This window comes from Shimia haliotis (assembly GCF_900114415.1).
GTDB lineage: Bacteria > Pseudomonadota > Alphaproteobacteria > Rhodobacterales > Rhodobacteraceae > Shimia > Shimia haliotis.
The window spans coordinates 961,232-1,075,558 of sequence record NZ_FOSZ01000001.1; the positions used below are offsets into that span (position 1 = coordinate 961,232).

The 114,327-nt window shown below is 57.9% G+C and carries 110 protein-coding genes and 1 tRNA gene (2 of these 111 only partly in view); 39 read left to right on the forward strand and 72 right to left on the reverse strand.

From position 1 onward, the window contains the following. Window positions 1-535 carry the 5' portion of an acyl-CoA dehydrogenase family protein gene (locus tag BM069_RS04710; RefSeq protein WP_093320852.1) on the reverse strand. The gene continues 1,091 nt to the left of window position 1, outside the view, so the window shows 535 of its 1,626 coding nt (coding positions 1-535); it begins with the start codon at window positions 533-535; its stop codon lies off the left edge, out of view. Window positions 536-702: 167 nt separating this feature from the next. Between BM069_RS04710 and BM069_RS04715 the strand changes: the two genes are divergently transcribed. The 4 genes from BM069_RS04715 to BM069_RS04730 all read left to right on the forward strand — a co-directional run bounded on the left by BM069_RS04715 (window position 703) and on the right by BM069_RS04730 (window position 4,812). Next, on the forward strand, window positions 703-1,005 hold the full coding sequence (locus tag BM069_RS04715) for an FtsB family cell division protein (RefSeq protein ID WP_093320854.1): 303 nt from the start codon (window positions 703-705) through the stop codon (window positions 1,003-1,005). 116 nt (window positions 1,006-1,121) lie between these two features. Continuing rightward, window positions 1,122-2,111 carry a pyruvate dehydrogenase (acetyl-transferring) E1 component subunit alpha gene (pdhA, locus tag BM069_RS04720; protein ID WP_093320856.1) on the forward strand — a complete coding sequence of 330 codons (990 nt, stop codon included), beginning with the start codon at window positions 1,122-1,124 and terminating at the stop codon, window positions 2,109-2,111. A gap of 18 nt (window positions 2,112-2,129) precedes the next feature. Continuing rightward, a complete protein-coding gene (locus BM069_RS04725; protein ID WP_093320858.1) occupies window positions 2,130-3,494 on the forward strand; it encodes a pyruvate dehydrogenase complex E1 component subunit beta in 1,365 nt (454 codons plus the stop codon). Between the two features lie 10 nt (window positions 3,495-3,504). Next, window positions 3,505-4,812, forward strand: coding sequence for a pyruvate dehydrogenase complex dihydrolipoamide acetyltransferase (locus tag BM069_RS04730; RefSeq protein WP_093320861.1), 1,308 nt, complete (start codon window positions 3,505-3,507; stop codon window positions 4,810-4,812). A gap of 52 nt (window positions 4,813-4,864) precedes the next feature. Here the strand turns inward: BM069_RS04730 and cysE are convergent, their stop codons facing one another. The 24 genes from cysE to BM069_RS04850 all read right to left on the reverse strand — a co-directional run bounded on the left by cysE (window position 4,865) and on the right by BM069_RS04850 (window position 25,338). Beyond that, window positions 4,865-5,680, reverse strand: coding sequence for a serine O-acetyltransferase (gene cysE / locus BM069_RS04735; protein WP_093320863.1), 816 nt, complete (start codon window positions 5,678-5,680; stop codon window positions 4,865-4,867). A gap of 114 nt (window positions 5,681-5,794) precedes the next feature. Next, window positions 5,795-9,721, reverse strand: a complete 3,927-nt coding sequence (locus tag BM069_RS04740) for a baseplate multidomain protein megatron (protein ID WP_093320865.1) — start codon at window positions 9,719-9,721, stop codon at window positions 5,795-5,797. Next, entirely contained in the window at window positions 9,721-10,170 is a 450-nt protein-coding gene (locus BM069_RS04745; protein ID WP_093320867.1) for a C40 family peptidase, read from the reverse strand. The genes BM069_RS04740 and BM069_RS04745 overlap by 1 nt, the downstream gene beginning before the upstream one ends. Then, window positions 10,170-11,057, reverse strand: coding sequence for a DUF2163 domain-containing protein (locus BM069_RS04750; RefSeq protein ID WP_093320869.1), 888 nt, complete (start codon window positions 11,055-11,057; stop codon window positions 10,170-10,172). The genes BM069_RS04745 and BM069_RS04750 overlap by 1 nt, the downstream gene beginning before the upstream one ends. Then, entirely contained in the window at window positions 11,057-11,689 is a 633-nt protein-coding gene (locus tag BM069_RS04755) for a DUF2460 domain-containing protein (RefSeq protein WP_093320872.1), read from the reverse strand. Before BM069_RS04755 ends, BM069_RS04750 begins: the two co-directional genes overlap by 1 nt. A 9-nt stretch (window positions 11,690-11,698) precedes the next feature. Further along, a complete protein-coding gene (locus BM069_RS04760; RefSeq protein WP_093320874.1) occupies window positions 11,699-12,349 on the reverse strand; it encodes a phage tail tape measure protein in 651 nt (216 codons plus the stop codon). Continuing rightward, window positions 12,342-12,548, reverse strand: coding sequence for a phage tail assembly chaperone (locus BM069_RS04765; RefSeq protein ID WP_093320877.1), 207 nt, complete (start codon window positions 12,546-12,548; stop codon window positions 12,342-12,344). Before BM069_RS04765 ends, BM069_RS04760 begins: the two co-directional genes overlap by 8 nt. Continuing rightward, window positions 12,545-12,868: a gene transfer agent family protein gene (locus BM069_RS04770; RefSeq protein ID WP_093320880.1), complete on the reverse strand. Its 324-nt coding sequence runs from the start codon at window positions 12,866-12,868 to the stop codon at window positions 12,545-12,547. Before BM069_RS04770 ends, BM069_RS04765 begins: the two co-directional genes overlap by 4 nt. A gap of 2 nt (window positions 12,869-12,870) precedes the next feature. Next, window positions 12,871-13,284, reverse strand: a complete 414-nt coding sequence (locus BM069_RS04775; RefSeq protein ID WP_093320882.1) for a phage major tail protein, TP901-1 family — start codon at window positions 13,282-13,284, stop codon at window positions 12,871-12,873. A gap of 14 nt (window positions 13,285-13,298) precedes the next feature. Beyond that, entirely contained in the window at window positions 13,299-13,715 is a 417-nt protein-coding gene (locus BM069_RS04780) for a DUF3168 domain-containing protein (RefSeq protein ID WP_093320885.1), read from the reverse strand. Then, window positions 13,712-14,056: a head-tail adaptor protein gene (locus tag BM069_RS04785; RefSeq protein ID WP_093320888.1), complete on the reverse strand. Its 345-nt coding sequence runs from the start codon at window positions 14,054-14,056 to the stop codon at window positions 13,712-13,714. Before BM069_RS04785 ends, BM069_RS04780 begins: the two co-directional genes overlap by 4 nt. After that, window positions 14,053-14,646: a head-tail connector protein gene (locus BM069_RS04790; protein ID WP_093320890.1), complete on the reverse strand. Its 594-nt coding sequence runs from the start codon at window positions 14,644-14,646 to the stop codon at window positions 14,053-14,055. The genes BM069_RS04785 and BM069_RS04790 overlap by 4 nt, the downstream gene beginning before the upstream one ends. A gap of 139 nt (window positions 14,647-14,785) precedes the next feature. Then, window positions 14,786-15,967 carry a phage major capsid protein gene (locus tag BM069_RS04795; RefSeq protein WP_093320893.1) on the reverse strand — a complete coding sequence of 394 codons (1,182 nt, stop codon included), beginning with the start codon at window positions 15,965-15,967 and terminating at the stop codon, window positions 14,786-14,788. 31 nt (window positions 15,968-15,998) lie between these two features. Next, entirely contained in the window at window positions 15,999-16,538 is a 540-nt protein-coding gene (locus tag BM069_RS04800) for an HK97 family phage prohead protease (RefSeq protein ID WP_170846681.1), read from the reverse strand. 32 nt (window positions 16,539-16,570) lie between these two features. After that, window positions 16,571-16,798 carry a GTA head formation protein, RCAP_rcc01685 family gene (locus BM069_RS04805; RefSeq protein WP_093320898.1) on the reverse strand — a complete coding sequence of 76 codons (228 nt, stop codon included), beginning with the start codon at window positions 16,796-16,798 and terminating at the stop codon, window positions 16,571-16,573. After that, a complete protein-coding gene (locus BM069_RS04810) occupies window positions 16,791-17,966 on the reverse strand; it encodes a phage portal protein (protein ID WP_093320900.1) in 1,176 nt (391 codons plus the stop codon). Before BM069_RS04810 ends, BM069_RS04805 begins: the two co-directional genes overlap by 8 nt. Window positions 17,967-18,090: 124 nt before the next feature. Then, window positions 18,091-19,449: a DNA-packaging protein gene (locus BM069_RS04815; protein ID WP_483151444.1), complete on the reverse strand. Its 1,359-nt coding sequence runs from the start codon at window positions 19,447-19,449 to the stop codon at window positions 18,091-18,093. Beyond that, window positions 19,361-19,711 carry a hypothetical protein gene (locus tag BM069_RS19770; RefSeq protein WP_093320903.1) on the reverse strand — a complete coding sequence of 117 codons (351 nt, stop codon included), beginning with the start codon at window positions 19,709-19,711 and terminating at the stop codon, window positions 19,361-19,363. Before BM069_RS19770 ends, BM069_RS04815 begins: the two co-directional genes overlap by 89 nt. Before the next feature lie 185 nt (window positions 19,712-19,896). Next, window positions 19,897-21,054 (reverse strand): endolytic transglycosylase MltG, encoded by a 1,158-nt coding sequence (gene mltG, locus BM069_RS04825; RefSeq protein ID WP_093320905.1) that lies wholly within the window; start codon window positions 21,052-21,054, stop codon window positions 19,897-19,899. Further along, window positions 21,054-22,313: a beta-ketoacyl-ACP synthase II gene (gene fabF, locus BM069_RS04830; RefSeq protein WP_093320908.1), complete on the reverse strand. Its 1,260-nt coding sequence runs from the start codon at window positions 22,311-22,313 to the stop codon at window positions 21,054-21,056. Before fabF ends, mltG begins: the two co-directional genes overlap by 1 nt. A gap of 197 nt (window positions 22,314-22,510) precedes the next feature. After that, window positions 22,511-22,744: an acyl carrier protein gene (locus tag BM069_RS04835; RefSeq protein WP_054001569.1), complete on the reverse strand. Its 234-nt coding sequence runs from the start codon at window positions 22,742-22,744 to the stop codon at window positions 22,511-22,513. Between the two features lie 229 nt (window positions 22,745-22,973). Then, entirely contained in the window at window positions 22,974-23,711 is a 738-nt protein-coding gene (fabG, locus tag BM069_RS04840) for a 3-oxoacyl-[acyl-carrier-protein] reductase (RefSeq protein WP_093320909.1), read from the reverse strand. Between the two features lie 17 nt (window positions 23,712-23,728). Continuing rightward, window positions 23,729-24,670: an ACP S-malonyltransferase gene (gene fabD / locus BM069_RS04845; protein ID WP_093320914.1), complete on the reverse strand. Its 942-nt coding sequence runs from the start codon at window positions 24,668-24,670 to the stop codon at window positions 23,729-23,731. A gap of 173 nt (window positions 24,671-24,843) precedes the next feature. Continuing rightward, window positions 24,844-25,338 carry a hypothetical protein gene (locus BM069_RS04850; RefSeq protein WP_139216135.1) on the reverse strand — a complete coding sequence of 165 codons (495 nt, stop codon included), beginning with the start codon at window positions 25,336-25,338 and terminating at the stop codon, window positions 24,844-24,846. 285 nt (window positions 25,339-25,623) lie between these two features. Between BM069_RS04850 and rpsF the strand changes: the two genes are divergently transcribed. The 6 genes from rpsF (at window position 25,624) to BM069_RS04880 (ending at window position 29,225) form a co-directional block, all read left to right on the forward strand. Next, window positions 25,624-25,980 (forward strand): 30S ribosomal protein S6, encoded by a 357-nt coding sequence (rpsF, locus tag BM069_RS04855; protein ID WP_093320919.1) that lies wholly within the window; start codon window positions 25,624-25,626, stop codon window positions 25,978-25,980. A gap of 25 nt (window positions 25,981-26,005) precedes the next feature. Beyond that, window positions 26,006-26,233 (forward strand): 30S ribosomal protein S18, encoded by a 228-nt coding sequence (rpsR, locus tag BM069_RS04860; RefSeq protein WP_008328567.1) that lies wholly within the window; start codon window positions 26,006-26,008, stop codon window positions 26,231-26,233. 13 nt (window positions 26,234-26,246) lie between these two features. Further along, window positions 26,247-26,873 (forward strand): 50S ribosomal protein L9, encoded by a 627-nt coding sequence (rplI, locus tag BM069_RS04865; RefSeq protein ID WP_093320922.1) that lies wholly within the window; start codon window positions 26,247-26,249, stop codon window positions 26,871-26,873. Window positions 26,874-26,983: 110 nt separating this feature from the next. Further along, window positions 26,984-27,451, forward strand: coding sequence for a lytic transglycosylase domain-containing protein (locus BM069_RS04870; protein ID WP_093320923.1), 468 nt, complete (start codon window positions 26,984-26,986; stop codon window positions 27,449-27,451). A gap of 89 nt (window positions 27,452-27,540) precedes the next feature. Continuing rightward, window positions 27,541-27,996 (forward strand): hypothetical protein, encoded by a 456-nt coding sequence (locus tag BM069_RS04875; RefSeq protein ID WP_093320926.1) that lies wholly within the window; start codon window positions 27,541-27,543, stop codon window positions 27,994-27,996. Next, window positions 27,993-29,225, forward strand: coding sequence for an HlyD family secretion protein (locus tag BM069_RS04880; protein WP_093320929.1), 1,233 nt, complete (start codon window positions 27,993-27,995; stop codon window positions 29,223-29,225). The genes BM069_RS04875 and BM069_RS04880 overlap by 4 nt, the downstream gene beginning before the upstream one ends. A gap of 32 nt (window positions 29,226-29,257) precedes the next feature. Here the strand turns inward: BM069_RS04880 and BM069_RS04885 are convergent, their stop codons facing one another. The 3 genes from BM069_RS04885 to BM069_RS04895 form a co-directional block, all read right to left on the reverse strand. Further along, a complete protein-coding gene (locus tag BM069_RS04885; protein WP_093320932.1) occupies window positions 29,258-29,674 on the reverse strand; it encodes a DUF1330 domain-containing protein in 417 nt (138 codons plus the stop codon). Between the two features lie 175 nt (window positions 29,675-29,849). After that, entirely contained in the window at window positions 29,850-31,184 is a 1,335-nt protein-coding gene (gene tig, locus BM069_RS04890; protein ID WP_093320935.1) for a trigger factor, read from the reverse strand. A gap of 172 nt (window positions 31,185-31,356) precedes the next feature. Then, a complete protein-coding gene (locus BM069_RS04895) occupies window positions 31,357-32,478 on the reverse strand; it encodes a porin (RefSeq protein WP_139216136.1) in 1,122 nt (373 codons plus the stop codon). 351 nt (window positions 32,479-32,829) lie between these two features. On the opposite strand from BM069_RS04895, the gene BM069_RS04900 reads away from it, so the two are divergent. Beyond that, window positions 32,830-34,266: a calcium-binding protein gene (locus BM069_RS04900; protein WP_093320940.1), complete on the forward strand. Its 1,437-nt coding sequence runs from the start codon at window positions 32,830-32,832 to the stop codon at window positions 34,264-34,266. A 103-nt stretch (window positions 34,267-34,369) separates the two neighbouring features. Here BM069_RS04900 and BM069_RS04905 read toward each other — a convergent pair whose 3' ends face one another. Next, window positions 34,370-35,083, reverse strand: coding sequence for a response regulator (locus BM069_RS04905; protein ID WP_244503527.1), 714 nt, complete (start codon window positions 35,081-35,083; stop codon window positions 34,370-34,372). Then, complete coding sequence (locus BM069_RS04910; protein ID WP_093320943.1) at window positions 35,083-38,097, reverse strand: PAS-domain containing protein; 3,015 nt, start codon at window positions 38,095-38,097, stop codon at window positions 35,083-35,085. Before BM069_RS04910 ends, BM069_RS04905 begins: the two co-directional genes overlap by 1 nt. A gap of 597 nt (window positions 38,098-38,694) precedes the next feature. Between BM069_RS04910 and BM069_RS19915 the strand changes: the two genes are divergently transcribed. Next, window positions 38,695-38,859 (forward strand): hypothetical protein, encoded by a 165-nt coding sequence (locus tag BM069_RS19915; RefSeq protein ID WP_212611506.1) that lies wholly within the window; start codon window positions 38,695-38,697, stop codon window positions 38,857-38,859. A 451-nt stretch (window positions 38,860-39,310) separates the two neighbouring features. Here BM069_RS19915 and otnC read toward each other — a convergent pair whose 3' ends face one another. The 7 genes from otnC to BM069_RS04945 form a co-directional block, all read right to left on the reverse strand. Continuing rightward, window positions 39,311-39,955 (reverse strand): 3-oxo-tetronate 4-phosphate decarboxylase, encoded by a 645-nt coding sequence (gene otnC, locus BM069_RS04915; RefSeq protein ID WP_093320945.1) that lies wholly within the window; start codon window positions 39,953-39,955, stop codon window positions 39,311-39,313. Beyond that, window positions 39,952-41,196, reverse strand: coding sequence for a 3-oxo-tetronate kinase (gene otnK / locus BM069_RS04920; RefSeq protein WP_093320948.1), 1,245 nt, complete (start codon window positions 41,194-41,196; stop codon window positions 39,952-39,954). The genes otnC and otnK overlap by 4 nt, the downstream gene beginning before the upstream one ends. Further along, complete coding sequence (locus BM069_RS04925) at window positions 41,193-42,044, reverse strand: N-acyl homoserine lactonase family protein (protein ID WP_093320950.1); 852 nt, start codon at window positions 42,042-42,044, stop codon at window positions 41,193-41,195. The genes otnK and BM069_RS04925 overlap by 4 nt, the downstream gene beginning before the upstream one ends. After that, entirely contained in the window at window positions 42,041-42,322 is a 282-nt protein-coding gene (locus BM069_RS04930) for a putative quinol monooxygenase (RefSeq protein ID WP_093320953.1), read from the reverse strand. Before BM069_RS04930 ends, BM069_RS04925 begins: the two co-directional genes overlap by 4 nt. Continuing rightward, on the reverse strand, window positions 42,322-43,833 hold the full coding sequence (locus BM069_RS04935; protein WP_093320955.1) for a tripartite tricarboxylate transporter permease: 1,512 nt from the start codon (window positions 43,831-43,833) through the stop codon (window positions 42,322-42,324). Before BM069_RS04935 ends, BM069_RS04930 begins: the two co-directional genes overlap by 1 nt. Then, window positions 43,833-44,618 carry a hypothetical protein gene (locus BM069_RS04940; RefSeq protein WP_212611507.1) on the reverse strand — a complete coding sequence of 262 codons (786 nt, stop codon included), beginning with the start codon at window positions 44,616-44,618 and terminating at the stop codon, window positions 43,833-43,835. The genes BM069_RS04935 and BM069_RS04940 overlap by 1 nt, the downstream gene beginning before the upstream one ends. A gap of 67 nt (window positions 44,619-44,685) precedes the next feature. Continuing rightward, on the reverse strand, window positions 44,686-45,693 hold the full coding sequence (locus BM069_RS04945) for a Bug family tripartite tricarboxylate transporter substrate binding protein (RefSeq protein ID WP_093320958.1): 1,008 nt from the start codon (window positions 45,691-45,693) through the stop codon (window positions 44,686-44,688). A 132-nt stretch (window positions 45,694-45,825) separates the two neighbouring features. Between BM069_RS04945 and BM069_RS04950 the strand changes: the two genes are divergently transcribed. From BM069_RS04950 to BM069_RS04975, 6 genes are all read left to right on the forward strand, one after another. After that, window positions 45,826-46,923: an isocitrate/isopropylmalate dehydrogenase family protein gene (locus BM069_RS04950; RefSeq protein ID WP_093320960.1), complete on the forward strand. Its 1,098-nt coding sequence runs from the start codon at window positions 45,826-45,828 to the stop codon at window positions 46,921-46,923. Next, window positions 46,920-47,945 carry a Gfo/Idh/MocA family protein gene (locus BM069_RS04955; RefSeq protein WP_093320963.1) on the forward strand — a complete coding sequence of 342 codons (1,026 nt, stop codon included), beginning with the start codon at window positions 46,920-46,922 and terminating at the stop codon, window positions 47,943-47,945. The genes BM069_RS04950 and BM069_RS04955 overlap by 4 nt, the downstream gene beginning before the upstream one ends. Further along, window positions 47,942-48,631 (forward strand): GntR family transcriptional regulator, encoded by a 690-nt coding sequence (locus BM069_RS04960; protein ID WP_244503528.1) that lies wholly within the window; start codon window positions 47,942-47,944, stop codon window positions 48,629-48,631. Before BM069_RS04955 ends, BM069_RS04960 begins: the two co-directional genes overlap by 4 nt. Window positions 48,632-49,151: 520 nt before the next feature. Then, on the forward strand, window positions 49,152-51,872 hold the full coding sequence (locus tag BM069_RS04965) for an AsmA family protein (RefSeq protein WP_170846676.1): 2,721 nt from the start codon (window positions 49,152-49,154) through the stop codon (window positions 51,870-51,872). A 23-nt stretch (window positions 51,873-51,895) separates the two neighbouring features. After that, entirely contained in the window at window positions 51,896-52,384 is a 489-nt protein-coding gene (locus BM069_RS04970; protein WP_139216137.1) for a hypothetical protein, read from the forward strand. A gap of 337 nt (window positions 52,385-52,721) precedes the next feature. Then, a complete protein-coding gene (locus BM069_RS04975) occupies window positions 52,722-53,384 on the forward strand; it encodes a tyrosine-type recombinase/integrase (RefSeq protein ID WP_093320972.1) in 663 nt (220 codons plus the stop codon). 76 nt (window positions 53,385-53,460) lie between these two features. On the opposite strand, the gene BM069_RS04980 is transcribed toward BM069_RS04975, so the two are convergent. Both BM069_RS04980 and BM069_RS04985 read right to left on the reverse strand, forming a co-directional pair. Continuing rightward, a tRNA-Leu gene (locus tag BM069_RS04980) sits at window positions 53,461-53,545 on the reverse strand. An 83-nt stretch (window positions 53,546-53,628) separates the two neighbouring features. Continuing rightward, the gene (locus tag BM069_RS04985) at window positions 53,629-55,278 is read right to left on the reverse strand and encodes an NAD(P)H-hydrate dehydratase (RefSeq protein WP_093320975.1); all 1,650 of its coding nucleotides are present in this window, start codon (window positions 55,276-55,278) and stop codon (window positions 53,629-53,631) included. 174 nt (window positions 55,279-55,452) lie between these two features. Here BM069_RS04985 and BM069_RS04990 point away from each other — a divergent pair, with 174 nt between their 5' ends. The 4 genes from BM069_RS04990 (at window position 55,453) to BM069_RS05005 (ending at window position 60,227) form a co-directional block, all read left to right on the forward strand. After that, window positions 55,453-55,791, forward strand: coding sequence for a P-II family nitrogen regulator (locus tag BM069_RS04990; protein ID WP_093320979.1), 339 nt, complete (start codon window positions 55,453-55,455; stop codon window positions 55,789-55,791). Window positions 55,792-55,841: 50 nt separating this feature from the next. Next, window positions 55,842-57,248 carry a type I glutamate--ammonia ligase gene (gene glnA, locus BM069_RS04995; protein WP_093320983.1) on the forward strand — a complete coding sequence of 469 codons (1,407 nt, stop codon included), beginning with the start codon at window positions 55,842-55,844 and terminating at the stop codon, window positions 57,246-57,248. Window positions 57,249-57,469: 221 nt separating this feature from the next. Further along, entirely contained in the window at window positions 57,470-57,985 is a 516-nt protein-coding gene (locus tag BM069_RS05000; protein WP_244503529.1) for an aggregation factor core, read from the forward strand. 544 nt (window positions 57,986-58,529) lie between these two features. Further along, window positions 58,530-60,227 carry an AbgT family transporter gene (locus BM069_RS05005; RefSeq protein WP_093320986.1) on the forward strand — a complete coding sequence of 566 codons (1,698 nt, stop codon included), beginning with the start codon at window positions 58,530-58,532 and terminating at the stop codon, window positions 60,225-60,227. Window positions 60,228-60,261: 34 nt separating this feature from the next. On the opposite strand, the gene BM069_RS05010 is transcribed toward BM069_RS05005, so the two are convergent. Both BM069_RS05010 and BM069_RS05015 read right to left on the reverse strand, forming a co-directional pair. Then, window positions 60,262-60,810, reverse strand: coding sequence for a gamma carbonic anhydrase family protein (locus tag BM069_RS05010; protein ID WP_093321376.1), 549 nt, complete (start codon window positions 60,808-60,810; stop codon window positions 60,262-60,264). 201 nt (window positions 60,811-61,011) lie between these two features. Beyond that, on the reverse strand, window positions 61,012-61,749 hold the full coding sequence (locus BM069_RS05015; protein WP_093320988.1) for a heme-dependent oxidative N-demethylase family protein: 738 nt from the start codon (window positions 61,747-61,749) through the stop codon (window positions 61,012-61,014). A 115-nt stretch (window positions 61,750-61,864) separates the two neighbouring features. Here BM069_RS05015 and dddP point away from each other — a divergent pair, with 115 nt between their 5' ends. Further along, window positions 61,865-63,208, forward strand: coding sequence for a dimethylsulfonioproprionate lyase DddP (gene dddP, locus BM069_RS05020; RefSeq protein ID WP_093320991.1), 1,344 nt, complete (start codon window positions 61,865-61,867; stop codon window positions 63,206-63,208). A gap of 98 nt (window positions 63,209-63,306) precedes the next feature. Next, complete coding sequence (locus BM069_RS05025; RefSeq protein ID WP_093320993.1) at window positions 63,307-64,518, forward strand: bifunctional alpha/beta hydrolase/OsmC family protein; 1,212 nt, start codon at window positions 63,307-63,309, stop codon at window positions 64,516-64,518. 1 nt (window position 64,519) lies between these two features. Here BM069_RS05025 and BM069_RS05030 read toward each other — a convergent pair whose 3' ends face one another. Next, entirely contained in the window at window positions 64,520-64,858 is a 339-nt protein-coding gene (locus tag BM069_RS05030; RefSeq protein ID WP_244503530.1) for a hypothetical protein, read from the reverse strand. Window positions 64,859-64,938: 80 nt separating this feature from the next. Between BM069_RS05030 and purB the strand changes: the two genes are divergently transcribed. From purB to BM069_RS05045, 4 genes are all read left to right on the forward strand, one after another. After that, window positions 64,939-66,243, forward strand: a complete 1,305-nt coding sequence (gene purB, locus BM069_RS05035; RefSeq protein ID WP_093320997.1) for an adenylosuccinate lyase — start codon at window positions 64,939-64,941, stop codon at window positions 66,241-66,243. 134 nt (window positions 66,244-66,377) lie between these two features. Next, on the forward strand, window positions 66,378-66,533 hold the full coding sequence (locus BM069_RS19775) for a hypothetical protein (RefSeq protein ID WP_170846677.1): 156 nt from the start codon (window positions 66,378-66,380) through the stop codon (window positions 66,531-66,533). A gap of 77 nt (window positions 66,534-66,610) precedes the next feature. Continuing rightward, window positions 66,611-67,141 (forward strand): tetratricopeptide repeat protein, encoded by a 531-nt coding sequence (locus BM069_RS05040; RefSeq protein ID WP_342028837.1) that lies wholly within the window; start codon window positions 66,611-66,613, stop codon window positions 67,139-67,141. A gap of 69 nt (window positions 67,142-67,210) precedes the next feature. Continuing rightward, window positions 67,211-68,263: a flagellar motor switch protein FliG gene (locus tag BM069_RS05045; RefSeq protein WP_093321000.1), complete on the forward strand. Its 1,053-nt coding sequence runs from the start codon at window positions 67,211-67,213 to the stop codon at window positions 68,261-68,263. Window positions 68,264-68,266: 3 nt separating this feature from the next. Here the strand turns inward: BM069_RS05045 and BM069_RS05050 are convergent, their stop codons facing one another. The 11 genes from BM069_RS05050 to yajC all read right to left on the reverse strand — a co-directional run bounded on the left by BM069_RS05050 (window position 68,267) and on the right by yajC (window position 76,312). Then, the gene (locus BM069_RS05050; RefSeq protein WP_093321002.1) at window positions 68,267-68,965 is read right to left on the reverse strand and encodes a DUF1223 domain-containing protein; all 699 of its coding nucleotides are present in this window, start codon (window positions 68,963-68,965) and stop codon (window positions 68,267-68,269) included. Window positions 68,966-69,186: 221 nt separating this feature from the next. Further along, a complete protein-coding gene (locus tag BM069_RS05055) occupies window positions 69,187-69,699 on the reverse strand; it encodes a DsbE family thiol:disulfide interchange protein (RefSeq protein WP_093321004.1) in 513 nt (170 codons plus the stop codon). A 43-nt stretch (window positions 69,700-69,742) separates the two neighbouring features. Then, window positions 69,743-69,895 (reverse strand): heme exporter protein CcmD, encoded by a 153-nt coding sequence (ccmD, locus tag BM069_RS05060; RefSeq protein ID WP_093321006.1) that lies wholly within the window; start codon window positions 69,893-69,895, stop codon window positions 69,743-69,745. Beyond that, window positions 69,895-70,647 (reverse strand): heme ABC transporter permease, encoded by a 753-nt coding sequence (locus BM069_RS05065; protein WP_093321009.1) that lies wholly within the window; start codon window positions 70,645-70,647, stop codon window positions 69,895-69,897. The genes ccmD and BM069_RS05065 overlap by 1 nt, the downstream gene beginning before the upstream one ends. Before the next feature lie 88 nt (window positions 70,648-70,735). Next, window positions 70,736-71,392, reverse strand: a complete 657-nt coding sequence (gene ccmB / locus BM069_RS05070) for a heme exporter protein CcmB (RefSeq protein WP_093321013.1) — start codon at window positions 71,390-71,392, stop codon at window positions 70,736-70,738. Next, window positions 71,389-72,009, reverse strand: a complete 621-nt coding sequence (ccmA, locus tag BM069_RS05075; protein WP_093321016.1) for a heme ABC exporter ATP-binding protein CcmA — start codon at window positions 72,007-72,009, stop codon at window positions 71,389-71,391. The genes ccmB and ccmA overlap by 4 nt, the downstream gene beginning before the upstream one ends. Before the next feature lie 233 nt (window positions 72,010-72,242). Next, window positions 72,243-72,596 carry an Mth938-like domain-containing protein gene (locus BM069_RS05080; protein WP_093321018.1) on the reverse strand — a complete coding sequence of 118 codons (354 nt, stop codon included), beginning with the start codon at window positions 72,594-72,596 and terminating at the stop codon, window positions 72,243-72,245. Between the two features lie 3 nt (window positions 72,597-72,599). Further along, entirely contained in the window at window positions 72,600-73,349 is a 750-nt protein-coding gene (locus BM069_RS05085; RefSeq protein WP_244503531.1) for a TSUP family transporter, read from the reverse strand. 4 nt (window positions 73,350-73,353) lie between these two features. Further along, a complete protein-coding gene (secF, locus tag BM069_RS05090; RefSeq protein ID WP_093321023.1) occupies window positions 73,354-74,322 on the reverse strand; it encodes a protein translocase subunit SecF in 969 nt (322 codons plus the stop codon). A 4-nt stretch (window positions 74,323-74,326) separates the two neighbouring features. Further along, the gene (secD, locus tag BM069_RS05095; RefSeq protein ID WP_093321026.1) at window positions 74,327-75,988 is read right to left on the reverse strand and encodes a protein translocase subunit SecD; all 1,662 of its coding nucleotides are present in this window, start codon (window positions 75,986-75,988) and stop codon (window positions 74,327-74,329) included. A 42-nt stretch (window positions 75,989-76,030) separates the two neighbouring features. Beyond that, entirely contained in the window at window positions 76,031-76,312 is a 282-nt protein-coding gene (yajC, locus tag BM069_RS05100; protein ID WP_093321028.1) for a preprotein translocase subunit YajC, read from the reverse strand. A 227-nt stretch (window positions 76,313-76,539) separates the two neighbouring features. Here yajC and serS point away from each other — a divergent pair, with 227 nt between their 5' ends. Beyond that, the gene (gene serS / locus BM069_RS05105; protein WP_093321031.1) at window positions 76,540-77,832 is read left to right on the forward strand and encodes a serine--tRNA ligase; all 1,293 of its coding nucleotides are present in this window, start codon (window positions 76,540-76,542) and stop codon (window positions 77,830-77,832) included. 181 nt (window positions 77,833-78,013) lie between these two features. Beyond that, window positions 78,014-79,132 carry an aminotransferase gene (locus tag BM069_RS05110; RefSeq protein WP_093321032.1) on the forward strand — a complete coding sequence of 373 codons (1,119 nt, stop codon included), beginning with the start codon at window positions 78,014-78,016 and terminating at the stop codon, window positions 79,130-79,132. Between the two features lie 58 nt (window positions 79,133-79,190). On the opposite strand, the gene BM069_RS05115 is transcribed toward BM069_RS05110, so the two are convergent. From BM069_RS05115 to BM069_RS05130, 4 genes are all read right to left on the reverse strand, one after another. After that, window positions 79,191-80,171: a fatty acid desaturase gene (locus tag BM069_RS05115; RefSeq protein ID WP_093321035.1), complete on the reverse strand. Its 981-nt coding sequence runs from the start codon at window positions 80,169-80,171 to the stop codon at window positions 79,191-79,193. Between the two features lie 169 nt (window positions 80,172-80,340). After that, window positions 80,341-81,819 carry a ribosome biogenesis GTPase Der gene (gene der, locus BM069_RS05120; protein WP_093321038.1) on the reverse strand — a complete coding sequence of 493 codons (1,479 nt, stop codon included), beginning with the start codon at window positions 81,817-81,819 and terminating at the stop codon, window positions 80,341-80,343. 48 nt (window positions 81,820-81,867) lie between these two features. Beyond that, window positions 81,868-83,166 (reverse strand): PQQ-binding-like beta-propeller repeat protein, encoded by a 1,299-nt coding sequence (locus tag BM069_RS05125; RefSeq protein ID WP_244503532.1) that lies wholly within the window; start codon window positions 83,164-83,166, stop codon window positions 81,868-81,870. A gap of 26 nt (window positions 83,167-83,192) precedes the next feature. Further along, window positions 83,193-83,870, reverse strand: coding sequence for a hypothetical protein (locus BM069_RS05130; protein ID WP_093321382.1), 678 nt, complete (start codon window positions 83,868-83,870; stop codon window positions 83,193-83,195). Between the two features lie 224 nt (window positions 83,871-84,094). Here BM069_RS05130 and BM069_RS05135 point away from each other — a divergent pair, with 224 nt between their 5' ends. Continuing rightward, a complete protein-coding gene (locus BM069_RS05135; RefSeq protein ID WP_093321043.1) occupies window positions 84,095-85,336 on the forward strand; it encodes an efflux RND transporter periplasmic adaptor subunit in 1,242 nt (413 codons plus the stop codon). Next, window positions 85,336-89,256, forward strand: coding sequence for an efflux RND transporter permease subunit (locus tag BM069_RS05140; RefSeq protein ID WP_093321046.1), 3,921 nt, complete (start codon window positions 85,336-85,338; stop codon window positions 89,254-89,256). The genes BM069_RS05135 and BM069_RS05140 overlap by 1 nt, the downstream gene beginning before the upstream one ends. Window positions 89,257-89,332: 76 nt before the next feature. Here BM069_RS05140 and BM069_RS05145 read toward each other — a convergent pair whose 3' ends face one another. Together BM069_RS05145 and BM069_RS05150 are read right to left on the reverse strand one after the other, a co-directional pair. Then, window positions 89,333-91,159: an ABCB family ABC transporter ATP-binding protein/permease gene (locus tag BM069_RS05145; RefSeq protein ID WP_093321048.1), complete on the reverse strand. Its 1,827-nt coding sequence runs from the start codon at window positions 91,157-91,159 to the stop codon at window positions 89,333-89,335. A gap of 80 nt (window positions 91,160-91,239) precedes the next feature. Then, complete coding sequence (locus tag BM069_RS05150) at window positions 91,240-92,808, reverse strand: LysM peptidoglycan-binding domain-containing protein (protein ID WP_244503533.1); 1,569 nt, start codon at window positions 92,806-92,808, stop codon at window positions 91,240-91,242. A gap of 99 nt (window positions 92,809-92,907) precedes the next feature. Between BM069_RS05150 and BM069_RS05155 the strand changes: the two genes are divergently transcribed. Beyond that, a complete protein-coding gene (locus tag BM069_RS05155; protein WP_093321051.1) occupies window positions 92,908-93,459 on the forward strand; it encodes an LOG family protein in 552 nt (183 codons plus the stop codon). A 233-nt stretch (window positions 93,460-93,692) separates the two neighbouring features. Further along, window positions 93,693-94,856, forward strand: a complete 1,164-nt coding sequence (locus BM069_RS05160) for an adenylate/guanylate cyclase domain-containing protein (protein ID WP_093321054.1) — start codon at window positions 93,693-93,695, stop codon at window positions 94,854-94,856. A gap of 161 nt (window positions 94,857-95,017) precedes the next feature. Here the strand turns inward: BM069_RS05160 and BM069_RS05165 are convergent, their stop codons facing one another. The 8 genes from BM069_RS05165 to BM069_RS05200 all read right to left on the reverse strand — a co-directional run bounded on the left by BM069_RS05165 (window position 95,018) and on the right by BM069_RS05200 (window position 102,542). Next, window positions 95,018-95,617 (reverse strand): superoxide dismutase, encoded by a 600-nt coding sequence (locus tag BM069_RS05165; protein ID WP_093321057.1) that lies wholly within the window; start codon window positions 95,615-95,617, stop codon window positions 95,018-95,020. Window positions 95,618-95,724: 107 nt separating this feature from the next. After that, window positions 95,725-96,144 (reverse strand): hypothetical protein, encoded by a 420-nt coding sequence (locus BM069_RS05170; protein ID WP_139216138.1) that lies wholly within the window; start codon window positions 96,142-96,144, stop codon window positions 95,725-95,727. Between the two features lie 116 nt (window positions 96,145-96,260). Further along, window positions 96,261-96,689: a hypothetical protein gene (locus BM069_RS05175; protein WP_139216139.1), complete on the reverse strand. Its 429-nt coding sequence runs from the start codon at window positions 96,687-96,689 to the stop codon at window positions 96,261-96,263. Window positions 96,690-96,761: 72 nt separating this feature from the next. Continuing rightward, entirely contained in the window at window positions 96,762-97,187 is a 426-nt protein-coding gene (locus BM069_RS05180) for a hypothetical protein (RefSeq protein WP_093321065.1), read from the reverse strand. Between the two features lie 189 nt (window positions 97,188-97,376). Beyond that, window positions 97,377-97,946: a sarcosine oxidase subunit gamma gene (locus BM069_RS05185; RefSeq protein ID WP_093321068.1), complete on the reverse strand. Its 570-nt coding sequence runs from the start codon at window positions 97,944-97,946 to the stop codon at window positions 97,377-97,379. After that, entirely contained in the window at window positions 97,939-100,953 is a 3,015-nt protein-coding gene (locus BM069_RS05190; protein ID WP_093321070.1) for a sarcosine oxidase subunit alpha family protein, read from the reverse strand. The genes BM069_RS05185 and BM069_RS05190 overlap by 8 nt, the downstream gene beginning before the upstream one ends. Then, the gene (locus tag BM069_RS05195; RefSeq protein WP_093321073.1) at window positions 100,950-101,279 is read right to left on the reverse strand and encodes a sarcosine oxidase subunit delta; all 330 of its coding nucleotides are present in this window, start codon (window positions 101,277-101,279) and stop codon (window positions 100,950-100,952) included. The genes BM069_RS05190 and BM069_RS05195 overlap by 4 nt, the downstream gene beginning before the upstream one ends. Before the next feature lie 15 nt (window positions 101,280-101,294). After that, window positions 101,295-102,542, reverse strand: coding sequence for a sarcosine oxidase subunit beta family protein (locus BM069_RS05200; RefSeq protein ID WP_093321076.1), 1,248 nt, complete (start codon window positions 102,540-102,542; stop codon window positions 101,295-101,297). Between the two features lie 189 nt (window positions 102,543-102,731). On the opposite strand from BM069_RS05200, the gene ccmI reads away from it, so the two are divergent. The 3 genes from ccmI to BM069_RS05215 are packed head-to-tail and all read left to right on the forward strand — an operon-like array spanning window position 102,732 to window position 104,682. Continuing rightward, complete coding sequence (ccmI, locus tag BM069_RS05205) at window positions 102,732-103,973, forward strand: c-type cytochrome biogenesis protein CcmI (RefSeq protein ID WP_093321078.1); 1,242 nt, start codon at window positions 102,732-102,734, stop codon at window positions 103,971-103,973. Between the two features lie 2 nt (window positions 103,974-103,975). Continuing rightward, complete coding sequence (gene ruvX / locus BM069_RS05210) at window positions 103,976-104,452, forward strand: Holliday junction resolvase RuvX (RefSeq protein WP_093321386.1); 477 nt, start codon at window positions 103,976-103,978, stop codon at window positions 104,450-104,452. After that, window positions 104,449-104,682: a DUF1289 domain-containing protein gene (locus BM069_RS05215; RefSeq protein ID WP_093321081.1), complete on the forward strand. Its 234-nt coding sequence runs from the start codon at window positions 104,449-104,451 to the stop codon at window positions 104,680-104,682. The genes ruvX and BM069_RS05215 overlap by 4 nt, the downstream gene beginning before the upstream one ends. 69 nt (window positions 104,683-104,751) lie before the next feature. On the opposite strand, the gene BM069_RS20105 is transcribed toward BM069_RS05215, so the two are convergent. From BM069_RS20105 to dusA, 5 genes are all read right to left on the reverse strand, one after another. Continuing rightward, the gene (locus BM069_RS20105; protein WP_280137030.1) at window positions 104,752-104,874 is read right to left on the reverse strand and encodes a hypothetical protein; all 123 of its coding nucleotides are present in this window, start codon (window positions 104,872-104,874) and stop codon (window positions 104,752-104,754) included. Continuing rightward, the gene (locus BM069_RS20110; RefSeq protein WP_093321083.1) at window positions 104,874-106,139 is read right to left on the reverse strand and encodes a calcium-binding protein; all 1,266 of its coding nucleotides are present in this window, start codon (window positions 106,137-106,139) and stop codon (window positions 104,874-104,876) included. The genes BM069_RS20105 and BM069_RS20110 overlap by 1 nt, the downstream gene beginning before the upstream one ends. A 165-nt stretch (window positions 106,140-106,304) precedes the next feature. Continuing rightward, window positions 106,305-107,084, reverse strand: a complete 780-nt coding sequence (locus BM069_RS05225; protein ID WP_244503534.1) for a hypothetical protein — start codon at window positions 107,082-107,084, stop codon at window positions 106,305-106,307. Further along, a complete protein-coding gene (locus BM069_RS05230; RefSeq protein ID WP_093321091.1) occupies window positions 107,081-107,908 on the reverse strand; it encodes a sulfite exporter TauE/SafE family protein in 828 nt (275 codons plus the stop codon). The genes BM069_RS05225 and BM069_RS05230 overlap by 4 nt, the downstream gene beginning before the upstream one ends. A 113-nt stretch (window positions 107,909-108,021) precedes the next feature. Next, the gene (gene dusA / locus BM069_RS05235) at window positions 108,022-109,017 is read right to left on the reverse strand and encodes a tRNA dihydrouridine(20/20a) synthase DusA (RefSeq protein ID WP_093321094.1); all 996 of its coding nucleotides are present in this window, start codon (window positions 109,015-109,017) and stop codon (window positions 108,022-108,024) included. A 603-nt stretch (window positions 109,018-109,620) separates the two neighbouring features. Between dusA and BM069_RS05245 the strand changes: the two genes are divergently transcribed. Together BM069_RS05245 and BM069_RS05255 are read left to right on the forward strand one after the other, a co-directional pair. After that, on the forward strand, window positions 109,621-112,218 hold the full coding sequence (locus BM069_RS05245) for a calcium-binding protein (RefSeq protein WP_093321099.1): 2,598 nt from the start codon (window positions 109,621-109,623) through the stop codon (window positions 112,216-112,218). A gap of 250 nt (window positions 112,219-112,468) precedes the next feature. Next, window positions 112,469-114,327 carry the 5' portion of an Ig-like domain-containing protein gene (locus BM069_RS05255; RefSeq protein WP_139216140.1) on the forward strand. It continues 1,246 nt past the right edge of the window, so only the first 1,859 of its 3,105 coding nucleotides appear in the window; the start codon lies at window positions 112,469-112,471; its stop codon lies off the right edge, out of view.

A 114,327-nucleotide genomic window follows, 5' to 3' on the forward strand; every position in this document is an offset into this window, starting at 1 on the left:
CCGCCTTGCCCTCAATCGGTGTCAACGAAGGATCATAAACCCCTGATGTCAAACGCGAGTTCCATACGTCCTCCAACTCTGGCTGATTGCGCAACGCTGGCACCGCCGCATAGGTCATCGTCAACGGACAGGCCACGCCAGGCTCCAGTTGCGCCTGATAATAAACCATCGCCGCATGGGTCGCGTGACCACCCGCCTGACCGTCCCACGCAACAGACGCGTACCCCGCCTCCAACCCTGCCGCCATCAACTGATGATAGCCGGGATGAAACTCCACCTCATCCACACGGCGTCCCGCCCGGTCAAACAGCTTCAGACGTGGCAGATCGCGCCGCGCGTCCTCCGCCGCTATCTGCAAAACCTCAGACCCAAAGCGCGCGCCGACCTGCGACAGATGCTGCCCCCGCGCCCCATTGGCCCCCGCGTGATCCTGCAACGCGCGGTCCTGCGACCAGTAGTTTTTTAACCTTTTGGGATCAGGCTGGTTGAAGACGTCATGCGTGCCCAATTGTGTGACAGGTTGCGAATAATCCATGTGGTCCTCCCTCTTGGCAAAAGCCTGTCGCCCGATGTCGTTGCTGCCAACTCTACCGTTGCGTCACCAATTTTCCGACGTTTGGTTGCGTTTCAGGGATTCACACGGCGAATCACTTGCGCTATAGTGATTCAAGACGCCCAAATAGAGGCGTGTAAGAGGCAGAAATGACAGCAAAAAAATCACGTCCCGCCCTTGGTGTGTTCGGTTTTATCGGGCTGGCAATGGCTGTTTCCATCTACTTTATTTTCGCCGCTGTTCAGGGGGATTACGGCCTTTTCCGGCGCGTGGAAATCGTCGCCGACAAAGAACGTCTTGAGGCAGAATTGCTCAAACTGGAAACCGAGGTGGCCCGTATGGAAAACCTCACCCACCGTCTTTCTGACAGCTATCTCGACCTCGATCTTCTGGATCAACAGGCGCGCGATGTGTTGGGCCTGCTGCGCTCTGACGAAATTGTAGTTCGCTGATTTTCGCCTAGCGTACTGATTGCGCGGCGCTTTTTCCTCTCGCAACCCATTCTGCAATCCGCTACGCTCCTCCCAAGACTAGTTTAAGGCTAAACTATTTGCCTGGGAGGAATGCGATGGCTGCCAAGCGCCCCGCCAAAAAATCCAACGTGTCCGGCGAAGAGCTGACACAATATTACCGCGACATGCTGTTGATCCGCCGGTTCGAAGAAAAAGCCGGCCAGCTTTATGGCATGGGTCTGATCGGTGGCTTCTGCCACCTCTATATCGGTCAGGAAGCTGTGGTTGTCGGCCTTGAGGCGGCAACCAAAGAAGGCGACAAACGCATCACCTCTTATCGCGACCACGGCCATATGCTGGCCTGCGGGATGGAAGCCAACGGTGTCATGGCCGAACTCACCGGCCGCATTGGGGGTTACTCCAAGGGCAAAGGCGGCTCGATGCATATGTTCTCCAAAGAGAAGCATTTCTACGGCGGCCACGGCATTGTCGGCGCGCAGGTGCCCCTTGGTGCAGGCCTGTCTTTTGCCGACAAATACAAGGGCACCGACAACGTAACCTTCACCTATTTCGGCGATGGCGCATCCAATCAGGGACAGGTTTATGAGACCTTCAACATGGCCGCCCTCTGGGAATTGCCCTGCATCTTTGTGATTGAGAACAACCAATACGCTATGGGCACCGCGCAAGCGCGGTCCACTTCCTCTCAAGATATCTACAAACGCGGCGAAGCCTTTGGAATCCCTGGGGAAATGGTTGACGGTATGGACGTTCTTGCAGTTAAGGACGCCGGCGAACGCGCGGTGAAACACTGCCGCGCGGGCAAAGGCCCCTACATTCTCGAGGTCAAAACATACCGCTACCGAGGTCACTCTATGTCCGACCCCGCCAAATATCGCACCCGCGAAGAAGTGCAAAAAATGCGCGAGGAACGCGACCCAATCGAACACGTGCGCCAGCTTCTTTTGACCGGCAAACACGCCTCCGAGGACGACCTCAAGGCAATCGACAAAGACATCAAGGCCGTGGTCAACGCCAGCGCCGAATTCGCCAAAGAAAGCCCGCTGCCCGATGAGGCAGAGCTTTGGACCGACATCTACGCTTAAGGACGAGAGGACACGATCATGGCAACTGAAATTCTCATGCCCGCCCTCTCTCCGACCATGGAAGAAGGCACGCTGGCCAAATGGCTGGTCAAAGAAGGTGACACCGTCCAAAGCGGTGATATCATTGCAGAAATCGAAACCGACAAGGCGACGATGGAGTTCGAAGCCGTGGACGAAGGCACCATTGGCAAAATCCTCGTGGCTGAAGGCACCGAAGGCGTCGCGGTCAACAGCGTCATCGCCATTCTCGCTGAAGATGGCGAGGATGTGAGCGCCGTCGAAGTTTCCGCGCCGGTCTCATCGGCTCCCGAAGCGGCGCCAGTCGCTACTGCTCCTGCACAAGCCGCAGCTCCCGCCGCTCCGCAACCAGACCTGACGCCCGACTGGCCCGAAGGCACACCGATGAAAACCTGCACCGTGCGCGAGGCTTTGCGCGACGCGATGGCCGAAGAAATGCGTGCCAATGACGCTGTATTTCTGATGGGAGAAGAAGTCGCGGAATACCAAGGGGCTTATAAGGTTTCCCAAGGTCTTCTGGATGAGTTCGGCTCCAAACGGATAATTGACACCCCGATCACCGAGCACGGTTTTGCCGGTATCGCGGTCGGCACGGCCTTTGGCGGATTGAACCCGATTGTCGAATTCATGACATTCAACTTCGCCATGCAAGCCATTGACCAGATTATCAATTCCGCTGCTAAAACACTCTATATGTCCGGTGGCCAAATGGGCGCACCTATGGTGTTCCGAGGCCCCAACGGCGCGGCAGCCCGCGTAGGTGCACAACACAGTCAGGACTACGCCGCATGGTACGCGCAAATTCCCGGCCTGAAAGTCGCGATGCCCTACTCCGCAGCCGACGCCAAGGGTCTGCTCAAATCCGCAATCCGCGATCCAAATCCGGTGATCTTCCTTGAGAATGAAATCCTCTATGGCCGCAGCTTCGAAGTGCCTGCTATGGACGATTTCACCATCCCGTTTGGCAAGGCCCGAATCTGGCGAGAAGGCACGGATGTGACCATCGTCAGCTTCGGCATAGGTATGCAATACGCGCTAGAGGCCGCTGACAAACTGGCCGAGGACGGCATCTCCGCCGAGGTCATCGACCTGCGCACCCTGCGCCCGATCGACTATGACACGGTGATCGCCTCGGTGATGAAAACCAACCGCTGCGTGACCGTTGAGGAAGGCTTCCCTGTTGGCTCAATTGGCAACCACCTGTCGGCCACCATCATGCAACGCGCGTTTGACTATCTTGACGCGCCGGTGATCAACTGTGCCGGCAAGGATGTTCCCATGCCCTACGCAGCCAATCTCGAGAAACTGGCGCTTGTGACCACGGACGAGGTCGTCGCAGCTGTGAAACAAGTGACTTATCGCTGAGGAGACTGACATGCCCATTGAAATCCTCATGCCCGCCCTTTCGCCCACTATGGAAGAAGGCACGCTGGCGAAATGGCTGGTCAAAGAAGGTGATGAGGTCTCCAGCGGAGATCTGATTGCTGAGATCGAAACCGACAAGGCCACCATGGAATTTGAAGCCGTAGACGAAGGCGTGATCGGCAAGATCCTCGTGGCCGAAGGCTCCGAAGGCGTCGCCGTCAATTCGCCCATCGCCATTCTGCTCACCGACGGTGAAACCGCTGATGAAATCGGCACAACACAGGCCAAGGCGCCGGAAGCGGCCCTAGCCGCCGACGCAGGCAAAGAGGCAACACCCTCTGGGGTCTCCGAGGCACCTGCCCCCGCTGCCGCAACAAACGCGGACGGGTCCCGAATCTTCGCCTCTCCTCTGGCGCGGCGTATTGCGGCGAACAAGGGCATAGACCTTGCTACAGTCCAAGGCTCCGGCCCGCGTGGTCGGATTGTCAAAGCAGACGTCGAAGGTAGCACCGCAACCGCCCCTGCTCCGGCGAAAGCAGCGACCGCAGCCTCTGCCGGCACGACAGCGCCAGCCCCGATCGCCTCTGGCCCCGCCACCGAAACGGTGCTGCGCATGTATGAAGACCGCGAGACCGAGGAAATCGCGCTCGACGGTATGCGCAAAACCATCGCGGCGCGCCTAACCGAAGCCAAACAATCCATCCCGCACTTCTACTTGCGTCGCGACATCAAACTTGACGCGCTTTTGTCCTTCCGCAGCCAGCTCAACAAACAGCTTGAGAAACGCGGTGCCAAACTGTCGGTGAATGACTTTATCATCAAAGCCTGCGCGCTGGCCCTGCAACAGGTGCCCGAAGCCAACGCCGTCTGGGCCAACGACCGCATTCTACGTTTGAAACCCTCCGATGTGGCCGTCGCAGTCGCCATCGAAGGCGGGTTGTTTACACCGGTCTTGAAAGATGCCGATGCGAAATCTCTCTCGGACCTTTCGTCCGAGATGAAAGATCTCGCCACGCGGGCACGTGACCGCAAACTTGCGCCGCATGAATACCAAGGCGGCAGCTTTGCAATTTCCAACCTCGGGATGTTTGGCATCGACAATTTCGACGCTGTGATCAACCCACCACACGGCGCCATTCTCGCGGTCGGCGCTGGCACCAAGAAGCCGATTGTGGGCGAAAATGGTGATCTGGACGTCGCCACGGTGATGTCCGTGACTCTCTCTGTTGATCACAGGGTCATTGATGGCGCGCTGGGTGCGCAACTTTTGCAAGCCATTGTCGACAACCTCGAAAACCCGATGGCAATGTTGGCTTAACACACAAAAAGGACCGGAAATTCCGGTCCTTTCTAAAATTCGGCCAGTGGCCTTAAGCTTTTGAACAGTCTACAAAATCCTGATCCATGCTGACGGCTGGCTGATCGCACCCTGCCTCACCGACCACTTTGGCCGGCACACCTGCCACGGTCGTGCAGGGCGGCACTTCCTGAAGCACAACAGAACCAGCCGCGATACGGCTGCAATGGCCCACCTTGATATTGCCCAGCACCTTGGCCCCAGCGCCGATTAGAACACCATCCCCGATCTTGGGATGCCGGTCCTCTTCTTCTTTTCCGGTTCCGCCCAGCGTTACTGAATGCAGCATCGACACGTTGTCACCAACAACGGCGGTTTCACCGATCACGATGGAATGCGCATGGTCGATCATGATGCCTTTGCCGATCCGCGCAGCGGGGTGAATGTCGATTCCAAAGATTTCGCTCGTGCGCATCTGGATGAAATAGGACAAATCCGTCCGCCCCTGCTGCCAAAGCCAATGTCCGATGCGATAGGCCTGCACCGCTTGATAGCCTTTGAAATACAAGATCGGTTGCAAAAGCCTGTGACACGCTGGATCGCGATCAAAGATTGCCATCAGGTCCGAGCGCGCAGCCTCTGTCAATTCCGGTGACGCGGCAAAGGCCTCATCCGCAATTTCGCGCAGAATAACCATCGACATTTCGTTCGATGAAAGCTTGGCCGCAAAGCGATAGCTCAACGCACGTTCCAGAGATGCATGGTGCAAAACGCAGGCATGCACCAACCCGCCCATAAGCGGTTCTTCGGTAACAGCTTCGCGCGCCTCATTCGTGATGCGCTGCCAAACCGGATCAACTTCGGTCAGTTTTGGGTTCAACTCAGCCATGGTGTTCTCATCCTCTCCGCGCCAATCTACTACAGATAGGAGTGGCGTCGCAAATTCAAAGCCGTGAACATGGCGATCAGTCATAAAGATGTGATCACCCCGAAACTTCCTCCGTCACATCTGAGGCAAGGCCAGCGCGGCAAATTTGCCTGCGCCAAATCTCGTGGACAGTTGTGCAATCTGCAATCTGTCGCCACCTGCGGCCAAATCTGAACTCAAATCAGACGCCGGATAGGACCACACAGGTGCAGAGACTGTGACTTCGCGCAGGACCTGCTGCCCTTTGCAAACCCGTATCAGATACTGCTCGCTGTCTTCTCCAAGGGGCACTTCGACCACTTCCCACGGATCTCCGTCAATTCGCGTCCGCCGCGTCCAGCTGATGTCCAAACCGCCAAGACCATCCGCACGAGCCTTCAGATGTACCGGCGCATAGGGGCGCAGCCCCAAGCCAGCGAAGGCGTGCACATGATGGCTATAACTTGGGTCTGACATGGCGCGGCCAGCCGCGCCGATCCGGTAGTGGCGCGCGACGTTTCTCAGGGTTGCGGCAATATCCAATTGGCGTACCGCGGCATCAATCGCCACAATCCATGAGCCCACCGGCCAGACATGAGCCTCTGACTGTTCTGTACCCAATTGCCCCCTCAACCGGTGCTCAAGCATATACCGGCGATCTCCCACCGCATTGACGCTTTGGGCCTGAAAAAGCTCCCAGTTGTCTGCCGATCCATCCCCGATCGCAAACAGATTGCCACCGTTTAGGAAGGCCACGTCGCCAACGCTTTCCAATTCACCATTTAGCAGACGGATCTCCAACGCAGTGCCACGATCCACCCGCCCCGACGGTGCAGTGCCCAGCGCCGATTGCGTCACGCCGATCACTGCCGCGCCATTCAGCACTGTGTTGAGGGCATATCCTTCGTCCGCATCGGCTTCATAAACCGCAACAGACCCAGGCCAAGGACGTGCAGTGACGGCCAAATGCGGCGCATGGGCCGCTTCTGTGCCGCGGATCAATGGCAAATCCAGAAACAGGCTTTGCACCGGCACGGGCGCCACAAACGGGCTGCTGCGCGGGTCGTCGTCCGGCAGTGGCGCAATGTCATAGATCGCGTCTTCCTGCCGCGCCGCTTCGATGACCTGCACACCGGCCTGGGTGAGCCTATCAATGCGATAGCACTCCTCAGGAGCGTCTGCGCTATCAAATGAAACCATGTCGCCGACACCGATATGCAAACGCGAAGGCGGCAGGGAGAATTTCACTCCGTCCCGCGCAACCCGTGCTTCCGCCAGCCAGCGTTCTGCGGTCTGGCGACCTTCGGCCCGCGTCATCACCAAAGGCAGCTCACTCTGTGTCACGGCAAAGCTTTGTTCCCCAGGCAAGATCGCCTCTTCGGCCATTGCCCCATAGTCGCGCCCAGCCTCTAGGAAACCAAGCCGAACCCGCCCCGAGATTTCCGCATCCGGTGCGCGTTGCTTTTCCAGATCGCCCTCAAGTTCTGAAGAGACCGCGCACTCTGCCTCATCCAGCGCAACGGCCGCTTTGTCCCCCCGCATCGCAAAGACCAACTGGCCTTCCCGTTCCAGCGCATCAAACCCGTAGCGCAGCATCAAAGGTTGCAACGCGGCTCGACCATCTGACACCTCTGTCTCCTCATAACCGCGCACCACGCCACGCAAATCAGACACGTCAAAGTGCGCCACGCCCGCGGCACGGCAGATCTCTGCGACCACCGACGCAAGCGTCCGGTTTCCGCTTCGCCCGTTAATCCAGTGCCCCCGCGCATGATTGCCACCGTCGCTCCACAAAGAACGATTGTTCGGGAAAAACGGAAATGGCCGCGTGTCCCACGCCCAGACAAAGCTGCGGGACATGTCAATCATCGCCGCCCCGTAAGTTGCCGACACCGGATTGTTGGCCTCATCGCTCCAATAGCGCTGCATAGCCTCCAGATACGCCTGTTGCATCGCGTCGTCGCGCGCGCCGTTTGAATAAAATGGCAAGGCACTTTCCGAAGACCGTTCATCATGGAAAACGTTGGGCTGATTTGTTCCCTTGTCGATGGCTGCGCAACCTATTTCCGTAAACCAGATCGGTTTGGATTGCGGCTCCCACGGTGTCGGAGTGGCAAGACGCGTACCGCCCACACGATTGTGGTGCGAAGTGTGCCACCAAGACCGGAGATCTTTATACCGATAAACCCACGGCTCCCCATAGGCGTCATCAGAAATCACTTGGCGGCGCTGCGCATCGCGCGCGGTTTGGGACGAATAATACCACTCATAACCCTCACCGCCTTCGATATTGGCCATCAGATACTCTATGTCATGCGGCCCCTTCCAATGTTTTGCATCCATATGGTCCCGCCCGTCCCTCCAGTCCGACAGGGGCATATAGTTGTCGATACCAACAAAATCGATCTCGCTGTCCGCCCAAAGCGGATCCAGATGGAAATAGACATCCCCCGTTCCGTCCTGCGGATGGTATCCGAAATACTCAGACCAGTCCGCCGCATAGCCGATCTTGGTCTCAGGGCCGAGAAGTATCCGCACCTCCGCAGCCAAATCCCGCAGCGCCTCCACCGCAGGAAAGCCGCTCTCACCGCGTATTTGCGTCAGCCCGCGCATCTCTGACCCGATACAAAAGGCCGCCACACCACCTGCCGCCGCACATAGGGCCGCATAGTGCAGAACAAAGCGGCGATAGCGCCACTCATCCGGCCCCGTGTATTGGACGGCTCCATCCGTCACAGTAAAATCACCCGCCATCGCAGTCCCCATAAAGGCCGCGACTTCCTCGTCAGCGGCCGAGGTGCCATCCGGCGTGTTGTCACGACCCGCAGCCACGCTGCTTGTGATGCGCCCGCGCCATGGCAGGACCGGTTGATCTGTGGCATCGCTCCAGGGATCAGGCAGACCATTATCGGCCAGCTGTTCCATTAGGATAAAGGGATAGAACATCACATCCTGCCCTGCGTCCCTCATATGCACAATCGCTTCAACCACTGCGGCGTCTGCGGGTGTGCCGCCATAGATTGGCCTGCCGTCCTGCTGCGCAATGGTCTGTGCATTGGCGCGCGCCAACCCAGACACAAGCCACGGCATATTGCGGCCATCCGCATCATTGCTTTCGACCTTAGGGCGTAGTTCACACTGACCCGCCCTCAGATCATTGCCAAACCAACTCACAACCAGCGACGCCGCCTCACAATTGGGCAACTCCTCCCCAAGCGCCTCTAAGGATGCAGTGAAATCGGTCTTACCCGCAGGGCTGTTCTCATTTGCGCTCCACTCTTCCCCAACGCCCTTGCGGTAAAACACAGGCGTTGTGGCAAGGGCGTACTCTCCGGTTCCCGGAACCAGTGCCACCGCTCGGACAGACTGCGCATAGTCACTCTGAACCTCAGGCTGATCTTCGGGCGTCAGGCGCATTACTTCGAAAGTGAACTGCGGCACCCGATTGCCAAACCGCGCAAGATGCAAATCCTCAAACACAACATAGGCTGTTCCGCGATAGGCCGGCACAGAGCCCGTGCCCTCCACGGCTTCCATCTTGGCATCCGGCATCTGATCCTGCGTACCAAGGTGAACCCGCATATCCAAATCTTCCGGCGACACCTCGATCCCATCCGCCCAAATTCGCCCCACCCGTGTAATCTCGCCCTCACACAGCGCGATTGCCAGTGACACCGAATAGCTGTGCTCTCTGGTCTTTGGCTGCGATGGCGCGCCCTTGCCGCCACCGGTGACAGTCACGTGCTCCTGAAACCGTGTGGCCCAGATCACATGTCCGGCAACCCGCGTCCGCCCATAAAGGCGACTGATCGCAGATCCTTCCGCCGATCCGGTCATACGAAACCGCTCGACCTTGCCACTATCCACAACGTCGGACCCGCCACCCATCAAACGTTGGTCAATCAACCGCCCAGCAGTGGCACCAACCAGTCGCCCGATCGCAACCGAAGAAATCCCCGCCAGCGTGCCTCCCACCGAGCCACCGACCGCCGCTCCGGCCGCCGCCAAAATCACCGTCGCCATCACTCACACTCCTCAGGAAACTCAAATCGGGCCACCACGCGCCGCCGCCAGGCCGCCCCCAAAGGGCTTTCGATCACGCCGTGCCCGCTATAGGCGTGCACAAACTTCGGGGCTCGACCCGTATCGCTCAGAATGCCCAGATGTTTTGCCACAGCCGAACTGCGCATGCGAAAGAGCAGAACGTCCCCACAAACCCAATCAGCCTCGCGTGGCTTGGACATTAAATGCCGCCGCGCCGCCAGCCAAAGCCGTTCATCACCTGATGGTTCCGACCAATCCCGACTATAGGGCGGTGGTCTCTCTGGTTCATGACCATAGAGATCGCGCCAAATGCCACGGATCAAACCAAGGCAGTCCGCCCCAACGCCCAACCTGCTCGCCTGATGAAGATAGGGCGTACCAATCCAAGCCCGCGCAGCCTCGACCACCCGTGTATCATGCCCCCCCATCACCGCAGGCTCCCGCCGGAATTGTCGGTAGTGCTCACCGGATAGCTGGTTATCCAATCCTCGCCAGGAATGTCCGGAAACCCTCGAAAATTGACCAGATTGCCAAATTTGTAGCGACAGGTTTGAAATCGCTTGTCGCAACCAACGGTCAGCCGGACAAAATCACCGGCTTGAACTTTCGCACGCAGGGTTTCCCACAATTCGATCTCGCGGGCGCCTGTTTTCAGGAACCGGTCCGCCTTGATCACAGCTTCAAGGTTCACCGCATCTCCACTCAGGATTTCAAGCCGCCCCCTCGTGAACCACCCGTCCTCAAATCCATCCAGATCGCGCCAACGCAGCACCCGCCCGTCTTCGATCTCCTCAACCGCACGTTCTTCTGTGAAACCAAGCCCGCCAAGATCAAACTTGCATGCCCTGTCGCCAAGCACCGCCGAACACGGTCTTTGATAAACCCCTCCACGCGGGATGTTCAGCGTCTCGCTCAAACCTCGCAATTCCGCTGTGAACGCCCCACCCGCGCGCCGAATCTCCCCGATTGAGCCGCGAAACACGACTTGCCGGTCGCCCACGTTTGACCAATTCAGCAACCATGCAACGATCTCGGCCCCGTCAAACCGTCCCGCTTCGATATCTTCATCGCGCACCGCCGCATCGGTCAGCATCCCGACAGCCTCTAGATTGTCTACCGAAAGGCCTGTGCCCTGCTCAATCGCAGTTGCTGTCAAACCCGTAGAGGCTCGAAAGGTCACACCATCAAAAGTCAAATCGCAATCGTGGTCGGTAAACCCGTAGATCACGCCATCCTTGCGGGTGATCTGCCAAGCCCGCGCCACCGTCGTTGCGCTGCTCTGCAAATGCGCTTTCAACCCATCGTGAAACCCCATCAGACACGCACCTCCACCACCGGCACGTTAGGCACGTCGCCAGCCTTAAAACTCGCAACGCTGGTCTGGATGTGGTCCGTGTCAAACCGCACCGGCACATCAAACTCAAACCCTGCCGTGATCTCGCGATCTGCATTGGGAGGATGCTCAAAGGTGACTATCCCCGTCGCCTCATCCACTTCGAAATGTACGCCTTCCTGCAAAACATCGCCCGCAACCCCCACTTTCACCGTTCCCTGAACCGGCTTCAAAATCGGACGGCGATACGCGTGTTCGCCCGACCTGTAAGTCTTGATCAACTGAAACTGCGCCGTCACGTCGTCGCCCACCGCAATCACCTGATCGCGGTAATCCACCTCCGCCGACGCCACGCAACTGCGGAAATCCGACCAATCTTTCCAGCGAAACCCGTGCAACATTCCGTGCCGCGCCTCAAAGAAGGCAATCAGCGTTTCCACATCATCCAGCGACCGCATCCCGACTCCCGCGTCATAGCGACGAAGCGAATGCGCCCAGGGCGAATTGCGCTCTTCAAACCCGTTGACCAGCGTCACCACTTCGGTGCGCCGTTCCGGCCCCCCCACCGAGCCAAAGCTCAGGTTGGCGGGAAATCGAACCTCGTGAAATCCCATGATCCTCTCCTATCGGTTACGCTGTGCACGCCCCAAAGCGCGGCTCATCTGCGTCGCGATCTGTCCTTGAGAGCGGCGAAACCCGTCCGCATCCGGCGTGGAAATGTTCATGATCACATTGACCGGCGCACCACCTGCGGAACGCACACCCAGCTTGCCATCCGCACCCCGTGCCAAGGGCATGATCGCTTCTGGCCCCGCCTCACCCATTAGGCCCGTGCCGCCCCGCATCGGGAACGTCACAGGCCCGGTCACTACGCCGCCACTCGCAAACGGTCGCACACGGCCTTGCGAAAAACTCGCGCCATCGGCAAAGGGCAGCAGCCCACCAACAAGCCCGCCGACGGCACTGGAAATCAGCCCGCCAACCTGATCCGTCACCGGCTTCAAGGCTGCGCGGTATGTGGCGTCAATCATCGACTGCGCCAGCGTTTTCAACGCATCCGACAGGTTTTCCCCATCAAACACCAATCCATCAAACGCCTTGCGCAACCCGCGACTGATTCCTTTGTCCAGCGCCGCCACATCGGTTCCGGTTGCCGCCAAAGACGCCCGCATCTGCTGTAACTCACCATCAAATCCGGCCACCACCGCGCCCGTATCCCCAAGCGTCAGCTCCAACGCCTCGATTTGCGCCTCCAGTCCGCCGATCTCATCCATCTCCCGCTCCTTTTGTCCCTGCATCCGGATAGGCCGCCATCAGTGCCGCAAACCCGTCCCGCGTCATCGAAGGCCCTGCCTCATCCGCGCCAATAAGCACGCCAAATTCCACAGGCGTCAGCACCCAGAACTCTGCCGGCCTAAGCCCGCACTGCCGCACGCCACAGCGCAGCAACGCAGCCCAGTCAAACCGGCTCATGCGCTCTCATCAGGCAAACTGAAGGCCCTCGCCAGCAACATCGCCGCCGCCTGCGCCGCCTTCATCGGCCCGCCGCCAATCTCTGCTTGTGCCAACTCCTCCGCCGTGCCTTGCCAGCCGCCCCCGCGTAGCCCCGCCAAAATCAACGCGCTCACATCCCGCGCCGAAAATGTCCGCGCCTCGAAACGCTCCACCAGCGCCACCAAACTGTCCGCGCCCAGCGTTGTCTCAAGCTCCGCCAAAGCGCCCAGCGTCAGCTTCATCACCTGCCGCCGCCCGTTCAGATCAAGCGCCACCTCTCCGGCCCAGGGGTTCGCCATGCTCACGCCGCCACAAAGTCGAGTGCACCGGCGGAGGCCATCGACAGCTCATAGGTCGCCTCGCCATTGTGGTTGCCCGCATACTCAATCGCGCTGATCTGGAACGGCCCCTCCACGGTGCCAAAATCAGGGATAATCACCTGAAAACCTGGCGTTTCCCCGTCAAAGAAGATCTGCCGAGCGCGCTCATCCGTGTTGGCGTCCTTAAACACCCCCGACCCGCTGATCGCCGCCGACTTCACGCCCGCCCCGCTCAACAACTCGCGCCAGCCGCCCTGGCTCTCAAGCGAGGTCACATCGACGCTTTCCGCGTTAAAGCTGATCCGCGTCGCGCGCAGCCCCGCCACCGTTTCAAACTGACCATCACCGGTCAAATCCACCTTGATCAAAAGATCCTTGCCGTTCTGGGCACCCATTGTCTCACTCCTGCTTATGTTTGCGTGTCTTCGATCCGCGCCCGAAACCGCAGATCAATCCGGCGCAGATTTGCGCTTGTGTCCTTGCGCGCCGAGGCGCGGTCGAAATTCAAGTAAACCAGCGTCCCGCGTGCTAGCGTCAGCTCCGCACCCACCAGCGCATCACAGACCGCCACCGCCGCCGCTTTGGCCCGTGCATAGCCCGCCTGATCCGCAATCACGCTGACCTCGAACCGATGCTCCGCGCCCTGCCCGCTCTTGTCTGACCGATCCAGCACGGTTTCCCGCCCGAGGCTGACAAAAAGGTCCGGCACCGCGCCCGACGGCACCGCGTCATAAATCGCGCTGCCCACCTCTGCGACCACCGCCGCATCGGTGCTCAGGGTCGCGTAAACAGCCTGCTGAAGGGCTTCCGCTGCGCCATAACTCATGTCGCCACCTCTTCCACCGCCAGACATTGCAGATACCGTCCCTTGGCGTCCCGCTCGCTCACCGACTGAATGGCAAACACCCGCGCCCCTTCGACAAAACGCTGCCCTGCAACCGGCCGCTGTTCCGCCCCATGCGGCACCCCGCGCACCGTGATCCGATACCGCGCAGTGGCCAGCGACACCTCACCGCCATCGCGTTCCCGCCCTGTCAACGACGTGACCTCGGCCCAGACCGTCCCCAAGGCTTGCCAGGATCTTGCAAACCCGCCGGCCCCATCCGGCGCCTGCACGGGCGCCTCAAGCACCAACTGGCGGGACAACGTCACCGTCAACGCGCTCATTGCACCGCCCCCAGCCGCATCGGGCGATAGCGCTCCAGAAGGCTCGTGACACCAAAGGGCATACACCCGCCCTGCAACGCTGTGTCATGGCGATACTCATAATAGTGCGCCGCCAGCATCAGCACCGCCTGCCGCAGATCGACCGGCACATCCGTCCAGCCCGCGCCAAACCCCGCAGTGAACTGCACCGTCGCTGATCCACCGTCAGGCACCACCGGCAAACAGGTCGACGTGCTGCGTACCTCGGGCACCTGCCTGTCCGCCACCAAGCGATAGCTTGATGACGCCACAGTCACGACTTCCCCCGCACGGTTGGTCAACGCCAGCCCCGTCACCGCGCTCACCGGCGCCACCGGCAAGCCCTGCGCATCCACCCCGCGCCAACCTTCCAAAGTCCAGCTGAAGTCACGTTCAAGCAGCACCTTGCCCGTCCGCGCCTCCACCGCGCTCAGGGCCGCCCGCAAAAAACTCTCCAACACCGCGTCCTGCAACGTGTCTTCGGAAAAGCCCGTGCCAAGCCGCAAATGCTCTCGGAACTCTGCCACCGGAAGCCCCGCTGAAGGCACTTCAGTTTCTTCGACCAACATCATGGAATTACTCCAAAATACTCAAAAGAAGTTGGGCGCGCGCGCCTCACGTCGCTTCAACGGAGGGGATAAGCCAGACAACGCAAAGGCATGTCACGCGCGCCCGGATCAGGCGGCCAAGACCGCCCGATCCACCCGAAAATCAGCTCACCGCAAAGCGCAGCAGCTTGATCGCGGCAAAATCGCTGACGTCGCCGCCAATGCGTTTGGTGGCGTAGAACATCACATGCGGCTTGGCGCTGAACGGATCGCGCAACACACGCAGATCTGGACGCTCCGCCACCGTGTAACCGGCGCCAAAATCACCGAATGCAATCGCATCCGCGCCGCTCGCAATGTCCGGCATATCCTCGGCAATCAGCACCGGATAGCCCAGCAGACGCGCAGGCTCCCCCGCCGCCAGACCATCGGACCACAGGAAACGGCCATCGCCATCCTTCAGCTTACGCACCGCCCCTGCGGTCTTGGAATTCATCACAAAAGACGCGTTCGCGCGATACTGCGCCCCCAGCGCGTAAACCACGTCGATGATGCCGTCACCGCCATTGAAATCACCGTCCACACCGGTCGCCACATAGCCGATATTGCCCCAGCTCCAGCTTGCATTGTCCACCGCCGTGTGGGTCATGATGCCCGTCGGTTTGTCCACACCATCGCCATTGATAAACGCTGCTGCTTCGGCACGCGCAAATTTGTCCGCAATGCGCCCCGCCAGCCAGGCTTCAACGTCAAAAGCGCTGTCATCCAGCAGACGCTGCGACGCCTTGGGCAGCGCCGACAGTTCATGTAGCGGGATGGAAATGCGCTCAATCGTCGGCGTGCCGGTCTCCGCCGTTGCGGTGGTTTCATCCGCCCAGCCCGCACCCGTTTCCGAGCTGTCGATCAGCACGTCATAAGACGTCGCTTCCACGTTCACCACATTGGCAACCGCACGGATAGACGCGGTGGCATTCAGCACTGACTTGATCGTCTCCGCCGTCTGCGGATCGACCAGATAGCCCCCGTCGCTGTTGACCGCGCTCGACATCGCCTTGCCCTCAAGCTCCAGCCCGCGCAGACCGTCATCCTCACCGCTGCGCAGATAAGCGTCAAAGGCCTTCTGATGCGGGGCGTCAAAATCCGTCGCCGCCGCCAAATGCGGCCGCGCCGCGCTCACTGTCTTGCGTTCAAGCATGTTCACTCGCTCTTTCTGTTCGTCGATTTCAGATTGAAGTTCGCCCTTGAAGGACTTGATTTCACTCACAAACCCCGCCATCGCGGAGGACACCTCGGCCATTGGGGACACACCTTCCCCGGTCCGAGACTTGCTCTCGGTTCTGCTCATCAGCTTGTTCCCGTCTTTGGTTAGCGACGCCTCAGCGCGGCGCCAGTTCTCGGCGCGCGTCCTCAAAGACCGCCGCCAGTTCCCGCAGATCCTGCGCCGGAGTCGCCTCCTTCGCCGCCACCCGCGCACTGGGCAACATCGGGAATGTCACCAACGACACCTCCCAGAGTTCCAGTTCCGTCAAGAGCCTCTCGCCCTTCTCATTCTTCGCCGCCTTCACGGTGCGATAGCCAATCGACAACCCATCAATCGCCCCCGCCTCAATCAGCGCTGCCGCCTCGGCCCCCTTGGCCACACCGGTCAAAAGCCGCCCTTTGACCCAAAGCCCGCGCGCGTCCTCGCGCACCTCGTCCCAGATGCCAATCGGCTGCGCCGGATCATGCTGCCACAACATCTTCACCGACCGCCCCGAGGCCCCCAGCGCCTTAAGCGACGCCGCATAAGCCCCCTTGCGCACCACATCTCCGCCGCGATCCGTCTTGCCAAACAGCGACGCATAGCCCTCGATCTTCGTGCCTTCCGCCACCGACAGCCCGTCGCCAAACCGCGCAAACTTGCGTTCCAGATCCATATCCACCGTTCTCACCTCTCTCGCTCCGCCGCTCACGGCGCTACCCCCATCACTGACTGAAACGCCTGCGCAAGGATCACCGCCACCACGCCATAGACCGTCAGCCAAAGCCGCTTCTCCAGCCGTTCAATCAATAATTCAATCTTGTCCAACCGCCTGTTCAGGCTATCAAATTGCAGCTTCGCCACCCGCTCATGCGCCTCAAGCCGCAGACCTGGCGCGCAATCAAACGCCTCGAATCCGAACCGTTGATCACTCATTCTGATCCTCCGACAGCGCTGGCAAACCCAGCAACGTGCGCTTCTCCGCAGCACTCAAAAACTCTGCATTCGCAACCCGCGCCCACTGTGCATCCCGCTCCCCTGACAACGCCGGCACCTGATCCAGATCGGGCTTCAGAGTGATCTCTTCACCGGCAAACCCCGCCAGCCAATCACCAACGCTCGCCGACACCCGCGTCGCCAGCGGCAACACCGTCAGCCGGTAAAACGCGCGATGCGCCTCTTGGTAATTCGCGTAGGTCGCATCCCCTTGAATTCCAAGCAGCATCGGCGGCACCCCAAAGGCCAACGCAATCTCCCGCGCCGCCGCTTCTTTGGTCTTCTGGAACTCCATATCCGACGGCGAAAATCCCATCGGTTTCCAGTCCAACCCGCCTTCCAAGAGCATCGGCCGCCCCGCATTGCGCGCACCTTGATGATGGCTCTCCATCTCCCCGACCAGACGGTCATACTGATCCGAACTCAGGCTGCCTTGCCCCTCGGCCCCGCGATACACAATCGCCCCCGATGGCCGTGCCGCATTGTCCAAAAGCGCCTTGGACCAGCGCGACGCGCTGTTGTGCACATCAATCGCCATCGCCGCCGCCTGAAGCGGGGAAAACCCGTAGTGATCGTCCTGCGGATGAAACGCCTTCACATGGCAAATCGGCGACTGTTCCCCGACCTCAAACCGATGCTTGCGCGCGCCCACCGCATATTCGTACCCCACCGGCCAGCCATCCGCGCCGGGCACCACATTCATCCGGTCCGGACGCAATACATGCAGCTCCAGCGGCACGCCTGCCTCGCCGCCCACGGCCTCGACATAGCCGTTGCCCGACAGCAATAGCTGCCCATACAGGGCCTCAAACAATTCCGCCCGCCCCTGCGCCGCATTGGGCGAGCGGATCAGCGACAACACCGGATGACTTTCAAACCGCTCGGTTGCGCTCTGCAACACCAGCGGCAGCGCCGCCGCCGCCTCCGCAATCAGCTTGACCGAGCGAAACCCAACCGGATTGCCAGCAAACCCCGACCGCGTCAGCGACACCGTATCGCGCGGGCTCCACGCTACACGACCAACACCATGCCACGCCATCACCGGCCCCGTCGCGCTGGCTTTTGTCTCCGGTGTCGTCGCATCCCGCCGAAAGAAATCCAATAGCATCACCTGCCGCTCCCGCTGATCTCAAAACCTTCTGTCCGCTTTGGACACTCACAGTTCTGAACCATTTTCCTTAAAGTGTTCCGACCACCTCGCACGGTCCCCGTTGCGCCTTAATTTCAATACCTTACAGCGCACGCATCCTTGGCCGGCGCCAACTTGCGGCGGGTTCAATCACCAATTCCGTCAAAGCCCACACAAGCGCATCCACGCGGTCGGGCGATCCCTTGCCGTCAAAGCCTTGTCCCGTCATCGCGCACATCTGATCCTCCAACGCATCCAGATCGTGCATATGCGCCACGCGACCCTGCTCATAGAGCGCCGCCACAGGCTCCGCCCTCGCCACCTTGCCGCGCGTCGCGCGCACCGCCTTGAACGGCACCAAAGGGTCCACCTGATTGATCACCGACTGCACCAGATCGCCGCCCTGATTGACCTCCGCCACCAGCCGCTCCGCGCCCCATGCTTCCATCGCCGCCAGCGCCACCCGCGCCCAGGCATCCGGCGTTGCCGCCCGCACCGTGGCGTCATCCAGCACCACCGCCCGCCAGTTCTGCACCGGCCCCTTGGCGATCACACCGGCGACCACGATCCCGCATTCATCCGACCCCGCATGGCCCGTCACCGGCGGATCAACCGCCACGACAATGCGGTCCAGCTCCGGCACATCGGCCAGCCGTCCTGAATCCAACATCGCCCGCGTCCACAAGGCGCCCTCGCGATCCTCCAGCAGATGCCCGTCAAGCTCCTGCCGTCCTAGCCGCGTGCCCGCATACCGCGCGCGTACCTCTTCCAGAAAACTCTCCGCCAGATTGGCCCGATTGGCCTCCGTCGGCGCCGCCGTTTGCACCGTACTGGTCGCCTTCAATAGCCGCTTAAGAACGCCCACGTTGCGCGGCGTCGTCGTCACGCATTGCTGCGGATGCGCCCCAAGTCGCAGCCCGAACTGCAACTGATCCCAAGTCGCCTGACCATTGCGCCACTTTGCCAACTCATCGACCCAAGCCGCATCAAACTGCGGCCCGCGCAGCCCTTCGGGATCGTGGGCCGAAAACGCCTGTGCCACCGCCCCGTTGGGCCACACCAACCGCTTGCGCCCCGCCTCCCATGTTGGGCGCCGATCCGGCGGAGAACAGGCCAACAGCCCGCTCTCGCCAAAAATCATCACCTCGCGCACCTGATCAATGGTTTCGCCCACCAAAGCCACCCGCCGCGCCGCGCCACTGTCCAGCGGCCCCGCGCCCTCAACCTTGGAGCGCACCCATTCGGCCCCTGCCCGAGTCTTGCCCGCGCCGCGCCCGCCGAGAATGACCCATGTTTTCCAATCGCCTTCCGGCGGCATCTGATGCGGCAAAGCCCAGAAATCAAACAGGAACGGCAGCGCCAGAAGCTCTTCCTCACTCAGACCGTCCAGAAACTCCGCCTGCACCGTGGCAGGTGCGGAGGCGATCCAGTCGGCACCGGATCGAAGTCCGTGCCCGCTCAAGGTCGATGTCGGGGCCAATCCGACCGGCCCCTTGCTGTTTGTCGCGTTGTTCAAGGTCACTTTCCGCCTCCATCGCCAAGCGCACGCATTGGCGCACCTCGTACAAAACCTCGCCCGTGTTTTCGGGCAAAAGCCGACCGGCAGACCGAAGCTGCCGACACATCTCAATCAAATCATCCGTCGCCGAGCGCAGCGCGTCCCTAAGCGCGGCAATCTCCGGATCCAGCGTCAAAGCCTGCTTTGACGTTTCTGTTGGGGTCATAGGTGCTCATTGCCTCTCATGCGTTTTTGCCCCTCCGCACAAGCAACACGAAAAAGCGGCTCCGGATGATCCGAAGCCGCTTTCTGCGTGTCTTCCAGCATCGTGGATCTGCGCCACTGCTGATAAGCTATGTCCGTGTGCGGGGCCTTACCCCACCGCGCGCGCCAAGCCGCTGGCCAGCAACATCAATTGTCGCTGTTGGCCCGCTCCGCTTCGATCTTGCGCCACTCCGCCACATTGGCGTTGTGCTCTGCCAAAGTCTCGGCAAAGGCATGTCCGCCCGTGCCATCGGCCACAAAGAAGATATAGGGCGTTTCATCCGGATTGGCCGCAGCCTCAAGGCTCGCTCGACCAGGGTTGGCAATTGGTGTCGGCGGCAATCCTTGGATCACATAGGTGTTCCAAGGCGTCGGCCCGCGCAGTTCGCTTTGGCGCAACCCACGGCCCAACACGCCCACCCCTTTGGTGATGCCATAGATCACCGTCGGGTCGGTCTGAAGACGCATCCCGCGATCCAGACGGTTCGCAAACACGCTCGCCACCTGACGCCGCTCTTCCGGCACACCGGTCTCTTTCTCAATGATCGAGGCAAGGATCAACAACTCTTCCGGCGAGTTCAGCGGCACGTCGTCGGCCCGTGCCTCCCAAGCTGCATTCAGCAACACCGCCTGCGCGTCTTCCATCCGCGCAATCACGCTTTCGCGCGTGTCACCCACGCGCACTTCATAGCTGTCAGGCGCCAGCGCCCCTTCTTCGGGCTGGTCGATCTCGCCGCTGAGCAATTCAATGCCATTGAGCGCATCCATCACCTGCCAGCTAGTCACGCCCTCGGCGACCGCAATGCGATAGCGCGTGTCGGCCTGATCGCGCACCTTGGTGAAGGCCTCGGGCGTTTCATCTTCGGCTGGGTTGAACTCCGCCACTTCAATAAACCGCCCCGTCGCCGGATCAAGCTCACGCACCTGCACCTGTTTGCGGGTCACACCCACGCGATACACCACTTCGGTGCCGCATGTGCTTGCGCCGCCACGGGTTACGATGTCGACAATCTGCTCCATCGATGCCTTTTCTGGCACCAGAAAACTTCCCGCCTTCAGCTTGTCCGCTTTGTCAGAGTAATCAGCCCCCAACCGGAACAGGGTGCCATTGGCAATCGCCCCCTTGTCCTCAAGATCGGCCGAAACGCGGCTCATGTTCGAACCGGGTTGCACCCGCAAACACACAGCGTCCTCAAGCGGCCCTTCGGCGCGATAGGTGTTCTGACCCAGCAAAATGACCCCGCCCACAAGGAACAGGGCCACCACCAAAAACGTGACTGCGTTAGACGCGATATGGCGCCACATCAGTCAACCTTTCCAAAGATCACCGACGCGTTGGTGCCGCCAAAGCCAAAGCTGTTGGACAGGGCGACATTGATTTCACGTTCGACTTTCTTGTTTGGTGCCAGATCAATAGCGGTCTCAACCGCCTGATTGTCCAAATTGATCGTAGGCGGAGCCACTTGATCACGGATCGCAAGGATCGAGAAGATCGCTTCAATCGCACCAGCCGCACCCAACAGGTGGCCGGTCATCGATTTGGTCGAGGACATGGTCACTTTGCCGGCATGCTCGCCCATCATACGTTCTACCGCGCCCAGTTCGATGGTATCCGCCATCGTCGAGGTGCCGTGTGCGTTGATATAGTCGATGTCTTTCGGCTCAAGACCCGCCTTCTTCAGCGCCGCGCGCATAGAGCGTTCACCACCCTCGCCCGATTCCGCAGGTGCGGTGATGTGATAGGCATCGCCCGACAGGCCATAGCCCAGCACTTCTGCGTAAATCTTCGCACCGCGCGCCTTGGCATGCTCGTATTCTTCCAGAACCACGATGCCTGCGCCTTCGCCCATGACAAATCCGTCACGGTCCGCGTCATAGGGACGGCTCGCTTTCTTGGGATCATCAGCGTGCTGCGTCGACAGCGCCTTACAGGCGTTGAAACCGGCAATACCGATCTCACAGATCGCCGCCTCGCCGCCACCAGCAACCATGACGTCCGCATCATCGCTGGCAATCAAACGCGCCGCATCGCCAATCGCGTGCGCACCTGTGGAACAGGCAGTCACAACCGAGTGGTTCGGGCCTTTGAAGCCGTATTTGATGCTCACCTGACCCGAGATCAGGTTGATCAGCGCGCCAGGAATAAAGAATGGCGACACACGACGCGGGCCTTTCTCGGCCATCATCAACGTGGTCTGTTCAATAGACTGAAGCCCGCCAATCCCGGAGCCGATCATCACACCGGTGCGCTCCAACGAGTCCATGTCCTCGGGCATCCAACCGGAATCTTCCACAGCCATCTGCGAAGCAGCCATGCCGTAGAGGATGAAGTCATCCACTTTGCGGCGCTCTTTCGGAGCCATGAAATCATCAGGGTTGAAAGTCCCGTCAGTCCCGTCGCCATACGGCACTTCACAAGCGTATTTCGTAGTGACCCGCTCTGGATTAAAACGGGTGATAGTGCCCGCTCCGGACTGACCGTCCAGAATACGAGACCAGCTTTCTTCCACACCGGAAGCCAAAGGAGTGACGAGCCCAAGCCCGGTGACAACAACACGACGCATTTTCTATGCCCTTCCTCAGAAGTCTTTTCCTGCTCTTAGCGCGTATCCGCCATCATGAGCAATAGTTTGGGCGGCGAAAGCTGCCCCATCTCGCGCCCAAAAGGCACCAAAAGAAAACGCCCGCTGCGTCTGTTGCGCAACGGGCGTTTCTATCTACGCTCCGACGCGGCCCCTTGGGGCTGCTCCGGATACCGAGCTTAGGAAGCTTCGGTGATGAACTTCACGGCGTCGCCGAAAGTCTGGATGGTTTCGGCTGCGTCGTCCGGGATCTCGATGCCGAACTCTTCTTCGAAGGCCATAACCAGTTCCACGGTGTCCAGGCTGTCTGCGCCCAGATCGTCGATGAAGGAAGCTGCTTCAACAACTTTGTCTTCTTCCACACCCAGGTGCTCTACAACGATCTTTTTTACGCGGTCTGCGACGTCGCTCATGTCAATTCCTCATTCGTATGGGCACTAGGCCCGAGTTGCTCCCCTACCGGTCGGCAGGAATGGTATATGCCCCGAATTCGTAGGGCGGTTTTGGTCCGGCTTACCGGTAAGTCTCCAAGCGCCGCAAAGGCTCCCGGAGAAATTCTGTGCCGCCTATAGCACATCCGCCTTTCGACGCAAACGCTTTCCCCGACGACAGCGGCGGCCCCGTTTCTGAGGCCGCCTGCGCTTACAACATGGCCATGCCGCCGTTCACATGCAAGGTGGAACCTGTGACATAACCGGCTTCGTTGCTGGCGAGATACAGAACCGCCGCTGCAATTTCGTCAGCAGACCCCATGCGATTGGCAGGAATTTGCGTGTTGATCTTGTCTTTCTGATCATCCGTCAGCTTGTCAGTCATCGCGGTTGCAATGAACCCTGGCGCAATCGCGTTTGCGGTGATTCCCCGGCTTGCGACCTCATAAGCAATGGATTTGGTCATCCCAACCATGCCCGCCTTAGAGGCCGCATAGTTCACCTGGCCGGGGTTGCCCGTCGCGCCCACGATCGAGCTGATGTTGATGATCCGACCCCAGCGGGATTTCATCATCGGACGCATCACACCGCGGCACAAGCGCATGGCGCTGGTCAGGTTCACGTCAATCACGCTCTGCCACTCTTCGTCGCTCATGCGCATGAAAATCTGGTCACGGGTGATGCCCGCATTGTTTACCAGAATGTCGACGCTGCCCATGGCCTCAATCGCCTGTTTCGGAAGCGCATCCACAGCCGCCCCGTCACCAAGGTTGCACGGCAACACATGCGCGCGCTCGCCAAGTTCCGCAGCCAAAGCTTCAAGCGGCTCCACACGGGTGCCAGACAGACCAACGGTTGCCCCCGCAGCGTGCAGCGCCTTGGCAATTGCGCCACCAATGCCGCCCGATGCGCCTGTCACCAGCGCTGTTTTTCCAGTCAGATCAAACATTTCTATGTCCCTATTGCTTAAGCGTTCAGCGCTTCTACAGCGGCTTTCACATCATCAGGCGTGCCCACGGCGCGCACCCCATTGGCGCGGTCAATCTTACGGATCATGCCCGAAAGCGCCTTGCCCGCCCCGATTTCCCAGAACTCGGTCACGCCCTCGGCAGCCATCGTCACCACCGATTCGCGCCAACGCACAGAGCCCGTCACCTGTTCCACCAGTAGCTTTTGGATCTCCGCCGGATCACTCACTGCCGCCGCGCGTACATTGGCAATCACCGGCACCGCCGGCGCCTTGATCTCCACGCCAGCCAAGGCCTCAGCCATTACGTCCGCCGCAGGCTGCATCAATGCACAGTGAAACGGAGCGCTCACTGGCAGCATAACCGCGCGACGCGCGCCTTTTTCTTTGGCGATCTCGGCAGCACGTTCCACTGCTGCCTTGGCACCGGAAACCACAACCTGTGTTGGATCGTTGTCATTGGCCGCCTGACAGACGTCGCCTTGCGCGGCCGCCTCGGCCACCTCTTGCACGGCTGCGAAATCCAGCCCCAGAATGGCCGCCATCGCGCCTTCGCCCACGGGCACCGCAGCCTGCATCGCTTCGCCACGGGTCCGCAACAGACGCGCCGTATCACCAATGCTCAGCGCCCCAGCCGCTGCCAGTGCTGAATATTCACCAAGTGAATGTCCCGCCACACAGGACGCGGCCGCAATGGTCACACCCTCAGTCTCAAGCGCCTTCATCGCCGCTAGCGAGGTCGCCATCAACGCCGGCTGTGCATTCTGCGTCAGGGTCAGAACGTCCTGCTCCCCTTCCCAGATCAGCGCGCTCAGGCTTTCTCCCAGTGCTTCATCCACCTCGTCAAACACGGCTTTCGCCTGCGGGTATGCTTGGGCAAGCGCCTGCCCCATACCGATGGTCTGAGCACCCTGTCCCGGAAATACAAATGCGCGGCTCATTCGCGGCCTCCTCACGTTTTCTTTGGTGCGGGAATACCGCGCCACATGGCTTGGCGCAACGGGATTGCGCGAAATCCGCCAGCCGAAGCGCAGATAGCTGCCCTAACGGCACCCCCAATCAAAAACGGCGCGAGTCACCTCACGCCGTTTCGATACCTTGATGATCGCCCCTCTCAGCAGGGAAAAATTGCCTGACTGCGCAGTTGCGCCACTGCATCAAGCCGCGCGTGTTCGCCATCAAGCTGCAAGCTTACCAGCGTTTTGCCGCAATCGCCGCTCACCTCAAGCATTCGGTCGCTGATGTCCACGCGTGCGATGTCTTCATAATTGATCGTTTGAATGACATGCATCCGCTCGCGCGGCAGGCTTTCCAAAACCAAAAGCTGACGGTTACGCGCGTCAAAATGCAACTCTTTGCGCGGCTTCTCAGTGGCGATCTGTGTCATGCCCACGCCCGCAGTCACCATCAGGATCGACAGACCCATTTTTGCCAGCAACACATAAGGTGTCATATCCAGCCCCGGCACCAGCCAGAGACCCACGCCGGCCCAAATAAAGGTGAAACCAAAAAACACCGAGGCCGCCCGCACACCAAAAGGATGCGACTTGCCTTCGACTGTTGCCACCCGGGACCGGGCCTCTTCCATAAAGGTTGATAGAGCTATCATTTTTTTGAACTCCCGCTTCATCAGGGATACCGCTTTCGTGTTAACCTCTTCCCAAAATCGGGCGAGATTGGGGCACATTCGCGAAATCACAGTGCCGGACCGCTTTTGCCAGCCACTCCGTAGCCCTGCAAAACAAGGCAGGTTCGGGGTTGCGCCGCGCCCAAAATCCGCTATATGACGGCTTCCTTCGCAAATATCTGAACCGCGCAGTCTCTCGTGGGTGGGGTGCGAAGGGCTTGTTTGCCCCGCTCTTTGAAATGCGCCTCTAAAATGAATGGAGAGCACATGCCGCTGTATGAGCATGTTTTCATCTCGCGCCAGGACCTGTCCAACGCGCAAGCAGAGAGCCTCGTCGAACATTTTGGCACCGTCCTCGCAGACAATGGCGGCAACGTCGTTGAATCCGAGTACTGGGGCGTCAAGACGATGGCCTACAAGATCAACAAAAACCGCAAGGGCCACTACGCCTTCCTGAAAACCGACGCACCTGCTTCGGCCGTTCAGGAAATGGAACGCCTGATGCGCCTGCATGACGACGTAATGCGCGTTCTGACCATCAAGGTCGATGAGCACGCAGAAGGCCCGTCTGTTCAAATGCAGAAACGTGACGAACGCGACAACCGTCGCGAGCGCCGCTCCTGATCGCTTGAAGAAAGGACACTAAGTCATGGCTGCAAAACCGTTTTTCCGCCGTCGTAAGGTTTGCCCCTTCTCGGGCGACAACGCGCCGAAGATCGACTACAAAGACACCAAACTGCTGCAACGCTACATCTCTGAGCGTGGCAAGATCGTGCCTTCGCGCATCACCGCAGTTTCGGCAAAGAAACAGCGTGAACTGGCCCGTGCTATCAAGCGCGCCCGCTTCCTCGCCCTGCTGCCCTACGCAGTGAAGTAAGGAGACCTGACAGATGCAAGTTATCCTTCTCGAACGTGTTGCCAAGCTTGGCCAGATGGGCGACGTCGTTGACGTTAAGTCCGGCTACGCTCGCAACTTCCTGCTGCCCCAAGGCAAAGCGCTGACCGCATCTGCGGCCAACGTTGCTTCCTTCGAAGCCCAGAAAGCGCAGCTCGAAGCGCACAACCTGGAAACCAAGAAAGAAGCCGAAGCTCTGGCAACGAAACTCGATGGCGAACAGTTCATCGTGATTCGCTCCGCCTCCGACGCTGGTGCCCTCTACGGCTCCGTCACCCCGCGTGACGCAGCTGATGCGGCAACTGAAGCAGGTTTCACCGTGGACAAGAAACAGGTTGTTCTGGCCAAGCCGATCAAAGACCTGGGTCTGCACGCCGTTCACGTCCTGCTGCACCCCGAAGTGGATGTCACCATCCACCTCAACGTTGCCCGCTCCGAAGAAGAAGCCGAGCTGCAAGCCTCCGGCAAATCTATTCAGGAACTGGCCGCAGAAGCAGAAGCAGAAGCAGAATTCGAAATCGCAGAACTGTTTGACGACATCGGCGCAGCCGCGTCTGACGACGACGATCTGGTCGAAGACGCTCCTGCTGAAGACGACGCTCAGCCTGAAGAAGAGAAGTAATTCTCCTCTCAGCGAAAAATCGCAGGCCGCGCCCCTCATTGGGACGCGGCCTTTCTTTTTGTGCAAACTCCGCCAAACTGGTCATCCACATTCCTAACCAAGGAAATGCCATGACCGCCGCCCTGTCCCGCCGCGCCTTCCTTGCCTTTCTGGCCGCCCTGCCCGTCGCAGGCTGCGCAACACCCGAGCCTGAAGGATACAACCCGCCGCTCTTCCCCAATGAAACGCCGGAACTGCGGGTCTTAATCAACACATGGTCCGATCACTACGGTGTGCCGCGCGATCTCGTGCATCGCGTGATCATCCGCGAAAGCACCCACAACCCGCGCGCAACAAACGGGCCCAACATCGGTCTGATGCAAATTCAACTGCCCACCGCCCGTGGCATGGGCTATCAGGGCGACCGATCCGGCCTTCTGGATGCAGAAACCAATCTGACATACGCGGTCAAATACCTCCGCGGCGCGCTTTTGGTCGCTGGCGGTGACTATGATCGTGCGGTGTTTCTTTATGCAAAAGGGTACTACCCCGAGGCCAAAAAAGCTGGCCTCCTCAAAGAAACCGGCCTCGCCCCCTAGCTGCAAAGCCGGCACCGCGCTTGAGGCAAAGCCGCCTGTGGCCTAGTCTGGCTTTAATTTGCAATTACGGAACCGATACGGAGCACCCGATGGCCACTCCCAGCGACACTGCCATGCACCCGATGGCCCCCCATTTCATCCCTACATGGATGCCAAATGCCGACGGCTCTGATCCTTTTCTGGTGGCGATGGCGGTCTTTGTCGTCTTGCTCGTGCTATTGGCTGGCGTTTCCTATCTCCGGCTACACGCCCTGCCCGAACAAATGGCACACGGGGTGGGCAGCACTCAAATTCAGATCATCTCGATCCTCGCGCTCCTCGCGCTTTTCACCCACAACAATGCTTTCTGGATTCTTGCGCTTCTGCTGGCGGCCGTCAATCTGCCTGACTTCCTGACGCCGCTGCAACGTATTTCAAACGCGCTGGACCGGGCCACAGGTGCAACCGAACCACCCTTCGAGATGCAGACCACCCGCCCTCATCATCATGACACCCCTCCCGAACCCACGGCCCCCGAAGCAGCCGACGAGGAGGCAGAAAAATGATCGAATTCTTCCTCTGTTCCTTGCTCACAATCCTGCCCGACTACCTGTTTCGTCGCTATCGACAAGGCAAACGCTGGGGCGAAGATCTCTCAGTCTTCACAATGTGGTATGAATTGCGTTGGGGCATCACATCCTGCCTGATCCTGACCGTCAGCCTGATCACCGTGATCTTTTACTTCCACCCGTCCTCAAGCAACGTCATCAGCTACTTCCGTGCCATCGCCGTGATGCCCGAAGCGCTCGGTCGGGTCGAAGAGGTCCATGTGCGAAACGGCGACTTTGTAAAAGCCGGTGACAAGCTCTTCAAAATGGATTCCGAAAAATCCGAGGCCGCCGCCAACACCGCCCGCGCCCGCATCGCCGAGATCGACGCGGCAATCGAAGTGGCCGCCTCCGAACTCGACAGCGCAGAGGCACGCCTCCATCAAGCCGAAGCCGCGCTGGAACAGTCTCGAGACGAATATGGCCGCACCAACACGCTCTTCACCCGCGGATCTGCCGCCGTTTCAGAACGCGAGGTCGAGCGGCTGGAAAACCTGATCGACCAACGCGAAGCCGCGGTCGAGGCCGCAGAGGCCGGCCTACAGGCGGTGCAGGACAAGATTGACGTGCAACTGCCCGCTCAACGCGCCAGCGCAGAAGCACAACTGGCCGAAGCGGAAACCGCCATTGCCAAAACCACCGTCTACGCCAGCGTCGACGGGCATATGGAGCAATTCGGCCTCTTTCCCGGCGACATCGTGAACCCCTTTGTGCGGCCAGCGGGTGTACTTGTCCCGGCTGACTCCGGCGAAAATCGTTTTCAGGCCGCCTTTGGCCAGCTGACCGGCCCCGTGCTTTATGACGGAATGCTGGCCGAGATCAGCTGCATGTCGCGCCCGTTCAAGATTTATCCAATGGTGATCGTACAAATTCAGGACGTGATCCCCTCGGGGCAATTCCGAACACAGGAACAGCTGATTGATCCAGCCAACCACCCCAAACCCGGTTCCATCATCGCAATCATGGAGCCGCTCTACCCCGATCAGACAGAATTGATTCCACCAGGGTCAAAATGCGTTGCCAACGCCTATACAAACAATCACGACAAGCTGGACGATCCCGCCCTGTCGTCGGGCCAAAAACTGGCCCTGCACGCGGTGGATGCGGTCGGTCTGGTACACGCAGCAATTCTGCGCCTTCAGGTGCTTCTCATGCCAGTGCAAAACCTCGTCCTAAGCGGTCACTAAGAACGGGGCGGCGCAACCGAACGCCGCTTTGTCTATTCCCCAAAGTTTCCGCCCAGCGGGATCGGCGCCATTCGGATCAGGCGGCTGTCGGCCACGGCTGCCTGACGGTGTGGTATCGCCTTGCGGTAGTCCGGATCACCCAGCATGTCCACAAAGGCCTGCGGACTCGGGTATTCCGCGATAAAGCACAAATCCCAATGCTCATCGCTTGGCCCGATCACCACCATTTCCTGCGCCCCGCGCCAAACGATCTTGCCGCCCAGACGTGCAAAAACCGGTGCGCTCTCCTTGCCATAGGCAGCATAGGCTTCCTTGCCGCTGGCATGGCGCCCGTCTTCGTAGTTCGCCGTGTCGCGCAGCTTTACCAGATTGAGCATGTGAATCGGACCTTCCCGATCCATCGCCCTAAACGCCTCAAATGTCTCGCGGTCAAATGCCGTGTAACTCATACCCGTTCCTCCTGTTTGCCTCATGCAGAACAAACCCGAAGGACCCCGTCAAACAGAACGCGGTGTCACTCTGCTCAGGGCATCGCCCTGGAACCTCCACACCGCCCTCTCCCCCAAACAAAAAGGCCGCCCCAATCTGGAACGGCCTTCTCAAAATCGATGCAGTGTCAGGGACTTATTCGTCGTCCAGAGACTCAACTGCTTTCTCAAGCGCGTCTTTATCGACTTCTTTTTCGGAAACTTCTGCAAGCTCCAGAACATAGTCCACAACTTTGTCTTCAAAGATCGGAGCGCGCAGTTGCTGCTGCATCTGTGCGTTCTGCTGCACGAACTCAAAGAACTGACGTTCCTGACCCGGGTACTGACGTGCCTGGTTCATGATCGCTTGGGTCATTTCCGCGTCGGTCACTTCAACTTCGGCTTTCTGACCCAGTTCTGCCAGCAGCAGGCCCAGACGCACGCGGCGCTCGGCCAGAGTGTTGTGCTCGTCCGTCGGCTCGATTTCCGGGTGGTCGTGACCTTCCACTTCCGGATTTTCTTCGTGCCACAGCTGATGCGCGATCTGGCCCGCTTCCGCTTCTACAAGGCTCGGCGGCAGGTCAAAGGACACCAGCTTGTCCAACTCGTCCAGCAACGCGCGCTTGGTCACGGCACGTGCCGCGCCAGCATATTCTGCTTCCAAACGCTCGGAAACCTGACCCTTCAGGCCCGCGAGGTCTTCTGCACCAAACTTCTGCGCCAGCTCGTCGTTGATTTCCGCAGCAACCGGTTCTTTCACCTCTTTGATGGTGCAAGAGAACACGGCTTCTTTGCCCGCGAGGTTTTCCGCGCCGTACTCTTCAGGGAAGTTCACAGTCACGTCTTTTTCTTCTTCGGCTTTCACGCCAACCAGCTGCTCTTCAAAGCCGGGGATGAACTGACCGGAACCCAGCACCAGCGGGAAGTCCTCGCCTGCACCACCGTCAAACGCTTCACCGTCGATACGGCCCACGAAGTCCATGACAACCTGGTCGCCGTCTTTGGCTTTGGAACCTTTGCGACGCGCTTTGAAGTCCTGCGCGGTTTCCGCGAGGTTTGCCAGCGCTTCGTCAACAGCCGCGTCGTCGGCCTTAACAACCAGCTTCTCCAGCTTGATACCCTTCAGCTCAACTTCCGGAATTTCCGGCAGCGCTTCATAGGACATTTCGACTTCAACGTCGGAACCCGGCTTCCACTCTTCGCCGTTTTTCATCTCAACTTTCGGCTGCAACGCAGGGCGGTCGCCGCTGTCTTCAAAGTGCTTGTTCATCGCACCGTCAACAGCTTCCTGCATCGCTTCACCCAGCAGACGCTCACCGAACTGCTTGCGCAGGATCGGCATTGGCACTTTGCCTTTGCGGAAACCTTTCATTTCGATTTCCGGCTGCGCTTCAACCAGCTTTTCTTTAACTTTGTCGTCCAGCTCCGCTGCAGTCACAACGATGTTGTAGCCGCGCTTCAGACCTTCGTTCAGCGTCTCGGTGACCTGCATCAGGATACCCCATAAGTAGCGGTGCGCGGGACTCACCCCGCGCACGGTCAAAAAAATCTGGCCTCTTCTAGTTGCCACAGCCCGGCGGCGCAAGGGCAAAGGCCGCAAAAAGAGACCCGCCCGGCAGGTTCTCTGCCGGGCGGGTCGCCTCATGTTTCACAGACTGGTGAAATTACCAGAACCAACGCCCGCCAATGCCCCAGACACCGACATCCTCATAGCTCACACCCGGTTCTTCATACTGGTGCTGACGATAGCTGACATAGACCTCCATATTGGCGCTTTCGATCACCTGGGTGCCTTGCAAGCCCCATGTGAACCCGTTGTCGCCGGAAATCACACTGTCATTGCCCCAAAAGAAGTCCGCCGAGAGGCGGGTTTCGCCCCAGCTGAGCCAGTCGCGCCGCACACCGAGTTTGGTATAGACATAGTTGCTGCCCAACCCGCTGTTGTCACGCCACCCCGCAACCAACGTACCATTGATGCCGCTGTCCAGATGCAGCGCGCTGAACGAGCCAACGACGCTTGTGTTGTCAGGATTGCCGTTGGCGCCATCAACCCAGCCCGCACCAAGGCGGCCGGAATATTTCATGCCGCCTCTATCTGCATCATAAAACAGAGAAATATCATAGTTCAGATCGTCCGCACCGCTGACAAGAATATTCTCACCGACCGAGGCACCAACCGCGAAGCCTCCACCAAAGCGGGGCGTGTCATAGCGCAGGCGTCCCAAACGCCCGCCGTCAAAGTCGTTGAAAACGCCGCCGACCGTGCGCCCGGGGTTGGTCGCACCAGTTCCCGCGACGCGGAAAGAATACCCCGCCGACAAGTCCGAGATTGACCGCGTCGAGATGAACCCGGTTCCGGAGAGATCCGCTCCGGCCATGCCGTCTGTCGACATGCTGCCCTGACCCAGAGAGATGGTCCCGAAGTTGCCTTCGTAAATGAATTCGACCTTCCGCAGGCTGGCGCGGGTGTAGTTTAGGAAATCGGGATCCGGTGTGCCCTGACTGATACTGGTCGCACCCCGAATGCCCAGCGCCGTTTCAAAATTGAATTTCAACGTTCCTGACGCCATCCCGGTTTCCCACCAAAGGCCGATCCGGCTTGGCGCGTTCGAGTTGTCGACAAGTTGCGTGTTGGTTGAGAACCCGTCATCCACACTGACAATGATCGGGTTCAGAAAGCCATAAAACCGCGCGTTGTTTTCCTGAGCGGAGACCGTGCCCGCCGCCATAACAAACGCACCGGCCGCGGCGCCTTGGCCAAGGCGCATTAGAATTGATTGATGCATATCCATTCTCCCGAAACAATTTGGCTAAATTCCCTTTGATCCTACGCGTCTCTTTCTAGCAGGTCAAAAAAACCGCGACTCCTATTTTCAACAGTGTGACCCGCTTGCATCCCCACTCTATCGCCCACCAGGACCGCCCCAAGGCCCGCTGGCTCAAAAGGCTTGAGCGCCAATTGTATCAGCGGACACGCCTCTAAAACCAAACTGATACAAACCTTACAAAACTCTCCTTTCCGCAATTCTTTAGTGACACAAACCTCCGCCAATCTGGGCCCACTCCGTTTTGAGGTGCCGGGGTCTCCGCACCCTGAACAGGACCGAAACATATTTAGTGAGGAAAGGGTCGCACAGATGGCATTTAGATTTCTTAAACCATTTTCGACGTCGTTGGATTGGAACGGGCACGCCAAACGCGCGGAAAAAACCGCGTCTCGGCGCGACGTCGAAGAGGAAAACCGCAGCCCTAGGCGGCGCGAAGAGGACCGCTCGGAAAACGATGCGCTTCAAGACACTTCGGATAGCAGTCGCCGGGAAGGCGAAACCCGTGAGGAGGAGCGGCCAGAACCAACCGAACCGACATTCGTTATCGACGATAACATGGCCGCACGGTTCAATTCTTTTCTCAACATTCTCTCACCATTCTCGCCCTTGATCCCAAATGGCCTGAATATCACGCCAGCGAGCATCTGGATGGATTGGGGAGGACAGAACGAGTTTCACGGCACGGACGGCGTCGATCGTGCCTGGGGGCTTTGGGGCGATGATGACATCTATCTCTACGATGGCAACGACGTGGCCTATGGCGGTGCTGGCAATGACTTCATTCTCGGTATGGATGGCAATGACGAGCTTTATGGCGGCATCGGCAGCGATGTGATGGTCGGAGATGTGGGCAATGATACGCTCGACGGGGGTCACGGAAATGATATTCTGCTTGGTGGTCACGGAAACGACATGTTCCGTGGTGGCGAAGGGGATGACCGCATTGAGGGCGGCGAAAATTTCGACGTTGTTCACGGTGATGGCGGCGATGACAGCATCGACGGCGGCAACGGAAACGACTTGCTTTGGGGCGATGAGGGCGCGGACACTATCATCGGAGGAGATGGCAACGACCAAGTCTTTGGTGGCATCGGCAATGACCTGCTTCAGGGCGGATCAGGCGACGACCACATGGAGGGCGGCGGCGGTGCCGATGTCATGGTCGGGGCGCAGGGCAACGACTACATGAATGGCGGTGCCAGCAACGACAGGATGGATGGCGGCAGCGGCAACGACGAGATGAACGGCGGAACCGGTGATGACCAGATCGAAGGAGACTCCGGCAGCGACACTATTCGCGGCGGCGATGGCAATGATGAATTGTTCGGTGGTCTCGGGAACGATTACATTCAAGGTGGAACCGGCAATGATGCCATTTATGGCGGTACAAACGAAGACGGCGAGATCGGCGACTATATGATCGGCGGGACGGGTTTCGACGTGTTCTATTTTGAAACCGGAGACAGCGGCGGAACGTCCGGCGGGCCAATGGATGTGATCGAAGATTTCGTTTCCGGAGGTGACTTGCTTGTGTTTCAGGACTTTGCCGGAGCGACCTATCTTGGCGAACAAGACGGCTTCTCAAACTCTCCGGGCGCAGAGGTCTACTTTGAGCAGAGCCAAAGTGACATCTACGGCGCGGTCACGAACATCTACGTGCGCGACGACAACGGACTCACTGCGGACCTGTCTCTGACACTAATCGGACATGTCGACCTGACTGCGAACGACATGTTCCTCTTCTAAGCAAAGCTTCGGAGCCGGCTTTCCAGTCGTCTCTGAACACAATGCCCAATCAGGAAAAAAGCGCGCAAAGATTATTTTGCGCGCTTTTTTTGGCACGCGACAACTAGTCGAAGATATACCCCAGCCCCCGCACCGTTCGAATGGTCTCAGGTTTCGTTGGATGCACTTCGATTTTGCGACGCAAACGGGAAATACGGAGGTCGATCGAGCGGTCATAGTGCTCCCAACCTCGATCATGGGCCTGTTCCAGCAATTGATCGCGATTAAGGACCCGCCCGCGGTTTTGGGCAAAAACGCGCAAGAGGCTGAACTCCATCGCGGTAATCATGATTTCCGTGCCATCTTCGGCAAACAGTTTCGCGCCATCGAGATCAAGTCGACAACGACCAAAGGGAACCGTTCCACCCGTTTTGGCCTTCTTGGTTGTTGAGGCATCGGACACGTCCAGCCGACGCAACGCCGCCTTAATACGAGCTTCAAGCTCGCGCAGGTCTACCGGTTTGGCCACATAATCGTCAGCGCCCATTTCCAGTCCAACGATACGGTCAACAACTTCGCCGGCCGCCGAAAGCATGATGACAGGGATCATCGAATCTGCGCGAAGCTCTCGCAAAGCCGTGAGGCCGTCGGTTCCTGGCATGTTGATGTCGAGAACAATGATGTCTGGCGGGCTCGCGGCAACTGCAGCAAACATCGCGTCCGCATGTTCGGCCTCAACCACGGAAAACCCCCGCTCCGTGAAATACTCCGCCAGCATTTCGCGCAGATGAATCTCGTCGTCGCAAACGAGAACCGTCTTTTTGTCCATCCCAGACATCACTTCCGACCTCCATGATCCGACAGGTGTTCAACCAGTTCAGCCAGTTCATCGCGCAGAATTGGTTTCTCGATATGCGGCTTTTGATACTGCGAAAAGAAACGATAGGCGTCGCTGCCAAGTGTGTCACCGGTCACAAACCCGATCCGGTCCGCGTACTGTGGAAGGGTGTCTGCGATTGCCTTGTAAAGCTGCGCGCCATTCATGTCCGGCATCTTGAAATCGCTGAGCACAAGATCGAACGCTTCATGCGCCAGGAGTTCCAGAGCGAAACGGGGATCGGTTGCGAGAACAGGTTCACAGTTCAGGTCTTCGAGCATATCGCAGAGCAATTCCCCGACGATTTCCTCGTCATCCACGACCAGAACACGACGGGCAAGAGCCTCTGCATTTGTGCTTTGCACCTCGTCGCTCATAGGCTCTGGCCCATTGGGCAGATCCAGACGCACAAAGAAACTCGTCTTTTCTCCCTCGTCCGATTGCAATTCCAGTCGCCCCCCATGGGCGTCAATAATCCTGTGGCTAAATGCCAGACCAATCCCTGTTCCTTTACCGACATCTTTTGTCGTGAAAAACGGTTCGAAAATGCGTGCTTGTATCGCCTCCGGAATTCCCGGGCCATTGTCTCTTATCTCGACAACCGACTGCTGGGCCGCGCCGTCAAAATAGGACCGGATCAACAACTCGCCCGCACTGCCCATTGGGGCGAGCGTATGTTCCGCATTCACAATCAGGTTCGAAAAAACTTGCACCAACTGGTCGGCATCACCGGAAATGTCCGGCAAAGTCTCATCCAAATCGGTGATGACGTTTGTCCCGTTGGCCCGCAACCCATAGCCAGCAACATCCAGCGCCGCTAAGGCAATATCATTCAGCGAGCACCGTTCCACTTTGGTGGGCCGTTGCCGCGCCATGGCAAGAAACGCACGTACAATTCTGGAACTGCGTTCGGCCGCTTCGGCAATGCGATCCACGCGTTTACTTAGCTTTTCGTCTTTAAGCCGCCCTTCCAGCATCTGGGCGTATCCAACAATAATGGACAAAGGGTTGTTGAGTTCATGCGCCACCCCTGCCAGCAATTCTCCCAAGGCCGAGAGCTTTTCTGATTGGTGCGCCGCCTCACGTTGCTGCTGTAACTCTTCCTGCATCGCCAGAAGATCCGAAATGTCCCGCGTCGAGGACACAATCACTTGTTCCCCTTTGTACTCTGTCACGCGCGCCGCTGTGATGCCTTGCATAACAGACCCGTCGCCGCGCAGAAATTGTACACGGTAGTCATCAAGAGAGCCCGTCGGCAACAAGGCATCCAGATAGGCCTGGCGGTCCTGCGGGGTTAAGAAAAAGCTCAGGGTGCTTTCAATGTTCCCAAACCGTTCCCGCGAGAGCGGCGGGCAATAGATGATTTTGCCGTCGTCGATCCTCGAAACGAGGAAATTTGCAGGGCAAGCCTCGACAATCTTGTGCAAAAGAAGGTCCGCCTCCCGCTGCTCCGCTTCTGCACGGCGCTGTTCGGTGACGTCCACAAACGAAAGAAGATACCGCTCCTTTTCCGTCCAATGGGTCGAGGCAAGCAACGTGCGCCCATCCCTCAGATGAATGGTTTCGCCCTTTCGAAACTCGGTTGCAAAATGATCGAGATCGACAATGTAGTTCTCTGGCGTCACACCATCCGGTACTTTGATCACTCCGCCTCGCACCAATCGGCTCCACAGGCCGGAAAGTGTCTCTCCTGTGCGCGGCGGTTCTATGGTGTCAAAAAACAGGTGTCTGAGGCGCCTATTGCCAAGCACGAACCCCGCGTCTCGATCAAAAACGGCGATACCCTCTTCCAAAGACTGAAGGGTGTCGTTCAGAGTTTGCAGACTTCGCTGCTCCGCTTCTTTGAGCGCTGTTGTGTCCGTCACCACGACAACGCGCCCGTCATCTTCGGTCACAGCCCGTTCAACAAGATAATGCCGGCCGTTTCTGAAATAGACCTCCATCGGCTCAAGGTTTTCCCGTTGATTGTGAATGGCCTGCGCAAACAACTCGCCACCACGGTCTCCGACTTCTTGCCCGGCAATGGCCTGGATTTGTGGTGCCAATGCCAAGAACCGCTCACTGTCAGACAGCGCCAGAAGCTCCGCAGGTCTATATCCGAATGGAGAGGAAAATGCCTCGTTGCAATGAAACAAATTCCCGTCTGCTTCCTCAATGGCAACGCCAACAGGCAAACGGGCAACCGCATCTGTAAAGAGCCGTTCAGCGCGCAGCTGATCCGTCACATCCTCAAGCGTTAGCAATCGGCCTTGTAGCACCGTGTCATAGACGTTTCCGACGATCTCGCGACCGTTTGCACTGGTAATTGAAAAGCCCTTCGCAGCGGTTCGGATCAAATGGCTAAGGGCGTCCCGCAACTCTTCCTGCGCCATTCCTTCCGGAGCACGAAAAGTTCCCTTTTCGATAGATCGTTCATAAACCTCTGAAATCGGGATTCCGGGCTCAACAAAGACTGCGGAGGGATCGGTCATTTCTCGAAACCTCCGGTTCGAGAAGACGAGCCGATCATCATCGTCGATCAATGCGATACCGAACTCTACATCATCGATCACTTTGTTCAGGAGTTCCCGCGCGCGGGCCTCGGTCGTGCGCTCATGGGTGATGTCCTTGACGTTGCCAACCAATCCGCCGTCGCTCAATCTCGAAAGTCTGATCTCACGCTCTGTGCCATCGGCAACACTCACTTCGATCCTTGCGGTTTCCACTGATTTCAGCGCGGCAAGAAAGGCGCCCATGCCGTTTTCTGCGCCGCGCAGAATCTTCACACGGCCGCTGGCTACTGCACACCCGATGATATCCTGCATCGGAGTCCCTGGCACCAATAGATCACTGTGGGGACCAAGCATCTGGGCGTAGCTTTTGTTGGCAAGAACCAATGCCAAGTCTCGATCAAACAGAACAAACCCTTCTTCAAGCATGTCAACGGCCTCCGAGACCGAAGAAAGAGAATTGCGTGCGTCTGTGCGTGTCGTCATCGGATATGGCTCGCCTTGCTGTTATTGCTCCAGCTTCTCCCGTGATAGGGTTCCAAAGCGCAGAGAGCTTCAAGCCAACCCGATTTTCTATTCTAGGTCACTACCTCGATTTGTATCAATTGTGTCATCGCCAGCACAAATTTCGCCCCCACGCGGGAGCCGGCAACGACGGTCCAATCGACAGCTTCGCGCAATTTTCAGGCGGGCCTGTCGCCAACGGGTTGCGCCCTATGCACCGATCCCCCGAGACGTCTTCAAATTAAGCTTAGCTTGTTCTTCAAATGGGGGGGAAGAGGTCCCGATTATTCGGACTGTTAAGCGCTTCTGTTATGGTGCGTGCGGGGAAGGTTTCATGCCACCAATTTCGGGCCCCAACCTTACCAATATGCCTCCTAGGGTGTCTTGCGCTCAACAGAAGCATGCGATCGTTCGGAATTACAGAACCTCTTCCCGTCCTTGACGACACGTCGAACCTTGAAGCCATCGTTGATGTCTTTGAGATAGAAGGCCTCCTGCATGAATGGTCGTTACAGGCCTTTGACGAGGATGTTGCCAAGGCATCTGCCGCCCCCCCCAAATCGAGACACGCACCTTTGCATGGAAGAATGTCGAGTTCATCCTGATCGGGTGAACTGCCTGCCTAAGTCGGTTCACAATGTCTCTGTCGGGCCGTATTTGGCGTTTGGCCCAGCCTGCAAAGACGACCAGAAGAAGCAACCCTCCCTGACCGGCCCCAACGTGAAATCGCCGCACCCGATCTGATCGGGCGGCTCAGTAATCATCTTTCGTGCAGATACGGCAAGACCGGATACACCGGTGCCAAATTTCCGGCTTTCAGAGAAAGCTGAAAGTGCGGCCCGAAGAATGCAACAAGACGAAGCATGAAAATGTGAAATACATATCCAATGTTCATTCGCGCGGATCAGGTATCGCATCTCGGGTTCCGTGGCTTGGGTCCACGGGCTTATAGGCGAGGCGTCGACACAAGCTCCCGCCGCCATTCAAAACTATCCGCTCTTTTTCAGAAACGATCCGCCTTGACCTGCCCCTCCCCGAAAGTCGCCTGTTCGAGACAGTATGGTTGCGGGAGCTCGCAAGCGCCGATGTCGACCAGAATTGAAGTGCCGCATTTAACCGTTTTCGGCCCATAGCCGCCATCGGCAGCTACCGGTATTAACGGCCGATTTTGACATCTCGACACCAATCGCAAGCCCTACCAATCCACGTCAAATTTCCGCACCACGGCCTGAACCTGTGCATCTGAAAGAGCTTTATGTTGCGTCCCTCGAAGCAATAGCGCCAGTTTCGCCGTCTCTTCGAGCTCCTCCATAGCATAGGCCGCCGCCCAAAGGTCCTTTCCTGCGACAACCGGGCCGTGATTTGCCAGTAGCACCGCTGAGCGTTTGCCAGCTAGGCCACGGACAGCTTCGCCCATTGCCGCATCTCCCGGCAAAAAAAATGGCAGCAGCTTCACCTTGCCCAGCCGCATAATCCCGTATGGTGTCAACGGTGGCAGAGCGTTGTCCGGATCAGTTTCCGGCAACATCGACAGCGCAACCGAATGGCTGGAATGCAAATGCACCACTGCTCCGGTGTGGGACCGCGTATCGTAAAAGGCACTGTGCAGGGGGATCTCTTTCGTTGGCTTGTCGCCCGACAGGTGGCGCAAGTCCTCACTCAGGTGCGAAATTCGCGCAGGATCCAAAAAACCCATGGACGATCCCGTAGGCGTCACCAGATAGCTCCCATCTGACAATTTGACAGAAATATTTCCAGATGCGCCGCAGGTTAGCCCACGATCAAACATCGATCTGGCGATGCGGCAAATATCTTCGCGTGCCCGCGTGGCTTCCGTCATGCCACTTCCTCCCGCGTGGTGTCTTCCATGAGGCGCAGGGCCTCACTAAAAAAGGCCTCCCCGCCAAAATTCCCCGATTTCAGCGCCAGTACCAAACGCTCATTTAGGGGTCGAACCATGGGAACCCCTGCGGCAAGCCGGGAACCAATCTCAAGAGCCGACACACCCAATCCTTTGACCACCGCACCTGAGGTCTCACCGCCTGCAACAACAATGCGCCCTATACCCTGCCTCGACAAAACAGCAGCCAGTTCTGCAAAAAAGCCCTCAATGGCCTCTGCGGCCCGCGAAGTTCCGAATTGCCTTTGCGTTTCTTTGACAACATCCGGATCCGCAGACGAAAACACCAAAGGCGGGGTCTCTTGCCCCAAAACCCAGGCAGCAACATCCTCGGCTCGCAGTCCGCCTTCAAGCAATTCACGTGCACTGACTTCGCGGCTTGGCGCGACCTGCCGATAGCGAGCAACTTGCGCGCGTGTTGCCTTCGAACATGAGCCAGAAAGAACGACACCAGCCCCTTTGTTTCCCTGCATTTTTGGACCCACTGCGGTCACTCCGAAGTTTCGAGGTAAACCTAAAGCAATCCCGGATCCGCCGCAAAGGAGTGGCATCCCATTTGCGGCCTTCCCGATCTCTAAAAGGTCGGTGTCTTGAATGGCATCCGAGACCATCAAACTGGTGCCTGCAGGCATGGCCGCCACTATGGCTTCAGCGCCTTTCGCAACCGTCTGAGCTGGAATATGACCAACCGGCAGATTGGTTTGGGTAGCCAGCACCCGCCTGATGTCAGGATCGGTCATAGGTGTCAGTGGATGATCCTGCATTCCGCTCTCGCTTAGCAGTCGGTCATTCACAAAAAGATGGCCCTGATAAACCGAACGACCGTTCTCGGGAAATGCAGGGCAGACAACCACCGGCCCGACCCCAAGTCGGCCTGCAAGCGCCTCCAGAACGGGTCCGATATTGCCATCTGCGGTGCTGTCAAAGGTGGAGCAAACCTTTAGAACAATCTGTTCGGCGCCTTGTGCTTTTAACCAGTCACACGCAGCCAAACTATCCGCCACGGCTTCCGCAACGGGCGCAGTGCGCGACTTCAATGCCACGACACCGGCGTCGCCCCCTAAAACCGCGTCGCGATCTGGAATGCCAATGTATTGCGTGACGGACATCCCGGCTTCAGCGATAGTAAGCGCGATATCGGACGCACCGGTAAAATCATCTGCGATGATACCTAATTTCATTTGCCAAACTCCGAAGAAATCGTCGCCAATGCGTTTGTCTTTGGGCCAACATCAAGCCGGCGAATGTGGGGTGCCAAATCCTGCGGAAAAATCGTGCATACCAATGGATCGTGCCCTGGAATGATCAACTCTGGCCGCGATGCGAGGCTCGTCAGGCGTTCAAACCCCTGCATCATATCCTGAAGGTCAACGACAATCGGAAAAGGCTTACGTGATAGAACGTTCTCGTAGTAGTGCGCGGCATCAGACGCCAAGACCATCCAGCCCGCCTCCGTTTTCACGCGCACGCACTGCAACCCACGCGAATGACCTCCGATGCAATGCAGGCTCAACCCATCTGCCAGTTGGCTGTCGCCTTTATGAAAGGTCAGTTTGCCGCCGTAAAGTCGCATTACCGCTTCACAGACATGTCCTGCAGTGAACGGATCACGCAAGACGTCGTGACACATGCAAGGGCCTGTTGCGAAAGCCATTTCGGCTTCTTGCATATGCAAATGCGCGTTTGGAAACAACGCCAGACCACCTGCGTGGTCATAGTGAAGATGCGTTACGATGACTTCGGTGATTTGTTCAGGTGTTAGGCCAAATGGCGCCAGAGCTTCACCGGGATCAAGCCGGATGGGGCGTCCACGTCGCTTGGCCTCCGCGTGGTCATAGCCGGTATCCACAAGGATCACACGATCCCCGTCGCGCAAGAGCCACATGAAGTAATCCATGGCATGCGGCGCATCATGGTTGTCATCGAACAGAAAACTATCTGCCCGCGTACGCGCATTCCGGTCGGCATATTTTATAGCATGAACCTGCCAAGTTCCGGACTGCACGCCTACCTTTGCATCTGTCGTCATCGGATTACCTCGTCAAACATCGCCACCTGTTTGGAGGCGACCATATGCGCAACTTTGGCGTCAAAGGTTCTGAAATGCGATGATGTAAGATGCAGATCAAACGCGGCACGATCATCGTAAACCTCGTAGAGAAATACCTCGTCGCCTCGCACACATACGTCAAACATTTGGCATCCCGCCTCTTCGTCCCGCGAGGTTCTCGCGTTTGAAACCATCAAAGGTAGAAACTCCTGCATCTGCCCCGGATGGATTTTGAATGTCACACAAACCGCGTACATTAGGCTTCCTTTCTGCCACGCCGCTGAAAGGGGCGACGGATCATTGGTATTTGCGCAGCAATCAGCGCGACGTTAAACGCCAGCAACACGGCCGCGCCAGGACGGGACACAAACACACCAAGGCTGCCATCCGACAGGAACAGCGCCCTGCGGAACGTCTCATCGAACAGCCCGCCAAGAATAACGCCAATCACCAATGGGGCGATGGGGTATTTCATCAGGTTCATGAAATAGGCCACGATCCCAACGCCCAACATCAGGTAAAGATCATTGATCCCACCACCGACAGAAAAGGACCCGATCGCGGTCAGCACCATGACAACGGGTAGAAAGACCGTCTGTGGAATGCGTAAGATCTTGATAAATATCCGTGCTGTAAACAGGCCTAAAATCCACATTGTGAAAGACGCTAGCACCATAATGGCCACCACCCGAAGGATGATTTCCGGATCAATCGTAGGGCCCGGGATCACATTGTTGATTTTGAAGGCCCCCATCAGGGCCGCCGCCGGCGGTGAACCGGGAATGCCCAATACCAACAGCGGGATCAGCGCCCCACCAATACAGGCATTGTTCGCGGTTTCAGATGACAGCAAGCCTTCAAGAGAACCTTTGCCAAAGTTCTTGCCATCTTTGGAAACGGTTTTACCCACCCCGTAAGACACCCAGCCAGCAACATCTTCGCCCACGCCGGGCAATGCCCCTACTCCGGTACCGATGACACCAGATCGGGTGATGGTCGGCAAATGTCGTCTTATCGCGGCAAAGTTCGGGAGAATACGGCCTTGCAAAGCGACCATTCTTCCAACTTCCACATGCCGCATGCCTTCGATGATCTGCGGCACGGCGAAGGCCCCCATCAGCACCGGCACAACCTGAAACCCAGACAGCATATAGGACCAGCCAAAGGTGTATCGCGGCTCCGACAACAAGGGGTCCATGCCCACCATCGCCATCGCCAGCCCGATCAATCCGGCAATCCAACCTTTGATTACCAGATCTTCACTCATGAGTGTCCCCGACAACAGAATACCAAAAAGCGCTAGAAGTGCCTTTTCCGGGCTGGCGATGTTCTTGGAGATCAACAAAAGCACCCAGACAAAAATCAGTAGCGCCACGGTGCCGATCAATGTCCCGATGAATGACGCCGTGGTTGTGAGCCCAAGAGCTTCTCCACCGCGCCCTGCCTTGGCAAGTGGATGGCCGTCCATAGCCGTTGCCGCAGAGGCCGCCGTACCGGGAATATTCAACAGGATAGAGGGGTATGATCCGCCGTAAATCGCGCCGACATAGGCACCAAGAAGAGCAATCATCGAATAATCCAGCGGGATTTTATTGCCAAAAAAGCCAGTAAGGATTGTGACTGCCAATGTGGCGGTCAAGCCGGGCAGCGCACCAAAGGTGATGCCGAGGAAGACCGACGTGACCAGATACACATAGGTCAACGGGTCAACAACAAGCGCCGCAAAGGCACTGCCAAAACCAGCCAATTGTGAGAGTACAAAGTCCATTATTTTCCGCTCCAGAACGGCTTGAGCGTGACGTAGTATTGATATTCAATTTGTTTGAAGATCAGTCCGCCGCGATTGGGCACGTTTTGACGAAACCCAAAGGCCATGGCGCACACGAGAATGGTGGGAGCCAGCACGCTGATCACTGGAATGACGCGGGCCAGGCGGTTGCCTCTTTCGCTCCACAGAACCCAAGTGGTCAGCACGATCCAAAGCGCAAACACCAGCCAGTCGTCATCATGCTGCGCCCATGCCGCCCGCGGCAAATGCAAGGCCATGGCGTAAATACCTGCAAAGCCAACAACGGCTGCTGCCAGAACCATCCGCGCCACATGCCCGCTATGATACCCGTAAATCAACGCTGTGATCAGCAGTCCGGAACACAGAATGAAATCTACCCTAGGCACCAATCCTGCAATGTAGAAAAACAGGATCACAGCCAGAGTTGTGAACCGGAGCGCCTCCACCCTGTCCCAACCGATACCGACGGAACTCATTGCCCGCTTCGCGCCACCCTCGCGGATCGCGACCCGAAGCAAGACCAGAGAGAGAACAAACATCGCGGAGAAAATACCCCAGGGAACCAAGGCCGCCGAGTTATACCAGTCGCCGCCTTTCACTCCGGCCCGATTTTCACCCCACAGAGGAATAAAAGACGTCCGCCAGAGGAAAAACGCTGACAGGCCCAATAAGACGAGAGCACCCCAAAAATCCCGCGTTCGCAAAATCAGCTGCGTCTTACGGTCAGGTGTCTCAGATTGAAGTAGATGATCGTTGGTCGTCACGGATCTGTCCCCAGCCACTTGATCTAAGAAAAAAGAGGCGCAGATCCCGCGCCTCCCGTTCGTTCAATCAAGGTTTCTCAATACCAAGGCTCGCCGGATCAACCGTCGCCGCCCCAAGTTCTTGCAGCGTATAGGCAAAGTTTGCCTCAAGCGTTTCAAATATCTGCGCCGCTTCGTCACCATATTGGCCGCCGACATCGTAGTTGTTGGCCGCAGCCCATTCGGCAACTTTGTCGCCCGCAATCGCTTTCTCAAAAGCTGAGCCCAGGGCCGCTTTCACATCGTCACCGGCAGAATTATGCACCGCAAACCCAATGGCTTGTTTCAGCGGAAGATACTTGTCGAGTCCATCGTAGACATCGAAAGCCGAAGGGACTGTCATGCCCGCAATGTCTGCTGTTTCTGGCGTGAGCATGGCCAGTGGCTTAAGTTGCCCGCCTTCAATCAAGGCTGCCTGCTCAGCAAGCGATGTCACAACCAGCGCAACTTCACCGGCAATCGCGGCTTCCTGACCAGGTGCGGAGCCTTTGTAAGGAACAAACTTAAAGGTCGCCCCAGCCCCGTTTTCAATCGCGAGCAGGTTCAAATGGTGGATCGATCCTGCCCCGGATGCTGCGGCAGGAATTGTACCCGGCGCGGCCTTTGCCGCGTCTACCAGTTCCTCGAGTGTTCCGTAAGGAGAGTTTGCCGGAACCGAAATCAGATCGGGCGATCCACCAACAATAAAGGGATACCAGTAATCGAACTTCTTATCCCAGCCTCCCTGGACCGCTGCGGTGACGTTGGACTCAGAAAGGCCAACCAAGGTGTACCCATCGTCAGGTTGGTTCATCACATAGACCATCCCGTTTGAACCCGCGACGCCACCGGTTTGGTTGATCACATTGATAGACACCGGAAGGTGCTTTTCCATTTCAGCCATGATCATCCGGTTGATTGTGTCAGTGCCACCGCCGGCACCCCAGACAACTGCCGTGGTGATATCGCGGTAAGGATAATCCTGCGCGGCTGCGGATGTGGCCAGGCCAGCGGCCAGCGCCGCAGCCCCTAAAATACTTGCAAACTTGAGTTCCATTCTTGTCCTCCCAGACTCAATGCGTTTTGTGTTGCATGAATTTACGTATGCATTAATAAATGCGATGTCAATTTTTTAAATAGATCGCGGTAGGAAAACCTGCCACAAGGTCAAAGGAAGGAACACATATCGATGCCCAACTCGTATGAAATTGCAGTATTTGCTGGAGACGGGATTGGCCCGGAAATCACTGATCCAACGGTGAAAATTCTGAACGATCTTTCAGCCAAATCCTCTGGCTACTCTCTGAACTTCACCGCCGCACCTGCCGGAGCAGCGCATTACGCGGAAACTGGCGAATCTCTTCCTGCAGCATCCATGGAGACCGCTCGAAATGCGGATGCGATTCTCCTGTCCGCCATGGGGCTCCCAGATGTCCGCTACGCTGACGGCACCGAAATCTCCCCTCAGATCGACCTGCGCAAAGCGCTGACGCTCTTTGCCGGGGTGCGCCCTGTGACCGTCCGTCCTGGACAAGCAACGCCTCTCAAGATCCCCGCAGGCAAGGAAATTGACTTTGTTCTGGTCCGAGAAAGCACTGAGGGCCTGTTTTATTCTCAAGGCACCGGCGAAGTCAGTGCTGACGAGGCGCGAGAAACCCTTCGCATCACACGCGACATCTCCGAAAAGCTGTTCCGATTCACATTTGACCTGGCACGCCAACGCAGGAGGCAGGGCCGCGGACCTGGTCGCGTAACCTGCGTGGACAAGGCAAATGTATTTCGCGCATTTGCCTTCTTCCGTGAATTGTTTGATGCCGAGGCTGCGAAACACCCGACCCTTACCGCAGACCACGCCTATGTCGACGCAACCGCCTTGTGGATGGTGCAAAAGCCATGGGATTTTGACGTTATGGTCACGGAAAACATGTTTGGCGACATCTTGTCTGACCTTGGCGCAGGCTTGATGGGTGGGCTAGGTTTGGCCCCTTCCGCCGACATCGGCCTTGAACACGCGGTTTTCCAGCCATGCCATGGATCCGCACCCGACATTGCTGGGCAAGGCGTGGCCAACCCGTTCGCGATGCTGTTGTCCGCCGCCATGATGCTGGATTGGCTAGGCGTGAAACACGACAATGAAGATCTTCGCCGCGACGGATCCCGCCTGCGCGAAGCGGTTGAAGCGGTGGTCGCAAAGGGGACAGTCCTAACACAGGACCTCGGTGGCCACGCCAGTACAAACGAAGCCGCAGAAGCTGTCTCCGCCGTTCTGGTGCTGGAGGCTGCATGACCGCGCCAATCAAAGTTGCCTGTGTCGGCGCGGGCTATTTCAGCCAGTTTCACTACGCAAGTTGGACCTCAATACCTGAGGTTAATCTGGTGGCCTCCTGCAATCGCGACATTGCAAAAGCGCAGGCAACAGGCCTGCCCGCCTACGACAACCTGTCCCTGATGTTGGCGGAGGTTACCCCGGATGTGCTCGACATCATCCTGCCGCCAATCGCACATGCCAAAACCATTCGCGTCGCATTGGACGCGGGCGTCAAAACCTTGATTTGCCAAAAGCCCTTTTGCCAGTCTCTTGCAGAGGCAAAAGACGTGATCGCACTAGCCGAGGCGGCCGGCGCGACCATCATTGTGCACGAGAACTTTCGCTTTCAACCATGGTATCGTGCCCTCAAGGCAGCGCTGGATAAAGGCGTCGTGGGCACGCCTCAGCAGCTTACATTTCGACTCCGTCCGGGCGACGGCCAAGGTCCTGATGCTTATCTTGCCCGCCAACCCTATTTTCGCGACATGCCTCGGTTTCTGGTGCATGAAACGGCAGTGCATTGGGTCGACACGTTTCGCTATCTGCTGGGCGATCCAGAAGCGGTCTATGCAGACCTGCGTCGCGTGAACCCCTCAATCAAGGGAGAGGACGCCGGCTACATCCTGTTTGATCACCCAAATGGCGTAAGGGCCCTATTCGATGGCAACAGAAACCTCGACCACAGTGCAGACAACCACCGACGCACCATGGGAGAGGCCTTGCTGGAGGGCACCGAAGGCACAATCACCCTGCATGGCGACGGATCACTCTGGCTCCGAAAATTTGGCTCGGAGCAGAAAGTCTGTGTACAACCAGCGGATACATGGGACGGATTTGGCGGAAACTGCGTACATCACTTGCAGTCCCATGTCATTTCTGGCCTTCTTTCACAAACGCCTATTGAAAACGTTGCGGCCAGCTATTTGCGCGTTATCGAAATCGAAGAGGCAATCTACACGTCGGCTTCTACCGGCCAGAAATTGAAGTTAGGACCACCGTGAGCCCGAAGGTCGATACCCATCCAACAAAACCGCTTTCCAACTCTCAGCGCGCGTTTCTGTCCCTTCGTGACATGATTTTTGCGGGCGAACTAGCCCCAGGCTCCGATCATCTGGAAAGTGAACTTGCAAAGCAGTTGGGCGTGTCCCGCACACCGATACGCGAGGCCGCTCTTATGTTGGAAAGCCAGGGCTTGTTGGAGCTTCGTCCCCGCAAAGGCGTGCGTATTCTGCCGGTGTCTCCGGACGACATGGCCGAAATATATGATGTTTTGACCGAGCTGGAATGCCTGGCCGCGCGCAATGCGGCGGACAAAGGCTTTTCAGAGCCAGACCTTCACCTCCTCGCCAAAGCCATTGAAGACATGGAAGTGGCTGTGGACCAAAACAATCTGGAGGAATGGGCGGAGGCAGATGACCGCTTTCACCACACACTGGTTTCCCTTGGTGGCAATTCCCGGGCCTCGGCAATGTTTGATATGATGAACGATCAGGTCCGCCGTGCCCGCACAGTAACCCTGTTCATACGCCCCCTGCCGATAAAGTCCAACGAAGACCACCGCCAAGTCTACGAAGCGATCAAATTAGGAGACGCCAGTACTGCAGATGCCGTGCATCGCGCCCACCGGCAAAATGCCAAAAACATGATGCTGGACCTGCTTCAAAAACACCGCTTACGCGGAGTTTGAGCCTACGTTGCCTATTTGGGATATTCGCCGAGCCAAAATGGGTGATTTGCAGGAGCCAGAACTCATTTGACTGAAATGCTCCCCGCAAGCGCTCGGTTTAAACGTGAAGAGCTCCAAATCTCCAATCCCAGACCTTCGGCTCCGCTGTAAACTCAAAGTGCATTGCCGCTTTTGGAAGAAGCTGGGCATCGTTCATTTACAGAACCGACATTGATGTGAAACGTAACGACAGCTGTCCGCCCATTGTGTCGAGCGTCGCAATCGGCCCGAAGCGGTCATTGGGGACAATTGAGGTGGAAGACCCATTTGCAACACAAGTTGCCTTTCGGGTAGCGCGGGCCTTCTAACACTGACAGCCAGCAGCGCGATTGATCAGCAACGTTTGCAGGACAATAGATTTGTGCAAGAGTAAAGCGTTGGGGGTATAAATTTCGCCTGCCAGTGAAAGCTCAATACTCCGTTGGCCGAACCGGTTTTTCTGGAAGTGGTCTGCGGATCTCAATTATGGGAGTGCACGCTATTGAGACGTATACTACTGAAGGTGCTTGGCTGGATTGTCTTTGCAGTTCTTACCGTTTGTGTTCTTGTCTGGCTGGTGCTTGCCACCCCCCTTTTTAGCGACTTTCGCAAAACCTTCGTCGCGGATCTTTTGACCGACCAACTTGGTCAACCGTTTCTCATTGAGGGTGATGCGCGCGTTGTTTTGGCAGGAACGACATTGGTGCATGTGAGCGGTGCGCGTATTCCGAGCGAAAACATTCCCTCGCTGAATCTGGCTGAGCTGGACCTGCTGGAATGGGAACTGAATCTCCCAGCCCTGTTGGACGGGCGCATCGACATTGACAATTTGGCGATCGATGGCTTGCAGACAAACTTGATTACGCAGGCAGACGGCACCACAAGCTGGACCAAAAACAACAACCAACAGGCCGGACAGAAGAACGAAGAAGCCGACCAAGACCCCCCTGAAAAGGAGGACGTCAATCAAGACGCTTCCACGGCGGATCAAGCGAAACCAACGATCATTTCTTTTTTGAGCGGTCGAACCGTGTCGTTCAGCAACATCGGCCTTGTTTCGAAAGACGAAGCAAGCGGTTTTGAGTTCGACTTCCAGCTCGAAAAAATTCTGCTGGAACAACTTGAAGGCGGGAATTTGGTCTCTGTTACCGGCGAAGGCTCTGTCAACGGCGAGCGTTTTACGTGGGACGGGAAATTCCCCGACGGCGCAGCTTTCACCAACTTGGTGGAGTTTGGCGACATATCCTTGAGCTACAATGGGGCGCGTGTGCCGAACTCATCCGATAGTTATACAGCAAAATTGGCGCTCGATACCGGCCAGATTGGCGATGTTTTTGAAGCGCTGGGACTGGTGCGCAGCCTTGAGGGCGTCGGAACTGTGTCAATGGATGTGACCAGCGCGCCGGATCGCCTCGCGCTGCATAATTTGCAAACCTCACTAACCCTCGACAAAGGGCAGGCCATTTCGATCACCGGCAACATTGACAATGTGCTTTCAAACGCCGGATTTGACCTTCTCATTGACGCGCGATTGCATCCCGAAGGCCAACCGCCTGCCGCGGCCGACAGTCTCAAGAACCTGAAGCTCAGGGAAATCAAAGCGCATATTGTGAATGTCGATGACAAGCTGAAGTTCGAAGAACTTCTTGTTTTGACCAATGCGTTTGATCAAGGGTTGGATCGCGTTGGACCGATCTCAATCGGTCACATCTACCGCTCAGAGGCCAAGACGCTTGGTCTGCGGGATATCGCACTTCAGGCTGGCCCAGAGGCAAACCCCTATCTGGTGGCCAAAGGCGACATTGGTGATGTGTTGAACTTGGGCCTTGTTGATCTCAATGGTCGACTTCATGGGGAAGCCGATTTGCTACTGAAGAATCTGCCGACCGAAGAGGTGGCCAAGTTCGGCGGGGTAGAAGCAGACTTTAGCATTTCGGATCACGACGGCGCATTGAGCCTGCGGAAATTGAATGCCCGTACTGTGAACACCGAATTATGGACGCTTCAGGCGAATTTGGTTATCGCAAGTATCGAGGAGCTTGCCGGACTGAAGCTCGGTTTTGATTTTGGCGTTTCAGACACCGCACCCTTTCTTGCCGCATTGGGCCTCGATCCAGTCGACGTGGAAAGCCTGAGCACCAGCTTATCCCTGGAAGGCGCCGCCAAGGAGGCAAAGATCGGTGTTGGTTTCCTCGCCGATGAAACCGATCTCAGCACGCAAGTTTCCTTTGATCTCAGTCAAGACATCAATGTGGTGCGTGGAAAAATTGAGAGCCAGCGCATGCGACTATCTGATCTACGAGAAGGCGCAAAAATCTTTGTTCAGCTGTCGGAACGCAGCAAAGCGCAAAAGATGGCCGCAGAAGATCAGGAAATCGACGATGGCCCGCCTATCCAGCCTTTGGTGTTAGAAAAGAACGACGGCATTTTTGACCTGAAGCGTATTCTGACTGAAACCGACTTGGAAATCGATTTGGTCATTGCTGAGTTTGTTGGTGATGCAGGTACATCTTCAATGAATAGCAGGTTCATTGCCAAGAAAGGGCAAATTCAAGCCGGACCACTTGAGCTGTATCTTGGGCCAGGTTTCTTTAAAGTGACCGCCTCAATGGACGCAGTCAATGATCCCGAGCGCGTGCGCGTCGAGGGCACAACGAGCGGCTGGGATTTTGGTGAAATCCTCAAAGCAGTGGGCGTTGATATTCAGGCGCATGGTTTATTGTCCGCCAATGTGGATGTCACAGGTAACATCAGTTCCGGTAAAGCCTTTGCCAATTCAATGGCCGGATGGGCGACGCTAAACATGCGCAATGGCGCGATTGCCACCAGCCTATTGGAACTGGCCGGATTGGGTATTTTCCCGTGGTTGGTATCCAAGGAGTTTTCCGAAGGTGAAACACAGATTGTCTGCGTCAAAGCCCCGATTTCCATAAACGCAGGGAAGGTGTCTTTTGACTCGGTTGTTGCGGAAACGGCGAGCGTGCAACTTGTGGTTAAAGGCGCCGTGGACTGGGTCCGCGATTCAATTGCAATCCGCGCAGAACCTCGCCGGGTAGGCGTGCCACTTGCCAGAAGTGCATGGCCGTTTGACGTAGAAGGCAAATTGTCTGACCCCAAATTTAAGTTGGACATTGGAGGCTCGCGCAGCCGGCGTAATGACGGCGCGGATGAGATGCCCGCAAACCGTGAGCCATGCACACCCGATTTTGAGCAGCTCCAATGAGCTTGAATCGTCAGGAGTAAGACATGAAAATTTTGCCATTAGTCTTTGTTCTCAGCTTACCAGTCGCCGCGATAGCTCAGTCTCACTCCCAGTTTGGGACGTCCGGAGAATGGGCGATCAAGATCAATCCTATCAATGGCAATGGCTGCTATATGGAAAAGCAGTTCGACAGCGGCAGCCTGGTGCAAATTGGGGCGGTCCCAGACAAAGATGGCGCGTTTTTTGCGATCTACAATGCGGCTTTTGAAGGCGTGGTGGATGGCGAAGTGGGCAGCGTTTTGTTGGACTTCGGTGACAGCCGGTTTCAAGGCGAAGTGGTTGGCGCCTTTTTTGATGGTCTGCCGGGCGGATACGCCTTTTTTGACAATCCCGAATTTGCCTCTGAATTCGGCAAGCGTACGTCCGTGCGCGTGCAGGGAAAATCGGAAGAGTTTGAAGAGATAGATCTCAGCGGCAGCATGAAAGGGCTTCAAGTGATCCAGACGTGTCAAGAAGAGCAGGAAGCCAATTAAAACATCCCACCTTTAACCTGCAATATATCCGGCAGCCTTCAAGTAGTTCCTGCACTCTTTCGGCGAGAAAAGGTCGCAGATTTCTGAAAGTGCTGGGAACAAATCTGTAAAGGTTCGCAAGCCGATGATGCGCAGATGCGCTTTGATTTTGGAGAATACCATCTCGATCGGGGTCAGGCCGGGGTTTTAGGGCGGCAAGAACAGGAACGAGCATGCGGCTGCGCATGAACACCGATCTCATCCGACGGCACACCAACCAGTTCTGACAAGGTCATGTCAGCGTCTTGATCGATCAGTTTGATCCTCCGTTCGCTAACTATACGGGCGGACCACTTCAGTGGGGGAGGATCACGCGAAGGTAGAACAACTATCTCTCTTAGCAAATCACGCTATTGAATTAGAGTGGATCACCTCCAATCCAGCTTCAGGCGTAGAAAAGCTAAAAGGTGGAGAATATGAACCATGGCCCGAGGACAAATTAGCAGCCTTTGAGGCCCATTGTACGCAAAACGAACTGTCGACAGCGCTGACTGCTTACCACCTATGCATTGGCACCGGCCAACGGATTGGAGACGTGGTCAAAATGGAATGGGAACATTTTGACGGCGAATACGTGGAAGTTTTGCAAGAAAAGACAGGCACCCGTGTCTGGATCTATTGCCCTTCCCGTCTTCGCTCGTTTCTGAACAACCTACCTCGCAGCGGCAGATATGTCATCGCCAAGAATCTAACACAGCCAGTGTCCAAGCGCAGGGTGCAGTTTTTGGTGCAAGAGGTCCGAAAGGCGATAAAGGCTCAGAAATATGTGATCCATGGATGGCGCTACAACGCGGCGCGTGAACTTGCAGAAGCTGGTTGTAGCGACGTCGAAATTCAATCTGTCACCGGTCACAAAACATTGGCAATGGTACAGAAATATCGCGCGCAAGCCAATCAGAAGCGACTCAGCAAGTCTGCGCAATCCCGAAGAACAGAACAAAAGCAAAACATGAAAATGTGAAAATAAGTGTGAAACTATACTTTCAGCAGGCTCGCAACCGCCAACGCAAACTACAGTTTATCCTTTAAAATCAATGTGGTGCGGGTGAAGGGACTCGAACCCCCACGCCTCGCGGCGCCAGAACCTAAATCTGGTGCGTCTACCAATTCCGCCACACCCGCACGATTGAGCGCGTCTTAGCAAAGCTTTTTCGGGGATGCGAGAGGAAATCCGCACCGCATGCCACTTCCCGTGGTTTTCCCGCTTATCCCTCAGGCGCCAATGCCCGCAAAACCTGCGGCAACATTTCCGGCAAATCCTCGGCAATCAGCCCCGGCCCAAAGGCCCGCGCGGATTCCACATGCAGCCAAGCCCCAGTCTCCGCAGCTGCCATCGGCGCAAAACCCCGCGCCAACAGCCCTGTTATGAACCCTGCAAGCACATCGCCTGACCCCGCCGTCGCCAACCACGGCGCCGCGCGCTCATAGACGGCCGCATTCACCGAACACCGCCCATCGGGTGCCGCAATCACCGTATCCGCCCCTTTATAAAGCACAATACAGCCCGCCCGCGCCGCCGCCTCCCGCGTTGCGTCCACCTTGGAATAGGCCGGCCCTTTCGTGGGCACCGCCGCAAGCTTCGCTCCAACATCAGGAAACAGCTTGGCAAACTCGCCGCCATGCGGCGTCAGCACACAATTCTCATGCAGCATCTGAAACAAGGCTTCGGGATCATCCGCAAAGGCCGACAACGCATCCGCATCCAACACCGTCGCCCGCTTCGCGGCCAAGGCAACGGGCGCCAAATCCCGCGCCCGCTCAAGCCCCATTCCTGGTCCCAGGCACAGCGCATTCAACCGATTATCGCCCAATATCACGTCGAGCGCCGTGGCGTCCCCAACCCGCGTCAACATCAACGCCGTAATCTGACAGGCCACCTCTTGCTGCGCCGAGGGCGGCACCCCCAGCGTCACCAGCCCTGCACCAACCCGCAAAGCCCCCCGCGCTGCCAGCCGCGCCGCGCCGGTTTTGCCGGATCCGCCGGTGAGGATGAGAGCGTGACCGTGGGAATACTTGTGGCCCACATGTTTCCCCAGAGAGCGTGTTGGCCCATCAAGCAGCCAAACCCGTTCGTCCACAGGAACTGCAAGACTGCTCTTTCCCGCTTTGGTTAGCGGCTTGGCTTCAAGTCCAATGTCCTTGACGATAATTTTCCCACAAACATCCGCTGCGAAATCGAGCCAGTGCCCAACTTTTGACCTATGAAACGTCACCGTCAGGTCAGCATCAAACCCGGTCCATTCCACGTGATCAAAGTCAAGCTGAACGCCAGTGTCGGAATTCGTTCCAGTCGGATTATCAATCGCGACTCGTTTGTGTTTGCGCTCTTTGCCACTCATTGACGCAGAAAGAACAGTCAGCGTGTTGCCTAGCACTCCGTCGAGCGCCCTACTTGCACCCGTTCCCAGAAGAGCATCCACAACAAGGTCAAAATCGCCTTTGAGCACGTGCATGTGTAGTTTGCTCGTGTATTCCGCAACCGCCCCAATCTGCAACCACCGCTCATAATTCACCTTCGCATCCGGCGGCAGCTTCTCGGCATCCCCATACAGAAACACCTCCACTTCCCAGCCGCGCCCCTGCAACAGCCGCGCCACCACAAACCCGTCGCCGCCATTGTTCCCCGGCCCACACAGAACCACCGCCCTCTTCCTGTTGCCGGAAATACCTCGGGGGTCTGGGGGCTGGCCCCCAGCTACATCCCCCGCCTCATCCAGCTCCGGCCATTCCTCAAAAATCGCCTCAACGACGCCCTGCCCAGCCCGCTCCATCAGCTCCAAACCGGTGACGTCTCCCGACTCAATCGCCGCCTGCTCAATGGCGCGCATTTGCGCAGCTGTCAGAAGGTCGCTCATTTCCCGTGCATCCCGCGATTCAATTCAGCGCAATTTCACGCCACATTGCCTAAAATTTAGGCACAGCCCCAAAATCCACCCTCCGGAGCGGCCCTGCGTCACCCTATCCAATTGTGAGCCGCAAATGAAAGTGGTCTGTCCAACCCAAGCACTCACCTGAGGAGGGGTCTCCATATGAAAAAGATCGAAGCCATCATCAAGCCGTTCAAGCTCGATGAAGTGAAAGAAGCACTTCAAGATTTCGGTATCCAAGGTCTGAGCGTTGTCGAAGTCAAAGGCTTCGGTCGTCAGAAGGGACACACCGAACTCTACCGCGGCGCCGAATATGTCGTGGATTTCCTGCCCAAAGTGAAAATCGAAGTTGTGCTTGAGGCCGATCAGGTCGACGGCGCGATCGAAGCCATCGTGGGCGCGGCAAAAACCGACAAAATCGGCGACGGCAAAATTTTTGTCTCTCCGGTTGAGCAAGCCATTCGCATCCGCACCGGTGAATCCGGCGCCGACGCGCTGTAATCCACTATTAATTCAACCAGTTTCCAACACTATCAGAAGGAAAGAAGAGAATGAGCGCAGACGCAGTTCTCCAGATGATCAAAGACGAAGACGCGGCATACGTGGACATCCGTTTCACCGACACCCGTGGCCGCCTTCAGCACGTCACCGTAGATGTTGATCTCGTCGACGAAGACTTCCTCGAAGAAGGCTTCATGTTTGACGGCTCCTCCATCGCGGGCTGGAAGTCGATCGAAAACTCCGACATGAAACTGATCCCCGACACCACGTCGGCCTATGTTGATCCGTTCTATGCCGAAAAAACCATCTGCATCCACTGCTCCATCGTTGAGCCCGACACCGGCGAAGCCTACGAGCGTGACCCGCGCGGCACAGCCGAAAAAGCCGAAGCTTACCTCAAAGCATCCGGCATCGGTGATGTGGCCTACATGGGCCCCGAAGCAGAATTCTTCCTGTTTGACGACGTGCGTTTCGAGAACAAAATCAACAAAGTTTCTTACGAAGTTGATGCCATCGACGGCTCCTGGAACTCCGACACCGAATACGAAATGGGCAACATGGGCCATCGTCCGGGCGTCAAGGGCGGCTATTTCCCTGTGAACCCGACCGACGATGCGCACGACCTGCGTTCCGAGATGCTCTCCACCATGAAGCGTCTGGGCATGAAAGTGGACAAGCACCACCACGAGGTTGCCTCCTGTCAGCACGAGCTGGGCCTGATCTTTGACAGTCTGACCAAACAGGCCGACGAGCTGCAGAAGTATAAGTACGTGATCCACAACGTGGCAGCGTCCTACGGCAAATCCGCAACCTTCATGCCCAAGCCGATCTATGGCGACAACGGCACCGGCATGCACGTGAACATGTCGATCTGGAAAGACGGCAAGCCGCTCTTTGCTGGCGACAAATATGCTGACCTGTCGAGCGAAGCTCTGTACTTCATCGGCGGCATCCTGAAGCACGCGAAAACGCTGAACGCCTTCACCAACCCGTCGACCAACTCCTACAAGCGTCTGATCCCGGGCTTCGAAGCACCTGTTCTGCGCGCCTACTCCGCACGCAACCGCTCCGGCTGTGTTCGTATTCCGTGGACCGAAAGCCCCAAAGCCAAGCGCGTTGAGGCCCGTTTCCCCGATCCGGCGGCGAACCCCTACCTGTGCTTCGCAGCGCTCCTGATGGCCGGCCTTGACGGCATCAAGAACAAGATCGATCCGGGCGAAGCCATGGACAAAAACCTCTACGATCTGCCGGCCGAAGAACTGGCTGACATCCCGACCGTATGTGGCTCCCTGCGCGAAGCTCTGGACAGCCTTGCGGCTGACCACGACTTCCTGCTGGCTGGCGACGTGTTCACCAAAGACCAGATCGAAGGCTACATCGAACTGAAGATGGAAGAGGTTGAGCACTATGAGCACACCCCGCACCCCGTCGAGTTCGGCATGTACTACAGCTGCTAATCCGCAGACTTTGGACAGTGAAAAGAAAGGGCGCCCCTCGGGGTGCCCTTTTTCTTTGGGAATTGCCCGATGCAACAGCACTGCCATCAGGTGTCACGCACGCCGCCTCCCCCCGACGGCCAGCCCCAGCAAACTTACTCCCGTAACCGCAACTGGGCACCGCCACTGATCCATCCGATGGTTTGATGCGTAAACCCTGTGACCCAAACAAAAGGCACACAATGCGCATTCCCTTCGCCACCGTCTTCTTCCCCACACTCGCCCTTGCAGTTGTGGCGGCAACCCATGCCCTCTCAAGCGTCGATGTCCGCTTCATTGAGGGCGCGCCCAAGGATCGGTTCGAAATCCGCAATTCCGGAGCCTGCCCCATATCCTCTGCAACCCTCACACTGGATCTCTCCACGTCTGCAGCTGGTCTGATTTTTGACGTGACCGGCGCAGGTGCCGGCGTCGAGGTGTATCAGCCTTTCGCAGTCACATCCGGAAAAGCATCATTGCGGTCTCTTCCTGACGTGCGGGATGGACAGAACAAGCTGCTTTTGGACATCGACACCTTGTCACCTGGCAACAGCATTTCCTTTACCATCGACGTCGATGACACAACGGGCGGCCGCGAAATCACAGTCAACGGGTCGGAAATTTCCGGTGCCACCGTTCGGCTCGCGACACCAACAGCCACAAACAGCGCGACATTCAACACAGCCGCAGGTGCGTCACTTCCTCATTCGAACTGCTGATTGAACAGTCCGGAGACAAGCACGGGCGCCAGTTCCACGCATTTCCCCAAGTATCCGAATCTTTCCGGCGAAACAAAAGGACGCTCACCAGAGCGCCCTTTTCAGTTTTCGATACCAAATTCGACCACGACGCAATTTTCTTAGCCGGCCGAGACACCTCCAGCATCAAGCCCCTGTTAACCATCTGACGCCGCAAAGCGTCGCAATTTCTGCCTTTGCCAAGAATTGGTTAACGCCATAGACATTTATTCAGATCCTGCGCGCCATTTCCCGCCGCCCCCGTCGTGGTTGAGCCAATTCCTGCCCATAGATTTTGCAAAACTCACGCAAATTTGCGACTGGATCACGGGTCAACTATTGCAATTGACAGATCGAGGCGGGCTGCGAAACTTGATTTTCAAGGCCGGCTAGGTTTGAAGGCGCTAGTTGATATGAACGACCGGTTAACACCAGGTCGCCCGGAAACCGAAACGGAGACCGGCGGATTTGATTAAAGAACGCACTTGTTGGCTTGCCCAACGTCCGTGCAACAAAGGACAGTTAAATGACTGACTCAGGTACGACCAGCAAACCGAGCGGGATGCAACGCTTCCTCGCGATGGTCGAAGGACTCGGCAACCGCTTGCCGCACCCAACAATCCTCTTTATCTGGCTTTGCCTCGGTATCCTCGCTCTGACCGCTGTTCTATCGGCGCTTGGTGTGTCGGTGGAAACCGCAACCGGCACCTATGCGGTCAACAATCTTATCGGCAATGAGCCAATTGATCTGCAAAACCCGCGCAACGGTCAGGTTGTCGCCTCTTATCCGTCAGGCTGGCAGTATCTCTTCTCCACCCTGACCCCGAACTTCGTGAACTTCGCGCCCTTTGGTATGGTTGTGGTGATCATGATCGCAATCGGCGTCGCGGAACACTCGGGCCTGATCGGGGCCACCATCCGCAAACTGGTTGTGTCTGTCCCTGCCAAACTTGTGACGCCGACCGTTGTCTTTGCAGGCGTCATGGCCAACATCGCCGCTGACGCCGGCTACTTTGTCCTGATCCCGCTTGGTGCGCTGGTCTTCTGGGGTCTGGGCCGTCACCCGCTCGCAGGTCTGGCCGCTGCCTTTGCTGGCGTGTCGGGCGGCTTCTCCGCGAACCTCGTGATCACCTCCCTTGATCCGCTGCTTGGTGGTTTCACCCAACCCGCCGCCGCCGTAGGCGACAGCCTTCTGGGCACCGACTTTGCGGAAACCATGAACATCGCGACGATGAACTACTACTTCCTGATCGTCTCGACCTTCCTCGTGGTTGTGATCGGCACCCTCGTTGTCAACAAAATCGTCGAGCCGCATCTGGGTGAATACAAACCAACCGAAGACGCAGAACTGCCGGAAATGCCGGAGGGCGCGTCGCCGAAAGAAACCCGTGCCCTGCGCCTCGCTGGTCTGGCGGCTCTGGCCTATGCTGCTCTGATTGTTTGGACTGCGGTTCCGATGGAAGGCAACCTGCCTTTGCAAGGTGTGTTCTCCACCGCGTCACTGGCACCGGACACCATCGCCGCACTCGAAGCGCGCTATGGCTCAGTGAACATCACCCATGCGCCATTGTTCAAAACCCACATCCTTGTGACGATCCTGTTCTTCTTCTTCCTGATCCCGGGCTTCGTCTATGGCCGTGCGGTGGGCGCGTTCAAAACCGGCTCCGACTTTGTCCGCACAATGGAAAAAGCGGCGCTCTCGATGGCAAGCTTCATCGTTATGGTCTTCTTCATGGCGCAGTTCGTGGCTTACTTTAACGCCTCAAACATCGGGATCGTAATCGCGATGCAGGGTGCCGAACTGCTCGAAGCGCTGCCCGCGGACACCACCGCTGGCCGGATCGCTCTGGTCCTCTGCTTTGTGGTTCTGTCTGGCTTCATCAACCTGTTCATGGGGTCGGCCTCCGCCAAATGGGCAATTCTCGCGCCGATTTTTGTGCCGGTAATGATGACCGTAGGCATCACTCCGGCAGCGACGCAGATGCTTTATCGTATCGGTGACAGCAGCACGAACCTCATCACGCCGCTGATGACCTACTTCGCCTTTGTGATCACCGTGGGTGCAAAATACCGCCCTGGCTTTGGCATCGGTTCTCTCGTCTCCCTGATGCTGCCCTTCTCGATCAGCTTCATGATCGGCTGGACCATCCTGTTCTTGCTCTGGGCCTTCGCTGGCCTGCCGCTTGGACCGGGCGAAGCTGTGTTCTTCACACCTCCGCAATAAGCCGCGGCACCACGACAAAAACTGGGGCAGCTGTTCAGGGTTTGAACAGCTGCCCTATTTCGTTGAACTGATCCGCTGCAAACAGATCCTCGCCTTTGGCAAAATTTCGAGCATTGATTTCGTAAAACCGCGCGTTGGCCAAATTCGCCGCGCCGTTGTCTCGCGTGGCCACAACTTTGGCCGGCACGCCCGCGATCACAGTATTCTCGGGAAACACCGACCCTTCCGAAACAATCGCGTGGCCTGCGACAATCGAGTTCGCGCCGATCTTGGCTCCGTCCATGATCGTGGCCCCGATGCCGATCAAGCAGCGATCGCCAATCTCACAGCCATGCAACGTCGCGCGGTGGGTGATGGAACAATCCTCGCCGACAACCGTCGCAGACCCCGCCCCGACATGGATCATCACAAAATCCTGTATATTCGTGCGCGCGCCAATGCGGATCTCAAACACCTCCGCACGCGTCACAACATGCGGCCAGATCGACGCGCCTTTGCCGACATGAACCTTGCCATAAAGCAGTGCAGTCTCGTGAACAAAGGCCGGCTCATCCAGCGTGACGTGTTTCCCGATATGTCCCATCCATTCCTCCGTTTTGGCCATCCAACGGCTCAGCCCCAATCAGGTCAATCGCTCCGCGCACACCTCCCGCCACGTCACCCTGCCGCAGCCCCTCCGGCAACACCGCGCGTTAACAACAGTCCCGCGCCGAAACCGCACTCCCGCGATACCGACGCAATACCGACGTTTTACCGACGGAAAACCGACCAGAAATTTGAGCGTTTAGAATTGGACGTCTTCGCGCCGAAGAACAAAGGTGTGAATGCCAAAAACCACGGCCTGAGTTTTTGGCAGTCTGAGCAAACTCTGCCGCTCGGTGCGCAAGTAATCCCCTTCGACTTCCTGTTTTCGCGGGGCGTTTTCACGCATGGGATGAAACAGATCCGGATCGAGATACCAATTCGCATTCTTGCGCCACATCGGTCGGCCCACCTTGATCCCGTCAAACAGTCTCTGCACTCTCTTTGCCACGTCCCCATCATACTCGGGCACCGGAATATGTATAGAAGTCAGAGGCTTGCCGATCTTTTCCGAAAGGGTCCAACTGGCCGGAAAACACAGAACCGCAGCCGTCATAACATGCTCATCACCGCGGCGCTCATGGATGCAAAAATCCTGCTGCACCAATCGCCCGACAGTGCCCAAGGGATCTCGGCGGTCAACCGTAACCCGCCTTTGATCCGGACACAGAACCTCCCCTTCGGAAACTTCAAAATCATCCCGCAGGGCAAGATCGGCCAGCACCGCGTCCAACAGTTCCTCACATGCCGGCTCCGCCCCCTCTGTAATATCCAGAACCTCAGAGCGCCGCTCGGACAAAAACCGTTCTCTTTCAGACATTTGCGCCCCATAGACTTCATCTACCATGATCCAGTCCTCCGGAGTCATAGGGGAAATTCCAGGCAGCTTGACCTCGGCCAAAGCATCATAAGGAACGGTCGTTTGTACGATCTCAGTCATGTCCCTTTGCTAGCCCACCCGCTGTCAGCGCGCACCAAAAAACGGCACAAAACGTCGCTTCTCAACGCGCCATCCGACGATTCGCACGCCCACAGTAGGCACAAGGGAGGCCACAATGACCCAACACTACAGCGACACCCGCAAGATTGACCCCTCACGCGGCGCAATGCTCGGGGACAACACCCCCAACGACGGCAACCGGATCGAGATCGGTCCAACACGCCTCGCCCTTCAGGAATGGGCCGCCGCCGGCCTTGTGCAACCCGACTTGCAAGCCATGCGCCGCCACCGCTGGGAGCGACTGACCCGCCACATCGTAGAGCGTGGCTATGGTGGCCTCTTGATGTTTGATCCCCTCAACATCCGATACGCCACCGACAGCACAAACATGCAGCTCTGGAACACCCACAATCCCTTCCGCGCAGTCCTCCTTTGCGCCGACGGGTATATGGTGATCTGGGACTATAAAAACTCCCCATTCCTAAGCGAATTCAATCCTCTAGTACGCGAAGCGCGCTCAGGCGCCGACCTATTTTATTTCGACCGAGGCGACAAAATCGACGTCGCGGCGGACGTCTTTTCCAACGAGGTCCGCGTCCTGCTCCAAGAACACGCAGGCGGCAACAAACGCCTCGCTGTCGACAAGATCATGCTGCACGGCCTGCGCGCGCTTGAGGCTCAGGGCTTTGAGATCATGGAAGGCGAAGAAGTCACCGAAAAGTCCCGTTCGGTCAAAGGTCCCGACGAAATTCTCGCCATGCGTTGCGCCAATCACGCTTGCGAAACCGCCGTCGCTGAAATGGAGAAATTCGCCCGCGAAAATGTGCCACTCGGCAATACGTCCGAAGATGACATCTGGGCCGTGCTGCATGCCGAAAACATAAAACGCGGCGGCGAATGGATCGAAACCCGTCTGCTGGCGTCTGGTCCCCGCACCAACCCTTGGTTTCAGGAATGCGGACCACGCATCACCCAACCCAACGAAATTATCTCTTTTGACACCGACCTCATCGGCGCCTACGGCATTTGCATCGACATCTCCCGAAGTTGGTGGATCGGTGACCAAAAGCCAACAGACGCAATGGTTTACGCCATGCGCCACGCCCACGAACATATCATGACCAACATGGAAATGCTCAAACCCGGCGTGACCATTCCCGAGTTGACGGCCAATGCCCACAAACTTGACGACAAATTCATGCAGCAAAAATACGGCTGTCTGATGCACGGCGTCGGGCTCTGCGATGAATGGCCACTTGTGGCCTATGCGGACAAGGCCGTTCCGGGCGCGTTTGATTACCCGCTTGAGGCTGGCACTGTGCTTTGCGTCGAGGCTCTGGTGGGAGAAGTCGGCGGCGATTTTTCGATCAAGCTCGAAGATCAGGTGCTGATCACCGAAGACGGCTACGAAAATCTCACCACTTACCCGTTTGATCCCGCTTTGATGGGCGAAAGCTAACACAGAAAGTCACCATAGCGTTATCTGGGGCCTGCCGCCCTTCACGGTAACGCTTTGGTCACGCACATTGGTCAGCATGGAGCAGCAAGGAGCCAGCCATGCCCACCAAACGCATCACCTTTCCCGGCCATGACGGCGGCAATCTTGCTGCACGGCTTGACCTGCCAGACGGGCCGCATCTGGCCACGGCCATCTTCGCCCATTGTTTCACCTGTTCCAAAGACATCCCCGCCGCCCGCCGCATCGCCAGCAGACTAAGCGCGATGGGCATTGCGGTATTGCGCTTTGACTTCACAGGGCTTGGTCACTCGGAAGGTGAGTTCTCCAACACGAATTTTTCCTCCAACATCAAAGATGTACGCGCAGCAGCTCATTTTCTTTCTGCTTCAGGCATGCCGCCCGATCTGCTAATCGGCCATAGCCTTGGTGGCGCGGCCGTCCTGCGCACGGCGGGCGACATCGAAACGGTCAAGGCGGTCGCAACACTGGGCGCGCCCTTTGATCCCGGTCATGTGACGCACAACTTTGGCGGCGCTCTCGAGGCGATCGAAAAACACGGGCAAGCCGAGGTGCAACTCGGCGGACGCCCGTTCACGATCCGGCAAAGCTTTGTGGATGATGTGAACGCCGCCAATCTCGCGCCAGCCATCTCAGGGCTCAAACGGGCGCTGCTAGTCCTGCACGCACCTCGCGATGAAATCGTCGATATCGAAAACGCCAGCGCAATTTTTCAGGCGGCAAAACACCCCAAAAGCTTTGTCACGCTGGATGATGCCGACCACCTGATCTCGGACGGTGAGGATGCCGAATACGCCGCAGAGGTGATCGCAGCTTGGGCAGGTCGTTATCTTAACCTGCGTCCGCCCGCACCGCCACCCGGCGCGCCGGAGGGCATTGTGCGCGTGTCCGAAGCCGACCCCAAGGGGTTTTTGCAGGATGTGAACGCCGGCCCTCTGCATCACGCACTGGCAGACGAACCGCTCGCTTACGGCGGCACAAATCGCGGCATGACCCCCTACGGATTTCTCGCCGCCGGTCTGGGTGCCTGCACGTCCATGACCATCCGCATGTACGCCCGCCGCAAGGGCTGGCCTCTGGATCATGTCTGGGTCGACGTCAGCCACGACAAACTACACGTCAAAGATGCCGAGGCTCCGAATGGCGACAAGGTCGACACGTTCAAACGGGTCATCCACCTGACGGGTGACTTGGATCAAACTCAGCGTGATCGTCTAGTTGAAATTGCGGACAAATGCCCTGTTCACAAAACCTTAGAGCGCACAAGCAAAGTGATCACGACAGTCGGTTGACCTAATCGTCATAAGCGCCATCCGAAAAGGATCGATCTGATCCGACAAAGCGAATGGTGTCGCCTTGACGGGCGACATCGTAGCAGTCCCACAGTCCGCTAGGCGGCCACTGGCTGCAATATTGATCACCGCGCACCTGCCAATACCCCCAGCTCTCTGTTTCCGCGTCATAAAGCGTTCGACCTGACGCATAAAACACCTGCATCGCCGCCTCATAACGCAACGTGCGTTCGCTCAGCGCATCCGTGATCTCCTTGCCCGTCAAAATCGTCCAGTCCGAGGCCTGCACGCCCCCGCCACAAAGCGTCAAAACGCCCCAAACAACGGCAATACGTCCCACTTGGCCCCTCCTGTCTTGCTGATTTGATCAACACAGTCTAAACCGCGCGCAACCCCAGCTACACAACACAAGGCCGTGATATGATCCCTCGCTACGCCCGCCCCGATATGGTTGCCGTCTGGTCGCCTGAAACCAAATTCCGCATCTGGTTCGAGATCGAGGCGCACGCCTGCGACGCAATGGCCAAACTGGGTGTGATCCCACAGGAGAACGCCGACGCCGTGTGGAAGGCCAAGGACGTCGAATTCGACGTGGCCCGCATCGACGAAATCGAAGCCGTGACCAAACACGACGTTATCGCCTTCCTGACCCACCTCGCCGAACATGTCGGCTCCGAAGAAGCACGCTTTGTACATCAGGGCATGACTTCGTCTGACGTGTTGGACACCTGCCTGAACGTGCAGATGGTCAAAGCTGCCGACATCCTGCTGGAAGGCATGGATAAGGTACTGGCAGCACTGAAGAAACGCGCACTTGAGCACAAAGACACCCTGCGTGTTGGCCGCTCCCACGGCATTCACGCAGAACCCACCACCATGGGCCTCACTTTCGCACGCTTCTATGCCGAAATGGACCGGAACAAGAACCGTCTGGAAAAAGCTCGCTGGGAAGTGGCGACCGGTGCCGTGTCCGGCGCGGTCGGCACATTCGCCAACATCGATCCTGCCGTCGAAGAGCATGTGTGCGAGCAACTGGGCCTGCGCCCCGAGCCGATCTCCACACAAGTTATCCCGCGCGACCGTCACGCGATGTTCTTTGCCACGCTCGGCGTGATCGCCTCTTCGATCGAAAACATCGCTGTTGAAATCCGCCACATGCAGCGCACCGAAGTTCTGGAAGGGGCGGAATTCTTCTCCATGGGCCAGAAAGGCTCCTCTGCGATGCCGCACAAGAAGAACCCGGTTCTGACCGAGAACCTGACGGGTCTGGCTCGTCTGGTGCGCATGACCGTTATTCCTGCGATGGAAAACGTCGCCCTCTGGCACGAGCGTGACATTTCCCACAGCTCGGTTGAACGCGGGATCGGCCCCGACGCCACCATCACGCTGGACTTTGCTCTGAACCGTCTGGCCGGTGTTGTCGACAAGATGCTGATCTTCCCCGAGAACATGCTCGACAACATGAACAAATTCCCCGGCCTTGTGATGTCGCAGCGCGTTCTGTTGGCTCTCACACAGGCTGGCGTGAGCCGCGAAGACGCCTACTCCATGGTGCAGCGCAACGCTCTGAAAGTCTGGGAAGAACGCGTTGATTTCCAGGAACAGCTTCTGGCGGATGAAGATGTGGTCAAAGCGCTTGGCGTGGATGGCATCAACGAGAAATTCGACATGGGGTATCACACAAAACACGTCGACACGATCTTCAAGCGGGTGTTTGGAGAGTAACTCAACCCATTGATACTTATACCAAAGGTCGCCCATCTCTGGGCGGCCTTTTCATTTTTCCACCCACTAACAACCCTGTGATTTAGCGATTTCGCGTTACCGTGCTAGCCTTTCTGAAAATCAGGGAGGCACCAATGACGTTGAAATCACTGATCATCGCGGCCGCAATGGCCACCACACCCGGACTGGCATTTGCCATGGGATGTAGCTCCGATCACGTCGTGATGAGCTGCGCGGCCGGATCGATTTGGGATGTCGAAAAGCAGCGCTGCATAACCGCGACAGGTTGATCCACACCAGAAAAACTGGCGTATTACACTAAGCCTCGCTCAAAAGATGCTAGGCCATTTCAGGAGTTTGTTTCGCAATGATGAAAGTTGTTCTATCCGCCGCTGTAGCGTTCACCTTCGCCGCCCCGGTCTTTGCGGCTGGCGACGCAACACCCACCGCGCCCAAGCCGGTTAAGGAATGCAAAAACGGAAAGGTTTGGAGCGAGAAGAAAAACCGCTGCACGAAACCGGAAAACGCCAGCCTCACCGATGATCAGCTTTATGACAACGTCCGGTCACTGGCGCACAATGATCGCTATGACGACGCCCAATCTGTTCTGGCGGCCATGTCCGATCAGTCGGAGGATCGCGTGTTGACCTACTGGGGGTTCACCCATCGCAAACTTGGCGATGTGACCCGAGGCATGGCGTTCTACGATCAGGCGATCACCCAGAACCCCAACAACATCCTCGCGCGTTCCTACCTCGGTCAGGCCCATGTTGAGGCCGGCAATCTTGTCGCTGCCCGCGCGGAATTGACTGAGATCCGCCAGCGCGGTGGCTCAGGCACATGGGCCGAGACCTCGCTTGCCTCCGCAATTCAAACCGGCGTGACGTTTAACTACTGATTTCCCGCCGATATTCAGGGTTTCTTTAGTCTTGAGTGCTTGAGTGCGCCCAAGACTAAGGAGAACCCTATGAGCGCTATTCCTATGGCACAGATCCGCCCTGGTGCGTCGATGGGCGGCGGGTCGCATCTTTCGCGAAAGCAAAAAGCTGCGATTATTGTGCGGTTTCTTTTGAATGAAGGGGCCGAGCTCGAACTCACAAACCTCTCAGACGAACACCAATCCGACCTGACCTATCTAATGGCGGAAATGGGCTACATTGATCGAGAGACACTGTCGGACGTCTTGATGGAATTTGCTCATGAACTCGAATCCATCGGACTGTCTTTTCCCAATGGCATCTCCGGCGCTCTGAATGTCTTGGAAGGTAAAATCAGCCCCCTCACCGCCGCGCGCCTGCGCAAGGAGGCAGGTGTTCGCGTCGCGGGTCAACCATGGCAGCGTATCCGTGCCCTGCCCGTCAGCGACCTTGTGGATTTGCTGTCTTCAGAAAGCATCGAAGTGTCGGCTGTTTTGATCTCGAAACTCGACGTGGACAAGGCAGCCAATCTGCTTAGCCAACTGCCCGGAGACAAAGCGCGGCGCATCACCCACACCATGTCCATGACCAACAAAATCGGTCCCGAAGCCGTTGACCGGATCGGCCTGACGCTTGCGTGTCAAATCGATGACCGCCCACCGCGCGCCTTTTCCGATGGACCCGAAAGCCGATTGGGCGCAATCCTCAACAACTCCACCAGCGCCACGCGCGACGACATTCTCACCTCTCTGGATGAAACCGACGCGGATTTCGCAGCAAAGGTCCGAAAAACGATCTTCACCTATGCTCACATCCACAAGCGCTTGAAAAGTTTGGATGTTCCTTCGGTATTGCGCGACATTGACCAAGGTGATCTGATCACCGCAATGACCTACGCGACCGAAGGAGACCTAGGCCTATCAACCGAGTTTATGCTGGAGAACATTCCCAACCGGCTGGCCGATCAACTGCGCGAAGGCGTCGAAGATCGCGGCACCGTCAAGTTGGCCGAGGCAGAACCGGCAATGGCGGAAATCACCAAGACCATTCGCGAAATGGCTCGGCTCGGGGACATCGAATTGATTGTACCCGACGAAGACTAAGGCCTACTTCATGCGCGCCGCAGCAAGGATCGGGCCACCGTTTGCCACCTGTACCAGAACCACCACCGGACCGTCCCCTTTTACAGGGGCCGAAAAATCAAGAGGCGCGCGTCCGTTCCATTTTTTCGCGACCTTCCAGTCATCCACGATATTGACATAAGTCAGCGTAAGACCGGCGTTTTCACCGCGCTTGATGGACACGTCCTCGGATGGGCGATACCGCACCACATGAACGCTCATGTCCTGCTGATTTTCCGCACGCGCGGCAATTGATATCCGGTTGCCCTTGCGCGCCACATCCAGCGCCACTGTCGGCTTTTTCGCCTTATGCGCCTCAATCAGTTTTTCAACTTTGCCAGGATGTGTTCCAACCACGTGATCCGCGCCGTTCACAATCATCTGGGGCGTATACACAGAGCGATGTCCTGAGGCGTGAGCATATAGTTTCTGGCGGTTGGTGTAGTCCGGATTGGCAAAGTTGTCTTTCCAACCAATGTAGTCCCAGTAATCCACGTGCAATGCCAACGCGATGACGTCTTCGCGCCCAGCCAGTTCCTTGCGCAAATACTCGTCCGCCGGCGGACAGCTCGAGCATCCTTGCGAGGTATAAAGCTCCACCACCACCGGATAGGTGGTCTGCGCTGTCACCGCACTTGCCATTACAAACCAAAGGGTTGCAAAGAGAGCTGCCGCTTTTGTCATTATTGGTCCATTCCGTGAATTATCCCCTTAGCCAGTTCTACGTCGGGAAGGACCGTAACACCAATCAACGTTTTGAGAGTAACCAGTGAGGCCGCGCGCCAAAACAGGCAGACCCAGCCAAAGTGCCATTTTCCAGCAACCAACACTGTAAACGCGGCGTCCTATCGAGCAGACGCCGGAAACGCGACCAGTGACACAGGCGCGACTGTCGCGCCCCTAGATCATTTAAGGCTGTCCATGGCCGGTCGCAGTCGCTCGTCAATCTCGCGCTGGGTCACAGGGCCGGCAATGCGCAGCACCACGTTGCCAGCGCCATCAATCAGATAGGTCTCAGGCACACCATAGACCCCCCAATTCAGCGCCATGCGACCGGTATTGTCCGCGCCCCCTTTGGCATAGGGATCCCCCAGATCGCGGAGAAACTGAACCGCGTTGCCCTCGGGATCTTTGTAGTTCACCCCAAGTATCTCGATGCCTTCGGCCTTCAACGCCATAAGATTGGGATGTTCAACGCGGCATGGCCCACACCAACTTGCCCAAAAGTTCACCAACGTCATCTCGCCGGTACGCAGATCCGCATCACTCAGCATCTCCATATCCGGAAAGGGCGCGACCTGAACCGCGGGGGCCTGTTTGCCAACCAATGCACTCGGCAATTCGTCAGGGTTTTCGCGGTTCATACCCAGAAGGAACAACAACGCGAGCCCGCCAAACAAAATCGGCGGCAACAGCATCAATAGGGAAATGCCCTTCTTTTTCGGGCTCTCTTGAGGGGTGTTATCGGTCACGGCGTCGCGCCTCCGCTGCTTCAAGCTCCACGCGGGCGCGGCGCGCGGCCCGAACGCTCAAAAGCACAAGAGCGCCTAACAAAACGATGGCCACGCCATAGGCAGATAGGACTTCGGCGGCATATTTTCCCAGATCAGGCATCAACCCAAATGCTCCCGTGCCAAGAGCGCCTTGGTCCGGCGCTTGTGAATTTCGGTCCGCGTGCGCAACAAAACAAGCGCCACAAACAGAAGAACAAACCCAATGATGCAAAGAAACAAAGGGTAGAAAAAGATGTTGGAGACCTTTTCCTCGGTGTCCGTGCCTGTCACTGCGCCTGCGCGCATCACCGAGGCCCCCTGATGGAGGCCCTGATTCCAAAAGTTCACTGCGTATCGGCTAAGCAGTGCGAAAACCGACCCCACAATGCACAGAACAGAAGTCAGATCCGCAGCGGTGTCCGGATTGTCGATCGCTTCCCAGAGGGCCAAGTAGCCAAGATAAAACAGGAAAAGAATAAGAAAAGACGTCAGTCGTGGATCCCAGACCCACCATGTGCCCCACATCGGTTGTCCCCAGACGGCACCGGTAAACAAAGCGATCAAAGTCATGATAACACCGACTGACGCAGCCCCCTTGGCCGCCAGCACCGACACATGGTGACGCCGCACGAGCCAAATTAAAGAGGTCACAAGCATCATCGCCCAGATGTTGATTGCCATCATCGCCGAGGGCACGTGCAGATAGATGATCTTTACCGTTGACCCTTGGCGGAAATCATCAGGCGTGAAGAAAAACCCCCAGACAAGGCCAACCACCAGCGCAACCGCGGCGAAGCCGGACACCCATGGCAGAACCACCCCTGCCAGTCTGCTGAACTTCACCGGATTGGCGTTTTCCCAGATCGAACTCATGCGTCTGTCCTAGCTGCGTTAATCATTGTCTGCACCTCACATCGCCGAGAGCGGGTGCGCAGACATTGATTTGGATTAAACTTTTGGCTCACCGCAGATTTATCCGCAAAACCAGCGCGCTCGCAAAGGGCAAAAGTGCAATTGCACCAAAGGTTATTCCGGCAAGCATCAAAAGTGGAGTGGTCGTTGCCTGCCCCTCTGCCCCCCGACGCGCGAGCTCCGCACCAAAAATCAGGGTCGGAACGTAAAGCGGCAGCACCAACAGCGAGAGCAAAAGCCCTCCGCGTTTCAGCCCCACGGTCAGAGCCGCTCCGAAAGTGCCAACAACACTGAGAGCCGGCGTTCCAACCGCCAGAGACAGGATCAGCCACACATAGCCGGGCGCAGGCAGGTTCAAAAGCAATCCGAACACCGGCGCCGCAATCACCAACGGAAGGCCGGTCGTGATCCAATGGGCCAGAGATTTCACCGCAACCACCCCCTCCAGAGGGAGCGGCGACGTGGCCACGAGATCAAGAGTGCCATCTTCCCAGTCCAGCGCCAGAATACGATCAAGCGACAGCAGACAGGCCAACAACGCGCCCAGCCAGAGTATTCCAGGAGCAATGCGGGACAGCAAAACGCTCTCCGGACCCACGGAAAACGGCACAAGTATCACAACAATAAGAAAAAACGCGAGGCCAAGTCCAAACCCGCCACCGGCGCGCACGGCCAGTTTCAGGTCACGTGTCAAAAGCGCGATCATAGAAAACTCTCGTCAAATCCGGCGGGGTCCGCGTGGTGCCCTGTGGCTTTGAAGGGGCCGACATCCAACACATCGCCCTCCAGACCAAGGTCGATATGCGTGGCAATCAACGCACTTCCTCCCGCCGCCAAATGCGCCCGAACAGCGTCAGCAAATCTGGCGACCGACTGGGTATCAAGAGACACTGTCGGCTCATCCAAAATCCAGATCGATCGCCCCGTCACCAAAAGCCGCGCCAAACCAAGTCGACGCTTTTGACCGGCAGACAAAGCGCCAGCCAGCCTTGGCAAAAGATCCTCAAGATCAAAGGCTTGAACGGCCCCATCAATGTCGCTCTGCCCAAAAACGCTGGCCCAGAACCGCAGATTCTCCTCCACCGAAAGCATGGATTTCAACCCGTCCGAATGCGCCGCGTATGCAAAACTCTCCTCGGGGGCATCGACTTTGCCGGCCATCGGCGGCTGCAAGCCTGCGATGGTGCGCAACATGGTGGTTTTGCCAATGCCGTTTGGTCCGCGTATCACCAATGCACGGCCTGATTTCAGGGTGAATGACACACCTTCCAGAACGGCAATGCCCCCCCGGGCGACGATCAAATCAGAAACGGTCAAAGTCATGCCTTGGGATTAGCTCATCCGCGCTGACGACAAAAGAGAAAACACCGCCGGAACGCCAGAGGCGACACCCTGTCGCCAAAGGCAAAGCAGCTCGCAGCGCAGCGTCGGCAAAACATCGGTATTGCGTCGGCGCCGCGCCAGCCGCGGCTTACGCGCGCCTCGTTTCTTCCTATTGCCCAAAATACCTTGGGGTGAGCAGCGCAGCTGCGAGGGGCAAGGCCCCTGCTCTGCTCTCACAACGGCAACACCACCGCCGCCACGCGGCGGCCTTCGCTGACCAGAACGTTGTAAGTCCGGCAGGCGGACGCCGAGGCCATGGGCTCGACGCCGATCCCTGCCGCCTCCATCGCGTCCCGAAATTCCTTGTTGACCGGTGCCATCGTCTCTCCGGTGCCCATAAGGATAAAGTCCACCTTATCTTTGAGCGCCAACACAGCCTCGACATCGTCATAGCCACCCCAGCTGCGGGCACCGGTTGCAGTGATGATGGCGCCGCCATGAATGACATCGCCGTTGACGCGGAAAAACCCGGGACCATATCCGTCAATCGGGACAGCATCCTCATAGTGCACTTCGCTGATCTGCATTTGTCACCCTCCGAAATTGAGAAACGGCAACCCAGACAAAGCCGCTCCTGCGATGACCACATAGGCCACGCCTCGGTATAGCCGCTCCCGCGCCGGATGGAAGAGCGCCCCGCCCAGCAGATTGCCCGCCAAGGCAGGCAAAGCCAAGGCCAGACCGATCACAAAGGCGAGCGGTTCAAACCCGCCAAGCACCAACAGAACAGCAATCAACAGAAGATCGTAGAAAAAGAGATAAGCGGTGGTGTTTGCCCGCACCACGGTCGGAGAATGGGGGCTGGCCATATAGAACAAAATCACAGGCGGCCCCGGCAGGCCCGCAGCGCCTCCAAGAAACCCGCCCGCTCCGCCAATGCCCCAGACCATCGGCGGCGTGACCGCGCCGCGATAGCGCAATCCCGAGACCAGCACCACAAGCATGCCCAGTGTCAGCAGAGAAACCGCATATCGGAAAATGTCGGGATCCACGCGCGTTAACACCCAGAGCCCCACGGGCAACAACAGCACAACACCCCCCATCAGTCGCATCAAATCACGTGGATGACCTTTGCGCAGGGCGGCGGGCATGTGCACGGCGGGCGCAATGATGTCCATCGCCGCCAGCGACAGGATCGTCCACAACGGCGGCATCACCTGTGCTGCCACAGGCAGATAGATCAAAGCTGTTCCAAAACCGGAAAAGCCGCGAATGACGCCCGCGACAAAGGCAGCCAAGGCGACCCAGGCAAGGCCCTCAAGGGCCAGTGCCTGGGTCAAGAGATCAGGCATCCACGTTGGCGAACTGGTTGCCGGCCGTGTTGTCTGGTTTGGACCAGTCGCGTTTCACGCCGAGTTTCAGCAGAACCGCAGAGGCGATAAAGATCGACGAATAAGTCCCGACAATCACACCCCAGATCATTGCGAAAACAAAGCCGCGGATCACGTCGCCACCCAGCACAAAAAGCGAGATCAGCGCCAGCAGTGTAGTAACAGAGGTCATCACCGTCCGGCTAAGGGTCTCGTTGATCGAGAGGTTCATGACCTCTTTCAGTTCCATCTTTTTGTACTTGCGCAGATTTTCCCGCACGCGGTCAAAGACCACCACGGTGTCGTTCAGCGAGTAGCCGACGATGGTCAGAAGGGCCGCGATGATGGCAAGGTCAAACTTGATTTGCAGTTCGGAAAAGACGCCGATGGTCAGCACAACGTCGTGCACAAGGGCCGCAACCGCACCAAGGGCAAACTGCCATTCAAAGCGCAACCAGATATAGATCAGCACCGCGCCAATCGCCAAAAGAACGGCGATCACAGCGGTTTGGATCAACTCGCCGGAAACCTTGGGACCAACGGACTCGACAGACACAAACGTAATGTCCGGTGCCACGGTCTTCAGCGCCACCTCAACTTCGCGGATCACATCCGCTGTCACCGCTTCCTCGCCCTCTTGGGCCTGAATGCGGATCATGGTGACATTCTGGTTCTCGTCGAAATTCACGTCAAACACTTCGGTGATTGTCACATCGCCCAGCTCCAGCGGCACAAGAGCGTCACGATACTCAGAAACCACCACTTGCTGTGCGCTTTCGGTGCGGATCGTGGTGCCACCCTTAAAGTCGATGCCAAAGTTCAACCCCACAACAAAGAAGCTGACCATGGCAGCCACCATCAGAGCTCCGGAAATTCCAAGCCAGAGGAACGGGCGGGAGAAGAAATCCCATTTGGTGTCTTGGGGAACAAGTCTCAAACGCATGGGATTATACCTCGATTGTCTTGGGTCGGCGGCGTTCAAACCACATGACGATAATCAGACGGGTCACAAAAATCGCCGTGAAGACCGAAGTCATGATGCCAAGCCCCAACGTGATGGCAAAGCCGCGCACAGGGCCGGAGCCCACGGCAAAGAGGATCACGGCGGTGATGAAGGTGGTGATGTTGGCGTCCAGAATGGCCGAGAGCGCTTTTTCATAGCCAAGATCAATCGCCCGCGCCGGCCCTTTGGAGGTTTTGAGTTCCTCGCGGATACGTTCAAACACCAGCACATTGGCGTCCACCGCCATACCGATGGTCAAAACGATCCCCGCAATACCAGGCAGCGTCAGTGTGGCGCCGATCAAGCTGAGCAGGCCGAAGATCAGACCCACGTTGATGATCAAGGCGATGTTGGCAAACAGGCCAAAGGTGCCATAGCTCAGGAACATAAAGACCAGCACAGCGACAAAAGCCACGATACAGGCGATGCGGCCCGCCTCGATGCTGTCTTGGCCCAGTTCTGGACCAATCGTGCGTTCCTCAAGAAATTCCAGACCCGCCGGCAGCGCACCGGCGCGCAGCAGAACCGCGAGGTTGGTGGTTTCTTCAACCGTAAAGCGTCCGGTGATGATGCCGGAGCCACCCGGGATATGGCTTTGGATGGTGGGGGCCGAGACCACTTCGCCATCCAGCACAATTGCAAAGGGGCTGCCGATGTTTTCCGCTGTGTAATCGCCAAACTTGCGCGCGCCGGTGGGATTGAAGCGGAAGTTCACCGCAGGGCGCCCGTTCTGGTCATAGGTTGGCTGTGCGTCCACCAGTTCTTCGCCGGTCACAACAGGCGCACTTTCGATGGTGTAATAAACGCCTTCCTCATCCAGAGACGGCAGGATTTCATTGCCAATGCCAGCTGATGCGTCAGGATTTGAGCCGCGTCCGACAACAGGGTTGAAGGTCAACTGGGCCGTTGTGCCGATGATGTCCTTGAGCTCTGACGCCGAACCAATGCCCGGTACCTGAATCAGGATACGATCCGCGCCCTGACGCTGAATGGTCGGCTCACGTGTGCCCACCTCGTCGATCCGGCGACGCACGATTTCCAATGCCTGTTGAACAGTGCGCTCGTCAGTTGCCAGCTTTTCGGCCTCCGACAGCTGCACAACAATGGTGTCGCCATCCACGGAAACCTGCAAATCCGTTGCCCCTGCGCCGGTCAAAGAGACCACTGGTCGCGCCAGACCACGCACAAGGCTTGCGGCCTCCTGAATGGCTTCGGGCTTGGAGATTTTCACGCGCAGTTCGTCGACAGGACTCGGTTGCAGGCGAATGGTGCCGATGGTGGCGCGCTCTTCCCGCAGAAGGTCACGCACCTCAGGCCACATCGACTTGATCCGCGCCTCATAGACGTCCGAGACCTGTACTTCGGCCAGAAGATGCGCCCCACCGCGCAAATCAAGACCGAGGTTCACAAGGCCCGAAGGCATCCAGCTCGGCCAGCCTGCAGCGAGTTCTTCAAGGCCATTGCCCGAAAGCCCCGCCTCAAGATCGGCGACCGCGTCGTTGTGGGCCTCGACCCGTGGATAAAAGGCATTTGGCAGGGCAAGCGCCAGACCCACCACGCAGGTGAGCAGGATCAATACCCGTTTCCAGCCGTCGATTTGCAGCATGAATGCGGCCTCCGGTCAGGTCGTGCGGTCAGTGAATATGGCTTAGCCGTTTGCCGGCTCGGTCTTGGACAGAACCTGTGCGATGGTCGATTTTACGACGCGCACTTTCACGCCTTCAGCCAATTCAACTTCCACTTCGTTGTCTTCTTTGACTTTCGCCACTTTGCCAATCAGACCGCCTTGGGTCACAACCCGATCGCCCTTGCGCAGCGCGTCAACCATCGACTGATGTTCTTTGACTTTCTTCTGCTGCGGGCGGATCAGCAGGAAATACATGATCGCGAAGATAAGAATGAGCGGCAAAAACTGGCCGAGTTGTTCCATAGTGTGGCGTCCTTTGTCTGTAAGCGGGTCTCTCCCGCAAAGTCGCAGGGAACCTATGAGGGAAAGGCGTCACTTGCAAGGTGTCAAACCTCTTGACTGAACCGGTTTGGCGCGGCAGACGCTGCCCTAAATGCTTCAAATATCGCTCATGGTTACGATTGGCCAAGAAATCGGTCATAAGCAGGGGCGAAACACCGACTCAAAACAAGCCTAGAGGACGAAGACACATGCACGACATTAAAGCGATCCGCGAGAACCCGGCCGCTTTCGACGCCGCCCTGACCCGCCGTGGGGATGAGGCCGTCTCGTCGTCCCTGCTGGCTCTGGATGAAGAGCGCCGCGCCAAGATTGCCGCCGCCGAGGCCGCGCAGGCCGCACAGAAAACTGCAGCCAAAGAAGTCGGTGCCGCCAAAGCCAAAGGCGATGAAGCCGAGTTTGAACGCCTGCGCGCGCTGGTCGGCGAGAAGAAAGCCGAAGTGGCGGCGATGCAAAACGAGGCGAAAGAGCTTGACGCCAAGCTGACCGACGCGTTGGCGCGGATTGCCAACCTGCCTGCGGACGATGTGCCCAATGGTGGCGGCGAAGAGGACAACGTGGAGGTCTCCAGATGGGGCACCTCGCGCGAGATGGATTTTGACCCTGTCGAGCATTTCGAGATCAAAGGCGTTGCCGCCGCGATGGATTTTGAAACCGCCGCCAAAATCTCTGGCGCGCGTTTCGTGATGCTGAAGGGCGCCGTGGCCCGCATTCACCGCGCCTTGGCGCAGTTCATGGTCGACACCCATGTGGACGACAACGGTCTACTGGAGGTCAACTCGCCAGTTCTGGTGCGCGATGAGGCCATGTATGGCACGGACAAATTGCCGAAATTCGGTGAGGACAGCTATCAGACCACCAATGGCTGGTGGCTGGTGCCCACATCCGAAGTGCCGCTGACCTATTCTGTAGCGGGCGATATTCTGGAAGAGGCCGCCCTGCCGATCCGTATGACTGCGCACACGCTCTGCTTCCGCTCCGAGGCGGGCAGCGCGGGCAAGGACACCTCCGGTATGTTGCGCCAGCACCAGTTCGAAAAGGTCGAAATGGTTTCGGTGGTGCATCCCAATGAGTCCGACAACGAACAAAAGCGCATGCTTCGCTGTGCCGAAGACCTGCTGGAGCGGATGAACATCCCCTATCGCACTGTCGTGCTTTGCACTGGCGATATGGGGTTCGGCGCGCGCCGTACCTACGACATCGAGGCCTGGATTCCGGGGCAGAACGCCTATCGCGAGATCAGCTCCGTTTCCACCACCGGCGCCTTTCAGGCGCGGCGCATGAACGCGCGCTTCCGCCCAGCGGACGGCGGCAAACCGGAATATGTGCACACGCTCAACGGCTCGGGCCTCGCTGTGGGTCGTTGCCTGATTGCGGTGCTGGAAAACGGCCAGAACGCCGATGGTTCTGTCACGCTTCCCGCGGTGCTGGCTTCCTATCTGGGTGGAAAAACCACACTGAGCGCCGAAGGCAAACTGGTCTGAGCCTAAAGTTACCTTTCAAAAACGCGGCGGCAGGAATATCCGCCGCGTTTTTCGTTCTGGCGCACAATCCCCCGAAGTGAATTGGCCCTCTTGGGCCAGAAGGGGTTGGCCCCTCTCTTCCCTCTACCCCGCAGGCAGGCTAGCCTGCGCAAAACATGGCACGAAAACAAAGGACCCTCCCATGCACATAGAGCCCTTCGGCGTCGAAATCTGGATGAATGAATGGGAAACCAAATGTGAATGGAACCTTGCGGAAACCTGCGTCGAAAGCCTGACCATCGGGGAATTGCTGCAACTGGCAGGTAAGAACGACACCGATCTTTCCGAACTCCTTTCTATGAAAATGACCTATGGCGCCATCGAAGGATCCGATCGGCTGCGCGCAGCCATTTCGGCTCTTTATGATGCCCAAAGCCAAGAGAATATCATTGTCACCCACGGCACCATCGGGGCCAATATGTTGGTGCACAAAACTCTGGTGGCCCGCGGTGATCGCGTGGTGGCCGTGGTGCCAACCTATCAACAGCACTACTCTATTCCGGCCAGTATCGGCGCGGATGTGCAACAGCTGCAATTGCGTGAAGAAGACGGCTTCCTACCGGATTTGGACGCCCTACGGGCCATGGTGACACAGGGCACGAAACTGATTGCCATCAACAACCCCAATAACCCTACCGGCGCCCTGATGGATCGGGCCATGCTGGAAGAAATCGCAGCGATTGCCCGTGATGCGGATGCGTGGATTTTGTGCGACGAAGTTTATCGCGGCACAGATCAACACGGCGACGGCATGACGGTTTCCATTGCGGATGTCTACGAAAAGGGCATCAGCACCGCCGGCATGTCCAAAGCTTACTCGCTGGCCGGTCTGCGATTGGGATGGATCGCCGCGCCGACCGAGATCATCGAGGCCGTGTCAATTCATCGTGACTATGACACCATTTCGGTGGGCATGATCGACGACCACTTTGCTGCGCTGGCGCTGGAGAACCGTGACAAGGTTCTGGCTCGCTCCCAAGCTATCACGCGGGGCAATCTGGCGGTGCTTGAGGGCTGGGTTGACCATGAACCGCGCATCAGTTGGACAAAGCCAAAGTCCGGCACCACGGCCTTGTTGAAATACGATCTGCCCATGACATCGCGCGCGTTCTGTGTGGCTTTGCTCAAGGAAACCGGCGTTATGTTCACGCCTGGTGAGGCGCTGAACATGGAAGGCTATGTGCGCATCGGTTATGCCAATACGCCCTCAATTCTCAAAGAAGGATTGGCCCGCGTGTCGGAGTTTCTTGCCAAACAATAAAAAAAGGGAGCGCGGATGTCGCGCTCCTTTTCTGTCTCGCTGCCTTGAGGCAGTGCCGCTACTGTGCAGGCACAGCCCCGCTAGGCGCGGTTTTCGGGAAGGGCACAAGCCGCTCTTGATCTTCGTCCCAGAGTTTCAACGAAAAGGACCGGATCGCTTCGGGCCATTCGATGGTCGGTAGGTCAAATTCTTTGCGGATCATCTGGTGGCATTTGCGCAGGTTATAGTGCGGAATGCGGGCGTTGAAATGGTGGATGTCGTGATACGCGATGTTGGCCGAGGCCAAATCCATCCACCAGCCAAGGTCAAGCGCCGACGATCCCTGAAGGGCTGCAATGCGGGGGTCAAGATCGGGACGGCGATCCCAGTAGGTGTCTTCGAAATTGTGCTGAAGATAGACCATGAAGACGCCGACCATGCCGCCAAAGACGCTCGCAAGAAACCAGATCAGCACGCCGTTCCAGCCCGCCAACGCATAAAGCGCGCCCATGTAGCACAGGATCGCCAGATTGTGCAGCAGCACCGAGCGCCACATCGTGTGCGCGTTCTTGGGCCATCGATAACGGATGAAATAGGTAAAGAGGCTGCCCAGAGGGATCAGCACAAAGGGATTGCGATAAAGCCGGTATTGCAGGCGCTGCCAAAATCCTGCCTCGTTCCATTCGCGCAGGGTCATGGTGTGAATTTCACCGGTCTCGCGATGGTCCAGATTGCCCAGATGGCTATGGTGCATGTTGTGATTGTGGCGCATCGCGGCATAGGGCGCGAAAGTCACCACCGAAAGCGCCTCGCCCGCCCAATCATTGTGTTTGCGCGACTTAAAAAGCGACGCGTGGCCAGTGTCATGCTGCAAGACATAGAGCCGCACGGCAGACAGGCCATTGAGCACCATCATCGGGATCAGGATCCACCAAGTGCCCTGATTGGCAATTGCCAGATAAAGGGTGGCAAAATAGAAGGCGAAAGTGCCGAAAAAACTGACCGCGCCAAGGCGGTCGTCTTGCACTGTATAGTCCTTCAGGCGCTCGCGAATATCCACGGCATACCTCACTTAAGTTCACAAATTTCCAGCTTTGCTGCCATTGGCAGCTAGCTATGTCTTAAATACGTATCAGGCGTACAACAGATCACACGCCCGCGTCTCTAAACGCAGACTATAACGCGAAAACTGCGCTTGCCAAATCAGGGTTTCCTGACGCGATGCCGCCTTAGCGGCTGTCGCGCCCGTGAATATGCTTACGAAGACGGCTCGGCGTCGATTTCTTCTTGCCTTTATAGGGGTTCTTGTCGCCCTGCCCGCGCATGGTCAGGCGGATCGGTGTGCCCGGCATGTCAAAATCTTCACGCAGCCCGTTCACCAGATAGCGCGAATAGCTGTCGGGCATTTTGTCGGGATGGCTACACATCACCACAAACCCCGGCGGGCGGGTTTTGGCTTGGGTCATATAGCGCAGCTTGATGCGCTTGCCTTGCGGCGCGGGCGGCGGGTGCTGCTCCAGCATGCCAGCCAGCCAGCGGTTGAGGTGCGCGGTCGACACACGGCGGTTCCACGTATCATAGGCGCGCAGAATGGCATCATGCAGACGATCCAGACCGCGGCCGGTTTTGGCAGACACGGTGATCAGCGGCGCGCCACGCAATTGCGGCAGCAGGCGCGTGAAAGATTCTTTCAACGCACGTAGTTTTTCCTGCTTCTCGTCCTCAATGTCCCATTTGTTCACGGCAACCACCACCGCACGGCCTTCGCGTTCGGCAAGGTCGGCGATGCGCAGGTCTTGCTGTTCAAACGGGATGGCAGCGTCCAGGAGGACCACAACAACTTCGGCGAACTTCACCGCGCGCAGACCGTCAGATACCGACAGCTTTTCCAGCTTGTCCTGTACCTTGGCCTTTTTGCGCATGCCGGCGGTGTCAAAAATCCGCATGGGCGTGTCGCCCCATTCGGTGCGCAGGGAAATTGCATCGCGGGTTATGCCGGCCTCGGGGCCGGTCAGCAGACGATCTTCGCCGACGATCTTGTTGATCAACGTGGATTTGCCCGCGTTGGGGCGCCCCACAACAGCAATCTGAAGTGGTTTGGCTTCGGTGATCAGTTCGGACGGCAGCGCGCCCTCGTCGTCATATTCGGCGTCCTCGTCCAGATCGACGTCGATTTCCACGGTGTCCGAAAGCTCTTCAGCCTTTTTGTCGAATTCATCCGCGATCGGCATCAGCTGCGAATAGAGATCGTTCAGACCTTCACCATGCTCAGCCGAAAGGCGAATCGGCTCGCCCAAGCCCAGCGAATAGGCTTCGATCACACCAGCATCAGCGGCAGAGCCTTCGCCTTTGTTGGCGGCCAAAATTACATGCGCCGAACGCTTTCGCAGGATTTCTGCGAAAACCATGTCGACAGGTGTCACCCCTGCCCGCGCGTCGATCATGAAAAGACAGATGTCCGCCATATCCACCGCACGCTCTGTCAAACGCCGCATGCGGCCTTCCAGACTGTCGTCGGTGGCATCTTCAAGACCGGCTGTGTCGATCGCAGTGAACCGCAAATCGCCCAGCTTGGCCTCACCTTCGCGCAGGTCGCGCGTCACACCCGGCTGGTCATCGACCAAGGCCAGTTTTTTGCCGACAAGGCGGTTGAACAGCGTGGATTTGCCCACATTGGGGCGGCCCACGATGGCGAGGGTGAAACTCATAACAGGTCTCCGGAACGTCTGAAGTCGCTCCGATATACCATTATTGCGTCAACGGAAAGCGTGCAATTGCCCCTTGCCGCTGACGATGTAAAGCACACCGTCCGCAACCACGGGGTTTGTCGCCGCGCCACCGGGAATTTCCGCGGTATAAACGGCTTCACCCGATTTCGGGTCAAACAGGCGCAGCAATTCATCCGAGGAGGCCACAACCAGTCGGTTGCCGGCGATGATCGGCCCATAGTGCACATGCAAGGTGGACTGACGCCGCGGCTTGTCTTTGGTGAAATATGGCAGTTCCTGTTGCCAGATCAACGTGCCGTCGCGCGCATCCAAACGCATCAGGCGGTTGCGGTCGGACACAAAGAACAGAGAGTTGCCAGCCGGAAACACAGGACTCAAAGCGCCTTCGTCGGCGGTCCAGATACGTTCGCCGGTTTCAGTGTCCAACGCGACCATACGGCCGGAATGGTTCGCCACATAAAGGCGTGAGCCAACCAATACCGGATCACCGGAGAGATCGCCTACCGTGTTTGACGCGCGCCCCGGACGGGTGTCAGAAATGCCCGCGGTCCAGCGGCTGATGCCGCCGCGGCGGAAGTTGGCCTGCACTTCTCCGGAACCATAAGGGAAATACACCAAACGGTCATCTACTGCCGGTGCCGAAGGGCTTTGCACGTTCTGCACATCCGGCAAGCTCAGCGCCTGCCAAATCACCTTGCCGGTTTTGGCATCGATCGCCCAGCCGGTCGCGTCGCCGGACACAAGGTACACCAGACCGCCGTAAACCGTCGGGGTGCCGCTTCCGACTGCCTGCAGTTTCTGCTCCCAGACATCGGCGCCGGTCTTGGGATCAAAGGCGCGGATAGAGCCAAACCCTGTGGTGGCGAACAAAAGACCTTCGCCATAAGCCAGTCCGCCGGTTGAGGCGTTGCCGGCCTTGTCGCGCGGCGGCGTCAAGTCGCGTGACCAAAGCGGCGCACCAGAGGTCGAGGTGGCCGAAAGCGTCGCTTCTGCATCCATCGTGAAAATGCGGCCTTCCGCAACCACCGGATCCGCAGTGACGCGCGATTTGCGGTTTTCGCCTTTGCCGATTGGGGCAGACCATACCAAGGTCGGGTTGGCCGAAAGCGCCGCGTTTGACACGCGATATTTCTGTGTGCCGATCCGGTGGGTCCAGCTGGAATTGCGGGTCTGACTTGCAAGGCTTACTGCGGGCGCAGTGTTTTCAACGGGTTCGGCCAAAGTGCGCAGATCTTCGCGTTCGCCGGGAAGGATAACTTCTTTTTTGCCGCAGGACACCAAAAGCGCAACGCCTGCTGCCGCCATGATCCAAGTCTTGCTTTTCACTGCTCAGGCCCCCACCGAGAAAAAATTTATTGGTCGAATACAACGCCATTGGCGTCTGCGGGTGTGCCACCCAACGCCACAATCAACTGAGTTGCGCGACGACGCAAGCCTGCGGTTGCCGATGCGTCCTCAATGATTGCATTCAAGCGATCGATCGCCGCGCTGGAATTGCCCATTTCAATATCGGTCAATGCCAACTGTTCTTCCGCCAGAAGCGCCAGCGGAGAGCCAGGATTGGCGAGCGATTGCAGGGCTGTGCGACGTTCCTCGACGGTCAGATTGTCACTGTTGGCCAACACCGATTTGAATGCGGCGATATCGCGGTAGATTGCCGGTGTGTCGCCGCCTGCCTGTGCAATGGCGTCAAAAGTCGCCGCAGCCGCCGCACTGTCGCCCGATCCAACCTGTTCCGCGCCCAGCAACATGTCGGCAACAATTTGTGCCTGCGGCGCTGGTGTCTGCACGTCGGCCAAGGTGCTATCGGAAGATCCTTCCCCCGCCTGCAGCGCTGACAGAATCGCATCGCCGCTGGCCTGCGCCGCCGCGACGTTCTGGGCTTTGGTGTATTCGTTGTAGGCGGCGCCTCCGACAATCAGAAGGATCGCCGCAACCGCGATCCATCCATAGCGGCGGATCATCGCAAAAAGCTTGTCGCGCTTGACCTCTTCGGTCACTTCTTCGATGAAACTATCCGTGTCGCTCACGCCACTCTCCCGCCGCATTTATCGTTGAGTTTGCACCCTCTTATCTGTTTGTTCTCAGGCTGCCAAGAGGCGCGGCAAATCCGCAACAACTTGCCTTGAAGACAGGCAAAACTAAAAATAAACTGAACCAATGAGTTCAGATAATTCGTAGATGAGCTTGTTTCCGCCGATATTGGACCCAATATGGCAGAAAATGAATTCGCGTGAACTTGAGGGAAATTCACATGCGCCTGATTCCGGTACTAACGGCGGTTCTCGTCGTCGGCTTTTTATATGTACTCGTTGTCGAAAGGGACAAACTGGCGGTCTTTGCTGCAGGTGGCGACACGGTCCCCGAAGCCACTGCCGCGCAAACGCCTGAAGAGACTGTCGCGGAGCCTGCGGAGGACGCCACTTCCAAGGTGCGGGTGATTGCTGTTCGCTCCACAGCGCGCACGATAGACAGCGCCGTCATTTTGCGTGGCCAAACCGAGGCCAACCGCGAGGTTCAAGTGCGAGCCGAAACCGGTGGCCTGGTTGTCAGCGACCCACTGCGCCGCGGCGCCAAGGTAAAACGCGGCGATGAACTCTGCCGCCTAGAGGCCGGCACTCGTGATGCCGTACTCGCAGAAGCCCGCGCCCGTCTGGCCGAGGCCCGCGCCCGCGTTCCCTCAACGCAAGCGTCCGTCGCTGAAGCCGAAGCCCGACTGCAAGAGGCGGAAATCAATGACAACGCGGCCCGCAAGCTGTCCGAAAGCGGCTATGCTTCCGAAACCCGCGTAGCCTCGGCCGCAGCAACGGTGCGCGCAGCGGAAGCGGCCGTGCAATCCGCCCGCTCCGGACTGGAAAGCACACAGGCCGGCATCGAATCCGCCGAGGCGCTTGTGGCCGCTGCCCAACGTGACATCGACCGCTTGGTCCTGACCGCGCCATTCAATGGCATACTGGAAAGTGACACCGCCGAACTTGGCAGCCTTGTGCAGCAAGGCAGCCTTTGTGGCACGGTGATCCAGCTGAACCCGATCCGTATTGTCGGATTTGTGCCGGAGGCCGAAATCAACCGCGTCAGTATTGGCGCTTTGGCCGGCGCCCGCCTGACAACCGGTGAGGAAGTCACCGGACAGGTCACATTTGTTTCGCGCTCGGCTGATCCGTTGACCCGCACGTTCCGCGTCGAAGTGGCCGTGCCCAACGACGACCTCAAGATTCGCGATGGTCAGACAGCCGAAATCGCCATTGCCTCCGACGGTGCCGAAGCGCATCTGATCCCGCAATCTGCCCTGACGCTGAGCGACGACGGCACGCTGGGTGTGCGCCTTGTCGGCGACGGCGATCTGGTGAATTTTGTCGGCGTTGAACTGTTGCGCGACACCGTGGACGGCATCTGGATCGAGGGCCCGCCCGACGAAGCCAACATCATCATCATCGGACAGGAATACGTCGAGGATGGTGTCGCAGTGATCCCCGTCTATGAGGAGCCTGCCTGATGATTGGTATGGTCGATTGGGCCGCAGACCGCGCCCGAATGGTTCTAGCATTTATCTTCCTGTCGCTTGCGGTGGGGGGATTTGCCTATTGGGGCCTGCCCAAAGAGGGTGAACCCGACATTCAAATTCCCGGACTGTTTGTTTCCGTCCCCTTCCCCGGCATCTCTGCGGCCGACAGCGAACAGATGCTGGTGCGCCCGATGGAAACCGAGCTGGCAGACATCGACGGTCTCGACAAAATGAGCGCCACGGCTTCCGAGGGCTATGCCGGTGTGTTTCTTGAATTCGAATTCGGTTGGGACAAATCCCGCGTTATGGCGGATGTGCGCGAGGCGATGAACACCGCCGAGGGCAGCTTTCCTGACGGGTTTGAGAAATACACGATCAACGAGATCAACTTCTCCGAATTTCCGATCATCATCGTAAACCTCACAGGACGCGTGCCGGAACGTACAATGTTCCGCATTGCCAAAGACTTGCAACGTGACCTTGAAACCATGGATGCGGTGCTTGAGGCCGGTATTGCGGGGCAGCGCGACGAAATGGTCGAGGTGGTGATCGACCCGCTGCGGCTGGAAAGCTACAACGTTTCCGCTCAGGAACTGATCGATGTGGTTGTGCAAAACAACCAGTTGATCGCAGCCGGAGAAATCGATAGCGCGCAGGGCACGTTTGCGGTGAAAATCCCATCGTCCTTCAGCGAGCCGCGCGACATCTATGACCTGCCGGTCAAAACCAACGGCGACCGCGTTGTCACGCTTGGCGATCTGGCGGAAATCAACCTGACCTTTCAGGATCGGCAAGGCACAGCCCGCTTCAACGGTGAGGACACCGTCGCGTTGCAAGTGGTTAAGCGCAAAGGCTTTAACCTGATCGACACCGCCGAAGAAATCAAGGTGGCCGTGGCCGAAGCGCAAGCCAAATGGCCAGAGGAGCTGCAAGCGGCTGTAAACATCGGCTCGTCCAACGACCAGAGCCGTCAGGTCGGCGCCATGGTGAGCCAGCTGGAGGGATCGGTTCTAACCGCCATCGCCTTGGTGATGATCGTGGTTCTTGCCGCGCTCGGCCTGCGGGCCGCATTGCTTGTCGGCTTTGCCATTCCAACGTCTTTCCTGCTCTGCTTTGCCCTGTTGGCAGCCATGGAGATCACAATCTCCAACATCGTGATGTTCGGCCTGATTCTGGCAGTGGGCATGTTGGTGGACGGGGCCATTGTTGTTGTGGAATACGCGGACAAGCGCATCAAAGAGGGCGTCGGCCCGATGCATGCCTATGTCGAAGCGGCCAAGCGCATGTTCTGGCCGATTGTCAGCTCCACCGCGACCACGCTCTGTGCGTTTTTGCCAATGCTGTTCTGGCCCGGTGTGCCGGGTCAGTTCATGGGCATGTTGCCGGTGACGCTGATTTTCGTTCTGTCCGCGTCTTTGGTCGTCGCCTTGATCTACCTGCCCGTGATGGGCGGCATCACAGGGCGCACTACGCGCTGGTTTGGTGCGCAGTTTGACCGGATCGCCAAAAGCAAATGGTGGCTTCACCTGCTGATGCTTCCGCTGTTTGCCGGTGCTGCGGGCGCAGGCGCTGCCGGTGCCAGTGCATTCTTTGGCTCGGCTTTTGCCACTTTTGACACGATGGATTCGGAACAGATCATCGGGTCCGTTGTGCCCACATTTGCGGCCTTCTTTGTTCTCGCGCTCGGTGGCGTGGTGGCCGCCGCACTTGCTGTTTCCGCGGGCGTGGCCCTCGTTTTGGCAGTGGCTGCGATTTTCACTCGCATAAAACTTCTGGCAGCTTGGGCAGTTCGCAAAGTATTCCCACGACGTGAAGGAGCGATCAAATCGGGGTATCGCCGCTCGCTGTTTGGATCCTTCATACATGGCATCGTCGGAAACCCCGTGATGCCACTGGCCACGATCGGCGCAGTGGTGATCGTTGTTGGCACGGTGTTCATCTATTTTGGTCAGAACAACCGTGGCGTTGAGTTCTTTGTCGAAAGCGAACCTGAGCAAGCCATTGTCTACGTCAAGGCGCGGGGCAACCTGTCTCTGGGCCAGAAAGACGCGCTTTTGGCGCAGGCCGAGGCGGTGGTTCTCAAGCATCCCGGGATCGACACAGCCTTTGCCTTTGCAGGCGAAGGCGGTCTGGACAGCAACACCGGCGGCGCACAGGCGCCAAAGGATATGGTCGGGCAAATCCAGCTTGAAACCATCCCATGGGAGGACCGGCCTACCACCACGGAAACGTGGTTTACCGTGCCCCTTATTGGCATCGACGTCCCCCGTGAAGTCAAAGACCCTGAATGGTCAGGCTTTAAGGTGATCAACGACATCGAAGCCGAGTTGAAACTTATCCCCGGTGTCCAGATCGAAATCCTCGAACTTGGCCGAGGGCCAGCGTCGGCGAAACCGGTGCATCTGCGCTTTAAGGGCGAAAACTGGGACGATTTGGTCGCAGCTACGGCTATGGCGCGTGCTGCCTTTGACAAAACCGCGGGGCTGGAAAACATCGAAGACACGCGCCCCCTGCCCGGCATCGACTGGGAAATCGAGGTCGACGTGGCCAAAGCCGGTCGCTACGGCGCGAATGTCGCGACCGTGGGTGGGATGGTGCAACTTGTGACGCGCGGCATCCTGTTGGACACGATGCGCGTAGACAGTTCCGATGAGGAAATCGACATCCGTGTGCGCCTGCCCGAGCAGGATCGTGTTCTAAGCACGCTCGACACTCTGAAGGTGCGCACAACGGAAGGTTTGGTGCCCCTGTCAAACTTCATCACCCGCAAGCCGGTTGCCAAACTGGCGGAGATCAACCGCATCGATCAACAGCGTTACTTTGACGTTAAGGCCGGCGTGGCCTCCGGCCTGATGTCGCTGCACAACCCCGAGACCGGCGCACGCGAGGTGATCGACGCAGATCAATGGACCAACAATGCCGACATCCGCGCCTCTTATCAGGATCGCGGGTTTGAGGCGGCGGTTCTGACCCCGAACGAGCGCATCGCGGTGCTGACAGATTGGGTCGAAAATGCCGATCTGCCCCCCAGCGTGAAATGGGAATGGACCGGTGATCAGGAAGACGAGGCCGAAAGCCAGGCCTTCCTGAGTTCGGCCTTTGCCGGCGCGCTGTTCCTGATGTTCATCATCCTGCTGGCTCAGTTCAACAGCCTGTATAATTCGGTTCTGGTTCTGCTGGCTGTGGTGTTGTCCACCACGGGTGTGTTGATCGGGATGCTGGTGATGGATCAGGCGTTTTCGATCATCATGACCGGCACAGGCATCGTGGCTCTGGCGGGAATTGTGGTGAACAACAACATTGTTCTGATCGACACCTATCAGGAATACAGCCAGTACATGCCCCGCATTGAGGCCATTGTGCGCACAGCCCAAAGCCGGATTCGTCCGGTTCTGCTAACCACGATCACCACAATGGCCGGCCTCGCGCCGATGATGTATGGCCTCAGCCTTGATTTCATCAACGGTGGCTATTCCTTTGACAGCCCGACATCGCTTTGGTGGAAACAGCTGGCAACCGCTGTGGTCTTTGGCCTCGGTATTGCCACTGTGCTGACCTTGGTTGTCACGCCCTCCTTGTTGGCGGTGCGTGTCTGGTTTGGCACCTATGTACATTGGTTCTCGATGCTTCTGGGTCGTCTGTCCATGGGCCGCGCCAGCCGCGCTGGTCAGGATTGGGCCCTGCGTCATGCGGCGCAGAAAGTAAAAGCGCCGGTGCTGTACTGGGATGAGGAGCCTGTAGCCAAAGAAATGCCGGAGGTTTCTGAGGCTCCGGAACCCAGCGCTGAGGACATCGCCAAAGCCGAAGCGGCGCAGCCCGAGGCGGTGGAGCTGGCTCCCGAGGTCGAAGCGCCCCGTGAGAGCGAAGGCAAGAAAGGCAAAGACCCCGACGGGCTTCAGGCCGCCGAGTAAACAAAAAGGAAAGGCTTCTTCTTCGCGAAGGAGTCTCGAAAGGGCAAATCTTCTCGGAAGATTTGCCCTTTTTCCGTCAACCCGCAGGCATCTCGTCTTCGCTGGCCTGTCTCTGCCAAAGCTGGGCATAGCGACCCTGAAGTTCCAGAAGCGCACTATGGGTGCCTTCTTCAACCACCTCGCCCTTCTCCAGCACCACAATGCGATCACTTTCGGCAATGGTGCTAAGGCGGTGGGCGATGGTGATCACCGTGCGCCCCTGCCCTGCCCGCGCCAGAGCTTCCTTGATGCCTTGCTCGGTCTCTGTGTCCAGTGCCGAGGTGGCCTCGTCCAACAACAACAGCGGCGGGTTTTTAAGCAATGTGCGGGCAATGCCGACACGTTGTTTTTCCCCGCCAGACAGCTTCAGACCCCGCTCGCCGACTGCCGTTTCATACCCGTCAGGCAGCGACGCGATAAAGTCGTGGATTTGCGCCGCCTGCGCCGCTGCAATGATGTCTTCTTCTGTCGCGCCGTCGCGGCCATAAGCGATGTTGTAGCGGATGGTGTCGTTGAACAGCACAGTGTCCTGCGGCACAACCCCGATCACGTCGTGAAGGCTTTCTTGCGTCACGTCCCGCACATCTTGCCCGTCAATTCGCAACGCCCCGCCTTGAACATCATAAAACCGGAACAACAGCCGCCCTATGGTGGATTTGCCAGACCCTGACGCGCCCACGATGGCAACGGTTTGCCCGCCCTCCACCGTCAGGCTGACACCTTGCAGGATGGGGCGATCCGGCTCATATCCAAACGCCACATTGTCCAGCTCGATCTTGCCCTTATCCACGACGATGGGCTGCGCGCCGTCCTTGTCGGAAACCTCGCTGGGCTGCTCCAGAAGGTCAAACATTTCGCCCATGTCCACAAGGCTCTGACGGATTTCGCGATAGACCGTGCCAAGGAAGTTCAACGGCATGGTGATCTGGATCATATAGGCGTTGACCATGACAAAATCGCCCACGGTCAAAGTCCCGTTCTCAACGCCGTTTGCGGCCATCACCATCACGGCAACCAGACCTGAGGTGATCAGAAAAGATTGGCCAAAGTTCAAGAACGCCAGCGAATACGACGTCTTGAGCGCAGCCGCCTCATAGCCTTCCATGGCACTGTCGTAACGCGCGGCCTCACGCCGTTCCGCTCCGAAATATTTGACAGTTTCAAAGTTCAGAAGGCTGTCGATGGCCTTCTGATTGGCGTCCGTGTCCTGATCGTTCATCTCGCGGCGCAGCTTCACACGCCACTCAGTGACCTTGAAGGTAAAGGCAACATAGGTGGCGATCGTGACAGCCACGACGACCAGATACCAAATGTCAAAAACCACCGCGAGGATCACGCCGATCAACAGGAGTTCCAGAATGAGCGGGCCAATAGAAAACAGCATGAACCGCAGCAAAAACTCGACGCCTTTGACGCCGCGTTCGATGATCCGGCTCAGCCCACCGGTTTTGCGGGTGATGTGATATCGCATCGAAAGACGGTGAATATGCTCAAAGGTCTCAAGCGCAAGTTGGCGCAGCGCCCGCTGGGCCACTTTGGCAAATATCGCATCCCGCAGTTGCTGAAACCCGTTCGCCATCAAACGCGCAAAACCATACGCCACCGTCAAGCCCACGGCTCCCAACATCAAAGGCGACACGGCATCCTCTGCAAGGGCATCCACGGCCCCCTTGTAAAGCATGGGGGTGTAGACTGCGATCAGCTTGGACGCCAGCAACGCCAGCATCGCCAGCACCACACGGTTTTTCACCCAGGGTTTGTCGGCGGGCCATAGATATGGCGCGACCCTGCGGATCGTGCGCCAACCGGAGCGCTGTTCATTTCGTGCGAGTTCTTCTTCGGATGCGGTGTGCCACGTGGCCATGGTGCCTGCCTTACAAAATGGGTGAGCCGGGCGAAACTATCGCCCGGCTCACATGATTACCACCCGCGAAGGTGCACAGATCACTCTGGAACGGTGAACACCTGTCCGGGATAGATCAGATCAGGGTCACGGATCTTGTCTTTGTTGGCTTCAAATAGCTGAACATACAATGTGCCCTCGCCATATCGATCACGCGCGATGGCCCACAAGGTAGAGCCCGGCTGCACCGTCACAATCTGGACTGCCGGCTTTTGCGGGCTTGGCTCGGTCGCTGCGGGTTCTGCCTCGGCGGCCACCTCCGGTGCGCTTGCCGTAACGGTTTCGACCTCATCACTTGGCGCGACGGTCTCAGAGGTTTCGGTGCTGCCCCCCTCTTCAGGCGCATCGGCCTCATCGGGTGCCTCGGCCACGAGGGTGTTCTCTGATGCGGTTGCCACGTCCTCGCTTTGCGGCTCTGTTGGCGACGGTGTCACTGCCTGCGCCTCTGCAACAACTTCGGGCGCTTCCCGTTTGAACGGTGTTTCCACGCGGCTCAAGACTTTGCCCGCCGCGTCCATCTCATCAACGCGCATGGTATAAAGGCCCGGCGCCACGTCGCTCAATTCCAGCGACCATGTGCCCGCAGCGTCGACAGCGCCACTTTGCGCCAGTGCATTGTCGAGATAGAGTTGCACAAGGGCATTCTCCAGCCCACGACCCGACACAACAACATCGCCAGTGTCCGAGTAGCTGATCGCGTCAATCGACACGGCCGAAACCACCTCCGGTTCTGACGAAGATGCCGCGGGTTGCACAACCCGCACCCCATCAGAGTCCGACACCAGAACCGCAGGGGCCTTTGGCTCAGGCTGGGTTTCTTGTGTCTCGGAAGCGGTGTCTGCAACAGCTTCGGCTGTTTCTTGAACCACATCCGCGACCTCTGCCTGCGCTGCGGATGTGTCCTCAGCCTCAGGCGTTTCGGCTTCGGCGACCACGACAGGCGCAGCAATGGGGGCAACAAGGAATGCTCCGTCCGAAAGCAGATCACCCTCCGGCTGGCGCTCAACCAACATCAACTCACGCGGCTGCGGGCTTGGATCCAAATTAATGAAAGCAAAGAATTTTCCCGACGTGTCTGCCTGAGCGCTGGCGATTTCGACACCATCCAAAAGTACGGAAATCACCCCGTTTGGCGCAGCGGTTCCCGCTATCTGACCGGAGCCATCCGGCTCTATGCGAACCAGATCAAACGCTGGCAAAACCGCGGCGGGCTTTCCCATTTCCGAGGACGTTTCGGTCTGGGCAACGGTTTCTGTCGCATCCGCCGCGGGCTCTGGTGCCTCTGCCACTTCCTGAGCATCTTGTTCAGGCTCAGAGACAGCGACCTCTGCCTCCGGCGCGTCTTCCTCCGGGGCAACTTCGGCCTCCGTGACTGTCTGAGCGGCCGTATCATCTACCGCCTCTGGGCTGTTCTCAGTCGGGACAGCCACTTGGGTTTCCGGCGCGGTCTCCTCGACACTTTCCTGCACCGTTGTTACCGGTTCAGGCCCCGTCTTGGATGGTCCCAGAACGCCGGACGCCACCAGCGCCACAACCGCAACACCCGTCGCAACGACAGCGCCCACCACCAAAGCAGCATTGCTGCTTACAAATGTTGTGAATTTGCTCATCCGCCTGCATCCCCCGAAATCGGCGTTCATCTTGGTTGAGCGACATTAACAACAGCGCTATGGGTGGTCAAAAGGGTCTTGAAGATATTGGGGAAAATCATGAGCAAGCGGTCTGTCTGTGTCTTTTGTGGATCACGTGTCGGGTCCGATCCCGCCTATCTGGAGGCCGCCCAAGCCCTCGGATCGCGCCTTGCAAGCCATGAATGGCGCCTTGTCTATGGCGCGGGTGATGTCGGCCTGATGGGCGCGGTTGCCAACGCAGCACAGGCCGCGGGTGCCGAAACCTTCGGCGTCATCCCGACCCATTTGCTTGAGTGGGAGGTGGGCAAACGCGATCTGACCAACTTTATCGTCACCGAAAACATGCACGAGCGCAAAAAGGTCATGTTCATGAACTGCGACGCCATTGTGGTTCTACCCGGTGGCGCAGGTTCGCTTGACGAGTTTTTTGAGGTGCTGACATGGCGTCAGTTGGGCCTGCATGAAAAACCCATTTTGCTGCTCAATATCAACGGTTTCTGGGATCCGCTCGTGGGGCTTTTGGATCATGTGATCGCTCAAGGGTTTGCCGAGGAGAGCATCAAGGCCTTCATCCAAGTGGTCGACAGCGTGACCGAAGCAGAGATGCGCCTCTCTCAGGCGTTTGGCTGATCACCCTCCCCCAAAGAAAACGGTACGCCCGCAAGCCGTGTTGGCGAGCGGGACCGGTCATCAGCCGCGAGAAACACCAAAGTCTGCAAAACTGGGCTTTGCCGCGTCTTGCCCAAGACCCCTGGTAGAAAAGCTAGATTATTAGACCACTTACCAAGCAGACGCAGTTCATCAACTGGCGTGCGGTTCCTTTTGGGGTTTGTACTTTCCAAATAGGTGGCTAGTCTGGTTTGATGGATGCCATTGATGAGCTTAATCACTGGATGATGAGCGAGGGTCGTTGTTCAAATGACCCTGTCAAAGTGGTTTCGCATTTTTGCACTACATTGATCGACGCGGGCGTCCCGCTTTGGCGCGTGAACATCGGCCAGCGCTTCGCAAATCCGCTGCTGATTGCTTGGGGAGTGGTCTGGACCCCCGAAGGCACGGAAAGCTACGACGTCACACATGCGCGCATGCTCACAGACGGTTATGTCGGCAGCGCGTTTGAATACATTTTAGAAAACCAGCGCCCGCTCCACAAAAATCTGCGCGGTCTTGATCCACAAAAGGATCACTCCTCCTATCTTGAATTTGCTGCTGCCGGAGGCACCGATTATTACGCCACCCTTCTGGATTATGGTGACGGGTCCCAACACGGTTGCACATTTGCGACCCAATCAATGCAAGGTTTTTCATCCAGCCATTTGGCAATGATCGAAGCCGCCAAATCCGGACTTTCCTCGGCGATGGAGCCGATGACGATGCGCAAATCGTCAAAAAGCCTTCTGCGCACCTATCTTGGGGACGGTCCCAGCGAAGCTGTTTGGAATGGCACGATTCAACGCGGAGAACGCACGACACTAGATGCGGTTGTCATGTTCTCTGATCTGCGTGGTTTCACGGCACTGTCCGACAACTCCGACGAAAGCGACGTCTTTGATGCTCTGGATGGCTATTTCGACGTCGTGGTGCAATCGGTCGAGGAGAATGGCGGTGACGTGTTAAAGTTCATGGGGGATGGCATTCTGTCTATCTTCCCAATTCGGAATACAGCCGATCGGCCACGCCAGTGCCAAAATGCGGCGAGCGCAGCAAGGCAAGTGCTTGTCGGATTGTCTGCGCTCAATGAAGAGCGCGCAGACAAGAACAAGAAGCCCCTGGATCTTGGCATCGGCATCAATGTGGGAAAGGTGAGTTACGGCAACATCGGCAGTCCAGGCAGGCTGGACTTCACTGTGCTTGGCGGTGCGGTCAACGTTGCCAGCAGAATTGAAGGTTTGACCAAATCCCTCGGGCACCGCGTGCTCGCAACCCTTGCCGTTGCCGAGGTCTCCCCCGAAATGTTTGCGACATGCGGGGCGCATGAGGTGCGCGGGCTCGCCAACCCAATCGATCTTTTTGCCTTTCTCGACTAAGCCCATGATACAGAAATAAATTCAGTCAATGGCGATGAGAGCGGCAGGCGGTCAGTCACGCGAGGCGCAACAATCGATAGTCCAGGCTCAAGTCGGACGTGGCCACGAAAAAGCCCGCCAGACATCTCTGTCGGCGGGCTTTTCCTTGATGCGTCAGCTGATCACATGCGCGATGCGACGTTTTCCCAGTTCACCAGGTTGTCTAGGAAGTTGGACAGGTAAACAGGACGCTTGTTGCGGAAATCGATGTAGTAGGAGTGTTCCCACACGTCACAGCCCAGCAGGGCGGTTTGGTTGAAGCAGAGCGGGTTCACGCCGTTTTCGGTCTTGGTCACTGCCAGCGAGCCATCAGCGTTTTTCACCAACCAGCACCAGCCTGAGCCGAACTGACCTGCGCCTGCGGCGGAGAATTGGGATTTGAACTCGTCAACCGAGCCAAAAGATTCAACCAAAGCTTTTTCCAGCTCGGACGGCATGGCGTTTGCGCCGGGGCCCATCATTTCCCAGAACTGGTTGTGGTTCCACAGCTGGGAGATGTTGTTGAAGATGCCGTTCTGTGCAACCGCGTTGGCGTCATAGGTGCCGACGATGATTTCTTCCAAAGACTTGCCGTCCCACTCTGTGCCGGCGATGGCGGCGTTGCCGTTGGTCACATAGGCGTTGTGGTGCAGGTCGTGGTGGAATTCCAGCGTCTCGGCGGACATGCCTTTGTCGGCCAGAGCGTCATGGGCATAGGGGAGATCAGGAAGTTCAAAAGCCATTGCAGCATCCTCTTCTGTTGCGCGAATTTTCTCTGGCCCCAGATGTGGGGGAATTGCGGGTAAGGTCAAGTCTAAAGCGTCTATGAAAGCTATGATCCTGCGCCGTTTCAGCGTTTCTTGCAGGTTCCCTGCGCACTGAAATACTCCGGCGATTGGCCTACTGCATTCAGCATTTCAACACCAGGCGCGTTCACATTGGCGGTCGCCTTGTCACGGTCTTTGAAATAGCTCAGCGAATAGTTCAGCGACGGTCCATAACCCAAGGTGGTTTTCACCCCCTTCAACTTCCAGCGCAAGGTCAGGCGTTTGTCGCTGTTGGTTTGAACTGTCGCCGGAATCGGTCCGCCGTGTTCCTGATTGATCAGGCTGTCAAACACGGTCACGTCGCCCCCTGTCACCTTCACAACGATGCGGCTGCGGATCCATTCGTTCGCGCCTTGGCGCGGAAAACTGCAATCAAAGGTTTGCGCCCCTGCCAGCGGAGCGGACAATGCCAAAGACACAGCAGCTGCGAAAATAACTCTCATCGGCAAAGGCCCTGTGTAACGTCAAACAATCTACGCCATCAGGGCAGGTGCGGATGAAAAAATCAAGGCAGGACGCCACCAGCAACACCGCGAAAGACCTTCACACCTTGTTTTGGCTATTTGATCGTACAGCGCCCCGACGCACTAAGGTTGTTGCGTGCGTCACGGTCAAAACGGGCCCGCACCTTTGAGGAGTTGTCAGTCACATTGATGGTGACTTTATATTTCACCGCAATCTCAAGCCGTTGATTGGAACTGCTTGTCACGGGAAAGTCGCTGACAGTCCAATCCAATTGCATGCGTTTTTGCGACGGCCGTGAATATTTCACCTCAATCGGCTTTTTGTAGAAACTGGAAATCACGCGATCCAGCGCCTTGGCCGTCCTTTTGTCAGCGTCGACCACAAAAATGGCTTTCTCAGACAGGAACCCGCCGCGCCCGTGCAGTTTGTAGTCGCAATGATATTCCACAGCGCCTGCAGCAACGGATTGGCCTAACGCCGCAAGAAACAGCGTGCTCAAAGCCAAAAATTTTGACGATGTCATTTTGGTATTTTCCGATTTTTTGAGATCAGTACTATCATCGCGCAGGCGCTTCGCAGAACGCCACACCAGACTTTACGGCTGCACTTCGCGGCACTTTCCGCTGGCTTTGGTGTTGTTGAGAACGTCCACCGTTGGCGTGACACGCACCGTGCCCTGCTTGGTCTTCAGATTGATCGTGGCGCGGTAATTGACGTCGACCAGCTGGGTTTCACCGCCGCGGAATTTGGATGGGATTTTGTTCAGCCGCCAATTGAGCTGAATTCTTTGAGTAGACGCACGCGACATATCAACCGCAATCGGTTTGCTGTGCATTGTCTTGATCCAGTAGTCATAGGCTTCCGCGGTGCCCTTCTCTTCGTCGAAAACAAAGAGCGCGGCTTCGGGTGTCCACCCGCCATAGCCGCTTTTGTATTCGCAAAAAAATGCACGCTCGGCACCATGTGCCGTGCCAACAAGAAAAATGGTGGCCGCAACCAGTGTAGAAATTCGTTTCTTCATATCGTCCGTCGTCGGATTTCGCAATTAGGGAATTGACGGTCATATTCGAAATTACCTTCAATTCAGATATCGCATAAATAGAGAAAACTAATAACAGCACACGTTGAATGATGTCATGCAACTCGACGCCGTTCGGCGTCAAGCTCCAGTTTCAAAACCTATGGAAAAACCGACCCGACGTCACCACCGTCAGACGAGGTGGTGCACCTCGCCACCGTTCGTGACCGACAGACGCAGAACATCAAACACATATTGCGCCACAGACCGGAAACAAATCACCTCAAAACAAGAGTCACCAGTTTGCCAGAAAGCTGCAGGAACCTGTGCGATACGGGTGCGTCGGATTTCATCCGGTGCGAAGGCCGATTTGGAAAGATCAACAGGCGCCAGTTTTGCCAAGGCATCGCGACTGCCCTCACCGCTGATTTCAAAAACCGCACGGGCATCAGACACATTGGCAACAAGTGCGTGGCTGCCTGCCAGCGCTGTTGTCAATGTTGCCACCGTATCCAGAACGGTGGCGTATTCGACAACAACCAGCAACTCGTCCGGTGACATCCACGCCACTTTGCCTTTGTCGCCCACGCTCACTTTGCGCTGATCCGGGACACCCGCACCGGTGGCGGATTTGACCGCTGCTGCCATCTCTTTGGACGCCAGATCACCACGCACGGTGATCATTCCCCGCAAACCGGTTTCCGTGACCGTAGCGAACCCTGCGAATTTCGCGCCGGAGAGCGCACTCACTGCCTTAGACATTCTGCTTCTCCCCGTCTTTGTCATAAAACACCGGATCGACCACCTTGGCCTTTACGGTGCTGCCATCCACTTTGTTGAATTCCACAACCTCGCCCATGCGATCCAGCGCATTGTGCAGAAGGCCCATGGCAATGCCACGATCCAGCGTCGGCGAATAATAGGTCGAAGTCACACGACCCTGCACGTTGCGCTGGTTGTTGGCGTTGCTGCCACTCGCAACGATATAGGATCCGTCAGGAATGACCGAGCCATCCACGGTTTCAAAACCCGCCAGCTTCCAGCGGTCAGGGCTGGCCATGTGGTCGCGCAGCTGCGCGCGTTTGCCAAGGAAGTCTTCTTTCTTCTTGGAAATCGCCCACTGCATATTGAGATCTTGCGGGATGATCGTGCCGTCAGTCTCGTCGCCAATCATGATAAAGCCCTTCTCGGCCCGCATCACGTGCAGCGCTTCGGTGCCGTAGGGCATGATGCCAAATTCTTCACCTGCTGCCAGCAGAGCATCCCAAAAGGCGCGGCCCTGTGAGGCAGGCACAGCAATTTCATAGGACAGCTCACCAGAGAACGAAATCCGGTACGCCCGCGCGTCGAAATCGCCGATCTTGCCGTCTTTCCATGACATAAAGGCAAGACCCTCTTTGGAGACATCCATCTCACCGCCGAGTTTCTCGATCACCTTGCGGGCGTTCGGGCCCACAACCGCGATCTGCGCGTATTGCTCGGTGACATTGGCAGTAAAGACCTCCCAGTCCCACCATTCGCATTGCAGCCAGTCTTCCATCCAGCCGTGGATACGCTCTGCCCCACCGGTGGTGGTGTGACACAGGAAGGTGTCCTCATCGATGCGCGCCACAACGCCGTCATCAATCAGGAAGCCGTTCTCGTTGCACATCAGGCCATAGCGGCATTTGCCCGGCTTCAGCGTCGACATCATGTTGGTGTACATCATGTCGAGAAATTTGCCCGCATCCGGGCCTTTGACGATGATCTTGCCCAGCGTCGACGCATCCAGAAGGCCCACGGATTTGCGGGTCTGGTTGATCTCGCGTGTTACCGCATCGGCGTGGCTTTCGCTGCCGCGAGGGAAGCAATAGGGCCGACGCCATTGGCCGACAGGTTCAAAGAACGCGCCGTTGGCCTCGTGCCAGTCGTGGATCGGCGTGCGACGCAGCGGCTGGAATGCTTCGTCGCGTGCTTCGCCCGCGATGGAGCCCATCGAGATCGGCGTATACGGCGGGCGGAACGTGGTGGTGCCAGTCGCCGGGATGGGTTGGTTCAACGCATCAGAAAGCACGGCCAATCCGTTGATGTTGCTGAGTTTACCCTGATCGGTTGCCATGCCAAGCGTGGTGTAACGCTTGGTGTGCTCCACGCTTTCATAGCCTTCCTGCGCGGCCAGCTTCACGTCCGACACTTTCACGTCGTTCTGATAATCGAGCCATGCTTTCATGCGCAGCTTTGGACCCGCACCCTGCGGCATCAGCCAGACAGGTTCCATGCCCGCCTCGGCCTGCGCCTCAGCGCTCGGAGCGGCACCAGCGGCACCGTCGAAGCCTGCTGCTTTCGCCACCGCGATGCCCGCAGATTGCGCATCCGCCAGCACGTCACCGGTCAAAAGCGGACCGCTTGCGGTGCCTGCGGTGACAACAAAGCCGTTGCCGTCATGGCTGGTCGGGGCGCGGTCGGGATCGGGGCGGAAGTGGGCTTGTGTCTCGTCCCAGATCAGCTTGCCGCCACAGTGGGACCAGAGGTGCACCACAGGCGACCAGCCGCCGGACATGGCCACCGCATCACACATGATTTCTTCCAGAACCGCACCTTCGCCGGCTTGCGCACAGATCGCCACGCCGGTCACGCGTTTGCCGCCTTTGACCTTGGCGATGGCTTTGCCGTTTTCCACGCGGATACCGAGCGCCTTGGCTTCATCGGCCAGCGCACCGCCGCCTGTGGCGCGGGCGTCAAGGATCACGGGTACCTCAAGGCCAGCGTTTTTCAGTGCAATCGCAGTGCGATAGGCGTCGTCGTTGTTGGTTACGACCACAGTCCGGTCGCCTGACGACACGCCAAAGTTCACGGAATAGTCGCGCACGGCGCTTGCCAGCATCACACCAGGAATGTCGTTGCCTGCAAAGGACAGCGGTCGCTCAATCGCGCCGGTCGCGGTCACAATCTGCTTGGCACGGATGCGCCACAGGCGATGACGCGGCCCCGCCACGGCGGGCGCGTGATCGGTCAGGCGCTCATAGCCCAGCATGTAGCCGTGGTCATAGACCCCTGCGCCCATCATGCGGCTGCGAATGGTGACGTTGTCCATCGCGTTCAGTTCCGCCACGGTGGCGTTCACGAAGTCCTCAGCGGATTTGCCGTCAATCTCGCCGCCATCAACAGGCGCGCGGCCGCCCCAATGGGCGGTCTGCTCCATCAGAAGAACCTTGGCACCCGCCTGCCCTGCGGCTTTCGCCGCCTGCAAACCGGCGACACCGCCGCCGACAACCACAACGTCGAAGAAGGCGTAGTAGTGCTCGTAACGATCCGCGTCGCGATCTTTCGGCGCTTTGCCAAGCCCTGCGGACTGGCGCACGATGGGTTCAAAGACATGCTTCCAAGCCGCGCGGGGCGCCATGAAGGTCTTATAGTAAAAGCCCGCCGGCAGGAAACGCGCGGCGTAGTTGTTGGCGACGCCCACGTCAAACTCAAGTGACGGCCAGTGGTTCTGGCTGGTCGCGCTCAACCCGTCATACAGCTCTGTTGTGGTGGCACGTTGGTTGGGCTCAAACTTACCGCCCGCACCAAGGTTAACCAGCGCGTTCGGTTCTTCGGCACCAGAGGCCACAACGCCGCGCGGGCGGTGGTATTTGAACGAGCGGCCCATCAGCATCTGGTCGTTTGCCAGAAGTGCCGAGGCTAGCGTGTCGCCCTCATAACCGGTGAGTTTCTTGCCGTTGAAGCTGAACGAAACCTGTTTGGATTTGTTCAGAAGGCGACCGCCAGAGGTGAGGCGTGTGCTCATGAGAAGTCCCTCCACGACCAATTCGGATACTTGGCCGAGATCTTGTCTTTGATGTCTTGTGGCGGCTCTAGGGTCTGGGCGGAATACGTGCCAAAGACCTCAAGAGTTGTGGTGCTGCGCGCCGCGTGAAAAAACTTGCCGCAACCGTTTGAATGCCGCCAGCGCTCGAAATGCACACCCTTGGGGTTCTCGCGCATGAAGAGATAGCTCTCAAACTCGTCGTCGCTGGAGCCGGGGCCAAAGCGTTTCAGATGCGCTTCTCCTTCGGCATGAAGCTCGGTTTCCTCGGCCCAGACGCCGCAATAGGGGCATTGAAGTGTCAACATATGCTTGCCCTCTCCTTAGTGTGCTACGCCAGCCGCGACGCTTTCGTCGATGAAGCGGCCTTCGATGAAACGTTCCATGCCAAATTCGGCGCTCAGCGGTCCAGGCTCGCCTTTGGCGATCAACTCGGCCGTGGCCCAGCCGCCGCCCGGAATGGCTTTGAACCCGCCAGTGCCCCAGCCTGCGTTAATAAAGCAGTTGCCCAAGGGCGTTTTACCAATCACAGGGGAGCGGTCGCCGGTCACATCCACGATGCCGCCCCACTGGCGCAACATCTTAAGACGGCTGACCATCGGGAAGGTTTCGCAAAGCGCACGCACGGTTTCTTCGATGTGGTGGAAGCTGCCGCGCTGGGTGTAGTTGTTGAACCCGTCGGTGCCGCCGCCAATGACCATCTCGCCTTTGTCCGATTGAGACATATAACCGTGCACTGTGTTGGCCATCACGACGATGTCCATGCAAGGCTTGATCGGTTCCGAAACCAGCGCCTGAAGCGCCACAGATTCCATCGGCAGACGGAAGCCCGCCATGTTCGCCAGATCGCCGGAGTTACCGGCCACAACCAGCCCCAGCTTGTCGCAATCGATCGGGCCTTTGGTGGTATCGACACCGACCACTTTGCCAGCCTCCTGACGCACACCCACAACTTCGCATTTCTGGATGATGTCCATGCCCATGTCGGAACATGCCCGCGCATAGCCCCATGCCACCGCGTCGTGACGACCTGTGCCGCCGCGCGCCTGCCAGAGCCCGCCCAGAACCGGATAGCGCGGCCCGTCGATGTTGATGATCGGCACCAGTTCCTTGACGCGCTCGGGCCCGACAAATTCGGTCTGCACACCTTGCAGCGCGTTGGCGTGCGCGGTGCGCTGATAGCCGCGGATTTCACTTTCGGTCTGCGCCAGCATCAGAACCCCACGCGGGGAGAACATGACGTTGTAGTTCAGATCCTGAGACATGGTCTCATACAAGGACCGCGCCTTTTCATAGATCGCGGCCGAGCTGTCTTGCAGATAGTTGGAGCGGATAATCGTGGTGTTGCGCCCCGTGTTGCCGCCGCCCAGCCAGCCCTTTTCGATGATCGCCACTTTGGTGATGCCGTGGTTCTTGCCAAGGTAGTACGCGGTGGCAAGGCCATGCCCCCCCGCGCCCACGATGATCACATCATATTTCTTCTTGGGTTCCGGCGACCGCCACGCGCGTTCCCATCCGGTGTGATACCGGGCGGCTTCGCGAGCGATGGCAAAGGCTGAATAACGTCTCATGGGCAGTGATTCCGATAGGGCAAAGCTTTCCCCCAGTTTATGCCCGTAGCATGCCTGCGCACACCCTGTTCAAAGCGCCTATTTGCGTTCCGGTTGCGACATGTTGCTGCCCTGACTGTCGCTTATGTGATTTTCCCTTTAGCTCAAGAGCCTGCACGATTACATGTGGTCCAACCCGACGGAGGCCCGATGACTTTCTGGATTGTAGCTGGCGTATTCGCCCTTGTGTCTATTGCGCTTATGGCGCTTGCGGTGTTGCGGCGCCCCGAAGCGGAAGAACATCCCGCCGCCTATGACCTGCGCGTCTATCGCGATCAGCTCAAGGACGTGGACAAGGATTTGACCCGAGGCGTGATCAACGAAAGCGACGCGACCCGAATCCGCACCGAAATTTCGCGCCGCATCCTGTCTGCGGACGCGCAGCTTCAAGCCGCTGACGACAGCACCGCCTCAGGCGGCCCTGCTCTCAAGGGTCTCATCGCGGTTTTGGCCCTGATAATCGCAGGGGGAACTTTTGGTCTGTATGCGGTGCTCGGCGAAAACGGCGCTGACGATCAGCCGCTTGATCTGCGCGTGGCGATGGCCAAGGAACGCCTTGATAACCGCGACGGACAGGATGTTGCCGAGGCAAGCCTGCCAGCGCCTCAGCCGGTAGAGCCCGACGCGGAGTTTGCCGCGCTGATGGAAAAGCTGCGCGTAGCGGTCAAAGACAATCCAGACGATCTGCGCGGACATGTACTCCTGGCCCAGAACGAGGCGAGCCTCAACAATCTGATTGCGGCCCACCAAGCCCAGGCGCAGGTGATCCGTATCAAGGGGGCCGAGGCCACGCCATCAGACTATTTGATCCACGCAAGCATGCTGATTTCGGCGGCCAACGGATATGTCTCGCCCGAGGCGCAGGCCTCGCTTCAGGCCGCATTGGACAAAGAGCCGACGAACCTTCTGGGGCGCTATTACTGGGGGCTGATGCTGATGCAAAACGGCCGCCCTGATGCAACGTTCCAAATTTGGGATCAGGTTTTGCTGCAAAGCCCGCCCGATGCCCCGTGGGTCGCCCCTATACGCATGCGGATGGAAGATCTTTCGTGGTTTGCGGGGGTGAAAAACTATCAACTGCCCGCGCCGATGGGGCCACACGGCGGCACCCTTTCAGGCCCCACAGCTGAAGACATGCAGGCCGCCAGCGAAATGGACTCCGAAGACCAACAAGCAATGATCCGCAGCATGGTCGAAGGGTTGGCCGACCGGCTGGCAACCGAAGGTGGCACGCCCGAAGAATGGGCGCGCCTGATTTCGGCCTATGGCGTGCTTGGCGAACAAGACCGCGCAGCGCTGATCTGGGGCGAGGCCCAGCAGGTCTTTGCCGCGGTGCCCGACGCGCTTGAAGTGGTCCGCGCCGGCGCCCGCCGCGCCGGAGTGACGCAATGAGCGTGATTTTTGACGACTTCGAAGATATGGCCGCCAACCTCCCGCAAATGCAGGCGTTGATGGGGCTCGATCTTGGCACCAAAACCATCGGAGTGGCGGTGTCCGATCTGATGCAATCCGTGGCGACGCCGATTGAAACCGTCAAACGCAAGAAATTCACACTGGACGCCGCGCGACTGGTGGAGATCATCAAAGACCGCCAGATCGGCGGCATTGTCCTCGGTCTGCCCCGCAACATGGATGGCTCTGAGGGGCCGCGCGCGCAATCCACCCGTGCTTTTGCCCGCAATCTGCTGCCTTTGGTCCCCTGCCCGATCGGGTTCTGGGACGAACGTCTGTCCACCGTGGCGGCCGAAAGAGCCCTTCTAGAGGCGGATACGACACGAAAACGTCGCGCAGAGGTTATCGATCACGTGGCCGCCGGGTATATCCTGCAAGGGAGCCTTGATCGGCTCAAGCACATCAGGAGCGCGCTTTGAGCAAGGATATCGTCTGGAAACGCAACGAGGTTGAGAGCCCCTGTATTCAGGTTTGCGTGGTGCATCCCGAAGAGCGCATCTGTACCGGATGCCTGCGTTCGATCGACGAAATCACGCGCTGGTCCAAGATGGAAGCCGATGAGCGCAAGGCCATCATGCAAGAGTTACCCGACCGCGCCCCTCGTCTGCGCAAACGCCGCGGCGGCCGTGGAGCGCGTCTGAAACGCTAAGGAAATCTGTCGGAGTCAAAAAAGGCCGCGCAGATCGCGCGGCCCTTTTTTGTTAGTCACTTGCAACGGTTATCCCGCGTCTCGCTCCGAGATTCTTGCCACCTCGTTCACCAAGGCCAAAGACCGAAGAACCAGCGGAATTGGCGCAAGGAACACCAACGCAAACCAGTTCAGATCAGCGATCCACCCCATCACAGCGTCACCAGTTCCGCCGGCTCAAGCACCACAGCATCCGCGGTCAGCGACGGGTACCCGCCCACAACCGTGGCAATGATTTCGCCATTATAGGAAATCTGGGCTGTGCCTGCCGCATCGGGATCTTCGGTGATTTCCACGGTTCCCGCCGGGTCGGTGGGCACCACAATCATGATCTGATCCTCAAAGAGGTCGTAATCCTCAATGACAGGCGCCTCAGCGTCATCCGCAAGGTCTAGCTGGCTCAGAATAAAGTTGTCGCCGCCTTCGCCACCGGTGCCGGAATCACCCGCACCAAGCCAGAAGACATCTTCGCCTGCGCCGCCAACCATGGTGTCAGCCGCGCCATCATCCACCGCCGTTGGACCCGATTCTTCCGAACCCTCAGGCGCTGCCTCGACACTCAGCCCAAAGAGCGTGTCGGAACCCTCGCCGCCGTCCAGAGCATCCGCGCCAAGTCCGCCGTCCAGAACGTCTGCGTCTTCTCCGCCAATCAGCGTGTCGTCACCGTCGCCGCCCAACAGGGTATCGTCTCCGGCCCATCCGTCCATTTCGTCGTTGTCGTCGCCGCCATCAAGCAGATCGTTGCCAATGCCGCCCTCAAGCGTATCCGCTCCAGCGCCGCCGCCAATCACATCGTCACCGTCGCTGCCATAAAGGTAGTCATCGCCAAAGCCGCCACCGATCACATCGTCACCGGCGCCTGCGGACACTGTGTCGTGGCCGAGGCCACCATAAATCGTGTTGTTGCCCTGACCGTCGTCAATCACATCGTCGCCGTCGCCACCGCGGATGACATCGTCGCCCTCACGTCCGCTCAGCGTGTCATCTCCGTCGCCGCCATTCATGGAGTCATCGCCAAAGCCACCGATGATGCGGTCTTCGCCATCTCCGCCAAACAACGTATCATCGCCGATCCGACCGGCGATCCAGTCGTTGCCCTGACCACCTCCGATCGCGTCGTTGCCACCATCGCCGGTCAGGCTGTCGTCTCCTGCGCCCCCCCAGACCGCGTCATTGCCGCCGCCTGCGTTGATCGTATCGTTGCCATCTTCGCCGGTGATCAATTCGCCTTCGGACGTACCTGCCAAAACCTCGCCGGCCGCGGTGCCCAAAATGTCCGTACCAGGATCAACCGGAGGCGAGGGATCCGGTGTTTCCGGCTCGTCGCTTGCGCTGCTAGACTCGTCATCGCTGCCGATCTCGTCGATCGCCCAGACCATCAAGCCCACGCCCAATAACAAACTCAGTGTAATCAACATAACAAATCCCCCCGGATTTTTGGCACCCGCCACACTCTCCCCAGAGAATTACCACATTTTTGTCTTATTTACAGATATTTGTGCGATTGTTTCCCATTGGGAAGCGATCACCGCGCACGGCAATTTCTGTTTCCAGAAACCACCTAAACGGGGGAGAGATTCAATTTAGGGTTGGGTGATCCACCCTCGAATGTCGCCGATCATCACAGGTCTGAAATAGGCAATTCCCCTCAGGTTCGCCTCATTTGCGCCATGATCTTCCCACGGTGCCACCCCGTGCAGGCACAATCTATGCACGAGCACCGCCTCTCCCGGCTGCGCCAAAACCGGCACACGGCGGCAGGACGCAAACACCTCACGCCGCGCCGCCTGATAGGCTTCGCTGATGTCCGTTACGGCCCATTCCTGTGGCTGAATTTCCATCAATACTCGCCCCAAAGCCGCACGCATGACCTCATGACTGCCTTCCCAAACCACCAACGGCGACTCAGCATCGATATTGGTGGTCAACGGCAGCCCCAACAACCAATGGTGCGGCTCCTCCAGCAACCGCTCGCCCTTCGGGCCACGCTTCAATCCATCAATATGTGCCGCGTCCCGTCGCAAACGATAGCCAAACGCCGCCTCGCTTTCATTGTCTCGGGGTCTGGGATATCCCGCCGTCACCACCGAAAGTTGCGCGCTGTGCAACTCAGGCAGAGGACCGTAAAGCTCTGTCAGAGCCGAAAGCGGCGCGCCGTCCAGCGCCACTCCTCCGATGGCACCCGACGGATCGTTGGGCAAAGCATCTACACCGATAAACCACGTGTTCTCACAGGCCCACCACTGCGCCATCTCCGGCGCACGCATCGCATCCTGACCAGCCAGCCATGCCGCCTTCGCCCAGGCTTTGACGCGCGCATCAAACGGCAGCACGCTCCAGCCTTTGGCGAAAAAGGGGCTCACCAGCCCAAAGCCTTGCGCAGCATGTTCAGCGCAACCAACGTCAGGAACACAGCAAAGACCCGTTTCAACGGCTTGGGATCCATCGCATGGGCTATGCGCACGCCGATGGGGGTGGTCATCAGGGTCATCGCGATGATGATAAAGAACGCCACCATATTGACCGCACCAACGGTAAAGGGCGGACGGTGTGCGGGATCAATCGGCAACAACAGAAAGCCGATGACCGAAGGCACCGCGATGGTCACACCAAATCCCGCCGCAGTGGCCACCGCACGGTGAATCGGAGTGCCAAACAGGCTCATGAGCGGCACACCGAAACTGCCGCCGCCGATACCCATCAGCACAGACAGAAAGCCCATCATCGGGCTCAGGATCGCGCGCAAAGGCCCCTTGGGCATAGATTGCCCCAACCGCCACTCGGACTTGCCCAGCCCCATATATGCGCCGATCACCAAGGCCAGAACGCCAAAGACAATCTGCAACGTCACTGACCGCAGGTTAGACGCCACCAAAACACCAATCACCGCGCCCAGAACGATTCCCGGCGCCCAACCGCGCAGGATTTCCCAATCGACAGCGCCCTTTTTGTTGTGACTAAGGACAGAGCGCACCGACGTGACAATGATTGTCGCCAAAGAGGTCGCCAGACAGATCTGCATCAATTGCGGTCCGTCATAGCCCAAGGCGCTGAAGGCATAGAAAAACGCCGGAACCAGAACAATGCCGCCCCCGACCCCCAAAAGCCCCGCCAGCACGCCGGCAAGGGCGCCGATCACCAGAAGCAAAACCAGCATTTGCAAAAGAAGCGTTGGATCAGCAGGCATAGGGTGTCTCCGGGCAATAGGGTGTGTTCGCGCCCGCAGCTAAATCCGAAAAGACACGCCACCGCAAGACACCGCCCTGCCCTGCGCCGTATCGTCACCCAAATGTCAGTGCCTTACGCCGCCGCTTGTGTCACCGACATCAAAGCGGCCTCGACGGTTTTGGTGTCGGCGTCGGGTTTGGTGGCATTTTCCGACAGATAACGCCGCCAGCCTCGTGCGCCCGGTCGTCCGGCAAAAAGGCCCAGCATGTGCCGTGTCACCTGATGCAGCTTGCCACCACCGCTCAGATGCGCCTCGATATAGGGCAACATCTGTGCCACCACAGCCACCGGATCGCTGTCTTGACCGGTGCCGTAAATCCGCCGGTCCGCCTGACACAGAATGTCGGCCGGATTGTGGTAAGCGGCGCGTCCGATCATCACCCCGTCCATGCCCGCTTCAAGATGCGCTTGGGCCTCTTCCAACGTGGCAATGCCGCCGTTGATCGACAGATGCATGTCCGAAAAATCGCGTTTCATCTGATGCACCAAAGGGTAGTCCAACGGAGGAATGTCGCGGTTTTCTTTCGGGCTCAGTCCCTGCAACCACGCTTTGCGCGCATGAATGGTCGCGCGCCTGACGCCAACCTTCTGCATGTGGTTCAGGAAGTCGGGCAAGACTTCATCGGGCGCCTGATCATCCACGCCAATGCGGCATTTTACTGTGACCTCGACCGACACCGCGTCCTGCATGGCTTTCACACAGTCCGCCACCACCGCAGGCGTTTTCATCAACACCGCCCCGAAGGTACCGGATTGCACGCGGTCCGAGGGACAGCCGACATTCAGGTTCACCTCGTCATAGCCATGCGCCTCACACAACTTCGCCGCCTGCGCCAATTCCTTGGGATCGGACCCACCCAACTGAACCGCCACCGGATGCTCTGCTTCTGAGAAATCCAACAGATGCAACGCCCCGCCCCGCACCAAAGCAGGCGACGTCACCATTTCCGTATAAAGCAGCACCTCGCGCGACAGCAGCCGGTGCAAATACCGGCAATGTCGGTCCGTCCAATCCATCATGGGTGCAACGGAAAGACGGGCGGAGGTATCAAGGGCGTGTGTGGTCATGAGCTCAATCGGGTCAGCGGCGTGTTGTCGGCATGTAAGGTCTGGCGCCGGATTTGCCAGAGCCACGCCCGCAAGGCGCGGCACTGAAGACCGCCTCCTACAACAAATCCGTCGGCAGCAAAACGAAAAAACCAAGGCCCGATTTGGCCCAGAATCACCGCCGCTTTCCGAAAGACCGCTGCCTCCACGCGCCGGATTTTGAAACGCCCCACCGAACCATTTCCGTTGAATTTTCGCAAAAACCAGTGGCGAAATGCACCTATTTCCCCATACCTCGTTTTAGAAACGCAATAATTCCAAACCGTTAACCTTTTGTGGCTTTTTAGGCAAATCTATTCTGGATTTGCGCTCAATCCCCTCGTTTGCCTTCACTTCCCTGCCGTTAGCATTCGTTAACTTTTGCCACCTAGGCCCAGATCAGGGACGCCGGAGCCCTGACGTTCAAACGTCGGCCGGCGAAGAGGATGAGCCAAGAATTGATGCTCCTGACGCAGAACGCGGCGCGCGAGACAAGCGCAGTGCCAAAGGTCATTTGCGGCCGCTAGCCATGTCTCCCGCCCTCGATGATTTCGAACATTTTGCAGACATCAGGGACTTGGAACGATGCCGACGAGAATTACTATCGACAACAGTCAGGCGCCGATCACGGTGTCCGCCGAGATATTTGGCGCAAACGTATTGTCAGACGCAAACGAAACCGGCGGCGTACCTGACACCGGCTTCACCGACGCTGCAGACATTCTTGACGTTTCACATCTGCGTTATCCCGGTGGGCGCGCGGTCGGTGAGGACATTTCCAGTCTCGACACCAACGCGCAGGGCTTTGACCAGCTTGACGCGGATCTGCGCGCCTATCTTGACTGGTGCAAGGAAACCGGCACCTCCACCACGCTTGTGATTGCCGCCATTGACGATACCCACACCGATGCCGAGGAACTCTCCACGTGGTCCCGACTGGTGCTGGAGTACATGGGCGAGGACGCGGCCCTGATCAAAGCCTATGAAATTGGCAACGAATTCTGGCAAACCATTGACGAAACCGCCTATGGCCAGAACGCCGCCGCGATCACCGCAGCCCTCAACAGCGTTGAGGTGGGAGGCCACAGCCCCGACCTCTATGTGCAGACCGCCAACGTCACCGGCGGAACTTCCAACTACAAGGGCACCAGCGCTGGCTCGATCTCCAACGCCGATGCCATCGCCGCCATGCAGCACTGGGAAGCCGACGAGCGACCTTCGGATTGGGCTGATGGACAAGACGCACAGAACTATTTCAACAGCCTCAACGCCTACGAGCAGCGCGTCATCAAAGGCAATCTCGAGCTGATGCAAGAGCTGGACGCGGACGGCGACATCACAAACGGATTTCAGTTTGCCTCCGAGGGCGGGTTCGACGGCATTGTGGCCCACTACTACTACACCGGCTGGGAAGGCAGCTTTGACCTGACCGAAGACGCCAGCAGAATGGAAGTGCGCAATCTCGACCTGCGGCTCTCGGTCTGGGAAGGGCTGATCCCTGACGAGATCGACATCCGTTTGACTGAATGGAACATCGACACCGCCAACTATAGCGCGTTGGGATTGCGCGCGGCCGGCACGTTGATCGAACTCTTCTCCAACATGGTCGAACTTGGCGTCGATGGCGCAGAGTTCTGGGCCATCAACCACAACACCAGCTCTTCGGTGTCGGCCTCACCGGACGAGCACGGCAACATGCAACTCAGCCCCGCGGGCATGGCGCTGGCGCATCTGAGCAGCACATTTAACAATATGTCAGGCGACATGCAGCTGATTTCGGTGGATGGCTTTGACCAGACCGAGATGGAAGTGAACGTCTTCGCCGACGGCTACACCACCGTGGTTTATGTCATGTCGCTCAGCGACGATTTCGGGCATGAATTTGCGCTTGACCTGTCGGGCGTGGCCGGAAGCGCCTCGCAGTGGACGGCAGTGCGCTTTGGGATTGACCCGAATTCATCTGACGGCCTGAGCGAAGGCCGCGTGTATGACGAAGACGGGCTTCTGGTGTCGCGCAATCCGCGTCGCGAGATTACCGAAGCCGAGAAAGACGCGCTGATTGCACGCCTTGGCGACGCCTATAGCGACGGATTCATCAAAGAGATCAACGGAAGTTGGAAAACCTACCTGCCGGAAGCCGACGACATTTTCCTGCGTCCAGGCGTGACCACGCCGACATCGCTTGCGGATTTCTATTTCCCGACAGAAACCGATGTGATTGGTCTGGAAACTTTCTACAGCCACAGTGATCTCGGCTCCTCGCTGACCGACATCTCCTTTGACCTTGATCCCTATGAATTGATCGCGATCACCATCAATCACGTTGTGGAACACAACGGCGGCAACTCTGCGGACCTGATTGATGGCGGAAGCGGCAAAGACATCCTTCGCGGCAACGATGGCGCTGACAAACTTAGCGGTCTGGAGGGCGAGGACACGTTGCACGGGCACAAAGGCAACGACACCCTTCTGGGCGGTGCAGGTGATGACCAAGTCAATGGCGGCGGCGGACGAGACAGCCTGGAGGGCGGCAGCGGCACAGACACCCTGAATGGCCAAAACGGACGCGACACCTTGCGCGGCGGCGAGGGCAACGACTTTCTTGACGGCGGCAACGGCGACGACAGCCTTTATGGCGATAACGGCAACGATGACCTGCGCGGCGGTGAAGGCTTTGACCGGCTGTCGGGCGGCAACGGAAAAGACAGCATCTACGGCGACGGCGGCGATGACACCATCTATGGCGGCAACGGCTTTGACAAACTCAAGGGCGGCGACGGCGAGGACTCGATCTATGGCCAGACCGGCGATGACCGGCTCTACGGCAATGATGGCAACGACTTTCTGTCGGGCGGCGACAACAACGACCAACTGTTCGGCAATGACGGGGCGGACACGCTCTATGGTGGCCGCGGAGAAGACACGCTGACCGGCGGTGCCGGTGCCGATGTCTTTGAGTACAGAAATGGCGATGGCATTGATGTTTTTGCCGACTTCAACAGCGCCGAAGGTGATCGGATCGACCTGTCCGATGTCACGTCCATTTCGGGCTTTGACGACCTCTACGCCAATCACCTGAGTCAGTCGGGCACAGATGTGATCATCCGCATGGGGGCTACCAACTACATTACCATAGAGGAAGCGAGCCTTACCGACTTTAGCGCGGAAGATTTTCTGTTCTGACAAAGGCCATTTTGCGAGTTTTATTGGGGTTGCCGCATTCGGCGACCCTTTTTCTTTCGCTCAAATTCACACGTATTGAGTGAATGAGCCCAACCCCTTGGCAACAGAGTTTTTTCTGCCTTCGAATCGCGCCTTAACCTAGGCCAAAACTATTCCAAAAAATATTTTGAAAATTTTTATTCACTGCGTATAGTGCCGCCAAATCATAAGGGCAAAATGCCCGCATATTGAACAAGAGCGGTGAATACTCATGAATAGTTTTGGTTATGCCGTCCGCGGTGCGGACGGGGGTGTGGTACGTGGGCAAACTGCAATGGCGGATCACGGCATTGTTCCGGTGTCTCAGGCCAGCGATGTCTCTCTGAATCTGTCGCCGATGGACGTGACATCTTACACGCGTCAGGGCGGTGATCTGGTGATCACTTTGGCGAGCGGCGAAACCATCACTCTTCAAGGCTATTTTGCGGGCGATCTCGCGGAAGACCGAGAGCTTTTTCTGAGCAAGGACGGGCAATTCCACAAGGTGGACATCGGCGAGCCGGTGGGGGATCAGTTTTTTGTCCAGTATGACTCTGTTGCGATGAACGAAAAATGGTCGCAATACGACGATCTGACCTTTCTGGATCTGGAACGCATCGAACCGGTTGTCGCCCCTCTCGTGGCCGCAGGTCCGGGCCTTGGCGCGCTTCTGGGCGTTGGTGGCGCGGCGGCTGTGACCGGCGTTGTTGGCACCGGCGGAGGCGGCTCAGGCGGCGGCGGTGGCGCAATCGTGCCCACGGTGGATGATCCCGACGTGAGCCGCGTCATCGGCGGCACCGGACCGGATACCGTGACCATCACCGGCACCGGCGAGCCTGGCTCTGAGGTGGTCGTTGAGGTGGGAAGCGTCACCGAAACCGTGACCATCGGGGGTGGCGGCACATGGGAAGTTGTTCTGGATCCGACCGAACTCCCGACTGATGGTGTCTATGACACGGTTGTCACCGTGACCGCGCCCGGCGGCACTGTCTATGATCTTGACGGCCCAACCGTGGATATCGATACCACCGCGCCTGACGCTGTTGTCACTCAGGGCACGCAGTCCGTAGGCGAAGTGGTCAACGCTGCCGAGGCCGACGCTGGTCATGTGATTACCGGCACAGGCGAGGCAGGTGCCGCAATCACTGTAGAGATCGACGGCACGACCCACACCACAACCGTTCAGAATGACGGCACGTGGTCCGTGACATTTGCCGGCGGTGAAATCACCTCGGGCGAATATGAAACCGTTGTGACGATCACCTCCACCGACGCGCGTGGCAACACCACCACAGTGACAGACGTGCTTGAGGTCGACACAATCGCGCCGGGCGCCACACTTGGCACCGTTGAGGGCGACAATGTGATCAATGCCTCGGAGGCCTCAAACGGGGTTGTCCTGACAGGCACAGGCGAGCCCGGAAGCACACTTTCCATCGACTTTCAGGGGCTGACCAGAACCGTCACCGTGGACGGCAACGGCGTCTGGTCGATGTCTTACGCCGCCGGAGAAATTGCGGCAGGCACCTATGACAGCGACGTGACAATCACCGCCACAGACGCCGCTGGCAACAGCGCGACCCAGACCTTTGCGGTGCGCGTGGACACCGAAAGCAGCGCCACCATCACCTCCCCCATCGCAGGCGACGGCACAGCCAACGCCGCAGAAGTGGCCACAGGCCTGACCCTGACCGGCACCGCCGAAGCCGGCGCACAGGTCGCAGTCACTGTCGAAGGCGTGACCCGCACCACGATCGCCGACGGCAACGGCAACTGGACCGCGAGCTGGTCCGCCGCTGAAGTCCCGCAAGGCATCTATCAAAGCACGGCGACAGTGGTCGCCACCGATGCCTCTGGCAATTCATCGACAGTCAGCGAGACCTTCACCGTCGACACCGAAGTCTCCGCCAGCATCACCCCAAATCAGCTTGGCGGCGACGACACCGCCAACGCGGCCGAAGTCGCCAGCGGCATGACCCTGACCGGCACCGCCGACGCCGGATCACAGGTGCAAATCACGCTCGAAGGCGTGACCCGCACCGTCACCGCAGACAGCTTTGGCAATTGGACTGCCTCATGGACCGCCGCCGA

What these genes read in the sequence shown, in the direction of transcription:
- BM069_RS05010 (WP_093321376.1), bottom strand. Translation starts at nt 60,810, where the DNA reads ATGGGACATATCGGGAAACACGTCACGCTGGATGAGCCGGCCTTTGTT.
- der (WP_093321038.1), bottom strand. Translation starts at nt 81,819, where the DNA reads ATGAGTTTCACCCTCGCCATCGTGGGCCGCCCCAATGTGGGCAAATCC.
- BM069_RS05175 (WP_139216139.1), bottom strand. Translation starts at nt 96,689, where the DNA reads ATGACATCGTCAAAATTTTTGGCTTTGAGCACGCTGTTTCTTGCGGCG.
- BM069_RS04810 (WP_093320900.1), bottom strand. Translation starts at nt 17,966, where the DNA reads ATGCTATTGGATTTCTTTCGGCGGGATGCGACGACACCGGAGACAAAA.
- cysE (WP_093320863.1), bottom strand. Translation starts at nt 5,680, where the DNA reads ATGGCTGAGTTGAACCCAAAACTGACCGAAGTTGATCCGGTTTGGCAG.
- BM069_RS04775 (WP_093320882.1), bottom strand. Translation starts at nt 13,284, where the DNA reads ATGGGTGCCCAGAACGGCAAGGATCTTTTGATCAAGGTGGATTTGACC.
- BM069_RS05040 (WP_342028837.1), top strand. Translation starts at nt 66,611, where the DNA reads ATGATGAAAGTTGTTCTATCCGCCGCTGTAGCGTTCACCTTCGCCGCC.
- mltG (WP_093320905.1), bottom strand. Translation starts at nt 21,054, where the DNA reads ATGTGGCGCCATATCGCGTCTAACGCAGTCACGTTTTTGGTGGTGGCC.
- BM069_RS05160 (WP_093321054.1), top strand. Translation starts at nt 93,693, where the DNA reads ATGGATGCCATTGATGAGCTTAATCACTGGATGATGAGCGAGGGTCGT.
- BM069_RS04850 (WP_139216135.1), bottom strand. Translation starts at nt 25,338, where the DNA reads ATGATAGCTCTATCAACCTTTATGGAAGAGGCCCGGTCCCGGGTGGCA.
- BM069_RS05135 (WP_093321043.1), top strand. Translation starts at nt 84,095, where the DNA reads ATGCGCCTGATTCCGGTACTAACGGCGGTTCTCGTCGTCGGCTTTTTA.
- BM069_RS05200 (WP_093321076.1), bottom strand. Translation starts at nt 102,542, where the DNA reads ATGAGACGTTATTCAGCCTTTGCCATCGCTCGCGAAGCCGCCCGGTAT.
- glnA (WP_093320983.1), top strand. Translation starts at nt 55,842, where the DNA reads ATGAGCGCAGACGCAGTTCTCCAGATGATCAAAGACGAAGACGCGGCA.
- pdhA (WP_093320856.1), top strand. Translation starts at nt 1,122, where the DNA reads ATGGCTGCCAAGCGCCCCGCCAAAAAATCCAACGTGTCCGGCGAAGAG.
- BM069_RS05110 (WP_093321032.1), top strand. Translation starts at nt 78,014, where the DNA reads ATGCACATAGAGCCCTTCGGCGTCGAAATCTGGATGAATGAATGGGAA.
- BM069_RS05190 (WP_093321070.1), bottom strand. Translation starts at nt 100,953, where the DNA reads ATGAGCACACGCCTCACCTCTGGCGGTCGCCTTCTGAACAAATCCAAA.
- dddP (WP_093320991.1), top strand. Translation starts at nt 61,865, where the DNA reads ATGACCCAACACTACAGCGACACCCGCAAGATTGACCCCTCACGCGGC.
- BM069_RS04985 (WP_093320975.1), bottom strand. Translation starts at nt 55,278, where the DNA reads ATGAGCGACCTTCTGACAGCTGCGCAAATGCGCGCCATTGAGCAGGCG.
- BM069_RS05140 (WP_093321046.1), top strand. Translation starts at nt 85,336, where the DNA reads ATGATTGGTATGGTCGATTGGGCCGCAGACCGCGCCCGAATGGTTCTA.
- BM069_RS04715 (WP_093320854.1), top strand. Translation starts at nt 703, where the DNA reads ATGACAGCAAAAAAATCACGTCCCGCCCTTGGTGTGTTCGGTTTTATC.
- BM069_RS04765 (WP_093320877.1), bottom strand. Translation starts at nt 12,548, where the DNA reads ATGAGCCGGTTTGACTGGGCTGCGTTGCTGCGCTGTGGCGTGCGGCAG.
- BM069_RS05050 (WP_093321002.1), bottom strand. Translation starts at nt 68,965, where the DNA reads ATGACAAAAGCGGCAGCTCTCTTTGCAACCCTTTGGTTTGTAATGGCA.
- BM069_RS04745 (WP_093320867.1), bottom strand. Translation starts at nt 10,170, where the DNA reads ATGGGGGGGCATGATACACGGGTGGTCGAGGCTGCGCGGGCTTGGATT.
- dusA (WP_093321094.1), bottom strand. Translation starts at nt 109,017, where the DNA reads ATGACCACACACGCCCTTGATACCTCCGCCCGTCTTTCCGTTGCACCC.
- yajC (WP_093321028.1), bottom strand. Translation starts at nt 76,312, where the DNA reads ATGGAACAACTCGGCCAGTTTTTGCCGCTCATTCTTATCTTCGCGATC.
- fabF (WP_093320908.1), bottom strand. Translation starts at nt 22,313, where the DNA reads ATGCGTCGTGTTGTTGTCACCGGGCTTGGGCTCGTCACTCCTTTGGCT.
- BM069_RS04955 (WP_093320963.1), top strand. Translation starts at nt 46,920, where the DNA reads ATGACCGCGCCAATCAAAGTTGCCTGTGTCGGCGCGGGCTATTTCAGC.
- BM069_RS04885 (WP_093320932.1), bottom strand. Translation starts at nt 29,674, where the DNA reads ATGAGTTACACGGCATTTGACCGCGAGACATTTGAGGCGTTTAGGGCG.
- BM069_RS04870 (WP_093320923.1), top strand. Translation starts at nt 26,984, where the DNA reads ATGACCGCCGCCCTGTCCCGCCGCGCCTTCCTTGCCTTTCTGGCCGCC.
- serS (WP_093321031.1), top strand. Translation starts at nt 76,540, where the DNA reads ATGCACGACATTAAAGCGATCCGCGAGAACCCGGCCGCTTTCGACGCC.
- BM069_RS04755 (WP_093320872.1), bottom strand. Translation starts at nt 11,689, where the DNA reads ATGGGATTTCACGAGGTTCGATTTCCCGCCAACCTGAGCTTTGGCTCG.
- BM069_RS04900 (WP_093320940.1), top strand. Translation starts at nt 32,830, where the DNA reads ATGGCATTTAGATTTCTTAAACCATTTTCGACGTCGTTGGATTGGAAC.
- BM069_RS05165 (WP_093321057.1), bottom strand. Translation starts at nt 95,617, where the DNA reads ATGGCTTTTGAACTTCCTGATCTCCCCTATGCCCATGACGCTCTGGCC.
- secD (WP_093321026.1), bottom strand. Translation starts at nt 75,988, where the DNA reads ATGCTGCAAATCGACGGCTGGAAACGGGTATTGATCCTGCTCACCTGC.
- BM069_RS05045 (WP_093321000.1), top strand. Translation starts at nt 67,211, where the DNA reads ATGAGCGCTATTCCTATGGCACAGATCCGCCCTGGTGCGTCGATGGGC.
- BM069_RS20105 (WP_280137030.1), bottom strand. Translation starts at nt 104,874, where the DNA reads ATGGGGTGGATCGCTGATCTGAACTGGTTTGCGTTGGTGTTCCTTGCG.
- BM069_RS05055 (WP_093321004.1), bottom strand. Translation starts at nt 69,699, where the DNA reads ATGCTGTTGCCGCCGATTTTGTTTGGCGGGCTCGCGTTGTTGTTCCTT.
- rpsR (WP_008328567.1), top strand. Translation starts at nt 26,006, where the DNA reads ATGGCTGCAAAACCGTTTTTCCGCCGTCGTAAGGTTTGCCCCTTCTCG.
- BM069_RS04740 (WP_093320865.1), bottom strand. Translation starts at nt 9,721, where the DNA reads ATGGCGACGGTGATTTTGGCGGCGGCCGGAGCGGCGGTCGGTGGCTCG.
- otnC (WP_093320945.1), bottom strand. Translation starts at nt 39,955, where the DNA reads ATGACGGAAGCCACGCGGGCACGCGAAGATATTTGCCGCATCGCCAGA.
- secF (WP_093321023.1), bottom strand. Translation starts at nt 74,322, where the DNA reads ATGCGTTTGAGACTTGTTCCCCAAGACACCAAATGGGATTTCTTCTCC.
- BM069_RS05145 (WP_093321048.1), bottom strand. Translation starts at nt 91,159, where the DNA reads ATGGCCACGTGGCACACCGCATCCGAAGAAGAACTCGCACGAAATGAA.
- rplI (WP_093320922.1), top strand. Translation starts at nt 26,247, where the DNA reads ATGCAAGTTATCCTTCTCGAACGTGTTGCCAAGCTTGGCCAGATGGGC.
- BM069_RS04930 (WP_093320953.1), bottom strand. Translation starts at nt 42,322, where the DNA reads ATGTACGCGGTTTGTGTGACATTCAAAATCCATCCGGGGCAGATGCAG.
- ccmA (WP_093321016.1), bottom strand. Translation starts at nt 72,009, where the DNA reads ATGACTTTGACCGTTTCTGATTTGATCGTCGCCCGGGGGGGCATTGCC.
- BM069_RS05155 (WP_093321051.1), top strand. Translation starts at nt 92,908, where the DNA reads ATGAGCAAGCGGTCTGTCTGTGTCTTTTGTGGATCACGTGTCGGGTCC.
- BM069_RS04750 (WP_093320869.1), bottom strand. Translation starts at nt 11,057, where the DNA reads ATGGGGTTTCACGATGGGTTGAAAGCGCATTTGCAGAGCAGCGCAACG.
- BM069_RS04910 (WP_093320943.1), bottom strand. Translation starts at nt 38,097, where the DNA reads ATGACGACACGCACAGACGCACGCAATTCTCTTTCTTCGGTCTCGGAG.
- BM069_RS19915 (WP_212611506.1), top strand. Translation starts at nt 38,695, where the DNA reads ATGGAAGAATGTCGAGTTCATCCTGATCGGGTGAACTGCCTGCCTAAG.
- ccmD (WP_093321006.1), bottom strand. Translation starts at nt 69,895, where the DNA reads ATGCCTGATCTGGGAAAATATGCCGCCGAAGTCCTATCTGCCTATGGC.
- BM069_RS04790 (WP_093320890.1), bottom strand. Translation starts at nt 14,646, where the DNA reads ATGATGTTGGTCGAAGAAACTGAAGTGCCTTCAGCGGGGCTTCCGGTG.
- BM069_RS19775 (WP_170846677.1), top strand. Translation starts at nt 66,378, where the DNA reads ATGACGTTGAAATCACTGATCATCGCGGCCGCAATGGCCACCACACCC.
- BM069_RS04935 (WP_093320955.1), bottom strand. Translation starts at nt 43,833, where the DNA reads ATGGACTTTGTACTCTCACAATTGGCTGGTTTTGGCAGTGCCTTTGCG.
- BM069_RS05025 (WP_093320993.1), top strand. Translation starts at nt 63,307, where the DNA reads ATGCCCACCAAACGCATCACCTTTCCCGGCCATGACGGCGGCAATCTT.
- BM069_RS05170 (WP_139216138.1), bottom strand. Translation starts at nt 96,144, where the DNA reads ATGAGAGTTATTTTCGCAGCTGCTGTGTCTTTGGCATTGTCCGCTCCG.
- BM069_RS04805 (WP_093320898.1), bottom strand. Translation starts at nt 16,798, where the DNA reads ATGAGTGATCAACGGTTCGGATTCGAGGCGTTTGATTGCGCGCCAGGT.
- BM069_RS04990 (WP_093320979.1), top strand. Translation starts at nt 55,453, where the DNA reads ATGAAAAAGATCGAAGCCATCATCAAGCCGTTCAAGCTCGATGAAGTG.
- fabD (WP_093320914.1), bottom strand. Translation starts at nt 24,670, where the DNA reads ATGAGCCGCGCATTTGTATTTCCGGGACAGGGTGCTCAGACCATCGGT.
- BM069_RS05065 (WP_093321009.1), bottom strand. Translation starts at nt 70,647, where the DNA reads ATGAGTTCGATCTGGGAAAACGCCAATCCGGTGAAGTTCAGCAGACTG.
- BM069_RS05015 (WP_093320988.1), bottom strand. Translation starts at nt 61,749, where the DNA reads ATGACTGAGATCGTACAAACGACCGTTCCTTATGATGCTTTGGCCGAG.
- BM069_RS04760 (WP_093320874.1), bottom strand. Translation starts at nt 12,349, where the DNA reads ATGGATGAGATCGGCGGACTGGAGGCGCAAATCGAGGCGTTGGAGCTG.
- BM069_RS04835 (WP_054001569.1), bottom strand. Translation starts at nt 22,744, where the DNA reads ATGAGCGACGTCGCAGACCGCGTAAAAAAGATCGTTGTAGAGCACCTG.
- BM069_RS05080 (WP_093321018.1), bottom strand. Translation starts at nt 72,596, where the DNA reads ATGCAGATCAGCGAAGTGCACTATGAGGATGCTGTCCCGATTGACGGA.
- BM069_RS04925 (WP_093320950.1), bottom strand. Translation starts at nt 42,044, where the DNA reads ATGACGACAGATGCAAAGGTAGGCGTGCAGTCCGGAACTTGGCAGGTT.
- BM069_RS04800 (WP_170846681.1), bottom strand. Translation starts at nt 16,538, where the DNA reads ATGGATCTGGAACGCAAGTTTGCGCGGTTTGGCGACGGGCTGTCGGTG.
- BM069_RS04725 (WP_093320858.1), top strand. Translation starts at nt 2,130, where the DNA reads ATGGCAACTGAAATTCTCATGCCCGCCCTCTCTCCGACCATGGAAGAA.
- BM069_RS05245 (WP_093321099.1), top strand. Translation starts at nt 109,621, where the DNA reads ATGCCGACGAGAATTACTATCGACAACAGTCAGGCGCCGATCACGGTG.
- BM069_RS04950 (WP_093320960.1), top strand. Translation starts at nt 45,826, where the DNA reads ATGCCCAACTCGTATGAAATTGCAGTATTTGCTGGAGACGGGATTGGC.
- BM069_RS04795 (WP_093320893.1), bottom strand. Translation starts at nt 15,967, where the DNA reads ATGAGCAGAACCGAGAGCAAGTCTCGGACCGGGGAAGGTGTGTCCCCA.
- BM069_RS05180 (WP_093321065.1), bottom strand. Translation starts at nt 97,187, where the DNA reads ATGAAGAAACGAATTTCTACACTGGTTGCGGCCACCATTTTTCTTGTT.
- BM069_RS19770 (WP_093320903.1), bottom strand. Translation starts at nt 19,711, where the DNA reads ATGACCCCAACAGAAACGTCAAAGCAGGCTTTGACGCTGGATCCGGAG.
- tig (WP_093320935.1), bottom strand. Translation starts at nt 31,184, where the DNA reads ATGCAGGTCACCGAGACGCTGAACGAAGGTCTGAAGCGCGGCTACAAC.
- BM069_RS04895 (WP_139216136.1), bottom strand. Translation starts at nt 32,478, where the DNA reads ATGCATCAATCAATTCTAATGCGCCTTGGCCAAGGCGCCGCGGCCGGT.
- BM069_RS04880 (WP_093320929.1), top strand. Translation starts at nt 27,993, where the DNA reads ATGATCGAATTCTTCCTCTGTTCCTTGCTCACAATCCTGCCCGACTAC.
- rpsF (WP_093320919.1), top strand. Translation starts at nt 25,624, where the DNA reads ATGCCGCTGTATGAGCATGTTTTCATCTCGCGCCAGGACCTGTCCAAC.
- BM069_RS05230 (WP_093321091.1), bottom strand. Translation starts at nt 107,908, where the DNA reads ATGCCTGCTGATCCAACGCTTCTTTTGCAAATGCTGGTTTTGCTTCTG.
- BM069_RS04730 (WP_093320861.1), top strand. Translation starts at nt 3,505, where the DNA reads ATGCCCATTGAAATCCTCATGCCCGCCCTTTCGCCCACTATGGAAGAA.
- BM069_RS05000 (WP_244503529.1), top strand. Translation starts at nt 57,470, where the DNA reads ATGCGCATTCCCTTCGCCACCGTCTTCTTCCCCACACTCGCCCTTGCA.
- ccmB (WP_093321013.1), bottom strand. Translation starts at nt 71,392, where the DNA reads ATGATCGCGCTTTTGACACGTGACCTGAAACTGGCCGTGCGCGCCGGT.
- BM069_RS04970 (WP_139216137.1), top strand. Translation starts at nt 51,896, where the DNA reads ATGAAAATTTTGCCATTAGTCTTTGTTCTCAGCTTACCAGTCGCCGCG.
- otnK (WP_093320948.1), bottom strand. Translation starts at nt 41,196, where the DNA reads ATGAAATTAGGTATCATCGCAGATGATTTTACCGGTGCGTCCGATATC.
- purB (WP_093320997.1), top strand. Translation starts at nt 64,939, where the DNA reads ATGATCCCTCGCTACGCCCGCCCCGATATGGTTGCCGTCTGGTCGCCT.
- BM069_RS05150 (WP_244503533.1), bottom strand. Translation starts at nt 92,808, where the DNA reads ATGAGCAAATTCACAACATTTGTAAGCAGCAATGCTGCTTTGGTGGTG.
- BM069_RS05005 (WP_093320986.1), top strand. Translation starts at nt 58,530, where the DNA reads ATGACTGACTCAGGTACGACCAGCAAACCGAGCGGGATGCAACGCTTC.
- fabG (WP_093320909.1), bottom strand. Translation starts at nt 23,711, where the DNA reads ATGTTTGATCTGACTGGAAAAACAGCGCTGGTGACAGGCGCATCGGGC.
- BM069_RS04905 (WP_244503527.1), bottom strand. Translation starts at nt 35,083, where the DNA reads ATGTCTGGGATGGACAAAAAGACGGTTCTCGTTTGCGACGACGAGATT.
- BM069_RS05195 (WP_093321073.1), bottom strand. Translation starts at nt 101,279, where the DNA reads ATGTTGACACTTCAATGCCCCTATTGCGGCGTCTGGGCCGAGGAAACC.
- BM069_RS20110 (WP_093321083.1), bottom strand. Translation starts at nt 106,139, where the DNA reads ATGTTGATTACACTGAGTTTGTTATTGGGCGTGGGCTTGATGGTCTGG.
- BM069_RS05185 (WP_093321068.1), bottom strand. Translation starts at nt 97,946, where the DNA reads ATGTCTAAGGCAGTGAGTGCGCTCTCCGGCGCGAAATTCGCAGGGTTC.
- BM069_RS04780 (WP_093320885.1), bottom strand. Translation starts at nt 13,715, where the DNA reads ATGAGTTATGGCGCAGCGGAAGCCCTTCAGCAGGCTGTTTACGCGACC.
- BM069_RS04945 (WP_093320958.1), bottom strand. Translation starts at nt 45,693, where the DNA reads ATGGAACTCAAGTTTGCAAGTATTTTAGGGGCTGCGGCGCTGGCCGCT.
- BM069_RS04785 (WP_093320888.1), bottom strand. Translation starts at nt 14,056, where the DNA reads ATGAGCGCGTTGACGGTGACGTTGTCCCGCCAGTTGGTGCTTGAGGCG.
- BM069_RS04770 (WP_093320880.1), bottom strand. Translation starts at nt 12,868, where the DNA reads ATGGCGAACCCCTGGGCCGGAGAGGTGGCGCTTGATCTGAACGGGCGG.
- ccmI (WP_093321078.1), top strand. Translation starts at nt 102,732, where the DNA reads ATGACTTTCTGGATTGTAGCTGGCGTATTCGCCCTTGTGTCTATTGCG.
- BM069_RS04875 (WP_093320926.1), top strand. Translation starts at nt 27,541, where the DNA reads ATGGCCACTCCCAGCGACACTGCCATGCACCCGATGGCCCCCCATTTC.